The organism is Microbacterium sp. MYb72 (genome assembly GCF_002979415.1).
Taxonomy (GTDB): domain Bacteria; phylum Actinomycetota; class Actinomycetes; order Actinomycetales; family Microbacteriaceae; genus Microbacterium; species Microbacterium natoriense.
The window spans coordinates 56925-145250 of sequence record NZ_PCOT01000008.1 but is presented as its reverse complement, the minus strand read 5'-3'; the positions used below and the strand labels follow the sequence as shown (position 1 = coordinate 145250).

At 69.4% G+C, this 88326-nt stretch carries 81 protein-coding genes (1 of these 81 cut by a window edge); 31 read left to right on the top strand and 50 right to left on the bottom strand.

The window, feature by feature from the left end:
• Positions 1-182, top strand: a 182-nt coding sequence (locus CQ047_RS18995) for a hypothetical protein (protein WP_219844596.1), incomplete at its 5' end; no start/stop codon positions are given.
• On the opposite strand, the gene CQ047_RS06680 is transcribed toward CQ047_RS18995, so the two are convergent.
• The gene (locus tag CQ047_RS06680) at positions 183-1148 is read right to left on the bottom strand and encodes a hypothetical protein (RefSeq protein WP_105673518.1); all 966 of its coding nucleotides are present in this window, start codon (positions 1146-1148) and stop codon (positions 183-185) included.
• 101 nt (positions 1149-1249) lie between these two features.
• Between CQ047_RS06680 and CQ047_RS06675 the strand changes: the two genes are divergently transcribed.
• From CQ047_RS06675 to CQ047_RS06645, 7 genes are read left to right on the top strand one after another with little or no spacing between them, the layout of a single operon-like run.
• Positions 1250-2161: an AAA family ATPase gene (locus tag CQ047_RS06675; RefSeq protein WP_374954053.1), complete on the top strand. Its 912-nt coding sequence runs from the start codon at positions 1250-1252 to the stop codon at positions 2159-2161.
• An 8-nt stretch (positions 2162-2169) separates the two neighbouring features.
• Complete coding sequence (locus tag CQ047_RS06670; RefSeq protein WP_105673514.1) at positions 2170-3057, top strand: DUF58 domain-containing protein; 888 nt, start codon at positions 2170-2172, stop codon at positions 3055-3057.
• On the top strand, positions 3044-3532 hold the full coding sequence (locus CQ047_RS06665) for a hypothetical protein (RefSeq protein ID WP_105673512.1): 489 nt from the start codon (positions 3044-3046) through the stop codon (positions 3530-3532). The genes CQ047_RS06670 and CQ047_RS06665 overlap by 14 nt, the downstream gene beginning before the upstream one ends.
• Positions 3533-3543: 11 nt before the next feature.
• The gene (locus CQ047_RS06660; protein ID WP_105673510.1) at positions 3544-4509 is read left to right on the top strand and encodes a VWA domain-containing protein; all 966 of its coding nucleotides are present in this window, start codon (positions 3544-3546) and stop codon (positions 4507-4509) included.
• The gene (locus tag CQ047_RS06655) at positions 4506-5567 is read left to right on the top strand and encodes a VWA domain-containing protein (RefSeq protein WP_181155852.1); all 1062 of its coding nucleotides are present in this window, start codon (positions 4506-4508) and stop codon (positions 5565-5567) included. Before CQ047_RS06660 ends, CQ047_RS06655 begins: the two co-directional genes overlap by 4 nt.
• Positions 5564-6325 (top strand): hypothetical protein, encoded by a 762-nt coding sequence (locus CQ047_RS06650; RefSeq protein ID WP_105673508.1) that lies wholly within the window; start codon positions 5564-5566, stop codon positions 6323-6325. Before CQ047_RS06655 ends, CQ047_RS06650 begins: the two co-directional genes overlap by 4 nt.
• Positions 6319-7452 (top strand): hypothetical protein, encoded by a 1134-nt coding sequence (locus CQ047_RS06645; protein WP_105673506.1) that lies wholly within the window; start codon positions 6319-6321, stop codon positions 7450-7452. Before CQ047_RS06650 ends, CQ047_RS06645 begins: the two co-directional genes overlap by 7 nt.
• A 16-nt stretch (positions 7453-7468) precedes the next feature.
• Here CQ047_RS06645 and CQ047_RS06640 read toward each other — a convergent pair whose 3' ends face one another.
• From CQ047_RS06640 to CQ047_RS06630, 3 genes are all read right to left on the bottom strand, one after another.
• Positions 7469-8467, bottom strand: a complete 999-nt coding sequence (locus tag CQ047_RS06640) for a hypothetical protein (protein WP_258132511.1) — start codon at positions 8465-8467, stop codon at positions 7469-7471.
• Between the two features lie 64 nt (positions 8468-8531).
• A complete protein-coding gene (locus CQ047_RS06635) occupies positions 8532-9503 on the bottom strand; it encodes an alpha/beta hydrolase (RefSeq protein WP_105673502.1) in 972 nt (323 codons plus the stop codon).
• Positions 9504-9651: 148 nt separating this feature from the next.
• Positions 9652-10116: a hypothetical protein gene (locus CQ047_RS06630; RefSeq protein ID WP_105673500.1), complete on the bottom strand. Its 465-nt coding sequence runs from the start codon at positions 10114-10116 to the stop codon at positions 9652-9654.
• A 103-nt stretch (positions 10117-10219) separates the two neighbouring features.
• On the opposite strand from CQ047_RS06630, the gene argG reads away from it, so the two are divergent.
• The gene (gene argG / locus CQ047_RS06625; RefSeq protein WP_105673498.1) at positions 10220-11665 is read left to right on the top strand and encodes an argininosuccinate synthase; all 1446 of its coding nucleotides are present in this window, start codon (positions 10220-10222) and stop codon (positions 11663-11665) included.
• A 192-nt stretch (positions 11666-11857) separates the two neighbouring features.
• Here argG and CQ047_RS06620 read toward each other — a convergent pair whose 3' ends face one another.
• The 3 genes from CQ047_RS06620 to CQ047_RS06610 are packed head-to-tail and all read right to left on the bottom strand — an operon-like array spanning position 11858 to position 14636.
• Positions 11858-12853, bottom strand: a complete 996-nt coding sequence (locus CQ047_RS06620; RefSeq protein ID WP_105673496.1) for a hypothetical protein — start codon at positions 12851-12853, stop codon at positions 11858-11860.
• Positions 12841-14001 (bottom strand): sensor histidine kinase, encoded by a 1161-nt coding sequence (locus CQ047_RS06615; RefSeq protein WP_105673494.1) that lies wholly within the window; start codon positions 13999-14001, stop codon positions 12841-12843. Before CQ047_RS06615 ends, CQ047_RS06620 begins: the two co-directional genes overlap by 13 nt.
• The gene (locus CQ047_RS06610; protein WP_105673492.1) at positions 14001-14636 is read right to left on the bottom strand and encodes a response regulator; all 636 of its coding nucleotides are present in this window, start codon (positions 14634-14636) and stop codon (positions 14001-14003) included. The genes CQ047_RS06615 and CQ047_RS06610 overlap by 1 nt, the downstream gene beginning before the upstream one ends.
• A 280-nt stretch (positions 14637-14916) precedes the next feature.
• Between CQ047_RS06610 and CQ047_RS06605 the strand changes: the two genes are divergently transcribed.
• The 4 genes from CQ047_RS06605 to CQ047_RS06590 all read left to right on the top strand — a co-directional run bounded on the left by CQ047_RS06605 (position 14917) and on the right by CQ047_RS06590 (position 23390).
• The gene (locus CQ047_RS06605) at positions 14917-15537 is read left to right on the top strand and encodes a TetR/AcrR family transcriptional regulator (protein WP_105673490.1); all 621 of its coding nucleotides are present in this window, start codon (positions 14917-14919) and stop codon (positions 15535-15537) included.
• A gap of 58 nt (positions 15538-15595) precedes the next feature.
• On the top strand, positions 15596-18457 hold the full coding sequence (locus CQ047_RS06600; protein WP_219844595.1) for a YhgE/Pip domain-containing protein: 2862 nt from the start codon (positions 15596-15598) through the stop codon (positions 18455-18457).
• A complete protein-coding gene (locus tag CQ047_RS06595; RefSeq protein WP_105673488.1) occupies positions 18454-20637 on the top strand; it encodes a YhgE/Pip domain-containing protein in 2184 nt (727 codons plus the stop codon). The genes CQ047_RS06600 and CQ047_RS06595 overlap by 4 nt, the downstream gene beginning before the upstream one ends.
• Positions 20638-20744: 107 nt before the next feature.
• Positions 20745-23390 carry a penicillin acylase family protein gene (locus CQ047_RS06590; protein ID WP_105673486.1) on the top strand — a complete coding sequence of 882 codons (2646 nt, stop codon included), beginning with the start codon at positions 20745-20747 and terminating at the stop codon, positions 23388-23390.
• A gap of 58 nt (positions 23391-23448) precedes the next feature.
• Here the strand turns inward: CQ047_RS06590 and CQ047_RS06585 are convergent, their stop codons facing one another.
• On the bottom strand, positions 23449-24804 hold the full coding sequence (locus CQ047_RS06585; RefSeq protein ID WP_258132510.1) for an MFS transporter: 1356 nt from the start codon (positions 24802-24804) through the stop codon (positions 23449-23451).
• A gap of 142 nt (positions 24805-24946) precedes the next feature.
• Between CQ047_RS06585 and CQ047_RS06580 the strand changes: the two genes are divergently transcribed.
• On the top strand, positions 24947-25708 hold the full coding sequence (locus CQ047_RS06580) for an alpha/beta fold hydrolase (protein WP_105673484.1): 762 nt from the start codon (positions 24947-24949) through the stop codon (positions 25706-25708).
• Between the two features lie 328 nt (positions 25709-26036).
• Here the strand turns inward: CQ047_RS06580 and CQ047_RS06575 are convergent, their stop codons facing one another.
• From CQ047_RS06575 to CQ047_RS06545, 7 genes are all read right to left on the bottom strand, one after another.
• The gene (locus CQ047_RS06575) at positions 26037-26954 is read right to left on the bottom strand and encodes a type IV toxin-antitoxin system AbiEi family antitoxin domain-containing protein (RefSeq protein ID WP_181155851.1); all 918 of its coding nucleotides are present in this window, start codon (positions 26952-26954) and stop codon (positions 26037-26039) included.
• 330 nt (positions 26955-27284) lie between these two features.
• Positions 27285-27674 carry a monovalent cation/H(+) antiporter subunit G gene (gene mnhG / locus CQ047_RS06570; protein WP_105673481.1) on the bottom strand — a complete coding sequence of 130 codons (390 nt, stop codon included), beginning with the start codon at positions 27672-27674 and terminating at the stop codon, positions 27285-27287.
• The gene (locus CQ047_RS06565) at positions 27671-27940 is read right to left on the bottom strand and encodes a monovalent cation/H+ antiporter complex subunit F (RefSeq protein WP_105673480.1); all 270 of its coding nucleotides are present in this window, start codon (positions 27938-27940) and stop codon (positions 27671-27673) included. Before CQ047_RS06565 ends, mnhG begins: the two co-directional genes overlap by 4 nt.
• The gene (locus tag CQ047_RS06560; RefSeq protein WP_105673479.1) at positions 27937-28509 is read right to left on the bottom strand and encodes a Na+/H+ antiporter subunit E; all 573 of its coding nucleotides are present in this window, start codon (positions 28507-28509) and stop codon (positions 27937-27939) included. Before CQ047_RS06560 ends, CQ047_RS06565 begins: the two co-directional genes overlap by 4 nt.
• Positions 28506-30059, bottom strand: coding sequence for a Na+/H+ antiporter subunit D (locus tag CQ047_RS06555; protein WP_105673478.1), 1554 nt, complete (start codon positions 30057-30059; stop codon positions 28506-28508). The genes CQ047_RS06560 and CQ047_RS06555 overlap by 4 nt, the downstream gene beginning before the upstream one ends.
• A complete protein-coding gene (locus CQ047_RS06550; protein ID WP_105673477.1) occupies positions 30056-30589 on the bottom strand; it encodes a Na(+)/H(+) antiporter subunit C in 534 nt (177 codons plus the stop codon). The genes CQ047_RS06555 and CQ047_RS06550 overlap by 4 nt, the downstream gene beginning before the upstream one ends.
• Entirely contained in the window at positions 30589-33534 is a 2946-nt protein-coding gene (locus CQ047_RS06545) for a Na+/H+ antiporter subunit A (RefSeq protein WP_105673476.1), read from the bottom strand. The genes CQ047_RS06550 and CQ047_RS06545 overlap by 1 nt, the downstream gene beginning before the upstream one ends.
• A gap of 100 nt (positions 33535-33634) precedes the next feature.
• Here CQ047_RS06545 and CQ047_RS06540 point away from each other — a divergent pair, with 100 nt between their 5' ends.
• Positions 33635-35128, top strand: a complete 1494-nt coding sequence (locus tag CQ047_RS06540; protein ID WP_105673475.1) for a hypothetical protein — start codon at positions 33635-33637, stop codon at positions 35126-35128.
• Between the two features lie 142 nt (positions 35129-35270).
• On the opposite strand, the gene CQ047_RS06535 is transcribed toward CQ047_RS06540, so the two are convergent.
• On the bottom strand, positions 35271-36335 hold the full coding sequence (locus CQ047_RS06535) for a LacI family DNA-binding transcriptional regulator (RefSeq protein ID WP_105673474.1): 1065 nt from the start codon (positions 36333-36335) through the stop codon (positions 35271-35273).
• A 59-nt stretch (positions 36336-36394) separates the two neighbouring features.
• On the opposite strand from CQ047_RS06535, the gene CQ047_RS06530 reads away from it, so the two are divergent.
• Positions 36395-37627, top strand: coding sequence for an MFS transporter (locus CQ047_RS06530; protein ID WP_105673473.1), 1233 nt, complete (start codon positions 36395-36397; stop codon positions 37625-37627).
• Positions 37628-37867: 240 nt separating this feature from the next.
• Here CQ047_RS06530 and CQ047_RS06525 read toward each other — a convergent pair whose 3' ends face one another.
• Complete coding sequence (locus CQ047_RS06525) at positions 37868-38521, bottom strand: response regulator transcription factor (RefSeq protein WP_105673472.1); 654 nt, start codon at positions 38519-38521, stop codon at positions 37868-37870.
• The gene (locus CQ047_RS06520) at positions 38518-39711 is read right to left on the bottom strand and encodes a sensor histidine kinase (protein ID WP_258132509.1); all 1194 of its coding nucleotides are present in this window, start codon (positions 39709-39711) and stop codon (positions 38518-38520) included. Before CQ047_RS06520 ends, CQ047_RS06525 begins: the two co-directional genes overlap by 4 nt.
• Before the next feature lie 117 nt (positions 39712-39828).
• Here CQ047_RS06520 and CQ047_RS06515 point away from each other — a divergent pair, with 117 nt between their 5' ends.
• Together CQ047_RS06515 and nucS are read left to right on the top strand one after the other, a co-directional pair.
• Positions 39829-40740 carry a GAP family protein gene (locus CQ047_RS06515; protein ID WP_105673470.1) on the top strand — a complete coding sequence of 304 codons (912 nt, stop codon included), beginning with the start codon at positions 39829-39831 and terminating at the stop codon, positions 40738-40740.
• Between the two features lie 56 nt (positions 40741-40796).
• Positions 40797-41492: an endonuclease NucS gene (nucS, locus tag CQ047_RS06510; RefSeq protein ID WP_105673469.1), complete on the top strand. Its 696-nt coding sequence runs from the start codon at positions 40797-40799 to the stop codon at positions 41490-41492.
• Between the two features lie 30 nt (positions 41493-41522).
• Here nucS and CQ047_RS06505 read toward each other — a convergent pair whose 3' ends face one another.
• From CQ047_RS06505 to CQ047_RS06495, 3 genes are all read right to left on the bottom strand, one after another.
• Positions 41523-42287, bottom strand: coding sequence for a FadR/GntR family transcriptional regulator (locus CQ047_RS06505; RefSeq protein WP_105673468.1), 765 nt, complete (start codon positions 42285-42287; stop codon positions 41523-41525).
• A gap of 81 nt (positions 42288-42368) precedes the next feature.
• Positions 42369-43796: an APC family permease gene (locus CQ047_RS06500; protein WP_105673467.1), complete on the bottom strand. Its 1428-nt coding sequence runs from the start codon at positions 43794-43796 to the stop codon at positions 42369-42371.
• The gene (locus CQ047_RS06495; RefSeq protein ID WP_105673466.1) at positions 43793-44656 is read right to left on the bottom strand and encodes a carbon-nitrogen hydrolase family protein; all 864 of its coding nucleotides are present in this window, start codon (positions 44654-44656) and stop codon (positions 43793-43795) included. The genes CQ047_RS06500 and CQ047_RS06495 overlap by 4 nt, the downstream gene beginning before the upstream one ends.
• Positions 44657-44786: 130 nt before the next feature.
• Between CQ047_RS06495 and CQ047_RS06490 the strand changes: the two genes are divergently transcribed.
• Positions 44787-45452, top strand: coding sequence for an HAD hydrolase-like protein (locus CQ047_RS06490; RefSeq protein WP_105673465.1), 666 nt, complete (start codon positions 44787-44789; stop codon positions 45450-45452).
• Between the two features lie 230 nt (positions 45453-45682).
• Here the strand turns inward: CQ047_RS06490 and CQ047_RS06485 are convergent, their stop codons facing one another.
• On the bottom strand, positions 45683-45889 hold the full coding sequence (locus tag CQ047_RS06485; protein WP_067356903.1) for a cold-shock protein: 207 nt from the start codon (positions 45887-45889) through the stop codon (positions 45683-45685).
• 557 nt (positions 45890-46446) lie between these two features.
• Between CQ047_RS06485 and CQ047_RS06480 the strand changes: the two genes are divergently transcribed.
• On the top strand, positions 46447-47232 hold the full coding sequence (locus tag CQ047_RS06480) for a GntR family transcriptional regulator (protein ID WP_146114277.1): 786 nt from the start codon (positions 46447-46449) through the stop codon (positions 47230-47232).
• A gap of 27 nt (positions 47233-47259) precedes the next feature.
• On the opposite strand, the gene CQ047_RS06475 is transcribed toward CQ047_RS06480, so the two are convergent.
• The 5 genes from CQ047_RS06475 to CQ047_RS06455 form a co-directional block, all read right to left on the bottom strand.
• The gene (locus CQ047_RS06475; RefSeq protein WP_105673463.1) at positions 47260-48195 is read right to left on the bottom strand and encodes a DMT family transporter; all 936 of its coding nucleotides are present in this window, start codon (positions 48193-48195) and stop codon (positions 47260-47262) included.
• A gap of 158 nt (positions 48196-48353) precedes the next feature.
• Positions 48354-49271 (bottom strand): class C sortase, encoded by a 918-nt coding sequence (locus tag CQ047_RS06470; RefSeq protein WP_105673462.1) that lies wholly within the window; start codon positions 49269-49271, stop codon positions 48354-48356.
• A 227-nt stretch (positions 49272-49498) separates the two neighbouring features.
• Entirely contained in the window at positions 49499-50983 is a 1485-nt protein-coding gene (locus tag CQ047_RS06465) for a SpaH/EbpB family LPXTG-anchored major pilin (protein WP_223587428.1), read from the bottom strand.
• A gap of 58 nt (positions 50984-51041) precedes the next feature.
• Positions 51042-54341: a DUF6923 family protein gene (locus tag CQ047_RS06460; protein WP_181155850.1), complete on the bottom strand. Its 3300-nt coding sequence runs from the start codon at positions 54339-54341 to the stop codon at positions 51042-51044.
• A 170-nt stretch (positions 54342-54511) separates the two neighbouring features.
• Positions 54512-57790, bottom strand: a complete 3279-nt coding sequence (locus CQ047_RS06455; RefSeq protein ID WP_146114276.1) for a SpaA isopeptide-forming pilin-related protein — start codon at positions 57788-57790, stop codon at positions 54512-54514.
• A 290-nt stretch (positions 57791-58080) separates the two neighbouring features.
• On the opposite strand from CQ047_RS06455, the gene CQ047_RS06450 reads away from it, so the two are divergent.
• A complete protein-coding gene (locus CQ047_RS06450; protein WP_181155849.1) occupies positions 58081-58899 on the top strand; it encodes a shikimate 5-dehydrogenase in 819 nt (272 codons plus the stop codon).
• 105 nt (positions 58900-59004) lie between these two features.
• Here CQ047_RS06450 and CQ047_RS06445 read toward each other — a convergent pair whose 3' ends face one another.
• Positions 59005-60195 carry an MFS transporter gene (locus tag CQ047_RS06445; protein ID WP_105673458.1) on the bottom strand — a complete coding sequence of 397 codons (1191 nt, stop codon included), beginning with the start codon at positions 60193-60195 and terminating at the stop codon, positions 59005-59007.
• A gap of 105 nt (positions 60196-60300) precedes the next feature.
• Here CQ047_RS06445 and CQ047_RS06440 point away from each other — a divergent pair, with 105 nt between their 5' ends.
• The 4 genes from CQ047_RS06440 (at position 60301) to CQ047_RS06425 (ending at position 64115) form a co-directional block, all read left to right on the top strand.
• A complete protein-coding gene (locus tag CQ047_RS06440) occupies positions 60301-60750 on the top strand; it encodes a MarR family winged helix-turn-helix transcriptional regulator (protein WP_105673457.1) in 450 nt (149 codons plus the stop codon).
• A 45-nt stretch (positions 60751-60795) separates the two neighbouring features.
• Positions 60796-62640: a substrate-binding and VWA domain-containing protein gene (locus CQ047_RS06435; protein ID WP_105673456.1), complete on the top strand. Its 1845-nt coding sequence runs from the start codon at positions 60796-60798 to the stop codon at positions 62638-62640.
• Positions 62641-62647: 7 nt separating this feature from the next.
• Entirely contained in the window at positions 62648-63652 is a 1005-nt protein-coding gene (locus CQ047_RS06430) for a hypothetical protein (protein ID WP_105673455.1), read from the top strand.
• Positions 63653-63725: 73 nt separating this feature from the next.
• The gene (locus CQ047_RS06425; protein ID WP_105673454.1) at positions 63726-64115 is read left to right on the top strand and encodes a hypothetical protein; all 390 of its coding nucleotides are present in this window, start codon (positions 63726-63728) and stop codon (positions 64113-64115) included.
• 1 nt (position 64116) lies between these two features.
• Here the strand turns inward: CQ047_RS06425 and CQ047_RS06420 are convergent, their stop codons facing one another.
• The 3 genes from CQ047_RS06420 to CQ047_RS06410 form a co-directional block, all read right to left on the bottom strand.
• A complete protein-coding gene (locus CQ047_RS06420) occupies positions 64117-64551 on the bottom strand; it encodes a DUF3995 domain-containing protein (RefSeq protein WP_105673453.1) in 435 nt (144 codons plus the stop codon).
• 24 nt (positions 64552-64575) lie between these two features.
• On the bottom strand, positions 64576-65232 hold the full coding sequence (locus CQ047_RS06415; RefSeq protein WP_105673534.1) for a YoaK family protein: 657 nt from the start codon (positions 65230-65232) through the stop codon (positions 64576-64578).
• A 95-nt stretch (positions 65233-65327) separates the two neighbouring features.
• Complete coding sequence (locus tag CQ047_RS06410) at positions 65328-66158, bottom strand: GDSL-type esterase/lipase family protein (RefSeq protein ID WP_105673452.1); 831 nt, start codon at positions 66156-66158, stop codon at positions 65328-65330.
• 73 nt (positions 66159-66231) lie between these two features.
• On the opposite strand from CQ047_RS06410, the gene CQ047_RS06405 reads away from it, so the two are divergent.
• Positions 66232-66579, top strand: a complete 348-nt coding sequence (locus CQ047_RS06405; protein ID WP_105673451.1) for an iron chaperone — start codon at positions 66232-66234, stop codon at positions 66577-66579.
• Here CQ047_RS06405 and CQ047_RS06400 read toward each other — a convergent pair.
• From CQ047_RS06400 to CQ047_RS06385, 4 genes are all read right to left on the bottom strand, one after another.
• Positions 66561-67763, bottom strand: coding sequence for a Fic family protein (locus CQ047_RS06400; RefSeq protein ID WP_258132508.1), 1203 nt, complete (start codon positions 67761-67763; stop codon positions 66561-66563). The two genes, CQ047_RS06405 and CQ047_RS06400, sit on opposite strands and share 19 nt — an antisense overlap.
• A gap of 189 nt (positions 67764-67952) precedes the next feature.
• A complete protein-coding gene (locus CQ047_RS06395) occupies positions 67953-69308 on the bottom strand; it encodes a HAMP domain-containing sensor histidine kinase (RefSeq protein WP_105673449.1) in 1356 nt (451 codons plus the stop codon).
• The gene (locus CQ047_RS06390) at positions 69305-69985 is read right to left on the bottom strand and encodes a response regulator transcription factor (RefSeq protein ID WP_223585438.1); all 681 of its coding nucleotides are present in this window, start codon (positions 69983-69985) and stop codon (positions 69305-69307) included. Before CQ047_RS06390 ends, CQ047_RS06395 begins: the two co-directional genes overlap by 4 nt.
• Before the next feature lie 24 nt (positions 69986-70009).
• A complete protein-coding gene (locus CQ047_RS06385) occupies positions 70010-70828 on the bottom strand; it encodes a hypothetical protein (protein WP_105673448.1) in 819 nt (272 codons plus the stop codon).
• Between the two features lie 164 nt (positions 70829-70992).
• Here CQ047_RS06385 and CQ047_RS06380 point away from each other — a divergent pair, with 164 nt between their 5' ends.
• On the top strand, positions 70993-71667 hold the full coding sequence (locus CQ047_RS06380; RefSeq protein ID WP_181155848.1) for a phosphatase PAP2 family protein: 675 nt from the start codon (positions 70993-70995) through the stop codon (positions 71665-71667).
• 56 nt (positions 71668-71723) lie between these two features.
• Here CQ047_RS06380 and CQ047_RS06375 read toward each other — a convergent pair whose 3' ends face one another.
• The 9 genes from CQ047_RS06375 to CQ047_RS06335 form a co-directional block, all read right to left on the bottom strand.
• Positions 71724-71981 (bottom strand): hypothetical protein, encoded by a 258-nt coding sequence (locus CQ047_RS06375; protein ID WP_105673446.1) that lies wholly within the window; start codon positions 71979-71981, stop codon positions 71724-71726.
• A 13-nt stretch (positions 71982-71994) separates the two neighbouring features.
• Positions 71995-72963, bottom strand: a complete 969-nt coding sequence (locus CQ047_RS06370; protein ID WP_105673445.1) for a HAMP domain-containing sensor histidine kinase — start codon at positions 72961-72963, stop codon at positions 71995-71997.
• The gene (locus CQ047_RS06365) at positions 72963-73628 is read right to left on the bottom strand and encodes a response regulator transcription factor (RefSeq protein WP_258132507.1); all 666 of its coding nucleotides are present in this window, start codon (positions 73626-73628) and stop codon (positions 72963-72965) included. The genes CQ047_RS06370 and CQ047_RS06365 overlap by 1 nt, the downstream gene beginning before the upstream one ends.
• Positions 73629-73760: 132 nt before the next feature.
• Positions 73761-74048, bottom strand: a complete 288-nt coding sequence (locus CQ047_RS06360; protein ID WP_105673443.1) for a transcriptional regulator — start codon at positions 74046-74048, stop codon at positions 73761-73763.
• A complete protein-coding gene (locus CQ047_RS06355) occupies positions 74048-74602 on the bottom strand; it encodes a hypothetical protein (RefSeq protein ID WP_105673442.1) in 555 nt (184 codons plus the stop codon). Before CQ047_RS06355 ends, CQ047_RS06360 begins: the two co-directional genes overlap by 1 nt.
• A 73-nt stretch (positions 74603-74675) precedes the next feature.
• Positions 74676-75584, bottom strand: coding sequence for a carbohydrate ABC transporter permease (locus tag CQ047_RS06350; RefSeq protein WP_105673441.1), 909 nt, complete (start codon positions 75582-75584; stop codon positions 74676-74678).
• Positions 75581-76519: a carbohydrate ABC transporter permease gene (locus tag CQ047_RS06345; RefSeq protein ID WP_105673440.1), complete on the bottom strand. Its 939-nt coding sequence runs from the start codon at positions 76517-76519 to the stop codon at positions 75581-75583. The genes CQ047_RS06350 and CQ047_RS06345 overlap by 4 nt, the downstream gene beginning before the upstream one ends.
• Complete coding sequence (locus CQ047_RS06340) at positions 76516-77805, bottom strand: ABC transporter substrate-binding protein (RefSeq protein WP_105673439.1); 1290 nt, start codon at positions 77803-77805, stop codon at positions 76516-76518. Before CQ047_RS06340 ends, CQ047_RS06345 begins: the two co-directional genes overlap by 4 nt.
• A gap of 43 nt (positions 77806-77848) precedes the next feature.
• Entirely contained in the window at positions 77849-80017 is a 2169-nt protein-coding gene (locus tag CQ047_RS06335; RefSeq protein ID WP_105673438.1) for an alpha-galactosidase, read from the bottom strand.
• 97 nt (positions 80018-80114) lie between these two features.
• On the opposite strand from CQ047_RS06335, the gene CQ047_RS06330 reads away from it, so the two are divergent.
• Positions 80115-81218: an ROK family transcriptional regulator gene (locus CQ047_RS06330; protein ID WP_105673437.1), complete on the top strand. Its 1104-nt coding sequence runs from the start codon at positions 80115-80117 to the stop codon at positions 81216-81218.
• Between the two features lie 64 nt (positions 81219-81282).
• Here CQ047_RS06330 and CQ047_RS06325 read toward each other — a convergent pair whose 3' ends face one another.
• The gene (locus CQ047_RS06325; protein ID WP_105673436.1) at positions 81283-81885 is read right to left on the bottom strand and encodes a TetR/AcrR family transcriptional regulator; all 603 of its coding nucleotides are present in this window, start codon (positions 81883-81885) and stop codon (positions 81283-81285) included.
• A 98-nt stretch (positions 81886-81983) separates the two neighbouring features.
• Between CQ047_RS06325 and CQ047_RS06320 the strand changes: the two genes are divergently transcribed.
• On the top strand, positions 81984-82784 hold the full coding sequence (locus CQ047_RS06320) for an SDR family oxidoreductase (RefSeq protein WP_105673435.1): 801 nt from the start codon (positions 81984-81986) through the stop codon (positions 82782-82784).
• 117 nt (positions 82785-82901) lie between these two features.
• Here CQ047_RS06320 and CQ047_RS06315 read toward each other — a convergent pair whose 3' ends face one another.
• The 4 genes from CQ047_RS06315 to CQ047_RS06300 form a co-directional block, all read right to left on the bottom strand.
• Positions 82902-84128, bottom strand: a complete 1227-nt coding sequence (locus CQ047_RS06315; RefSeq protein WP_105673434.1) for a Dyp-type peroxidase — start codon at positions 84126-84128, stop codon at positions 82902-82904.
• On the bottom strand, positions 84128-84664 hold the full coding sequence (locus CQ047_RS06310; RefSeq protein WP_105673433.1) for a copper chaperone PCu(A)C: 537 nt from the start codon (positions 84662-84664) through the stop codon (positions 84128-84130). The genes CQ047_RS06315 and CQ047_RS06310 overlap by 1 nt, the downstream gene beginning before the upstream one ends.
• 11 nt (positions 84665-84675) lie before the next feature.
• Positions 84676-85287: a copper resistance CopC family protein gene (locus CQ047_RS06305; protein WP_105673432.1), complete on the bottom strand. Its 612-nt coding sequence runs from the start codon at positions 85285-85287 to the stop codon at positions 84676-84678.
• Positions 85288-85409: 122 nt separating this feature from the next.
• Positions 85410-86015 (bottom strand): hypothetical protein, encoded by a 606-nt coding sequence (locus CQ047_RS06300; RefSeq protein WP_105673431.1) that lies wholly within the window; start codon positions 86013-86015, stop codon positions 85410-85412.
• 218 nt (positions 86016-86233) lie between these two features.
• Here CQ047_RS06300 and CQ047_RS19055 point away from each other — a divergent pair, with 218 nt between their 5' ends.
• Together CQ047_RS19055 and CQ047_RS06290 are read left to right on the top strand one after the other, a co-directional pair.
• Positions 86234-87490, top strand: a complete 1257-nt coding sequence (locus CQ047_RS19055) for a M23 family metallopeptidase (RefSeq protein WP_258132506.1) — start codon at positions 86234-86236, stop codon at positions 87488-87490.
• Positions 87491-87567: 77 nt separating this feature from the next.
• On the top strand, positions 87568-88125 hold the full coding sequence (locus CQ047_RS06290; protein ID WP_105673430.1) for a dihydrofolate reductase family protein: 558 nt from the start codon (positions 87568-87570) through the stop codon (positions 88123-88125).
• Between the two features lie 11 nt (positions 88126-88136).
• Here CQ047_RS06290 and CQ047_RS06285 read toward each other — a convergent pair whose 3' ends face one another.
• Positions 88137-88326 carry the 3' portion of a 4'-phosphopantetheinyl transferase gene (locus CQ047_RS06285; RefSeq protein WP_219844594.1) on the bottom strand. Its footprint extends 512 nt past the window's final position, so the window shows 190 of its 702 coding nt (coding positions 513-702); the start codon falls outside the window, past its right edge; it ends in the stop codon at positions 88137-88139.

The window sequence follows — 88326 nt, the reverse complement described above, 5'->3', positions numbered from 1 at the left end:
TTGGCCGAGTACGCGTCGGAGCCGACCTCGAGCCCGCGCCGGGCGCGTACGGCTCGTTCATCAGTGTCTCCTCGATCGCACGGGGACACGACGACGATCCCCCGCACCAGCGTAACCGGGTCTCCTCCGGATGGTCCCGGAGAGAAGTCCCCATGACGGATGCCGCGGCATCCGGCTCCTGATCAGATCGAGTCGCGGGGTGCTTCGATGGCCGCGCCCGCCGTGCCGTCGGAGTACGAGACGCGGATCGTGGGGTTGGAGAGGCCGAGGTCGATGAGTGACGCGCCCAGGGTGATGGATGCCCGCCCGTTCGCGTCGAACTTCGTGCTTCCGGCGTTGACGGACCCGTACTTCACCGAGATCGATGCCCCCGGCTGACCGGTGACGGTGAGCGTGTAGCTGCCGAGGACCTTGATGCCGAGGAGGCTCAGCGTGTAGTGCTTCTCCAGTCCCGCGAACCCGAGGGGTTTGGGGGCCGGGGGCGTGGTCGGAGTCGTCGGGGTCGTCGGAGTCCCGGGGTTCGTGCCCGGGTTGGTCGGGGTGGTCGGAGTGCCGGGATTCGTCGGGGTCCCGGGGTTCGTGCCCGGATTCGTCGGCGTGGTCCCCGGGTCGGTGCCCGGAGTCCCCGTCCCGGGGTTCGTCGTGCCCGGATCCGCCCCTCCAGGGGCGCTTCCGCCGGGAGTCCCAGGGGCCGCATCGGATCCGGGGGCCTCGGACGTCGGCGCGTCTGTCTTCTTGCCGCCGTCCTTGTCGTCGGCCCGATCGTCGTCGACGGTCTTCTCACCGGCATCCGGTGTGTCGACCGAGTCGGACTCGCCGCCCGGGACGCTCGTGTCCTGCACGGCCTGCGCGCGATCGGCGTAGGTCGTCACCGGGATGTTCGCGAGGGCCGACAGGTCGCCGCCGCCCGAGGTGAGCAGGCCGACCGAGATCAGGCCGACGCCGCCGACGGCGGAGACGATCGCAAGGGTTCGCCTGCCCCGCGACCAGCCGGCGACGGTGGCGTGTGCGCGCGCGACCGCGCCTGCCGCGGGCAGAGCAGCGGTCGACTCGGCCGCGTGGCGGCTGTCCTTCCTGCTGGCGCCTGCGGGCGCGGCGACGTCGGGATCGGGCCCCTCCTGCCCCCGCGACGCGGGCCGAGGCCGCATCGAACGGCCCTGCCGCGCCTCCGGCTCAGGGCCCCTCTTCCGACGAGCTCGCCCGCGCCGGGCGCGTGCTCGAGGTCGTCTCCGACGCGTACTCGGCCAAGATGGTCGGCCAGGAGCGTCTGCGCATGAGCCTGCTGATCTCGCTCATCGCCGGCGGCCACATCCTGCTCGAGAGCGTCCCGGGCCTCGCCAAGACCACCGCCGCGAGCACCCTCGCCGACACCGTCAAGGCGCGGTTCAAGCGCATCCAGTGCACCCCCGACCTGCTGCCCAGCGACATCACGGGCAACCAGATCTACGACGCGGCCACCGGATCGTTCCGCACGGTGCTCGGCCCCGTGCACGCGAACTTCGTGCTGCTCGACGAGATCAACCGCTCCAGCGCGAAGACCCAGAGCGCCATGCTCGAGGCCATGCAGGAGCACCAGACCACCATCGGCGGGGAGGTGCACCACCTGCCGAAGCCGTTCCTCGTGATCGCCACGCAGAACCCCATCGAGCAGGAGGGCACGTACGAGCTCCCAGAGGCGCAGATGGACCGCTTCCTGCTCAAGGAGATCGTCGAGTACCCGAGCCCCGCCGAGGAGTTCGAGATCCTCGGCCGCATCGACTCGGGCGTGCTCGACCCCGACCGGCACGTCGAGAGCGCCGTGAGCCTCGACGACGTGCGGCTGCTGCAGGACGTCGCCTCGCGCATCTACGTCGACCCCGCCATCCGCAACTACATCGTGTCGCTGTCGTACGTGACGCGGAACCCCGCGCCGTACATCGGCGAGGAGCGCGCGCGGTACATCAAGTACGGCGCGAGCCCGCGCGCGAGCATCGCCTTCCTGCAGGCGTCGCGAGCGCTCGCCCTCCTCAACGGCCGCGCGCACGTGCTGCCGGAGGACATCAGGGCGCTGCGCCACCTCGTGCTGCGCCACCGCGTGCTGCTGACGTTCGAGGCCGACGCCGAGGGCATCCGCAGCGAGGAGATCATCGACCAGATCTTCGCCGCCGTGCCCACCCCCTGAGAGCCCGCATGCCCAGCCTGATCACCCAGGTGAAGAGCAAGCTCTTCATCCACTCGTCGCGCAAGTCGCTGCACGCGCTCGACGGCGCCTACGCGTCGCTGCTGCACGGCCGCAGCCTCGACTTCGAGGACCTGCGCAAGTACGAGTACGGCGATCAGGTGCGCGACATCGACTGGCGCGCCACCGCCCGCCAGGGGACTCCGCTGGTCAAGCGGCACAGGGCGCAGCGCATGCACACCATCCTGTTCGCCGTCGACACCGGCCGCTCGATGGGCGCCCTCGCGCACGACGAGCGATCGAAGAAGGAGCTCGCGATCCTCGCCGCCGGTGTCCTCGGCGTGCTGGCACTGCGCCACGGCGACGACTTCACGACCGTGTACGGCGACGCCGCCGGCATCCGCCGCCTCGCTCCCGGTCGCAGCGAGGGCGCCCTGGAGCACGCGCTGCGCACGATCGACTCGGCGATCGACGCCAGCAGCGCACCCAGCGACCGCGACGCCCTGCTGTCGTTCATCACGCGCACGATCTCGCGCCGCATGATCGTCGTGATCGTCACCGATGAGGCGCCCGTCACCGCGGACACGGAGCGGATGCTGCGCCGCCTCCGCGTGCAGCACGACGTGCTGTGGCTGACGGTGCGCGACGCCGAGGTCGTGCTCGACCACGCGACGCGCACCGTGCGCAGCGACGTCGACACGATGTGGGACGTGCCCGACTTCGTGCAGGGAGACGCCGAGATCGTGCGCGAGCTCACGGCGCAGACCGAGGCGGATGCCGCGCGCCTCGCCGAGACCCTGAAGGGTCTGGAGATCAGCCACTCCGTTCTCGACGGCCAGGACGACGCCGTGACGCAGCTCCTGCAGCTGCTCAACCGGAGGTCCCATGCCCGGCTCTGACGAGCTCTACCCTCCGTTCCAGTACTCCGGCTGGTGGCTTCTGCTCGCCTTCGGCATCCTGGCGGTGCTCATCCTGGCCGCGTGGCTGCTCATCGTGCTGACCCGACCGCGCCGCGGGGTCGCCCAGCCGGATGCCGCGCACCCCGGTCCGCTCACCGTCGACGTGCTCTCGCAGCTGCGCATCGAGTACCTCGACCGGATCCAGCTCGTCGAGGCCGACTACCGCGCAGGGAAGCTCTCCGCCCGCAATGCGAACCTCGAGCTGAGCAGGGTCGTGCGCACCTTCGTGAACGAGTACAGCGGACTGGAGGCCCCCGTGCTCGCTCTGGACGACCTCGTCGCCCGCGGCGTGCACCCGGCGCTGATCGACGCCATGGGGCGCCACTACTACCCCAGCATCTTCCGCCCCGGTCCCGCGATCGATCCGGTCGCCGGCGCCGAAGCCGCCAGAACGGTGGTGCGCTCATGGCACTAGCGAACGGGTGGATGATCCTCATCGCCGCCGGGGTCGTGCTCGCCGCCGTCGCGATCGGGCTGCTGCTCGGTCTGCGCGCACGCGCCCGCACCGCGGCGGGAGAGCGGGCGCGCATCGCCCGCGCAGAGCGGCTGAGGTCGCTGCCCACGTTCCGTTCCGCCCTCCGTCGGCGGGTGCTCGGGCTCTCCGGCATCCTGATCCTCGGCGCGGTCGCGACGCTCGCCGCCGGCGCCGTCGCGGCGAGGCCGATGTCGTCGCAGACGATCCAGCCCGTGAACACGAGCCGCGACATCATGCTGTGCCTCGACGTGTCCGGGTCCATGAGCGAGGTCGACGTCGAGGTCCTCTCCGTCTTCGAGGAGCTGCTCGACGGCTTCAAGGGCGAGCGCATCGGACTCACGATCTTCAACAGCTCCCCGGTGCAGGTCTTCCCGCTCACCGACGACTACGCGTTCATCCGGGAGCACCTGCGGAGCATCCGCGAGAGCTTCGACTACGCCGACGAGATCCCCGAGCACTGGGTCGGCACCCTCAACGGCGACGGCGCCTCGCTCATCGGAGACGGCCTCGCCGCGTGCGCCATGGGCTTCGACCACCCCGACGACGAGCGCTCGCGCTCCGTCATCCTCGCCACGGACAACGAGATCAACGGCGCCTCGATCGTGACCCTCGACGAGGCCGCTGCATACGCCGGCTCGAACGGCGTGCGGGTGTTCGCCCTCAACCCGGTCGAGGGCAAGGACGCCGACGTGAGCGCCCAGCTCGCGCGGGCCGCCGAGAGCACCGGCGGCCAGGCATACGGCCTGCGCGACACCACCACGGTCGGCGACATCATCACCCAGGTGCAGAAGCAGGAGGCGACCGCGCTCAAGGGGCAGGCCAGGGTCGTCTGGACCGACACCCCGAACCTGTGGATCGTCGTGCTCATGATCCTGACGCTCGCCTTCGTCGTCGTGGTCTGGAGGGTGCGACTGTGATCTTCCAGCCCGTCCTCAACGTCTTCCTGCTGCTGCTCTTCTTCGCGCCTGCGGTCGCGCTCGTCATCTGGGTGCTGACCCGGCGGAGCGAGGAGACCCGCGCCCCGCGCTGGCTGTGGGTCATGCGGCTGGTGATGCTGCTCGCGTGCTTCGCGATGCTGCTGCGCCCCGGCATCCCCGGGGGCTCGACGCAGACCCTCGCGACCGACACCGACATCGTGCTCGTCGTCGACACCACCGCGAGCATCGTCGCGGAGGACTGGGACGGCGGTGAGCCGCGCCTCGACGGCGTGCGCGCCGACATCCAGGCGATCGTCGCGGAGTACCCCGGCGCGCGCTTCGCGCTCATCACCTTCGACGCGGCCGCCGATCTGAGGATGCCGCTCACCACCGACACCACGGCGCTGATCTCCTCGCTCGACGTGCTGCGCCCCGAGGTCACCAGCCAGTCGCGCGGCAGCTCGGTCGGGATCGCGAACCGGATGCTCGACGACACCCTCTCGCAGGCCGCGAAGTCGTCTCCCGACCGCTCCCGCATGGTGTTCTACTTCGGCGACGGCGAGCAGACCGACGGCGGGACCCCCGAGTCGTTCGCCAGCAGCGCGAAGCGGACGGATGCCGGCGCGGTCTTCGGCTACGGCACCGAGGAGGGCGGGCCCATGCGCCTCACCACCGGCGGGGTCGACCCCTCGGCCGACGGCGGGTACATCCAGTACCAGGGCGAGGACGCGACGTCGGTGATCGACGAGAAGAACCTCACGACGATCGCGGAGCAGCTGGGCGTGCCGTACGAGCACAGGACGGCGGACTCCGCACCGACGCTGCCCGCGGCTCCGTCGACGACCACGAGCTACGCGGCCTCGGGCGAGACGGGGAACGCCACCGAGCTCTACTGGATCGCCGCGCTCGTCATGATGGCGCTGCTCGCCGTCGAGCTCGCGCGCGCCACCATGCTCGTCGCCCGACTCCGGCTGCTGAGAGCGCCGGGGGCTCCCCGGTCGCCGAGCGAGCGCAGCAGGACGACGCGCCCAGACCAGAGCACGGGCGGTGAGTCATGACCGATGCACAGGCGGCGGCATCCGCTCTCCTCGCGGCCAACCGGCGGCGCCGACTCGTCCGCCGGTGGGTCGCTGTCGGCGCCCTTCCCCTGGTTCTCGTCGCGCTGCTCTTCGTGGGCAAGCTGCTGAGCATGTACGCCTTCGCCCACCAGGCGATCAGCTCGTACGTCGTCGACGACTACGCGGGCTCCGAGGCATCGGCCCGCAACCAGGAGTTCCTGAACTGGTTCGAGCCGTACAAGGCGCCCTTCAACGTCGGCACGGCGCTCGCGGGGGCAGAGAAGCTCCCCGAGGCCCGCGCGAAGCTGGAGGAGTCGCTGACCCTCGCGCACGGCCTCGAGGTGTGCACCGTGAGGATCAACCTGGCTCTCGTCATCGAGCGCCAGGGAGACGCGGCACGCGAGGGCGGCGACGGCGCGGCCGCTGCCGAGTTCTACGGCGAGGCGCTGACCGTGACCGCGGAGACGCCGGCGGAGTGCGACAGCGAGGATGCGCAGAAGCAGTCGTCCGACCCTGACCGCGACATGAAGAAGACGACGGACGACCTCGAGGACCGCCTGAAGCAGAAGCAGCAGGAGCAGCAACAGCAACAAGAGCAGGAGCAGCAGCCGAAGCCGGAGGAGCAGCCCCAGAAGCCGCAGCCCTCGGAGGACAAGCTCGACGACCTCAAGGAGAAGCTGGAGCAGGGCACGCAGGAGCGCGACCAGCAGCAGAACGGCGATGAGCCCGGCGGCTCCGGGACGGACAGGCCATGGTGATGGACCGGGAGAAGCAGCGCCAGCGCTACATCGCCGGCACGGAGGGCGCCCCTCCCGTGCCGCCGCCCGGCGGGTACCGCGGGGCACGGCGTCAGCAGGGCCCCGCGGTCGCCCCTGGTGCGCCGTATCCGGCCGTCCCTCCGGCATCCCCCGCGGGGGCGACCGCTCCTGGTGAGGAGAAGAGACCGGCCTCGGCGTTCGGCTGGGTCACGCTCGGCGTCGCCGCCCTGTTCGCGGTGATCCTGCTCGGCACCTTCCTCGCCGGGGCGACGGACGCCCTCTACGGCATCACCATGATCGCGCTGCAGCTCGCCGTCCTCGGCGTCGTGATCGCCTCCCTGTTCTCGGCACGCGCGCGGATGCTGGGCGGCATCGCCCTGATCATCACCCTCTTCTTCAACGTCGCCACCGTCGGGGGGATCAGCGCCCTGCGGACCTCGGCAGCCGGCACCTACGACGGCGTGAAGAGCGACGCGCAGAAGCACGAGGAGGCGTACCCGGGCATCAAGGGCACCGACCCGCAGGATGCTCTGAACCAGCAGTCCCTCGAAGAGGTGCGCGCCTCGGCGGACAGCCTGTTCACCGACATCCGCACGGCTCTGACGGAGGAGTTCGGCTACGAGTGGGTGCAGGTCGGAGACGAGGACATCCGCCCGGAGCGCAACGGTTACGGCGGCGAGTCGATGCTCAGCGAGTACACGACCGCGAGCTGGGCGACCACCGAGCCGATCCAGGACTACGACCGCAAGACGGCCGTGATGGGCGTGATCCAGAACGTCGTGATCCAGCACGGGATGTACGGCCTCTACGCGTTCAACGACCCCTCGACATCGAGCATCGACCCGTCGATGATGGCGAAGCTGTACGGCAGCGACGACCCGCGCACCCAGCACACCTGGGAGTCGTACTCCGAGAACTACCCGGAGCCCCTGCGGTTCTACGCCGACATCTACGACCTGTCGAACGATCAGGACGGCAGCTTCCTCACCACGCGGCAGGCGCAGAACGCCCGCACCGGCGAACCGCTCGAAGGGCTGCAGCTGACGGTCATCGCGAGCGGCGTGCTGAGCGACGCCGACCGCGACGCGTTCGTGAAGAAGCTCGAGGAGTACCCGGGGTTCCCCTGAGTCGGCCTCAGCCGGTTCAGCGGGAGAGGGTGAGGAGCATCCGAGCGAGGGCGTACCGGGTGTGGCCCCGCGGTGCCCTCGGGTCGTACCCCAGGACGTCGATCAGCGCCGTGAGCCGCTCCTGAACGCTCGAGTGATGCCGGCCGAGCCGGACCGATGCCGCACGGACGCTGCGCTCATCGGCGACGGCGTCCAGCAGTTCCAGGCTGCGAGCATCGAGGCAGGCGAGCGCTTCCGCATCCGGATGCGGCGGGGTGGAGTCCGCCGCCTCAGCCAGGAGCAGCGCCGCGCCCAGATCGGCGGCGTCGACCACCGGGTCTGCCTCGCTGGTCAGGCGCACGGCGATGAGCGCCGCCGACCACGACGTCGGCAGAGTCGACGCAGCGCCCGTGGTCAGCCCGATCCCGAGGCGCGGGGCCATACGATCGCGCCACGCCTCCATCGGCTCGATGCCGGAGTGCAGAATCGTCGCCCTGGTCAGGCCATGCCTGGTGGCCACGACGGCTGACGGATGCTGTGGCAGTGGCGCCGGATCCGGCGGAGAGGCGACCACCCGCAGCGGGGCCTCTCCCAGGCGGAGACGCGACACGGCTCCCGCGCGCTCCTCGTCGCCCGCGTAAGAGCTGATCGCCAGCTCGACAGCGCTCTCCTGTCCGATCGTCCGCCGCGCTCGGATGATTCCGAGTGCGAGGACGAGCCGTTCGAGGATCATCGCGTCGTTCGAGTGCGGCTCTCCCTCGCGCTCGATCCACGCCACGGCATCCGGTCCGCTCTTCCGCGTCGGCCACGGCTCGCCGAGCCCGTCAGGGTCGATGCGCACCCCGTCCGCACGCACACGCACGGTCTGATGGCCGTCGCGGTGGCCGACGGTCGCGCCGCTGAGCACCGCCGCGCCACGCAGCATGCTCTCGACACCCACCGAACGCGCGACGAGTGCATCGAAGTAGGAGACGACCTTGAGGGTCTCGCTCGCATCCGGATCGAGGGCGGTGAGCCGCCCCAGCAGGTCTTGCATGTCGGGCTCCATCGCGCGGGGATTCCACCCTACGCCGGTCACGACGACCGACGCAGGGTGATGATCACGCTCCCAGCAGGCGGTTCATCCAGTTGTCGCGAGCCGCGAGCATGGCCTGAGCCACGGCGCTCTGGGGGGCGAAGGCCTCGAAGGCGTGGAATCCGCCGGCCCAGACGTGGAGCTCGGCCTGCACACCCGCCTCCCACAGTCGGGTGGCGTAGGCGACGTCCTCGTCACGGAACACCTCGGCGCTGCCGCAGTCGATGAAGGCGGGCGGGAGCCCTGCGAGATCGGCCGCCCGCGCCGGAGCGGCGTAGATCGACACCTCGGCCGTGCCCTTGCGATCACCGAGCAGCGCCGTCCATCCCAGGACGTTCGATCCGCGATCCCAGAGGCCCACGCCGTCGATCTGCCGCGTCGAGACGGTCTCATCGCGGTCGTCGAGCATGGGATAGAGGAGCATCTGGCCGAGCAGCGCAGGGCCGCGGCGGTCCCGCGCCAGAAGCGCCGTACCCGCCGCGAGTCCACCGCCCGCGCTGCCCCCGGCGATGACGATCCGGCGCGGATCGATGCCGAGCTCGTCGGCATGCTCCGCGGTCCAGCGGAGGCCCGCGTAGCAGTCCTCGACGGGGTACGGATCGGGGAACTCCGGTGCGAGCCGGTACTCGACGGTGACGATGACACCGTTGAAGCGCTCTGCCCAGTCGAGGAACCCGTCGACTCCGAGCCAGCGGTTGCCGATGATCATCCCGCCGCCGTGCGTGTGGAAGATGCCGGGGCCGACACCGGTGCGCCCCTGCTTCTGCACGACGCTCACGACGATCTCGTCGCCGCCGTGCCCCGCTATGGTGACGTCGCGCGAGACGAAACCTCGCGAAGCGAGAAGGTCGGCCATCTGGTCCTCGCCGCTGACGATGGACTCGCGCATGAACGGGATCATCTCGAGGGTGAGCGTCGTCGGGATCTCTCCCCCCGCGAGCAGCAGCGCCGCCTCGAGCTCGGGGTCGAACGGCGGTCGCGCGATCGTGTCGGTCATGTGAACTCCTTCGTCCTCACTCGCCACCTCGGCGGTGTTCAGCCAGAATCCTGCCCATCCTCGCCACGCGGAACCCGCCAACCGGGGCGGATCCGCAGGGCTCTCACCGCCGTCTGGCGGATGCACGCCCCTCCAGGAGCCGAGCGGCTCAGACCGGGTCGGCGTCCGACAGGTCCTCGACCGCGGTCGCGGTCGTCCCCTCGAAGCGCACCCCGATGCCGAACGGGTCGGCCATCTCCAGGCTCGACTCGGCGAAACGCAGCATCCAGGATCCATCGCCCCAGATCACCGCCTCAGGCGCGTCGAACGGGGACTCCGCTGCGTCCAGCTTCACGAGCTCGGAGGGTTCGAGGGCGAACTGCGGCTCACGAAGCCGTTCGAGCAGGTAGTCGGCGGCGATCTCGACGTACCCCTCCCAGCCCGAGCACACGGTCGCCGCACGCTCGCGCACCGCGGCATCCGGCGCGGCCGCGGGATCGATGACGATGTTCACCGACCAGGACCTGCTCCCGTCGACATCGATCGTCGACGTCCAGCACGCGATCGAATCGTCGGAGTCGACACGCGAGAACTCTGCGCCGCCGATGACGACGCTCTGGGGAAGATCATCCATGAGCCCAGTCAAACATGCACGTCGCCTGGCGCGCAGACGCCCGATCCGACGGCATCCACCCGCCCGCCGAAACAGCCGACACGCCGCCGATAGACTGGGAAGCATGTCCAAGGTTCTCCAGTCCCTGCCCGTCGGCGAGCGCGTCGGCATCGCCTTCTCCGGAGGACTCGACACCTCCGTCGCCGTCGCATGGATGCGCGACAAGGGAGCCGTCCCGTGCACCTACACCGGAGACCTCGGACAGCCCGACGAAGACGACATCGAGTCGATCCCCGGACGCGCGCTCGAGTACGGGGCAGAGGTCGCCCGCCTCGTCGACGCCAAGACCGCGCTGGTCGAAGAGGGCTTCGTCGCCCTCGCCTGCGGCGCGTTCCACATCCGCTCCGGAGGCAAGACCTACTTCAACACCACGCCCCTCGGCCGCGCCGTCACCGGCACGATGCTCGTGCGCGCCATGAAGGAGGACGGCGTCGACATCTGGGGCGACGGCTCCACCTACAAGGGCAACGACATCGAGCGGTTCTACCGCTACGGCCTGCTCGCGAACCCGCGCCTGCGCATCTACAAGCCGTGGCTGGACGCCGACTTCGTCACCGAGCTCGGCGGCCGCAAGGAGATGAGCGACTGGCTCGTCGAGCACGGCTTCCCCTACCGCGACTCCGCCGAGAAGGCGTACTCGACCGACGCGAACATCTGGGGCGCGACGCACGAGGCCAAGACGCTCGAGCACCTGAACGTCTCGCTCGAGACCGTCGACCCGATCATGGGCGTCAAGTTCTGGGACCCTTCGGTCGCCATCGAGACCGAAGACGTCACCGTCACCTTCGAGGCCGGCCGCCCCGTCGCCATCAACGGCGTCGAGTACACCGACCCGGTCGAGCTCGTCCACGAGGCCAACCGCATCGGCGGACGCCACGGCCTCGGCATGAGCGACCAGATCGAGAACCGCATCATCGAGGCGAAGTCGCGCGGCATCTACGAGGCCCCGGCCATGGCGCTGCTGTTCATCGCCTACGAGCGCCTGGTCAACGGCATCCTGAACGAGGACACCCTCGCGACGTACCACGAGCAGGGTCGCCGCCTCGGCCGCCTCATGTACGAGGGCCGCTGGCTCGAGCCGCAGTCGCTCATGCTGCGCGAGTCGATCCAGCGCTGGGTCGGCCTCACGATCTCCGGTTCCGTCACGATCCGCCTGCGCCGCGGTGACGACTGGACCATCCTCGACACGGTCTCCCCGAACCTCTCCTACGGCCCCGAGAAGCTGTCGATGGAGCGCGTCGGCGACGCCGCCTTCGGCCCCGTCGACCGCATCGGCCAGCTCACGATGCGCAACCTCGACATCGCCGACTCGCGTGCACGCCTGGAGCAGTACGCGGGCCTCGGCCTCGTCGGCGGTGCGACCGGTGAGCTGGTCGGACGCGTGACCGCGGGCGAGTCCACCGAGATCACCGGCGCCGTCGAGGGCTCGGTCTCCGAGGCCGACGAGACGCTGGCTGACGCCGTGGACACGGCGTCAGAGGGCGCCGCCTTCGACTCCGGCACCGACTGACACGTCGGTCGCTGAAGAGGGGGCGGATGCTGCGGCATCCGCCCCCTCTTTCTGCGCCGGCCCTGCGATCGGTCCGCCAGAACTCCGGAGATCTGCGTGACCTTCCGCCACGGGCGGCGGGTGCCTCCGCGGAGAACGCGCCGAACGGCCCCGCCGAGTCCACGATTCTCCGGAGTCCTGGACGGCTCAGGGTCAGCGCGCGGGGTCGGCGTCGTCGACGACGTATCTGTGGTGCGTCCCCTCCACGTCGAGCACGACCGTGACCGCGTCCTGCTGCTCTCCGCCGACGGTGATCACCGCCGTCGCACCCGACGGCGCCTCCGTCACCAGCTGCGCCACCCTGGTGGCCGCGGCATCGCCGAGAACGCGCTCGTCCTCCGCGTCGGAGAGCATCGTGATCGACACGGCACGAGCCCTGGCCTGGGCCGCCGCCGCGTTCAGCGCGGGATGCTGCAGGCGCGGAGAGCGGATGCGGTCGCGGATCGCACCCTCCAGGATGCGGATGCCGGTGAGCGCCTCCTCCGTGAGCTCGCCGCCGTCGCGCAGCATCCTCAGCGTGGGCGAGACCTGCGCACGGATCGCATCGAGCTCGCGCTGCAGGTCGCCAGACGCCGCATCCAGCGCCCGCGTCATGCGCTCCGACTCGGCAGCCGCCGAACGATGCCTCCTCTCGCGGCCGACCATCCCACGCAGGATGCCCCGCCACAGAAGCCCGAGCACGGCGACCGACACCGGGATCGCGAGCATGTTGGCCACTCCGCCGGCGTCCTGCCCTCCGATCTCCGCCCAGATCAGCACCGCGGCGACCTGCAGCGCCGTCCCGCTCAGACCCGTCACGAGGTTTCCGCGGGCGACCTGGAGCGCGACGAGGTACGCCGCGTAGTCGATGAGCCAGACGTCCTTCGCCACGGTGCCCTCGATCAGCACGAGGAGCGTGATCGACAGCGTCGCGGCGGGGATGCTCAGCGCCCTGAGCCCCGTGAGCGGACGGTCCCGCGGATCCGTCAGCAGGACGGCGCCGGCGAGCGCGACGAGATAGGCGAGCATCAGCAGCGGGCGCGGCGGCGAGAAGTGACCGGCGAGGACTCCGCTGGCCACACCGCTCGCCCACACCGCGACCATCACCCAGCGGGCGGCGCGCGATGCGAGCCCCGACGCCCCGGTTCCCGTCGTGTTCACGGCATCCACGTCAGGATCACCTCCGTCCCGTCACCCGGCGCCGACCTGACCTCGGCGCTCCCGCCGGCGACGTCGCTCATCCGCCCCACGATGCTCCCGGAGAGGCCGAGACGACCCGCGGCGGCGCTGGCCGCGTCGAACCCGACGCCGTCGTCGCGCACCACCGCCCTGATCGCGCCGCCCTCGACGCGGACGTCCACGTCGATGTTCTGCGCCTGCGCGTGCCTCACGGCGTTGCGCAGCGCCTCGGCCGCGGCGCCCATCACCGCGGCGAGCGCACGCACCGAGACGATCTGATCGTCACCGGACGCGACCATCCTCGCCGTCGGCGCCACCCGCTCCAGGCGGACGCGCAGCTGATCGGATGCCGCTCGCCCGTCGACCTGGGCGGTGTCGGCATCCGATGACGCCGCATCCAACACGGTCAGAGCGTGCAGGGCCTCCTGCCGGAGGATGTCGGGAGCCGGACCGCGGAACAGGAGCGCGGCGGTGAACACCGACAGCACATCGTCGTGGACGAAGCGGCTCAGCTCGGCCCTGCGGTGGGCTCTGGCGTCGCTGCGCGCCTGCAGCTCGGCGGCCTCGCGCGCGGCGGTCTCGGACTCGTGCAGGTTCGCCAGGGCGTTGCGGATGCCGTAGAGGATCACCGTGAATCCGATGTTGCTCATGTGCACCGGGGTGGCGACCGCGACGGCCTCGGAGACGCTGCCGGTGAAGATCCACGAGGAGAGGGCGACGGTCGCGCCGGAGCCGACCGACAGGGAGAACGCGAGCGGGGCGCGGAAGGAGACGGCGAGCAGGCTGACCGCCGTCGGCTCCAGCAGCCACACCCACGGGATCACCGCAGGGTCGGCGCCGCGGTAGGCCGCGAAGGACAGCAGCTGCAGTCCGATCACGAGCAGCGAGGCGCTCGGCCAGGCGACCCGCAGCACGCTCATCGGGAGCACCCGGCCCAGCGCGGCGAGCAGGAGGAAGGCGACGATCGCCAGCAGGCCGAGGACCGTCCACCACTCGGCGAAGTCGTCGAACTGCGCGATGAGCGGAGGCGCGGGGCTGCCGACGAACAGGATCGAGATCACGGCGAGCGCGGAGCACAGGGTGATGAGCCACCCCACCTGGCGATTCGCCCGCACCGTCGCCGCGGAGGCGCTGCGCATCAGCCGTCCCGCTCGACCAGGCCGTCTTCGACGGCGCGGCGGAAGAGGTCGACCTTGGTCGGCGCCGCACGGTCGACGGATGCGTACTTCGTGCGGATGCGGCGGATGTGGTCGAGCACCGTGTCGCGGGAGATGAAGAGCGCCGCGCTGACGCGATCCGCGGTCTCACCCGAGGCGTAGAGCGCGAGGACCTCCGCCTCCCTGGCGCTCAGATGGGCGCTGACGAACGCACGGTCCTCGACGAGAGCGGCCGCCCAGTCGGGGGTCGCCACCTGGCCCCCGCTCAGCACCGTGAGCACCGAGCGCACCAGCGCGACCGGCACCTCCGACTTGCGGATCATCCCCGCGACGCCCGCCTTCGCCGCCTCGCGCACGAGCCGCGGCTGCTCGCCGCTGGTGTAGGCGAGGACAGGAGCCCCGGTGCGGGAGAGCAGGCGCATGTTCTCGGCCGGCGTGGAGCCGTCGGCGAGCTGGAGGTCGAGCAGGATCAGGTCGAGTCTCCCGCCCCGCGCGAGCACGGCGGCCGCGGTGGATGCGCTGGCGACGACGTGGAGGTCGGGATGGGAGTTGATGATCGCCGTGACCCCCAGGGCCACCGCCGGGTGGTCGTCGATGATGGCGATGCGCGCTTTCATGCTCTCGAACTCCCCAGGTGGATGCGTGCGGCACTACGCCCCCCCACGGGGAAGCTACCGCATTCGGATGCCGCTCCGCCACGGCGATATATCAAAGCGGGATCGTCGCCCCTCGGCTCGAGGATCCTTCGCCCGACGTGCCCTCTCACTGTGGCACGGCGCCACGCTCGGCACCCCTCGAACTGACTGCCCCGATACCGTTGACCCGTCAGAACTGACTGCCTGTGAGTCCACCCCATTAACTTGCACAACACTGTGCACTATAAGTTACGATAGTGACATGACCACCCGTGCACCCCGCCGCGATGCCGTGGAGAACCGCGCCGGCATCCTGGACGCCGCCCGCTCGACGCTGGCGGGCGACCCGCACGCCTCCGTCGACGTGATCGCCCGGAGCGCCGGCCTCTCGCGTCGCACCCTCTACGGGCACTTCGACGACCGCGACGCCCTGATCCGCGAGATCATCTCCAGCGGCGCCCAGCGGTTCAACGCGATCGCCGAATCGGTCTCGGACCCCGACTGCCGCATCGCCCTCGCCCGTCTCGCCGCCCGCCTCTGGCGCGAGGCCGCGCACGTGCAGGTCGCCGCGGCGCTCGCCCTCGACGAGGCCCACGTCGAGCACACCGCCGACGCCCTCGTCCCGCTGCGCCGCACGGTCGCGAACCTCGTGACACGGGGCCAGGAAGACGGGAGCTTCCGCACCGACCTCGCCGCCCCCACCCTCGCGCGGCTGATCGAGGAGACCGCCCGCACGGCGATCGCCCGCACGGACGCCGCGAGCGAGGGCGCATCGAACCTCGCCGTCCGCGCCGTCCTCAGCATCGCCGGGCTCTCCTGGCGAGAGGTCGACGCCCTGCTCGCCGCTCATCCCGACATCATCACGACAGAGGCCCCATCATGAGAGATGTCACGTGGAGAACTGCGCTCGACACGACGATGAGCGCGCCGGAGGGGGCACGATGCACAACTCGCTGAGCGTCTTCCGGCGCGACGTCCGCCGCATCGCACGCGTGAGCAAGGCGTGGATCATCATCGTCGGCGTGATCGTCACGCCGTCCCTCTACGCGTGGTTCAACATCATCGCCTTCTGGGACCCGTACTCGAACACGCAGAACGTCTCCGTCGCGATCGTCAATCAGGACGAGGGCGCGACCTCCGACCTCACCGGACACATCGACGTCGGTGGCGAGCTCGTCGGCCAGCTCAAGGAGAACGACCAGCTGGGGTGGGAGTTCGTCGACGAGGACGAGGCCATGGATGCCGTCCGGAGCGGGAAGAGCTACGCGGCGATCATCATCCCCGCGGACTTCAGCCGCGACTTCGTCAGCATCACCACCGGCGACTTCCACCGCCCCGCTCTGCAGTACTTCGTCAACGAGAAGGCGAACGCGATCGCCCCGAAGATCACCGATGTCGGCGCCTCGACGCTCGACACCCAGATCAACAGCACCTTCGTGTCCGTCGTCGCCGAGGCCGTCACCGAGCAGCTGAAGAACGCGGGAGGAGACGCCGAGGCCAGGCTCGGGGATGCACGCGACGGGACGGTCGCGGCCCTCGACGACGCCGTCGGCAAGGTCGACACCGCCCGCCAGCGCATCACGGAGCTGCAGACCGGCCTGACCGGCGCCCAGTCCGGAATCGACAGCGCCGCGGTCGCGCTGCGCGATGTCGACAAGACCCTCGGAGAGGTGCAGAGCGCCGTCGCCCAGGCGCAGAAGATCGCCGCAGAGGCGCAGCAGGAGCTCCTCGCCTTCACCGATGAGGTGACCTCCGCCTACGTCTCCGGCGCCACCCTGCTCGCCGACGCGTCATCGAAGATGAACACCTCGATCGCCACGCTGTCGACGGGCCTGCACAAGGCGAACGTCGCGGTGGGCGGGGCGATCAGCGACCTCTCCGCGGTCATCGACTCCAACGCCAAGGCCCTCGACGAACTCCAGGCTGCGCTCGACGCCACCACCCCGGGATCCGACGCCGCCCAGCGGCTGAGCGAGGCGATCTCCGCCCTGCAGGAGCGCAACACCGCAGACGCGCAGGTGCTCGCACAGCTGAAGCAGCTGAACACCGACGTCTCCTCCACGATCGACTCCGTCACGGCCTCAGCGGATGCTGTCGATGCTGCCGTCGGCACGGCGGCGACCTCGGCCGGCGCCATCCGGGATGCCCTCACGCAGAGCATCCCTCAGCTCAACCACGCGATGTCGGTCCTGTCGTCCAGCGCGGATTCCTTCTCGGCCGCTCTGGGCGCCCAGCGCACCCAGCTGACGCAGGCGCAGGGCCTGCTCGCCGGCCTCAAGACCCAGCTCACGTCGACCACCGCGGCGCTCACCGCTCTCGACGACAACCTCGCCGCCGCGCAGTCCGGTCTCGGCGGGGTGCGCACCGACATCCTGGCGCTCAGCGCCGCCGACATCTGGAACCGGCTCAGCACGATCAGCGGACTGGACGCCGACCAGATCGCCCGGTTCATGGCCTCACCCGTCGAGGTCGAGGAGAACGTGCTGTTCCCGACGAAGTCATACGGATCGGCCATGGCCGCACTGTTCACCAACCTGTCGCTGTGGATCGGCGCGTTCGTGCTGATGGTCATCATGCGGCTCGAGGTCGACACCGAAGGGGTCGAGGGGGTCTCGGTGCGGCAGGCGTACCTCGGGCGCTGGATGCTGCTGGCCTCGATCGCCGTGTTCCAGGCCGTGCTCGTGTGCGTGGGCAACCTCGTCATCGGCGTGCAGACCGCGAACCCGTTCGCCTTCGTCGGGACCGGCGTGCTGATCGGCCTGGCCTACCTCAGCATCATCTACGCGCTGTCCGTGTGCTTCGGCATCGTCGGCAAGGGCCTGTGCATCCTGCTGGTGATCTTCCAGATCCCTGGCGCATCGGGGCTGTACCCGATCGAGATGATGCCGGACTTCTTCCGCGGGCTGTATCCGTTCCTGCCGTTCACCTACGGCATCGACGCACTGCGCGAGACCATCAGCGGCTTCTACGGCGGCCACTACTGGCGGTTCATGGGAGCGCTGGCCGTCTTCGTCGCACTGGCCTTCGTGCTCGGGCTGTTCCTGCGCCGCCGGCTGGGCAACTTCGCGCTGCTGTTCAACACCCGCCTCGCCGAGAGCCAGCTGTTCGTGAGCGAGGACGTGCAGATCACCGGCCGCCGGCGCACGCCGGAGATCATCCGCGCCCTGACCGACGGCGACGGCTACCGCGCGGAGGTCGCGCAGCGCGCCCGGCGGTTCACCGATCGGTACCCGACGGTGCTGCGCCTCACGCTGATCGTCGGCGTCGGAGGGATGGCCCTTCTCGGCCTCGCCGCGTGGCTCACCCCCGGCGCGAAGGCGACGATGCTCGGCCTGGGCGCGCTGTGGTGCCTGATCCTCATCGCCTTCCTGGTGACGCTGGAGTACGTCAAGCAGAGCATCCATCAGGCCGCCGAGGTGGCCGACCTGCCCGAGACCGACCTGCGCGAGGCTCTGGTCGTCGAGAACGGCCGCGGGGCGCTCCTGCTGGCCGACGCCGTCCCCCACGCGGGCGCAGAGGCCTCACCCGCTCGCACCGCCGTGCTGGAGCGGCCGGATGCCGTCGTCGATGACGCGGCCGACGACACGGCCGTCCTGGAGGAGCTGTTCATCGCCGACGACGTCGATCGCGACCCCGACACCGGGGCCCCCCACACCGAGGTGCTCGACGCACAGGCAGAGACAGAAGCCGACGCGGACGCGGAGCCCGTGCAGACCGACACGGATGCCGGACCGATCGACGCCGAGAAGACGGACCCGCCGGAGACCGGCCACGACGCGCAAGAAGGTGAGGACGACAAGTGAAGAACATCCTGAGCGTCTTCCTGTTCGACCTGCGACGGGCGACGAGCAACGTCATGACGGTCATCGTGCTGTTCGGCCTCGTCGTCATCCCCTCGCTGTTCACCTGGTTCAACGTGATCGCGAGCTGGAACCCGTTCGACAACACCAAGAACCTCACCGTCGCCGTCGCGAACACCGATGACGGGTATCAGAGCGATCTCATCCCGCTCCGCATCAACGTCGGCGAGCAGGTGCTGTCGGCGCTGCGGGCGAACGACGATCTGAACTGGGTGATCACCTCGGAGGACAAGGCGATCGACGGCGCGAAGTCGGGCGAGTACTACGCCGCGATCGTGCTCCCGCCGAGCTTCAGCGCCGACATGATGACGTTCTACTCGAACGGCTCCGAGCGCACCTCGATCGAGTACTACACGAACGAGAAGAAGAACGCCCTCGCCCCGAAGATCACCGAGCAGGGCGCGGGGGAGGTCACGACGAGCATCAACGAGGTGTTCACGGAGACCCTCAGCGAGGCCGCGCTGAACATCATCACGTCGCTCTCCGGCTACCTCGACGACGCCGACACCCAGGCGATGCTGTCCCGGCTGCAGGCCCACGTCAGCCAGGTCGCCGCGCAGATGCGTTCCGGGTCGGCGACGGCCGACATGTTCACCTCCCTGATCGCCTCGAGCCGGCCGCTGGTCGACAGCGCATCGGCGCTGGCGACGGCATCCGGTGACGCGCTCCACGACGCGACCGGCGCACTGGGCGGCGGAACGGATGCCGCCCGAACGCTGAAAGACGTCCTCACATCCACCACGTCATCGCTCGGCGCCGCCCTGTCCGGCACGGCCGACAGCTACCAGGCCGTCGCAGACAGCATCGACGACGTGTTCGCGTCGATGAGCACCCAGTCGGGCGACGCCGCCGGGGCCGTCGGCGCCGTCGCGACGCGGGTCCAGACGCAGATCGACCAGTACCAGGCCCTGCACGACACCCTCGTGAACGACGTCCGTCCGCAGCTGCCCCCGGCGACGCTGGACGAGTTCGACCGCGCCGTATCGCGGATCGAGGCCGCCATCGTCCGGCAGCAGGACCTGCACGACAGCCTCGTGCAGACCGCGACGGACATCACCGACACGAACGCCGACGTCCAGGGCCGGCACCAGGAGATCACGGCGCTGATCGCGAGCGCGAAAGCGGCCGTGGAGGATGCGCGGAACGCGTACACGGGCAGCCTGCGGCCGAAGCTCGACGCCCTCGCCGACACCCTCTCGACCATCGGCGGCAGCATCGACTCGATCGAGTCCGATCTCTCCTCCGTGGCCGACTCGCTCTCCGGCTCGGACTCGCTGCGCACGGCGCTGACGAACGCCGAGTCGTTGACGACCGAGATCTCGGGCTCGCTCACCGAGACCGCCGATCGGTTCGACGCTCTCGCCGCCGCGCTGACGAAGGCCATCGACACCGGCGACCTCAGTGAGCTCACCGCGCTGATCGGCGCGGACCCGCATGCGCTCGCCACCCATCTCGCCGAGCCCGTCGAGCTCAAGCGGGTGCCCGTCTACTCGGTCGTGAGCTTCGGCGCCGCCATGACTCCGCTCTACACGACCCTCGCACTGTGGGTCGGAGCGCTGCTGATCTCGGTGTCGATCCGCGTCGACCCTCCCCGTGGCGAGGGCTCCGGCCTGCCGGCGCTCTCCCCCACCCAGACGTATCTCGGCCGGTTCGGCATCTTCGCGGTCGTCGGGTTCCTGCAGAGCTCTCTGGTGTGCCTCGGCAGCGTGCTTTTCACTCAGGTGGAGCCGAAGCATCCGTTCCTGCTCATCCTGACCGGATGGGTGATGTCGCTGGTGTTCACCCTGATCGTCTACACGTTCGTGGTGACGTTCGGGAACGCGGGGAAGGCGCTGGCCGTGCTGATGCTCGTCGTGCAGATCTCCAGTTCCGGTGGCGCCTACCCGCTGCAGGTGCTCCCGCAGTGGTTCCAGAACATCAGCCCGTTCCTTCCCGCGACGCACGCCGTCAACGCGATGCGCTCCGCGATCGCCGGCATCTACCACAACGACTTCTGGGTGTCGCTGGGCTGGCTGTCCGCCTTCATGCTGCCCGCCCTGCTGCTCGGTCTGGTGCTGCGTCTGCCGCTCATCGGCTTCAACCAGAAGCTGCTGCGCGCGCTGGCGTCCACGAAGCTCATGTGAGTCCCTGAGGGCCCCGGCCCTGGGTATGATGCGAGAACGCGTACTGACACGCGTCCTGGGGCTCGTGGGACTGAGTCTCACGACGCCACCCGAAAGAGTTCTCGACGATGACAACCGATTCGCCGGCTGCGGCCGCACCCTCGCGCCCCTCGCTGCCCGTCCGCATCGGGCGCATCGCGTTCCTCGTCCTCGCCGGCGTCGTCGTCGTCGCGGTCGCCGCCGCCTTCTTCCTCACGTGGACGATCCAGCGCTCCTTCCCGCAGACCGACGGCTCGGTCGAGCTCACCGGGCTGGCGTCCGAGGTCACCGTGCAGCGCGACGAGCGCGGCATCCCCACCATCACGGCGGACACGACGCATGATCTGTTCTACGCCGAGGGATTCGTGCACGCGCAGGACCGGTTCTTCGAGATGGACTTCCGCCGCCATGTGACGTCCGGCCGCGTGGCCGAGATGTTCGGGGAGTCCCAGGTGGGCACCGACTCCTTCCTCCGCACCCTCGGCTGGCGCGAGGTCGCCGAAGCCGAGGTCGAGGCGATGGACGACACCACCCGCGGCTACTACGAGTCCTACGCCGATGGGGTCAACGCGTACCTCGCCTCGCGCTCCGGCGCCGAGCTCTCCCTCGAGTACGCGGTCCTCGGTCTGCAGAACGCCGACTACTCGCCCGAGCCGTGGACCCCCGCCGACTCGGTCGCCTGGCTCAAGGCGATGGCGTGGGACCTCCGCACCAACGTCGAGGACGAGACGGAGCGGGCGCTGCTCGCCTCCCAGCTCGCCGACGGATCCGCGACCGACGCCGAGGTGTCGTCGGCTCTCGATCAGCTCTACCCGCCGTATCCCTTCGACGAGAACCCGGTGATCGTGCCCAAGATCTCGACGGTGCCCGCGGTGGGGACGGACGCGGATGCCGTCGCCTACACCTCCGACGGCGCCGACGACGAGGTGCAGCGGGCGAGCACGACGATCGAGTGGCAGCAGGCGTCCGACGTGATCGAGGCCGCCAGCCTCCTCGTCGGCGACGTGGGCGAGGGCATCGGCTCGAACTCGTGGGTGGTGTCGGGCTCCCTCACCGAGAGCGGCCTCCCGCTGCTCTCGAACGATCCCCACCTCGGCTCGGCGCTCCCCTCGGTCTGGTACCAGGTGCAGCTCAAGTGCACCGAGGTCACCGACAGCTGCCCCTTCGACGTCGGCGGCTTCTCGTTCTCCGGACTCCCCGGCATCGTGATCGGGCACAACCAGCAGGTCGCGTGGGGCTTCACCAACCTGACCACGGATGTCACCGACCTGTACATCGAGAAGATCGACGGCGATCAGTACTGGCGCGACGGCGCCCTCGTGCCCCTCGAGGAGCGCACCGAGACGATCAAGGTCGCGGGCGGAGACGACGTCACCCTGAAGATCCGCTCCACCGTGCACGGACCGATCATCTCCGGGCTGGTCGACGACTTCACCGCCCTCGCCGACGACCCCGACCCCGCTCTGAGCGCGGGCGGCGCCGCGGCATCCGCCCCGTCGAGCGAGACCGAGTACGCCGTCAGCCTGCGCTGGACCGCCCTCGACCCCGGCACGGCTTCGATCGCGATCTTCGCCCTCTCGACCGCGAAGGACTTCGACGACTTCCGTCGTGCGGCATCGCTGTTCGACGTGCCGGCGCAGAACCTCATCTACGCCGACACCGAGGGCAACATCGGCTACCAGGCCCCCGGCCGCCTGCCGATCCGCGGGGCCGGAGACGGATGGATGCCGCAGCCAGGCTGGGACAGCGCCTACGACTGGACCGGATTCATCCCGTTCGAGGAGCTGCCGGTGTCGTACAACCCGAGCTCGGGGTACATCGTCACGGCCAACAACGCGATCGTCACCGACGACTACGCGCACTTCCTCACCAAGGACTGGGACTACGGCTACCGGGCGGGCCGCATCGCGCATCTGATCGAGCGACGAGCCGCTGAGGGCCCGCTGTCGGCTGCCGACATGCGCGACATCCAGATGGACAACGAGATGTGGATCGCGAAGAGCCTGACGGCCGCGATCGCCGACGTCGACGTGAAGGGAGCGGGTCCGAAGAAGGCGGTGGCGCTGCTGGACGACTGGGACGCCCAGAACGACGCCACCTCCGCCGCCGCCGCGTACGCGAACGTGCTGTGGTCGAACCTCGTGCAGAACATCTTCGGCGAGCGTGAGCAGCCGCTGCCGATCGACGGCCAGGGGCGCCTGTTCACCGTCGTCGCCGCCCTGCTCGACGACCCCGCGGACCCGCTGTGGACGAACCCTCAGCTGAAGGTCGACGGCATGGACGAGATGCTGGCCCTCTCCGCCGAGGAGGCCTACGACGAGCTCGCCGGGCTGCAGGGCGACGACGTCTCCCGGTGGAACTGGGGCGACCTGCACGCGCTCAGCCTCGCCACCTCCACGTTCGGCTCCTCCGGCATCGCCCCGATCGAGTGGCTCTTCAACCGCGGGCCCTACCCCGTCGGCGGCGGAGGGTCCGTCGTGAACGCGACCGGCTGGAAGCTCGGCACCTCCTACGCCACGACCACCGTGCCGTCGATGCGCATGGTGATCGACCTCTCCGACTTCGACTCCTCGACGTGGATCCACCTGACCGGAGCATCCGGCCATGCCTTCGACGCGCACTACACCGACCAGACCGCCGACTGGGCCGCAGGTGTGCAGAAGCCCTGGGCCTTCTCCCCGAAGGCGGTGGATGCCGCGACCGTGAACACCCTCGTGCTCACCCCGGCCGGCTGACCTGCACCGTAAGGGCGGGGCGTTCTTCGGGGCGCGGTCCCCTGCACGCGGGTGCGGCTCAGACGGACGCCGCAGCGGAGTCGGATGCGACGGCAGCACGACGGGCGATGACCCAGGTTCCCGTCGCCGCAGCGAGGAAGATCACGGCCAGCATCGCCCACCCCGCGAAGCCGAAGGTGATCGCCGTGGCGTTCACCACGAGCGGAGCCGCGAGCGATCCGAGCGAGAACCCCATCCCGAACACGCCCTGGTACGCCCCCGCGCGCTTCGGGTCGGCGAGCTCGAAGCTGAGCCCCCAGCCGCCCGCCTGGGAGAGGATCTCCGCGAACGTGTAGGCCACGGTCGCGGCGACCAGCAGCAGGATCGCCACCCACGCCGGCACGCCCGCCGCCAGCGCGTAGACGAGGCAGGCGGCGACGATCAGGCCGCCCGCGATCAGGGTGACACGGCCGGCCGTGCGCAGGTCGTGGGTTCCACGCGACGCCCGCACCTGGAACATCACCACCAGGACGGTGTTCACGATCAGCAGCACGGCGAACGTCACCTCCGGGGCGGCGGTCTCGCGAGTGATCCACAGGGGCACGCCGACCTCGAAGACGCCGAACTGCATCGCGAAGACACCCGTCAAGACGGTCAGCGCCAGGTACCGCGGGTTGCGCCAGGGAGAGCGTCGGCTCCAGTCCGTGCGCTCGGCGAGGGCGGCGGCCGCGGCATCCGTGTCGATCGAACCGGTGGCGGTGACCGAGGGCGGCGGGGTCGCGCGCGCCGGCGCATCGACCTCGGCCGTCAGCCGCAGCAGCGGCAGGGAGCCGACCGCGCACAGCAGTCCCGCCCCCACGATCACGATCCGGTAGGCCTCGGCCGTTCCCAGCGCGAGCGCGAACGCGCCGATGGCAGATCCCACGGCGATCGACACGTTGGTGACGGTGCGCAGCACGGCACGGGCGTGCACCCTCCGCTCGGCTTGGAATCCCCTGGCGATGATCGCCGACCGCGCCGAGTACCCCATCGAGTCGAAGAAGCCGGAGAGCGACGCCAGCAGCAGGGCCGAGGTGAAGTCGCCCGCGAACGCGTAGGCGGCGAGCAGCAGACCGCCGAGAGCCTCGAACACGAAGGTGAGCCGACGGGCGCTCCAGCGGTCGGCCGACCATCCGCCGAGGAAGGACGCCACGACACCGCATCCGCTCGACACCGCGAGGACGATCGCCGCCTCGCCCGCGCTCAGACCGACGATCTGCGTGAAGAAGAGGACGGTGACCGCGAGGAAGACGCCGCGGCCGATGCGAGACACGGCCACCGCCGTGACGAGGGCGCGGAGCACGGGATCGCTGAGGCTGTGGGCGATGCGGGCGGCGAGGCCCTTGGCCCCCTCCGCCGTCTGCACCTGGTCGGCGTCTGGGCTGGAGGAGGGCACGATTCATCCTCGCACGGAGGGCGGGCGACCCCGCCGTTCCGGCCTGCGCCTTGTACATCTCCCCGTGCGCGGGGAGGGGCCTTCGGGTGCGGGAGGGCCTGCCGGGTCGTCGAGGGCGATCCGCGTCGGCTAGCGTGGATGGGTGCCGAATCGCCTTCTCGCTCCTCAGGACGTTCCGGCACTGCTCGCCGAGTTCGAGCACGGAGGCGCGACCCTGATCACCGAGACCTTCGGGACCGGAGAGCGCACCTTCATCCTGCTGCACGGCATCGGCATGGGGCGCAGCGTCTACCTCGACGTGGTGCAGCGGCTGCGCGGGCGGGTCATCGCGGTCGACCTCCCCGGTTTCGGCGAGGCGCCCGAGCCCACGCGCACCCTCACCATGGAACGGCACGCCGATCTCGTCGCCGCCTACCTCCGCCACTCCGACGAGGCTCCGGTCGTCGTCATCGGACACTCGATGGGCAGCCAGATCGCCGCTGAGCTCGCGGCCCGGCATCCGTCCCTCGTGTCCGGCGTGGTGCTGGCGGGTCCGACGGTCGACAGCGCCTCACGCAGCATCCGCGCCCAGGCCTCGTACCTGCTGCGCGACCTGCTCGGCGAACGGCCCGTCGTGCTCTGGCGCGGTGCCCGCGAGTACCTTCGCGGGGGACCGAACCTGCTGCGGAAGATCCGGGCCACCATCGTGCACGAGCCCGAGAAGGCCTACGCGCGCATCGACCGCCCGACCCTCGTGCTGCGCGGCGAGCACGACCCGCTCGCGCCGATGAGCTGGTGCCAGCAGATCCTCACGCACATCCCGGGCGCAGAGCTCGAGGTGATCCCCGACCACGGCCACGGCACGCTCATCAGCGACGCCGGCCCCGCGGCATCCTTCATCCAGCGCTTCGCCGACCGGCTCTGATCCGGTGCGGTCCGGTGCAGTCCGGTCCGGGCGGGGGCTGATCCCGGTCTGAGACCGGCCTGGTCCCGGTCCGAGATCGGTCCGGTGCGAGCGTGATGTGGTTCGGTGCGCCAGAACTCCGGAGAACTATCGGCATTCTCGGTCGTGGCAGCCGTCAACGGGCGGCGGGACTGCGAATCTCCGGAGTTCTGGAGAACCGACGTGGGGGCACAACCCGAGCTTGGATGAGCGGCGGGTGGCAGGGCATGGGTCGAGCAGAATGGACGCGTCGCTGCCAGCCGCAGGCCGAGGCGCCAGAACTCCGGAGAAGGGGGAGGTTCGCCGCCCCTCAGCCGGAGCGAGGTTTGCCCCGCCCAGATCTCCGGAGTTTCGGCACCGACGCGGTGCCTCGCCACCGAGGCCCGAACGCGACGATCACCGCCCGGATCGCCTCGCGAACCTCGCCCTGTCTGGTGAAGATGTCCATCGCCGGTACTCGGATGCTGACGTATCCCAGACGGGCCGCCCCCAGATCCCGCGCACGATCTCGCATCTGCTGATCCCAGCCCTGATGGAATTCGCGGCTGTCGCACTCGATGATGAGCCAGCCCTCCACGACGAAGTCCGCTCGGCCGACCTCCTGTATCTCGACCTGCATCTCGAATCGGACACCCAACGTTCGCAGGATCAGTTTCATGAAGGATTCGGGACCGGACTCGGCGATGCCGTCTACGAGTGCGAGCAGGGGCCGGTATCTCTCCGGGAGCCCCTGGAAGATGGATACGAGATGCTCTCGCGTCAACAGCCGATGATGAAGCACGCTGTCAAGCGTCGCGATCGCCGCCCGCGGCGCCTGGCACCGAATGGACTGCCGCACTGCATCGTCGATCGATACGGCATGCGGGAGACCGACGTCATCGCAGGCTACCCAATGAAGGACTGCGTCTGGGGGTCGCCGATCGCGGCTCCGCGAAAGGTGAGGGCGCACCTGGATGTGCACCCCTGTGGCTTCGAGTACGAAGATCCCGAGCAGGCGGAGGAGGGATACGCAGGAGATCCGGCCACCGACGTGGAGCGCGGTCTGCACGTCTTCGGGCACATCTCCTACCGCGTAGACCCCGTTCCTGATCCGGGTGAGTCGACCACCGCGTACCGCCCGGGTGATCGCGTGCGTGGACAGCCCGGCCTCGCGCAGGTCATTGCGGCTGAGGATCTGGATCCGGTGAAGCTCGCGCAGGCGGTCGAGCATTCTCTTCTTCTCAGGCATTCGGCAAGACTGCCGAATGCCTGAGGCGCGGTGATCCGTTTCGTGGTCCTGTGGAGAGACCTGGGGCGAACCCAGGATTGTGGACGAAAGGTTCATCCGCCAGAAGTCCGGACATCTGCACGCGAAGACCGCTGCACAAGGACACGCGTGCCGGTCAGCGTAGATTCTCCGGAGTTCTGGCACGCACCCGAGGCCGAAGACAAGGTCCGAAGTCCTCCGGCGGATCGGCTGGCCCGCCGAATCGGCCCGCCGGATCCACACGCACGGATGGACCGCGGTCGGATCGGCCGGTGCCAGATCGGCCGGCCTGCCTGGCCGGCCCGGGAACGGCTACCCGGCGCCGGGCGGAGTCTGCTTCGAGTCGGCGAGCTCGTCGACGACGAGGTGACGCTGGTCGATCGATCCGTTGCGGTACGCCTGGCGACCGACCATGTGCGCCGACAGGGGTGCGGTCGCGAACTGCATCAGCACGATGGGCGCCACGAGCACGAGGCCGAGGAGGATGCCGCCCACGGAGCGCTGCGACAGCGCGATCGCGATGCAGATCAGCAGCAGGCCGAGCACCTGCGGCTTGGTCGCCGCGTGCAACCGCGACGGCACATCGCGGAAGCGGAGGAGGCCGACCGCCGCCGACAGGCACAGCAGCGCCCCGAGCAGGATCAGCACGAGGACCGCCACGTCGATGACGGCATCCGGGATCATGAGACCGAACACGTTCATGGTGTCGTGTTGTCCCTTCTCGCGACGAAGCGGGCGACGGCGATGGAGCCAAACACCCCGATCGCGGCGATGATCAGCAGCACGGGGATGCTGCGGGTGTGTCCGTTGATGGCCATCTCGGCGCCGAGCACGCACATCACCTCGGTGAGGAGCACATCGGACGCGACGGCGCGGTCGAGGATCGAGGGGCCTCTGACGATGCGGATGACGGTGAGCACGGCCGCGACGCCGAACACGACCATGATGACTGCGAGCAGGATGCTCATCGCGAGGCCTCCGCCCTTTCGTCCTCTTTCAGCGCACGATACTGCGCCGGGTCGCCGAGCGCACGGACGATCCGCTTCTCCCACAGGAGCACGCCGGCCCTCTGCTTCTCGACGTCGGCCATGCTGCGCACGCCGATCACGTGCAGGTAGAGGATGCGGCGGTCGCGATCGGCCTCGACCACGAGAGACCCGGGGACCAGCGATGACGCGACGGCGACGTGCGTCATCATGAGGTCGTCGGAGTAGCGCAGCTGCACGGCGATGATCGCGGTGCCCGGCTGCCGGCGGAAGTCGAACACCTGCACGGCCACGGAGAGCGCGCCCCGCAGCACGGCGAACAGGAACTGCACGCCGAGGGTCACGGCGTACCAGACGTTGATGCGGCCGGAGAGCTCCACCGTCGGCAGGCGGAAGACACGGGTCACGAAGATCGCGACGACGAGACCGGTGACGAACGACAGCAGCGTGAACTGCGCCCACAGCAGCATCCAGAGCACGACGAGCCAGGCGAGGAACGGCAGCTGCACGCCGAGGTCTCGCCAGAAGTGCCGGCCGCTGTCGGGGCTCATCCGTCGACCTCGTCTTCCAGCTGCACGAGGCTCACCGGCTGCAGCAGCGCTTCGCCGATGCGGTCGCAGAGGGCGTAGAGGGGGCCGGCGAACACGGTCAGGGACACCGTGACGGCGACCATCCCCGCCGTCGCCACGGTCATGATCGCGGGGATGCGGCGGCGCTCCTGCTGCTCATCGGCGGCGGGGGCGTTGCCCAGGTGCGAGATGCGGCCCTCGGTCTCGGTGGAGTCCTCCTCCTCGCGCCAGAAGGCGAGGTTCCACGCGCGCATCAGGGCGTAGAGCGTGAGCAGCGAGGTCACGATGCCGCCGACGATCAGCACGATCATGAGCGGGGTCCCCACGGATGCCGCAGCCTCGAACAGCGCGAACTTGCCGATGAATCCGGAGAACGGCGGCAGACCGCCGAGGTTGATCGCGGGGATGAAGTAGAGCACGGCGATCACCGGCGCGATCTTGAGCAGCCCCTTCACCCGCAGGATCGACGTGCTGCCCGCTCGACGCTCGACGAGGCCGACCGCGAGGAACAGGGTCGTCTGCACGATGATGTGGTGGACGATGTAGTACACCGTCGCCCCGATCGCCGCGGGGGTCGCTATCGCGAGTCCGAAGATCATGTACCCGACGTGGCTGACCAGCGTGAAGGACAGGATCCTCTTGAGCTCGGCCTGCGCCACCGCACCGAGCACGCCGACGATCATGGTCGCGAGGGCGATGATCAGCAGCAGCGTGTTGATGCTGTTGTCGGCGAACAGCTGCGTCTCGGTGCGGATCAGCGCGTACACGCCGACCTTCGTCAGCAGGCCCGCGAAGACGGCGGTGACCGGGGCGGGCGCCGTCGGGTAGGAGTCGGGGAGCCAGAACGACACGGGGAAGATCGCGGCCTTGATGCCGAAGGCGATCACGAGCATGAGGTGCAGGACGAGCTGCGTCTCCTGCGGGAGCTCCGTCATCCGCTCGGCGATCTGCGCCATGTTCACGGTGCCGAGGGCTCCGTAGATCATCGCGATCGACGCGAGGAAGAGGATCGACGACACGAGCGACACGACGATGTAGACGGCGCCGGTGCGGATGCGCGATTCGGTGCTCCCGAGCGTGATGAGCACGTACGACGCGACGAGCAGGATCTCGAATCCCACGTAGAGGTTGAAGAGGTCGCCGGCGATGAAGGCGTTGAAGATGCCCGCCGCGAGGATCAGATACGAGGGGTTGAAGATCGAGATCGGGGTCTCTTCGGCGCCGTCGGCGACACCCTGGCCGATCGAGAACAGGAGCACGGCGAGCAGCACGATGCTCGACACCAGCACGAGCAGGGCGGCGAGCCGATCGACGTACAGCACGATGCCGAACGGCACCGGCCAGCCGCCCACCGAGACCGCGAGCGGACTGCCCGCATCGACCGCGACGAGCAGGACGGCGGCGATCACCGAGACGACGACGAGGGTCACGACCGTGACGATCGACTGCACGCGGGCGTTGCGTCCGAAGATCAGGGTCACCGCCGCGCCGAGCAGCGGAAGGGCGACGAGGAGGGGGATGAGGGCGGTCACGTGCGGTCTCCCCCATCGTCGGATGCCGTCGGCCGGTCGACCGGGGCCTCATCGTCGATTGCGGGGTGATCGCGCATGTGCAGCACCGTGATCGGGGCGGTCTGCACGCCGACGAAGTCGGTGGTGACGTCGTCGTCGGTGTAGTCGCCCTCGTCGTCGCCCATGAGGTCTTCCTCGGCATCCGTGCGTCCGCGGATGGCGATGTCGTCTTCGTCGTCCTCGACCGTGTCGGCCTGCCCCAGCTGCCAGGAGCGGTAGATCAGAGCGAGCAGGAACGCGGAGACGGCGAAGGTGATGACGATGGCGGTGAGGGTCAGCGCCTGCGGCAGCGGGTCGCTCATCTCCCCCTCCGTGCCGAAGAACGGCGCGTTGCCCGGCACTCCCATGACGATCAGCAGCAGCAGGTTCGTCGCGTTGCCGAGCAGCAGGAAGCCGATGAGCACGCGGGTCAGGCTGCGCTCGAGCATGGCGTAGACGCCGCACGCGAACAGCACGGCCATGATGACGATGAGGGTCAGCGAGACATCCATCAGATGTTCACCCCTCTCTCGCGCATCTCCTGCGTCTGCCTGTCGACCTCGGCGCCGAGGCTGCGCAGCACATCGAGCACCAGGCCGATCACCACGAGGTACACGCCGATGTCGAAGATCGTCGAGGTGACGAACTCCATGTGTCCGAGACCGGGGATCTCCCACTCCCAGAACGTGCTGGTGAGCGGGGAGAGGCCGAAGAACAGCGGCACGACGGCGGTGCCGACGGCCAGCACGAGTCCCGCCCCGAGGAGGCGTCCGGCATCCGTCGGCGCAGCCGCACCCAGCTCCCAGCGCCCGCCGGCGATGTACCGCATCACGAGCGCCATGCCGGCGACGAGGCCTCCGGCGAACCCGCCGCCCGGGAGGTTGTGGCCGGAGAACAGCAGGAAGATCGACACGACGATGATCGTGTGGAACAGCACGCGGACGATGACCTCGAGCAGGATCGACCGGTTCTCCGGTTTCATCTTCGACCCGCTCACGAGCCAGGCACGCGGGCTGCTGCGGTTCTCGGAGGTCTGGAAGCGCACACCCTCCGTGGTCTCCACGAGCGGCCGACCCCGCGTCGCCCGCCGCGCGGACCTCGGGAGGGTCTTGGTCGCCGCGAGCAGATCGGCGCGATGCGTGACGAAGACGAGGGATGCGACGCCCGTCGCGGCGAGCACGAGCACGGACAGCTCGCCCATCGTGTCCCATCCGCGGAGGTCGACCAGCGCGACGTTGACCACGTTCTTGCCGTGCCCCAGCTCGTAGGCGAGCTTCGGGAACATCGCGGAGATCGGCTCGGCGACCCTGGACTGTGTGGCCACGACGGCGACCAGCGCCATCGTCACGCCCACGCCGATCCCGAGCAGCGCCCTCGGGATGCGGCCGACGGAGGCGTTGTGCTCGCCCATCCGCGCGGGAAGCCTCCGCAGCACCAGCGCGAACGTGACCATCGTCACCGTCTCGACGAGCACCTGCGTGAGGGCGAGATCGGGGGCGCCGCTGGTCGCGAAGAGGGCGACCATGCCCAACCCGGTCACCGAGACGAGGACGACGCCGGTGTAGCGCTTCTGCGCGCGCACGGCGAAGATGCCCGCGACCGCCATGAGCGGGGCTGCGGCGATCTGCGCCGGAGTGTGCCACGCCGAGAGCTGGAACCGATCGATGTCGCTCGCCAGCAGCGCGGTGACCTCGGCGGCGACGAACACCACGAAGATCGTTCCGACGTAGACCGGCAGCGAGCCCCGCTGGGTCAGGGTCGTGCTGAGCACGGAGAGTCGGTCGATGCCGCGCATGGCGAGGTAGTAGGCGTCGGCGGCGGTGAACGGCAGCACGCGCGGCTTGCGATCCCAGCCGGTGCGGCGGGTGAGCAGGAACAGGCCGATGCCGAGCAGGATCGTGAGGATCGAGATGCCGAGAGCCGGTTCGAATCCGTGCCAGAGGGCGAGATGACCCGGTCCTTCGACGGCCTCCCCCGCGTGATCGAGACCGGGGGTCGCGGTGACGGCGTACCCCTGCAGCGCGACGTCGAGCGCCGGGGCGCCGATGCCGGCGGCGAGGGTGAGCCCGGCGAGGATGATGGGCGCCGCGAGGAAGCCAACGGGCGGATCCGGCCATGCCGTCTCCGGCATCCGGTCTCCGCGCTGATCGCGCTTCGTGAAGAACGCGCCCCAGAGGAAGCGCGTGCCATATGCCGCGGTCAGCATGGACCCGACGGCGATGCCGATGATCGCGACCAGACCCCACGGCGAGCCGCCCTGGGCGTCGTCGAGGAGGGCCGTGAGAGTCGACTCCTTGGCGACGAATCCGATCGTCGGCGCGATGCCTGCCATGGACGCCACCGAGATGAACGCGGTCGCCGCGAGGATCGGGGCCTGTCTGCCCACGCCGGAGAGCTCGGTGATGTCACGGGTGGAGAGCTGGCGGTCGATGATCCCGACGATGAGGAAGAGCGCCGACTTGAACAGCGCATGGCCGATCACCAGGGCGAGGCCGGCGAGGGCCGACGCCTGCGTGCCGTATCCGACGACGACCGCGAAGAAGCCGAGCTGGCTGACGGTGCCGAAGGCGAGGATGCGCTTGAGGTCGGTCTCGCGCAGGGCCTGGATGCCGCCGAGCAGCATCGTGAAGACGCCGAGAGAGATGACGATGGGGCGCCACGGCCCGCTGAACGCGAAGATCGGGGCGAACCGGGCGATCAGGTAGATGCCGGCCTTCACCATCGCGGCCGCGTGCAGGTACGCGCTGACCGGCGTCGGGGCCGCCATCGCTCCCGGGAGCCAGAAGTGGAACGGGAACAGCGCCGACTTGCTGATCGCACCGATCAGCAGCATCACGATCGCGGCATCCACGATCGGTCCCGTCGGCGCCAGGGCGAGGATCTCACGGATGCTCGAGGTACCGGCGTCGACGACGAGGAGGACCACGCCGACGAACATGACCAGGCCGCCGAGGGTGGTGACCAGCAGAGCCTGCAGGGCGGCGCGTCGGCTGGCCGCTCGGCGGCGGTAGTGGCCGATGAGGAGGTACGAGAGGATGCTCGTCACCTCCCAGAACATCACGAGCATGACGAGGTCGTCGGTGAGGACGAGTCCGTACATCGCGCCGGCGAAGCCGAGCAGGACGCCGGCGAACTGGCCGATCCCCGCGGAGTCGTCGTGGAAGTACCAGCGGCAGTAGTAGAGCACCAGCGCGCCGACGCCGGTGACGATGAGAGTCAGGACCCAGCCGAGGACGTCCATGTGCATGGACATGTTCAGCCCGAGCTGCGGGATCCAGGACACGGTCTCGAAGGGCGAGTCGCCCGTGTCGAGGACCTGCGGCGTGAGCACGAGGGCATGGATGAATGCCGCGGCGGGAATGAGCGCGGCGACGATGAACGCGCGCGCGCCGATCCAGCGCACGAGAACGGGCATCAGGAGCGATCCGAGGAGGAACACACCGAGGAGGGTCAACATGATCGTGGCTCCCTCTGGGCTCGTCGGCCTTGCGGCACTGGCGGGCGGGTGTCCGTCCAGTTTACCTGGGTGAAAGGTGTGAGCGTGCGAGAGTTGTCCCATGCGACGCGCCTGGACCCGTGAGCTTCTCGGCTGGTTCGCCGCGCTCGGCGTATCGATCGCCGTCGCCGGACAGGTCGCGGCATCCGCTCGTTCCGAGCTCCTCTTCCGCGACGGGGACTCGCTGATCGTCGCGATGTTCGCCCGATCCGCTCTCGCCGGAGGACCGCTCGACTGGGCCATGTCGAGTGTGCTGTTCCTCCCGGAGTCCGGCGTGTTCGCGGGTGTCGACGGCCTGCTGCCGCTCGATCTCGACGGTCTGCTCGCCGTGAACGCGGTCGTGAATCTGCTCGCCCTGTACGGCGTGATCCGTCTCGCGGCCGGCCGCAGACACGAGGGGAGCGCCCCTGTCGCGTGGTCCCTGGTCGCCCTGTGCGCCTTCGGGGTGCTGGCCGCGACGGAGACCTCCGCGTCGAGGGACGCCCTGGAGCTCGCCTCGTTGCAGCTCACGACGACCTACTACTCCTCGACCGTGGTCGCGGTCATCGCCGTCATCGGTCTGATGCGACGCGCGCTCGATCGCCCCGGGTTCGTCTGCGTCGTCGCAGTCGCTCCGATCGCCGCCGTCGCGACGCTGACGAATCCGCTCTTCGCGGTGTGGGCGACGGTTCCGCTCACGGTGCTCCTGGCGATCGGGTTCTTCCGACCGCGGGCGAGGGGGCGGATGCTGCTCCTGCTCGCCGTGCTCGTCGGCGGCACGGCCCTCGGCTTCCTCGCTCGTATTCCGTTCTCGGCATGGATCGCGAACACCGGTGCGGGATACGCGCAGCCGGAGCTGTGGATGCAGTCGATCGGCTACTACGGCGGCCTGCTCGGCGACCGTCTCTCGACTCCGCTGGGCCTCCTCGGCGCGCTCGTCACCGCCGCTCTCATCGTGCTCGCCGTGCTCAGGACCGTCCGCGCCTCCACCGACGCGGAGAGGTTCGTCGCGGCGGCGGGATGGATGCTGCCGCTGCTCGTCACGCTCGGTGCGATCGCGCTCGGCACCCACGCGGCGCGGTACCTCCAGCCCATCGCGTTCGCCCCGCTGCTCGCTCTCGTCGCCGCACCCCGCGCCCTGCGCCTGCCGGAGCGGCCCGCGCGCCAGGCGGCCGCCGTCGCCTCGATCGTTCTGCTCGTGGCCGGCGGCCTCAGCATCCCTCGGCTTACCGCGGCCGCGCAGGCGCCCGATTCCGACCTCACCTGCGTGACCGACTGGGTGAACGCCTCGGGACGGACCGGCGCCGGTCAGTTCTGGACCGTCCGGCTGCCGAAGGCGCACCTCGACGACCCTGCGCAGCTGGTGCAGGTCGACAACAGGCTGAACGCGTACGCCTGGCTGGTGAACCGCACCGACTTCGCGGTGGGCGAGGTCTCGTTCCTCGTCGAGGATGCGCAGAGCGTGCAGTGGGAACTGCCGACGCCGGCCGTGCCGCAGAGCGTCGTGCCGTGCGGCCGCTACCGCATCCTCGACTACGGCTCCACGACGCTCCCGCTCGGCCCGCCGCACAGCTGAAGCCGGCACCGGGGCGCTTCGTCTCGGTCGCTCCGCTCCCTCGCTCGACGACCGAGCCCGCGGATCCCTGCGAACCCTGCGCAGCCCGGCTGGTCGTTGAGCGAGCGGAGCGAGACGAAACGCGGTGAGCGCCCGTCCGACCTCAGCCCCGCGGAGCCGCGGTCGTCGTGCCCTCGCGGAAGCGGCAGGTCAGGTGCTGGGTGATGCCTGGTTCGCCGCGGAGCATCCGCGCGACCTGCTCGCCCGCCGCGCGCCCCTTCTCGACGGCGGGCTGCACACTCGTGGTGAGCACGGGCCCGCCGAGCCCGTCGACGGCGATGCCGTCGAAGCCGGCGACGGAGAGGTCTTCCGGCACTCGCAGCCCCAGCTCCTCGGCGGCGCGGATCACTCCGACGGCGAGCAGGTCGCTCTGGGCGAGCACGGCTGTCGGGCGGCTCTCGGCGTCGGCGAGCAGCATCCGTCCGACCAGGAGACCCTCGTCGATCAGGCTGCCGGATGCCGAGATCGCCGGCGCATCGGGGAAGACCGACCTCATGCCCGCGAGGCGGTCGATCGTGACGTCGACCGTCGCGGTGCTGATCCGCTGCGGGGTCACCTGGAGGCGGTCGCGCGCGGTGTCGAGCGGCAGGGTGACCAGGGCCACATCCTCATGCCCGAGATCCCGCACGTGGCGGGCGACCGCGGCGGCGGCATCCGCGTTGTCGAGCGTGATCCGCGGGATGCCCTCTCCGGCGTCCCCCTCGATCACGACGACGGGAAGGCCCCGGCCGCGCACGATGTCGAGCGAGGCGCGGGTGCGCCCTGAGCATCCGATGAGCACCACGGCGTCGACCGGCGCGTTCGCCAGCGGAGACCCGTCGCTCTCGCCCGGGTCGTCGCGCATGAGCAGGATGCCGGCGCTGAGGTCGGCGAGGCCGTCGGTCAGTCCGTCCATCATGGCTGTGGTGACCGGGTCGAGGAAGGCCGCACGCAGATGCCCCTCGAGCACGACGGCGACGATGCCGCTGCGTCCCCTCCGCAGGGAGGCGGCACGCGGATCGGGGCCCGCGTAGCCGAGCTCGGCGGCGGCGGCGAGCACGCGCTCGCGCGTCCCCGCCGAGACCTTGGCCTTGCCGCTGAAGACGACGGAGGCGGTGGATGTCGCGACGCCGGCCTCGCGCGCGACGTCGGCGATCGTCGCTCGTCGCGGGCTGTCCTGACTGCTCATACTCCGAGGATACCTCCCCTGGTTTCGCGGTATCGAATCGATTCGATAGAGTGTCCGGCATGGACACCGCCCTCACTCGCCCCCAGTTCGTGCGCTGGCGCGCCGCGATCTTCGCGATCTTCCTCGCGAGCGGCCTGTCGATCGCTACCTGGGCCTCTCGCGTGCCCGACATCAAGCTCGCCCTCGACATCGACAACGCCCAGATGGGGCTGCTGCTGCTCGGCATGGGCGTCTCGTCGATCATCGGCATCTCGACGAGTCCCGCCGTCATGGCGCGCACCGGTGCGCGGGTCGGGATGCTCGCGACGATGCTCACGTTCGCGGTCGGGCTGACGCTGGTCGGCGTGGGCACGAACGTGATGGGCTCGGCGCCCGTGGTCGTCATCGGCCTCGTGCTGTTCGGGTTCGGCAACGGCTCCCTCGACGTCATGATGAACGTCGAGGCCACGGCCGTCGAGCAGCAGATGGGCAAGACGATCCTCCCGGTGTTCCACGCCTTCTTCAGCTTCGGCACGGTGATCGGCGCGGGTCTCGGCGCCCTCGCCGTGCACCTCGGCGCGAACGTGTCGCTGCACTCCTTCGTCGTCGCCGGCGTCATCGCCGTCCTGGCTGTCGTGTGCTTCGCGAACGTCCCCGTGCGCGAAGCCGCGCTCGACCCGTCTCCCGCGGAGAAGCCGCACTGGCGCGAGCGGATGCACGTGGCGCTGGAGGCCTGGCGCGAACCGCGCACCTACGCGCTCGGCGTCGTGATGCTGGGCATGTCCTTCGCCGAGGGCGGGGCCAACGACTGGCTCGCGCTCGGCGTCTCCGAAGACCACGGCGCCGGTCCCGCCGCAGGCGCCGCCGCCCTCGCCACCTTCTCGGTCGCGATGACGGTGGTCCGACTCTTCGGCGGTCCGCTGGTCGACCGCTTCGGCCGGGTCATCGTGCTGCGCATCCTCGCGATCACGGCGGCTGGCGGCATCCTGCTCTTCATCCTCGCGCCGAACACGCCCCTGGTCTTCGTGGCTGCGGCGCTGTGGGGCATCGGGGCCTCCCTCGGGTTCCCCCTCGGCATGTCGGCGGCGGCCGACGACCCAGCCAAGGCCGCGGCGCGCGTGAGCGCCGCCGCGACGATCGGCTACATCGCCTTCCTCGGCGGCCCCCCGGTGCTCGGATTCATCAGCGAGCACATCGGGCTGCTGAACACCCTGTACATCCTCGTGGTGCTCGCCGCGCTCTCCGGTCTCTTCTCGGCGGCGGCGCGGCCGCTCCGCGCCGACGAGATGACCGAGCCGGAGAAGCAGGGCTAGGCGACCCGGTCGGCTGACGTCGACGAGGAAACCACCCGTAGAAATACGGTTACCCCGCCGCGGACGGCTTGTTACGGTGGCCGCGGGGAGTCACCCTCTCCACTCGACACGAACCGATTCTTGGAGGAAATCATGTGCAGGGATACGACCTGGGGACTCGCTTTCGGACTTCTCGGCTGGGCGATCATTCACGACTACTGCCTCTACAGCTGATCCCGCCGCTGCCATCGCGGGCGCAGGTCACGGCCGTCTCCAGTCGCCGTCACGCACGAGAGCGGCGGCGTGAGAGCGACTGCGGGCGCCCAGCTTGGCGAGCACGCTCGACACGTGCGTCTTCACGGTCGGCACGCTGATCCCCAGTCGCTGGGCGAGCTGGGCGTTGGACCACCCCTGGAGGATCCCGTCGAGCACCTCCTGCTCGCGCGACGTCAGCTCGGGCAGCGCAGAGGTCGCGACGGCGGGCGGACTCCCCACGCCCTGGGCCGCCGCGGCGAGCGCACGTCGCGTCACCCGGGGGTCGAGCGCCCCCTCACCCGCGGCGACCGCACGGACCGCGGCGACGAGGGACGACGCATCCACGGTCTTGAGCAGGAACCCGGCCGCCCCTGCCCTGATCGCCCCGAACACCAGCTCGTCCTCATCGAAGCTCGTGAGCACCAGGACGTCGCTCAGGCCCTGCCCCACGATCTCGCGTGTCGCGGAGACGCCGTCGCGCCCCGGCATCCGGAGGTCCATGAGCACCACGTCGGGGCGCAGGGCTGCGGCGTTGCGCACCGCGACGTCTCCGTCGGCGGCCTCGCCCACCACGCGGATGCCGTGCGACTCGAGCATGATGCGCAGGCCCGCGCGGATCGCACCGTGATCGTCGGCGAGCAGCACGGTCGGGGCGCTCATACCGGCCTCGCGGGCAGCTGCGCCTCGACCAGCCAGCCACCGGCGTGCGGCCCCGCGGAGAACCTGCCGCCCAGCGCCTCCACCCGCTCGGCGAGCATGCTCAGGCCCCAGCCGCCGCCCTCGTAGCCGGCCGAGACGAGGGGCGCGCCGCCCCGGGACTCCACGCGCACCGCGATCACGGCATCCCTCTCCTCCATCGTCACATCGACCTCCGCGCCTCCGGCGTGACGGAGGCAGTTCGACAGCGCCTCGCGCACGACGCGCACCACGGCCTGCTCGGTGGGACCCGTCAGCGTCGTAACGCCGTCTGCCGACACCCGCACCCGGAGTCCCGCGCGGCGCGCATCGTCGGCGAGCGCCTCGACATCGGCCAGCCGGGGCGTCGGCGAGAGCTCTCCGTCGCCCCTCCGCAGCACGGCGATCATCGAGCGCAGCGCTCCGTGGGCATCGATGCCGGCATCCCGCACCGCCTGCAGCGCCGCACGATCGGCCCTCTCGTCGGCCGGCGTCGACAGTGCGGCCTCCGCCCTGATCGCCATGGCCAGCACGTGACCGGCGACGACGTCATGGAGCTCCTTCGCCATGGTCTCCCGCTCGCGCAGCACGGCCTCCGCACGATCCCGCACCGCCGCGGCCGCCGCCTCCTCTGCGCGCTGGCGGTGGAGGTCGGCGAGCTCGTTCGCCTGCGACACGGCGACCGCCCACCAGTAGTCGGTGCCGACGAAGGCCCCGAACTGGACCGCCACCAGGAACGCCGTGGGGGCCGAAGCCTCCGACACGAGGAGCGCGACCACGAAGAGCACCACGACGCTGAGGATCATGGCGATGAGGATCCTGCGCCGCGCCCGCGGGGAGGCCAGGAACGCCGCCGTCCACAGCACGTCGAGGAGCACGACGAGCGGGCCGAGCCCGCCGGTGGTGAACAGGTCGACCGCGAACACGACCGTCGCGGCGATCAGCGAGAGCCACGGAGCGCGGTGCTTGGTCAGGACGAGGATGCAGGCGGGGAGCGCCGTCGCCAGAGTCCACCAGGGAGAGGCATCCGCGGGGAGCACCGAGAAGATGCTCCAGATGCCGCTGAAACCGAGGAACGCGGCGAGCGCGCTGAGCAGGGCGATGAGGAGGGCGTCGACCGGCCGCCGATGCGACAGATACCACTCGCGGATGCCGCCGACCCTCGCCTCCTCCATGCGTTCATGCAACCACGGCTGGCCGTTCCCCGCATCCGACCAAGGTATGAGGAGCGGCGAATGCGACCGCGACCTTCGCCCGATCCGCGCGGGGGCGAGCGCGGAGAGGCTGGTCGCATGGAACTCTTCGGCGGACTCCCGCTCCCCCTCTCCCTGGCCCTTCTGGCGCTGATCGACGGGCTGAGCGTCGGCACGCTGCTCATCCCCGTGTTCCTCCTCCTCAGCCCGGGTCGCGTACGGGCCGGACGCATCCTGCTCTACCTCGGCACTATCGCCGCGTTCTACCTCGTGGTCGGACTCCTCTTCCTCTGGGGTCTGGTCAACCTCGTCGACGTCGCCTCCGACTTCCTCTCCTCCTCGGCGGGGCTGATCGTGCGCCTCATCGTCGGCGCCGCGCTGCTCGTCGTCGCATTCGCGATGCCGACCGGCTCGAAGGCCCGCGAGGCCGCGTCCTCTGGTGCCACGGCATCCGGCGCCACGGCATCCGGTACGGCACCCGATACGGCATCCGATGCCGCGGCATCCGGCGGTGCCGTATCCGCCGCGCGCACCGATCCGCTCACCCCTCCTCCCGCCGCTGCTCCTCCCGCCGGCGGCGCCGTCCCTGCGCCCGCCCCGTCGTCCGGACGCATCACGCGATGGCGCGAGCGCCTGCTGGATCCTCGCACCCGAGGAACGGCGGTCATGGCGGTCGCGATCGCCGCGGGCCTCGTGGAGGTCGCGACGATGCTCCCCTACATCGTCGCGATGACGATGCTCGCGGATGCCGGGGCGAGCACGCCGTTCCGCGTGCTCGCGCTGGTGGGCTATTGCGCTCTCATGGTCGCCCCGGCCGTCGTCCTCCTCGTGCTGCGCATGGTGGCCGCCCCTCTGGTGCAGCGGCCGCTCGAGCGCTTCGCCGCGTGGATGGAACGCACCGGCGCCGAGAACACCGCCTGGATCCTCGGCATCATCGGCTTCCTGATCGCACGTTCCGCCGCGACGGAGCTCGGGATCTTCGATGCGATCGGGACCATGCTCGACCGGTGACCGGCCCCGACGGTCCGGCGCGACCGGACGCGGTCGCGACGAAGTAGGCTCGACGGGTGCGTCTCGTCATCGCCCGCTGCTCCGTGGACTACACCGGGCGGCTCAATGCTCATCTCCCTCTCGCCACGCGCCTGCTGGTGCACAAGGGAGACGGAAGTCTGCTCGTGCACTCCGACGGCGGCAGCTACAAGCCGCTGAACTGGATGAGCCCGCCGTGCTCGCTCTCGCCCGAGGAGCCCGGTGAAGAGGAGGCCAGCGCGGGTGTCGTCGAGGTCTGGCGCGTCACGCACAAGAAGACCGGCGACGCGCTGCGCGTGCAGATCTACGAGATCCTCCACGACTCGAACCATGACCTCGGCATCGACCCCGGCCTGCAGAAGGACGGCGTCGAGGCGGATCTGCAGCGGCTCCTCGCCGAGCAGGTCGAGCTCGTGGGCGAGGGGACCACGCTCGTGCGGCGCGAGTACCCGACGGCGATCGGCCCCGTCGATCTGCTGGTCCGGGATGCCGAGGGCGCGGCCATCGCGATCGAGGTGAAGCGCCGCGGCGACATCGACGGCGTCGAGCAGCTCACCCGCTACCTCGAGCTGCTGGGCCGCGACCCGCACCTCGCCCCGATCACCGGCATCTTCGCCGCGCAGGAGATCAAGCCTCAGGCTCGCGTGCTCGCGGAGGATCGCGGCATCCGCTGCCTCGTCCTCGACTACGACGACATGAAGGGGATCGATTCGGGCGCGCCGCGCCTGTTCTGATGCTCTGCCGCCCGCGTCGCGGTCAGGAGATCAACGCCCCTGTCCGTCCGGGCGCTCGGCGATGAACATCGACCTCTTGAGCTCCAGGACGTGCGCCCGCGCGGTCCGCGCGGCCCCGAGGGCATCTCCCTCTTCGATCGCCGCGAGGATGCGCCGATGCTCGTCGTTGCTGTCGCGCAGGTACGCGATCGGGTACGGCACGAAGTAGTCGTAGAGCTGGTCGGCGATGCGGCTGTGTTCGGCGAGAGCCCAGTCGAGACCCGAGGCCGAGGCGACAGCACGATGGAACGCGCGATCCGCGTCATGGAACTCCGCCCAGTCGGCGGCAGCCACCGCGTCCTCCAGAGCCTGCGCCGCCTCGTCGAGCGCCCGTGCTCTCGCTCCGTCGCGCACGGTTCCTGCCGCCTCCGCCGCCAGGGCGGACTCGATCAGCGCGCGCTCGTCGATCAGCTGGATCACGGTCGACGTCCTGTCGCGGAATCCGCGCACGGAGTCGTCCTCCTGCCACGTCCGCGGATCGATCGGGTCGCTCACGAACGTCCCGCCGCCCCTGCCGCGGCGGCGCTCCAGGATCCCCTGGTCGGCGAGTGTGCCGAACACGCGCCGAAGGGTCATCAGACTGACGTTCAGCGCCCGGGCCGTGCTCTCGTGCGGCGGCAGCTGCTCGCCGGGCTTGAGCAGTCCCAGCTCGATCGCCAACAGGATCCGTGCGCGCACCGCGTCCGTCGCGCTGAGCGGCCGGACCCCGTCCAGCGGGCCCGAGGCCAGGACGTCGCGCTCCGCTCGTTCGGTCATCGGCGCCCCTCTGTGTCGATCCGCGCCCGCATCGGATCCCGAGCACTTCCACCGAGGGTACGCCCGCGTCGCCGGGCCCGCCTAACCCTCTTGCCGCGCCTCCGCGAGCCGGTTGCCCCCGCCGAGCGCGACCCCGAGGAGGAAGACCGCCGGCGGGAGGCAGGCGAGGAACACCGAGAGTCCGACGCTGCCTCCGGTCACGAGCGTGAAGTTAGACAGCACGACCCACCCAGCGGCGATCAAGCCGATCACCGCGGCGGCGGGCACCAGCACCGTCGTGACGACGTGTCCCTCCCGCAGTGAGGGATGCCGGCGGAAGAACACCAGGACCGCGATGCTCGTCATGAGCATGAGGAGCACCATCCCGACGGTCGCGACCCCCGCCATCGAGCCGAACACTCCGACGAGAGGCTCCACGCCTCCGATGATGAACGCCACCATGATGACCGTCGCCGTCACCGTCTGCACGAGCGACGACACCGCCGGCGAGTGGTGCCGCGGGTGCACGGTGCCCCAGCGCGCCGGGAGGACGCCCTTGCGCGACAGGGCGAACTGGTAGCGGGCGATGACGTTGTGGAACGAGAGCACGCAGGCGAAGAGACTCGTCACGAGCAGCACCTGGACGATGTCCTGGACCAGCCAGCCGAGATAGCGACCGGTCATGTCGGTGAGCATGTTGGCCTCTCCCGCCAGCGTCGCCGTCGCGAGATCGACGATCCCCTGTCGACCCCCGCCCACGACCATCGCCCAGCACGACAGACAGTAGAAGACGCCGATGATGATGACGGCGAGGTACGTCGCCCGCGGAATCGTCCGCTCCGGATCCCGCGCCTCGTCTCGGAACACCGCGGTCGCCTCGAACCCGATGAACCCGGTCAGCGCGAACAGCACGGCGACCGAGAGCCCCGGCGCGAAGGCGTTCGCCGGATCGAAGGTGTCCCACACGATCCCCTCCGCGCCTCCGGTCGCGAAGATGACGGTGTCGAGCACGATGACGACGCCGATCTCCAGGACCAGCGCGATGCCGAGGACCTTGGCCGACAGGTCGATGTGCCGATATCCGAGCACGGCGACGAGCGCGACGGCGGCGAGGGAGTAGACGCCCCAGGGGATCGACGGGCCGCCGAAGTGCTGCACCAGATCGTCCACCGCCCAGCCGAGATAGCCGTAGATCCCCACCTGGATGGCGGTGTACGCGAGGAGCGACACGAACGCCGTCCCGAGACCGGTCCGGCCGTCGATCCCCTTCGTCACATAGGAGAAGAACGCGCCGGCCTCCTTCACGTGCGGCGTCATCTTCACGAAGCCCACGGAGAACAGCAGCAGGACCACGGTCGCGATCACGAAACCAACCGGGGCGCCGATGCCGTTGCCCAGGCCGATCGCGATCGGAGCGTTGCCGCCGATCACCGTCAGCGGCGCGGCCGCGGCGATCACCATGAAGACGATCGAGCCGGTGCCGAGCCTGCCGCGGAGCCGGTGCTCCGTGGTCGTCTGATCTGCACTCATGAACTGTCCCTCTCGGTCGTGATCCGGGTTCGGATGCCGGGCGTCATGCCGGCTCCTTGGGGGTCGGGGGCGACGACGAGTCCTGGGCGCCGGTCCCGAAGATACGGATTGCGCGCCTGAGCGCTGCGCACCTCCGCCGGGTCGATCCTGGCGAGGAGCAGCGCGCGCTCCTCCGGGCCGGCGGCGGCGATGACACGTCCGGAGGGATCGACGATCGAACTCAGTCCGACGTAGTCCAGCTCCTTCTCGGAGCCGATGCGATTCGCGTAGGCCACGTACACCTGGTTCTCCCAGGCGCGGGTGCGGATGACGTGCTCCGCGATGAACTGGTACGGCGCCATCTGGGCCGTGGGCACCAGCACGACGTCGGCGCCGGCGGAGGCGAGCGCGCGGACCGTCTCGGGGAACTCCACGTCGTAGCAGATGAGCAGGCCGATCCTCACGCCGTGCAGCTCGACGATCGGACCGAGGGCGTCACCCGGCTCGAAGAGCGAGACATCCAGATCACCGAAGAGGTGGGTCTTGTCGTAGCGCGCCACGACATCGCCGTGCTCCGACACCAGGACGGCCGAGTTGGAGATGCCCGCCGCAGCGGGCAGTCCCGTGCCGACGAGGAGCGCGATCCCCTCGCTCCGCGCGATGTCGCGGATACCGTCGACGAGCTCGTCCCGCACGACATCGGCCAGCTGCGCTCCCACGTTGTAGCCCGTGAGGTACATCTCGGGCGTCATGAGGAGCTGCGCGCCCTGTGCCGCAGCATCCCGCGCCGCCTCGCGGATGAGACGGAAGTTCGCCTCGACGTCGGCGCCGACGCCCTCCGCCTGGAGCACGGCGACAGTGAGTCCGTTTGAATAGCTCATTGCGAACACTTTAGTCACGCAGGGCCTTCCCGTCCAGGGTCAACCTCGGGCCCCCGCCCAGGGTTCTCGGCGAACGACGAGACTCCGTCCGCGGCCATCCGGGCGGAGACGGTGCCCGTAGGCTGGAGGCATGCCCCACTCCCCCTATACCTGCGTGCTGTGGGACGTCGACGGCACCATCATCGACGCCTCGGTCGGCATCCTCCGCCGCCTGAACGTCGCGCTCACGCACTTCGGGCACCCGGCGCCGACGAGGGACGACCTGGTGCACTGGATCGGCCCGCCGATGTTCCAGTCCTTCCAGGTCCAGGCCGGCATGACCCCCGAGGAGTCCGCCGATGCCGTGGCCTTCTACCGCTCACTGGGCAAGGCCGACGGGTACACCACCGACGTCGCGACCTATCCCGACGTCCCCGAGATCATCCGCGAACTCCACGCCGCCGGGGTGCCGCAGGCGACCGCGAGCTCGAAGCCGGAGAACCAGGTCGACGCCCTCGTCGACCACTTCGACCTCCGCCCGTACTTCCTCGCCACGGTGGGGGCGACGCCGGATGAGGCGACCCTGGCGTCGAAGGCCGACATCGTCGTCGAGGCGCTGAAGCGGCTCCGCGAGCGCGGCGCCGACACCTCGCGCCCCGTGCTGATCGGCGACCGGCACCACGACGTCGAGGGCGGGAACGTCAACGGGGTGCCCGTGATCTTCGTCGAATGGGGCTTCAGCGACGAGCACGAGGGAGACGATGCCGCGTTCCGCGTGTCATCCCCCGACGAGCTGAAGGCCCTGCTTCTCGTCTGACTCCGTCGATGCACCGCCCTCTCGGAGGGAGACGGTGCGCCGCCCGTTCAGGAGGAGAACTCCGCCTCGGGAGGAGGAATCCGCGCCGATTCTCAGCCCGAACGTGCGAACTCAGCCCGAACGCGCGAACTCAGCCCGAAACTGCAACACCTCGGAAAGCACAGAACTCCCCGCCGGTGGCCGCGCTGAAGCTGCGACCCCGGTCGGGGAGTCCTTGGTGCGTCCGCTCCTCAGAGAGGACGGATGTTCTCTGCCTGCAGGCCCTTGGGGCCCTGCGCGACATCGAACTCGACTCGCTGGTTCTCTTCGAGAGACCGGTAGCCGGATGACTGGATGGCGGAGTAGTGCGCGAAAACGTCAGCGCCGCCGTCGTCGGGGGAGATGAAGCCGAAGCCCTTCTCCGAGTTGAACCACTTGACCGTGCCCTGGGTGCTCATGTACTGCCTGTTCTGCTGGAAAAGAAGCCGACGCAGGATGCACCGACATCGCTAACGCTAGTGGAGCAGCAGCTGAGCGGAAGGGCCGGGGTCAGCCCGTAACAGAAATGTTGCACGAGCCGTCACACCGCGTCACAGAGGATCCCGCGGAAGACACCCGGAAAATTGTGTGGCCCTCACCGCGGGGGGAGCGATGAGGGCCGAAGACGACCGGAGGGTGCGTCAGAAATAAGCGTACCCCCTCCGAAGAGGTTTTGTCCCCCATTTGGGGGACATTCTCGAAAAATCTCAGCGGAACGATAGCGGCCCCCTCGAGCAGCCCATTGGGGACTGAACTACTCGAGAGGGCCCAATCGCATGCACGGACCGTCTTGCCTCTGGGGAAGGCTTCCCGTCTTCTGGGGAAAGACGGAGACGATCGATTCCCCTGTGCACGCACCTACACCATAGGGGACGGATGACGATCTCGCCACGATCACGTCACCGGTGAGAACAGGCCTGGAATCCCCGTCGACGAAGGGGTACCCTGCGGACGCGACCGCCCATAAAATGTGGTCGTGCTGAGAGATTCCTCACCGCAGTTCCGCGAGGCTGGCGGCAATGCCGAGCGGCGGAGACTCGCGCTCATGCTGCGTGCCGCCATCATGCGCGGAGACTTCCCGGAGGGGAAGCTCCCTCGGGAGTTCGAGATCATGCGCGACTACGACGTCAGCCGCGCCGTCGTCCGAGACGTGCTGCAACAGCTCAAGGAGACGGGCGTGGTCAGCCGCACCCACGGGGTGGGCACGCACGCCGACATCGGATCCGTCTTCGGTCTGTACGAGTTCCATGGCGTCGACGTCATCCCGGAGCAGTCGACCTATCCGCGCGTTGTCGATCGCACGATCATCCCCACACCTCCGGTGGCGAAGGAGCGGATGCCGGAAGCCGGCCCGCAGGTGCTGCGAGTCGAGTACCTCGCCGCCCCCGCCGACTACGCGAGCGCCGTCTCCACGAACTACTTCGCCCTGCCGAAGGCCGCGAGCCTCGAGACCGCGCCGTTCGGCCACAACATCTACCAGTTCCTCCACAACGGCGGACTGCGGCTGTCGTCCTCCGAGTTCCTGATCGGCGCGATGCTCGCGGACCAGTCGGTGGCCACGCGATTGAGCGTGCTGCCTGGTAGTCCGCTGCTGAGCCTGGAACAGGTGATGTACGACGAGGAGGGCGTGGCGTTGAGCTTCTCCACCGTGGCCCTGCGGGCCGACCGGGTCGCCTTCTTCTCCCGCGTCGGACGCTCCGACGGCGGCGATGCCCTCCGCCCCTTGAACGAGAGCGCAGTGCCCGACCTCGGATTCGGCTGATCCGCGGAGACGCTGGCGGCAACCGGCTCAGATCGCGACTGCGCGCGTCCGTCGGCGCAGCCGCCCCTGACTGACGGCGATGCCGAGGATCACCACCACAGCTCCGGACGGCTCGTTCCAGGAGATGTGCTCGCCCCGCACGAGGATGCCGAGAGCCACTCCGATCACCGGCGTGAGGTAGGTCACCGTGGATGCGTTGGTGGCACCCCACGCGGTCACGATGTTCGTGTTCCAGACGTAGGCCACGCCCGTCCCCAGAACGCCGAGGGCGAGCACCGCGACGATGACGGGAGTCGACAGGTCGACCTCTCCGCGAGCGACGACCGGAGAGAGCACCAGCATCACCGCCGCTCCGAGACCGACCTGCACCGTCGCGACCGGTATCGCTCCGAGCCTGCGCGGCGTGACGAACCGGCGGAGGTACACGAACGCGATGCCGTAGCTGAGAGTGGCGCCGAGACAGGCGAGCTGGGCGAGCACGGATCCGGCGCCGAGTCCCTCCCACGGTGCGAGGACGACGACCACTCCGAGGAAGCCGACGAGGATCCCGAGCAGGGTCGTCCTGGTCGGACGCTCCTCACGGAGCGCGACCAGCGCCACCAGCACCGTCATCAACGGGGTCGTCGCGTTGTAGATGCTCGCGAGACCGGAGGAGATGTCCTGCTGCGCCCACGCGAAGAGGAGGAAGGGGATGACGCACAGCAGCAGCGCCACCACGAGCAGGTGCGCCCAGATCATGCCCGGCGACGGCAGTCGATGACGGCCGATGACGCAGACCGCCGCGAGCGCCAGCGCTCCGGCCACGAGCCGGCCGAGCACGACCTGCGCAGGGGAGAGCCCGGTCAGCGCGATGGCGACGAAGAGGAAGCTCGCACCCCAGGTGAGAGCCAGCAGGATGAACTGCAGCAGCACGCCGCCGCGCCTGATCTGCGTGGCGCCCGTGACTGCATCCGTGTTCGGCATCCGCTCTCCTCCGCATCGACGTCCTGCGTCGCTGCGTCCAGCCTGAACCGCTGCCATGCGGAGCGCTGGCGGGTATCGGCCATCGCACCCGACACTCGGCCTCCCGACGCTCCGCCAGGCTCGACAGGCCCGACAGGCCCGACAGGCCCGACAGCCGTCTACCGAGCTGCGGGGCGCGGCCGCGCGATCACCACGGCGATGGCGAGACCGCCGATCAGGACGGCGAAGGCGCCCCAGGGCAGCGCGGGCGCGCCCGGCGCCGAGGGGAGGGAGATCTGATCCGCCTCCGCCGTGTGCGCGTCGACCCGCTCGCCGCGGACCAGCAGTCGGTGGGTGTTGACCCCGGTGGGCGTGCACGTCAGCAGGGTCACGTAGTCGTGCCCGGGCGACTGCCGCAGCAGATCGCCGTCGTCGGGGAGCACGGTCTTGATCTGGTCGACGCGGTAGACCAGCGTCTCGCCGGCGACGTCGATCGCGAACTCGTCGCCCAGGTCGAGCTCGTCGAGACGCGTGAACAGACTCGCACCCGGGATCCCGGAGTGGCCGGTCAGCACGGAGTGTGTCCCGTCCCCGCCGACCGGGAGGCCGGAGCCGTACAGGTGGCCGATCCCGCGTGCGAGAGTGTCTTCGTCTGTGCCGTGATAGATCGGCAGATCCACCCCGATCCCGGGGATGCGGATGCGTGCCATCGGAGCTCCGGGAGCGAGCGAGAGCTGCTGCAGGTAGTCCGCGCGGCCGTCGTCGACGTCGTCTGCTCCGCCCGCCGCATTGAGCGTGTAGGGATCACGGAGCGGTCCGTCGGGAAGATGCTCGTTGTAGTCGCGGGCCGCGTCGATCATCCCCCCGAGCTCGGAGGAGGTCGAGTCGGATACCGCCTGCGCGTACCCGGAGACCGTGGACGCGTGGGTGAGGTCGCTGATCCAGGTCGCTCCGGAGGGGTAGGCGATGAGGCCCGCCCCCGCCATCACGACCACGGCGACGGCGATGCTCATCGGAGACCACCGACGCTCGACGGATGCACGCCGGGCGCGGCGCCTGAGCGGAGTCGCGTCCTGCGGTTCGGCGGTGACGATCATGAGGAAGCTCCGAAGTCGAGGTGGGGGCGACCCGATAGGCGGGTCGCCCCCGAGGACGGTTCGGTTCGAGCCGATCCATCCCAGAGGCGGGGGCGACCCGGGGAGGTGGGTCGCCCCCGAGGATGATCCGGTTCGAGCCGCATCATCCCCTGGAGAGGGGACAGCCGGGGAGAGGAAAGGCTGCCCCCTCGATGGCGGCGGTGTGGGGACTCCGCCGTCTCGGGTGGTCAGGCGTTACGACGACGCTTCACGACGAGGAACACGACACCACCGGCGATGAGGCCGATGCCGGCCAGGTAGAGCAGACCGGTGCCCGTGCCACCGGTGAACGGCAGCTGGAAGCCGCCGTTGTGCGGCACGTTGGTCACGGTCAGATCGATCCCCGCTGCCGTCGTGGCGGCGGTGACGGTGAACTCGATCGGAGCGGCGAGCAGCTCGTAACCGCTCGGCGCCTGCACCTCGACGAGGTAGTACTGCAGGTAGCCGGCGTCACCCGGGGCGACCGTGGCGCCGTTGGCGAAGTCGCTGTACCGCAGACCCGAGAGCGTCAGGGTGCCGTCCGCGTTCACGACCTCGAACTCGGTGTCCCCGTTCAGGGTGACCGGGTTCGTCTGCGCCGCGGCATCCGCCGCCGAGGTGAACACCTGGAAGACGGCTCCGGTGAGCGCCGCGCCGCCCTGACCGACCTTCGCGACGGTCAGGCCGCCCCAGCGGGTCTCGACCTCGGGGGTCGTGGTGGGTCCACCGGGCTCGCCCGGGTCGATGTCGAAGCTGGCGGCGTTCGGGTAGACGAGCGCCTGGTTGGCGATCTCGCCCACCGCGTTCACCGTGGTGATGATGTCGACGACGACCTGCGTGGTGTTGTTCGCGGCGAGGATCGCGCGCCCCGCAGCGGTGAACTCGACCGTGACGGCGTTCGTCCCTGCGTCGTGGACGATCGTGTAGTCGGTGCCCTCGGCGATCGTGGTGCCGTCGGCGAGCGTGACCGTGGCGGCGACGTAGTCGAGCTTGGGGTCGAGCACGTCGACGATCTTGAAGCCGTCGATCGGGTTCGCGTTGGGAATGTCCGACGTGATCGTGAACGACACCTCATCGCCCAGCTGCACGGCATCCGCATCGTCGACGGTCTTGGTGGCCGTCGTGATCGCGTTCTTCGGGTAGACGTGCACGTCGTACAGCCAGTTGTCCCGGTTGTCGGGATCGGTCAGCGGCACCGAGACGAGGAACGGCGCCGACGGCGTCACTCCGGCGGGGAAGCTGGTCTCCTCGACGAGGTACAGGCCGACGGGGAGGCCGGTGAACGACGCCTGACCTGCGGCATCCGTCACCAGCGACGAACCCGCCGCGAGCGTGTATCCCGCGCCGGTGATCGAGCCTTCGGGATCTGCGGCGTCGAACACGCCCGACAGCGTCGAGGCGTTCGCCCAGCCGCTGTTGGTCGACAGGTCGATGCCGGTGACCTGCCGCACCTGGAACTCGACCCCGGGGAGCGGAGTGAGGCCCGTGGTGTCCACGGCCGTGCCGTTGTTCGGCAGACCGGTGGGCGTGTCAGGCGCTTCGAGCTTGTGCACGGTGATCGAGCCGGTGGCGTTCGGGTCGACCAGCGGCGCCGCTGCCGCCGGTGCCGCGAGGCCGAGCCCCAGGAGCACCGCGGCGGCGCTCGCTGCGAGGCCGACGCGGAGTCCGCGTCGTGCCGGATTCATGGTCTTCATGTTTCTTCCCCCTTGGGTCGGGTCTTGCGTTTCTCGGGTATTCGGGTGGGCGCGCATGTCACGCCCGGGGACCGCGTGAGGTGACGGCGAGTGCTCGTCGTCGTCGCGCGAGGTTGAGGGTGCCGGCGGTGGTGCCGGCGAGGAGGAGGGTGAGGCCGATCAGGTAGATCCAGGCCGTGCCGGGTCCTCCGGCGTCGGGGAGATCAAGAGCGGGAACGTCTTCGACACGGATCGTGCGGATGCCGTCGACATCCACCAGTTGCACGTTCGAGGAGACACCGGCGTCGAGGGTGATCGTGCCGTCGGCGGCGACCGTGAACGGCACCCGCCCTGCCAGCAGCGCGAACCCGTCCAGCGCCCGCGTCTCCTCCAACCAGTACGTCCCCGCCGTCAGCGTGACATCACGGAACAGGCCCGTCACCGGAGTCCCACCCGACACCGCCGCCGGCACCGGATCCACCACCGCCGTGCCCCCGGTCGCCGCGGAGAAGATCGCCCACGACGACCCGTCCATCGGCACCACAGCACCCGTCGACGCCTCACCGACCTTCTGGACCTGCACCGGCGTCGGGGTGACCTGCGACGTCGTGCACGCCGTCGTGCACGGCTGCGGCGGCGTCGGCTGACCCGGCGCACCCGCGTTACCGGTGACCACGTTCCGCAGCGTCGATGACCACGCATCCGCCGCCACCGTGACCCGATACGTCAGCACCGCCGACGAGGATGCCGGCAGAGTGAACGACGCGGTCGTCAACTGGGTACCCACCGGGTCCGGCTCGGCGACAGGAGGCCCTCCCGCGATGACCAGCTGGGCGGAGCCAGCGACGAAGGTCGCGTCGTCGAGCACATCGGAGAGATCATCCGTCAGCACGGTCGCCGAGACCGGCACCGCCGAGGCGTTCGTCGCCGTGACGCGGTAAGTGATCACCTCACCGGGCTGCACTCTCGCGCCCGCGGCGAGCGGATCGGCGCCGCGCAGGGCTTGCTTCGCGAGGGTCCAGGTCGGGATCGGGGTGTTCGTGAACACGCACACGATGTGGGAACCGGTGTTCGACCCCAACGGCATCGTCACCGAGCCGCTCGCTCCGGATCCGGACGCGACCAGTGCGTTCCCGTTGAGTGAGTCGCGGCACTCCCACGTCGTTCGGTAATTCGCCAGCACCGCGCCGCCGCTCGGCGTCTCCGTGATCGTGTAGGTGCGGCCAGGAACCCCGACGACCGCACCCGCCGTCGCCGATGCTGCCGTCTGCAACCCCGTCGATGTGCCCGACGTCGTGCCCGTGTTTCCCGACGCCACACCGTTGCCGGTGATCGTGACCGTGAACTGATCCCCCGTCGCGTACCGCCCCACGAGGTCCTTCCGCAGTGTCAGCGTGCTGTTCAACGTGCACGAGCTCAGATCGCTGACCAGCGTGTTGTTCGTGCCGTTCGGGTTCAGGATCGTCGCACTCGACACCTGGGCTCCCGAGTTCGGATCCACCCGCGACAGCACCCGCGTCGCCGCCGTGTGCTGCGTGTACAGATACCCGTCGCTGCCGAACGCGATCCCCTGGAACTGCGCCGAGGCGGGTGCAAGATTCGCCAACAACCGCGACCCTACGAGACTCCCGTTGCTCGGCGGGGAATCCACAACCACCAGACGGTTGCCCGCTGCCGTTCCATTCGACATCACGATGAACGCCCGCCCCTGGCTGTCGAAGACCAGATCACCGTTCGCGCCGCCCGCGGTCGGCACCGCCACACGGAACTGCAGACCCAACGACGTGTTCGCAACGGGATCGAAGGCGAAGAACACGTACTCCGTGCCGGAAACCCCGCCGATGTAATACAGACCGTTCACGGGATTAACCGCACCCATGAAGAGATTGAAGGTTGCTTCCGGAATCGTTCCCGCCAGCGACGCCACACCCGTCGTCGTGTCGTAGCGATACACGTTCTTGGTACCCGACTGCGACGCCGCGTACGCATATCTCCCGTCGGCGGTGATCGCGAGGCTGTTCATCAGAGCGGAACCACCGGCCGGGAAGAACCCCTCCTGCACCGATGCTCCCGTTGCCCGGTTGATCGCCAGCACTGCACCGCTCGTGTTGAGGCCGTAGACCACATCAGCCGTGCACCGGAACCCCGCGGAGAAGGCGGCGGTCGTCGTGCTCTGATCGTTCGACGGATTGGGGTCGCGCTCGTTGCCGATCACGCGTGCCGTGTTCGTCAGCAACCCCGTGGTGGAGGCTGCCACTGTGCCGTTCACCGTGATGGTCCTGGTGGCTCCGACCGCCAGTCCCGCCAGGGCGCACCGGAGGATGCCGGTCACCACCGTGCACCCCGCGGTCGGTGAGGAGGCGCCCGTGATGCCGGCGGGCAGAGTATCGGTCACCTGGTAGCCGGAGGAGACGCCGGGGCCGTTGTTGGTGACGGTGAGCGTGTAGGTGATCGCCGCACCAGCGGTGTAGACCGCCGGACCGGTCTTCACGATTCCGAGGTCGACATCCAGTCCGGGTATCGCGGTGCCGTCATTGTTGCCCGATGCCGGCCCTGTCGTGGTCGACACGAGGGTGAAGGTCGGAGTCGCCGCCGTCGGGTTGGCGATCGCGACCTGATAGATGTTGCCGGTGGTGTTGTCGGACAGGCCGATGTTCCCGTTGCCGTACAGCCACTGCGCGCCGAAAGCCGCGCTCACGCCCAGCCCCAACGCCCATGAGCTCACCTGCCCCGTCACGGGGTTCATCCGGTAGATCCGATCGGCCTGACTCACCCCCCAGAGGAAGCCGTCCTTCCAGACGATGTCGGACAGGTTCGGAACGGCCGCCTGCAGAGTGATCCCGGTCGCGGTTCTCGTCGCCACGTTGATGGCGCCGATGTAGGTTCCCGCTCCACCCGTGTAGCGCACGTAGAGCACCCCGGCCGTCGCGCCCTGCCCGAAGGCGCCCTCGTTGTAGATCTGACCCGCCGGGGGAGTCGCGAGGCCGGAGATCGCACCGAGAGACGTGATCACCCCGCCCTGACCGATCCGGATCAGCGTCGTTCGGTTCACCGTGTCCCGCTGGACCCCGTAGAGGTAATTGTCTGTCGTGTTGAATCCGATCGCGTTGTAACCGATCGCCGCCGTCGCGCCGATCGGAGTGAACCCGACGGACCCCGCCGTCTGCTGCGCGGCGTAGAGCCTCGTGGGGACGTCCTGCGCGACGAAGACCGTGGGGACGTTCGGATCGAACGGGTCTCCCGGAGCGGCAGACGCCTGAAGTGGCCGCGACAGCGGCACCAGCGCCACCGACATGAGGATCGCGATCACGACGAGCGACAGTGGTCTCCGCCAGCTCCCCGGTCGATCGAGAGCCACGATGTCTCGTGATGCGCGCACGGTTCCTCCCCAGATTCGGCTCGCGCCGAGGGGCGTCAACCAGAGGACTCGGGTATCACGGGAACGCTCCCAGCGCGTACCAGGGAAAGCTAGTGAGCAGCCGGTGCCGACCGACAAGGGGCTCTGTCTCGTTTTGGTTACGCCGGAGAAAGTACCGGAAACAAGAGCCGTCATCTCTCGTTCCGCCGATTCTGCGAGTCGGGGATTCCCTCAGTACTGGGGATTGCCGCACGCCTCTGCCGCTTCGATCGCACAAAGCCGGCGGTGGTGCCGGCGAGGAGGAGGGTGAGGCCGATCAGGTAGATCCAGGAATCGCCGGGCCCTCCCGCATCGGGAAGGTCGAGAGCGGGGACGTCTTCGACACGGATCGTGCGGATGCCGTCGACATCCACCAGTTGCACGTTCGAGGAGACACCGGCGCCGAGGGTGATCGTGCCGTCGGCGGCGACCGTGAACGGCACCCGCCCTGCCAGCAGCGCGAACCCGTCCAGCGCCCGCGTCTCCTCCAACCAGTACGTCCCCGCCGTCAGCGTGACATCACGGAACAGGCCCGTCACCGGAGAACCACCCGACACCGCCGCCGGCACCGGATCCACCACCGCCGTCCCCCCGGACGCCGCGGAGAAGATCGCCCACGACGACCCATCCATCGGCACCACAACCCCGGTCGACGCCTCACCGACCTTCTGGACCTGCACCGGCGTCGGCGTCACCTGCGACGTCGTGCACGCCGCCCCACACGGCTGAGGCGGCGTCGGCTGACCCGGCGCACCCGCCGTTCCCGACACCACGTTCCGCAACGTCGACGACCACGCATCCGCCGCCACCGTCACCCGATACGTCAACGTGGCAGTCGCGCCGACGGGAAGCGTGAAGGGTCCCGCCGTCAAGACCGTCCCGGCAGGATCAGCGACCGCGACCGGGGCGCCCCCGCCGATGACGAGCTGCCCTGACCCCGGAACGAACGTCGCGTCGTCCAGCACATCGGAGAGGTCGTCCGACAGCGTCACGCCCGTGATGTCGACCGTCGCCGCGCTGACCGCGGTCACGGTGTAGGAGATCTCGCTCCCGGGGTCGACGACGGCCCCCTGGCCGAGCGGGACTCCAGCGACCGACGCGGACTTCGACAACGACCAGGTCAGAACGGGCTGGATCAGCACGGTCGCCGTCGCCTGGTTCGAGACGACCCCGCGACCGTCCTGGGTCGTCCCCGCCGCGGTCGCCGTGTCGTCGATGCGACCATGGCCGACGTCCGCGTTCGTCGCGACATACGTACCGGTGCACACCGTGCTCTGCCCCGGGTTCAGCGCCGTGACCGGGCAGGTCGGACCAGACGTCAACGCCCCCGCAGGCGCCTGCTGCACATCGGTCACCACGATGTTCTGGATGCGCACGTCAGAGATGTTCTTCACGGTGAAGCTGTAGGTCACGGTCTGCCCCGCACCAGTGATCACCGCCGGACTCGGCGCCTTCGTAATCGTCAGACCGACGCACTGACCCGCATCCTGAACAGCGCTCGCCCCGTAGAACTGCGGTCCTCCCGACAGCACCGTCGTGTAGGAGAGCATCGCCGTGCTCGCCGCCGTGGGCAGAGTCGCCAACGGGATCCGGTTGATCTGTCCGCTTGGCGCGGCCATGAAGAAGTTGCCTCCGGACTGCGCGCCACCCCACATCGCCGGAACGGTGCCGATCTGCGTCATCGAGCCGTCGGGATGAATGCGGTAGACCCGCGAGTTCGACAGGTTTCCATCAAGAGGGCGCACACCGAAGGCGAGGATGTCGCCGTCCGGCAGCACCGTGAAGTCGCCCGCAGAACTGATCTCGTTCGGGAACTGCGTCCACAGCGTCGTGACCCCTGTATTCACATCCAGCCGATAGATCGCCCTCGACGAGTACGACCCCACCAGCAACGTGTTCGCGTCCAGCGCCGCCAACGCGTTCAGGCTGTACAGAGTCGCACTCGGACCCGGAACCGTCGCCTGCGTCAGAATCGGCCCCGTGATCGCGACCGACGCGAGCTCGGCGCCCGTCACAGGATCGATCCGCCGCAGCACCGGCGTCTGACCCGTGCCACCGTCGTAGTCCACCCCGTACAGCGCGCTTCCGTTGCTGCTCCACGCGATATCGCCGTACTGGCGGATCAAAGGCGTCGACGAGACGAGCTGGAACGTCGTGGGGTTGTATTGCTGCAGAGCATTCGCCGTGTTCGTCCACACCGGCACCGCCACACATGGATCGAAGGAGAAGAACCTCACCGCAGCGCAGGCCGGAAGGTCGATGCCCAGATGGGCGGTGATGTTCGCGGCGCAGTTGTTGTACGTCCCCGCGGTGTTCGAGGTGACATCCAGGGTGATGGTGCACGACACCTGCCCGGCGTTGAGCCTCCCGTTCGACACGACGACGGATGACGCCCCTGCGGCCGCGGCGACCGTCGCGGTGCACGTGCCCCCCACGTTCGCGGGAGAACGCACGACCAGGCCGGCGGGGAGGGAATCCGTGAACGACCAGCCGACCTTCTCCGCGAGCTCACTGGTGTTGGTGACCGTGAGCGTCAACGTCGAGACGCCGCCCGTCGGCACCGAGGTCGGACTGAACGACTTGTCGAGCTGCGGGGTCACGTCCAGCACGCGGATGTTGTCGAACGCGCCGTCATTGCCGATCCCGTTGCCCTGGACATTGCGCATGGTGATGCCGAGGGTGGCGCTTGTATAGAGCATCGAGCCGTTCGCGGGGAAGCGACCGTAGCTGACAGAGCCGCCGAAGGCGGTCGTGGTCAGCCGTCGCGGATCCGTGCAGGGGTTGATGGCCGAACTGGAGACCGGTGTCTCCGTGCCTGCCGCATTCGTCAGGTAGAACCGGAGCGACGGCTGGTTGCCGGCGCCGCAGTTCGTCGCCGCCGCATCCACGGAGAACGTGATGAACCGTCCGTTCGACGGCACCGAGAGCTGAGAGCTGATGAACTGGCGGGCATTGGCCGGGCCGTTCGACGACGTGTTGCTCGAGACGGCACGGTTCGTCCCCGAGTTCTGCGGGCTGTTCAGCAGCCCGAGGGCCGCGGCCTTGCGCTGCACCTCGGTCCACTCGGCAGGGCGGCCTGCGCAGACGCTCCCACCGGGGAACGCGTTGGCCTGGCTCAGGATGAAGCCGTTGCACGCGGTGGCGTCGAGCCAGAACGGATCAGCCGAATACGTCGCTCCGGATGCGGAGACGTAGCTCTCGAGTTCTGTGACGCCCGTCCCCTGTTGGAAGTCCTCCTGGAAGAGGACGGACGGCGCTCCGGGCACACCGGGAGAACCGGGGGCGGCCGATGCGGTCTGAGTTCCGGTGGTCGCGTCGACCACGCCGAAGAACGCGACGAGCATCGCCACCACGGACACCGCGGCACTGACACGGGTGGTCCGCGAACGACGGATGCCGGCGCTGCGGACGGGGCCTCTCAACGGGTTCACGAGCGTCCTCCCCAGAACGGTGCGGTAGAGCCTTCGACCCTCGGGTGGGTCGGAGTCGGGTTCTCTGCGATCGCAGGGGAAAGCTAGCGACGGCCGTCGTCTCGCCACCAGAGTGCCGGGGTTGCGCTAGCGTTGCGCCTCTCGGAACCCCGAGATTTCCAGGGTCTGATCGACGATTCGCCGTTTTCGGCCAGGCGCGGTTCCCCCAGTTCGAGGGGTTGCGTTCGTTGCGCCGGTCATGCGCTGGTGTTCCGTCGGCGGCTCCGCAGCGGCCCGAGTAGCCTGGTGCGGTGACCATGCTGAACAAGGACATGACGTTGTGCATCTCGCTCTCGGCGCGTCCGAGCAACAACGGGACCCGGTTCCACAACTTCCTGTACGAGGAGCTCGGACTCAACTGGATCTACAAGGCGTTCGCGCCCACCGATCTCGCTCAGGCGATCGCCGGAGTCCGCGGCCTCGGCATCCGCGGCTGCGCGATCTCGATGCCCTACAAGGAAGACGTGATCGCGCTCGTCGACCGCATGGACGCATCGGCGACGGCCATCGACTCGGTGAACACGATCGTGAACGATGACGGCGTGCTCACCGCGTACAACACCGACTACTCCGCGATCGCCCAGCTCATCGAGCGCAATGCCCTCGACCCGGCGTCGTCCGTTCTGCTGCGGGGTTCGGGCGGGATGGCCAAGGCCACGGCGGCCGCCTTCCGCGACGCGGGCTTCTCCCGCGTGACGATCATCGCCCGCAACGAGCAGAACGGGCGGGCCCTGGCCGACCTCTACGGCTTCGCGTGGACGGCGGATGCCGCCACCGCCACGGCCGACGTCATCGTGAACATCACGCCCATCGGCATGGTCGGAGGAGCCGAGGAGCACTCGCTGTCGTTCACCGAGGAGCAGATCGCCGCGGCATCCGTGGTCTTCGACGTGGTGGCGCTGCCCGCTGACACTCCGCTCGTGAAGGCGGGGCGCGCCGCGGGCAAGACCGTGATCAACGGCGCGGAGGTCGCGACGCTGCAGGCGCTCGAGCAGTTCGTGCTCTACACCGGCATCCGCCCGACACCCGCGCAGGTGCAGGGGGCCGAGGAGTTCATGCGGGCGCAGTAGCACCCCACGGAGCACCTGTTCAGCTCGCGAACCTGGTCACGATTCGAGCCGATTCGCGACCAGGTCTGCGACCTGAACGAGCGCGGCGGCTCGACGAGGGAGACGTCAGGCTGCGACGCTACGCAGGGTCGCGGTGGTGGCCGACGGGGTGGAAGAGCGCGCGGTGAGGGCGGCGATCGCCATCACGACGAGTCCGGATGCCGTGATCGCGGCGCCGATCCAGATGGGCGATGTGTAGCCGAGACCCGCCGCGATGCCGAGGCCGCCCGCCCAGGCTCCCAGCGCGTTGCCGACGTTGAACGCCCCGATGTTGGCTCCGGAGGCCAGCGTGGGCGCCCCGCCGGCGTACTGCATGATGCGGCTCTGGAGTCCGGGAACCGTGCCGAAGCCGAAGGCCCCGAGGAGCACGAGGACGGCGATCGTGGCCGGCTGCGACCAGGCGAGCAGCGCGAAGGCGACCAGCACGACGAGGAGAGCGGCGGTGAAGCCGAGGAGCGTGCGGTCGATGGAGCGGTCGGCGAGCCGGCCTCCCACGACGTTGCCCACGACGAGGCCGACGCCGAAGAGCACGAGCAGCCACGGCACGGCGGATGCCGCGAAGCCGGTGACCCCTGTGAGCGTGTAGGCGATGTAGGTGAAGGCGCCGAACATGCCCCCGTAGGCGAGCACGGTGACGGTGAGCGAGAGCCAGACCTGTCCGGAGCGGAAGGCGCGGAGCTCGTGCCGGAGGCTCACGGTCGCTCCACCGGCACGCGGAACGGTGACGAGAGCGGCGATGCCGGCGAACGCGAGGATGCCGATGGCGGAGATCGCCCAGAACGTCGCCCGCCACCCGAACTGCTGGCCGATGAAGGTGCCGAACGGCACGCCGAAGACGTTGGCCGCGGTGAGTCCGGTGAACATGATCGCGATGGCGCGCGCCTTCTTGTCCGGGGCGACGAGGTCGGCGGCGACGACCGAGCCGATGCCGAAGAACGCGCCGTGGCACAGGGCGGCGATGATGCGGCCGATCATGGCGGTCGTGTAGTCGGGTGCGAGGGCCGTGAGCGCGTTGCCGGCGATGAAGAGGACGACCAGTCCGAGCAGCACCGGCTTGCGGGGCAGCCGTGTGGTCGCGGCCGTCAGGCCGAGGGCTCCGACGACCACGCTGAGCGCGTAGCCGGAGATGAGCCAGCCCGCGGTGGCCTCGGTCACGCCGAAGCTCGCTGCGACCTCGGGGAGGAGGCCCATGATCACGAACTCGGTGAGTCCGATTCCGAAGGCGCCGATGGCGAGTGCGATGAGTCCGAGTGGCATGGGGTGCTCTCTGCTAAAGTAGTTGCGTACGCGGGATATTGCGTTGCGAGCATTAATCATTGCACACGCAACTATTCCGCGCAAGCAACTACTTTGGGAGGACACATGGGCATCTCCGACGACGCCGTCGAGATCCGCGCCCGCGGATGGCGCACGCTCGCCGCCCTGCACGGCATCATCGAGGCCGAGCTGGAGCGCGCGCTCGGCTCCTCGGTCGACCTCTCCGTCGTCGAGTACACCGTTCTCGACGCGCTCAGCAGGCAAGACGGCTGGCACATGCGGATGCAGCAGCTGGCGCGCGCCACCGCACTGAGCCCGAGCGCCACGACCCGCCTCGTCACCCGCCTGGAAGACCGGGGTCTGCTGACCCGCATCCTCTGCGCAGACGACCGCCGCGGCATCTACACCGAGCTCACCGCGGCGGGTCAGTCGCTCTACGAGAAGGCGCACCCCATCCACGACGAGGCCTTGGAGCGCACGCTCGGCGAGGCCGCGGATCAGCCCGAGCTGGCCCCCGTCGTGCACGCGCTGCAGGGGAGCGTCGCGCTCGCCTGACGCCGACCAGTGATCGGGAGGCGATTATCTGGATACCCTAGGCCCATGAGCGCGCCTCGCACCGCACGAAGATTCCTCGGCCGACGGACCCCGGCGGTCATCGCCATGTCTGCGATCGTCGCACTGACCCTCTCCGCCTGCTCGTTCGGCGGAGACGACGGCGGCGGCACGAACGGCGAAGGCCAGGGCTTCCCCGACGACGGGTGCACCCACGTCACCATCGCGACCTCCTCCGAGAAGGTCAACATGCTCGACGCGCTCGCGACGGCGTTCAAGGACTCGCCCGAGCACAAGAAGCTCGGCACGTGCGCGACGGTCCGCCCGATCAACGTCTCGTCCGGCAACGCCGCGCGGTATCTCACCTCGGGAGACGACTGGCCGAGCGACGACCGCGACCTGTGGCCCACGCTGTGGTCGCCGGCCTCCACCGTGTGGACCGACCGCGTCGCCGCGGCCGCCTCCGCCAACCTCGTGGGCGACCCGAAGTCCTTCACGCGCACGCCCGTCGTGTTCGGCATGCCGGAGCCGATGGCCAAGGCGCTCGGCTGGCCGAACACGCCCATCAGCATCACCGACCTGTCGAAGCTCTGCCAGGATCCGGACGGCTGGGGCAGCGTCGGCAAGGACATCTGGGGCGCATTCAAGATCTCCAAGACCAACCCGAACACCTCGACGACGGGGCTCTCGACGATCCTGATGCAGTCGTACGAGGCGTCCGGCAAGTCCGCCGACCTGACGTCCGCCGACGTGGATGCTGCGGCCGACTTCTCGCGCGTGTTCGAGGAGTGCGTGATCCACTACGGCGACACCACCGGCAACGTGCTGTCGACCCTCTATGACGAGACGCAGAACGGCTCCAACGGATCCGCCTACGTCTCGGCCGTCGCCCTCGAGGAGACGTCGCTGCTCAACTACAACCAGGGCAACCCCGACTCGCACACGGTGCAGCCCGGTGAGACCCTGGTCCCGCCGAAGACCAAGCTCGTCGCGGTCTACCCGACCGGGGGCTCGATGTGGTCCGACAACCCGGTGACCGTGCTCGGCGCGGACTGGGTGACTCCGGAGCAGCGCACGGCGGGCGAGGCGTTCGCGGCGTTCCTGCAGACCACCGAGGCTCAGAAGATCCTGCCGACGTACGGCTTCCGCCCGCTCGACGAATCGGTGCCTCTGGGCAAGCTCTTCACCGCCAACTACGGCGTCGACCCCGACCAGCCCGCGGTGACGCTCCCCAAGCCCGACGTCGACGTGATCTCCACCGCCATCGATCAGTGGACGCAGGTGCGCAAGCCCTCGTCCGTCCTGGAGCTCATCGACATCTCCGGCTCGATGGACGATCCGATCGGCGACGGCCGCTCGCGGCTCGACGGCGCCATCCAGGGCGCGCAGACGACCCTCGACCACTTCCGCCCGACCGACGAGGTCGGCGTGTGGGCGTTCACGACCGGGATCTCATCGGATGCCGGTGATGGCATACAGGTGCTGCGCGACGTCACGGCGCTGGGCGCCGACGGCGAGAAGCTCGACTCCTCACTGGATGACCTGCACTACGCCCAGCGCAACGGGACCCCGCTGTACGACGCGATCCTCACGGCGTACGAGGCGATGAGCAAGCGCGCAGAACCCGGTCGCATCAACGCGATCGTCGTGCTCTCCGACGGCGAGGACACCGACTCCACGACGTCGCTCGACTCCCTGATCGCGAAGATCGGGAAGAGCACGAAGGAGGGCGGATCCGACGCTCCGGTGCGCATATTCCCGATCGCGTATGGAGAGGGCGCCGACACCTCCGCTCTGCAGCGGATCGCGGATGCCACGGGCGGACAGCTCTTCGACGCGTCGAACGCCGAGCGCATCGACCTCGTGTTCGCGTCCGTCATCAACAACTTCTGAGGTCGAGATGCACCAGCTCAGTGCGACCGGCAACCCCTGGCTCGATCCCGCGATCGACGCCATCGGATCGACGAACGTCTACGTCGACCACCAGGTGAAGGGCTGGCAGAGCCTGCAGGAGGAGCTCTCCGGTTCGGTGCCGTCCAACGTCGTGGTCGTGGTGCTCCCGGACGCGGCGCGCGAGAACATTCCGTATGACTCATACATCGTGGACAAGCTGTCGGACGCTGCGTCGCAGCCGACGGTGATCGTCGCGGTCGGCAAGGACCTCACGGCCAAGTCCTCGGTCGTGGACGATGCGCTGAAGATCGCCAACGAGAACGATGCCAAGGCGGCCACCGACCTCAAAGGCGGCTTGCTCGAGACCGTGCAGGAGATCTCCGCGGAGATCCCGGCCGGAGGCGGCTCCCCCGGCACGGGCGGCGCCGACGTCCTGATGCCGGTCGTCATCGGCGGCGTCGTGCTGATCGCCGCTGCAGGGACGGCCATCGGACTCCTCGCCCGTCGCCGCCGCCGCGCACCCGCGTCGCCTCCGGTGAACACGGATCCTGTGCCCGCCGGCATCCGGCTGCGGGTGAGCCGCCTGCGCGAACTCGCTCCCTCGTATGCGGCGGTCTCCGGCAATCCGGTCGCAGCGGAGACGGCTGCGAGCATCGACGCCCTCGCCTCGCACATCGAGCAGCTGTTCGCCCGCCTCGACGCCAAGGCCGGCGAGGATCAGAGCGCGATGGCGGAGGCCGAGTACTCCGACAAGCTCGCGCGACTGGTCGCGGCGCTCGACCGGGACTACCTGCTCGACCTGCTCACTCGTCCCGATCTGTGGGACGACCCGGAGGAGCGCATCGGCGAGGTCCGCGAGGCGCTGAACGCCGTCACCACGCAGATCGTCGACAACATCAAACAGGTCAACGCCCGCAAGGGTCTGCTCTTCCAGGTGTCGCTGGACTCGCTGATCGGCCGCAGCGAGCTGCGCGACTGGGAGCGTCAGTTCAAGCAGAGCTCGGGCGACTGACCTGCAAGACTGTGTCGGCGAGCTCGTTCGAGCGACCTCGCCGATCCCGGACATGCAATGAGAGAGGACGGGCATGGACCTCAGTGCCGTCGCCGACGACCCCACCTTCTTCGCCATCGTGGGCGGTCACCTGCTGGTGCTCGTCCTCGCCGTGCTCTTCACGGTGCTGCGCAAGTACTCCGTCGGAGGCTTCTTCGCCTGGATCGCGACGGTCGTCTCGCTGCTCTTCGGGCTCTTCTGGTTCCTCGTGCTGGGCGGAGGCCGCGGCAACTCGCGGGCGAACGAGTCGGTGCAGTTCGCTCTCGACCCGCAGGGCGGCCTCTGGGTCACGCTGTACATCGTCGCCGCTCTGATCATCGCCTACGTGCTGACCTGGATCTGCAAGAAGGGCAAGGCGCGCTCCTACGCGTCGACGGGCCCGTTGCCCCGACGCGACACGACGGACACCCCCGCCGCGGGCTGAGTCAGCGCCGCGACCGGCGAGAGCCGATCAGCGTCGCGATGCCGAGGACGGCGCAGAGCGGACGGTAGTACCGATTGTCGAGCTCTCGGAACCGTTTGTCGGCGGGAGGAAGACCGAGCGCCTTCAGGGCGACGTCGCCTCCGACGACGGCCCGCGCGAGCAGAGCCGTCGCGATGAGCCGACGCACGACGACCGCCATGCGCCCCTCGCCCAGCGCTCCGGCCGAGACGGCCCCGGCGGCGAGCGCGGCGCCCGCGACGACAGCCGTAGCGGCGGCATCCGGCATCGCGGCCGCGCTGCCGACGGTGGCGGAGGCGAGCCGTCTGCGGTTCTTCGCCGGCCAGCTCGATCCCGACGCCCAGATGAGATGCAGACCGCCGACCGCCGTCAGTCCTGTCCAGCTCACGAGTCGTGCGGCACCCCTGATAACGCTCACCCGTCGAGCGTATCGCCGGGGTGCTCAGGGGGCGGACGGGACGGACCGTTCCCTGATGGCTCCCACCGCGACGGCGAGGATGCCGAGTGCACCGGCCGCGACGAGGAGCGCCCACCCGTGGAGCAGTCGCTCCACGCCCGCGCCCACCACGGCGCCGGCGGCGAGGGAGCCCCACAGCAGGAGAGGCCGTCGCCATGCGGTCCGTGAACGCCCCGTGATCAGGTCGGCGAGTGCCACGCCGAGGCTGACGAGGGTGCCCGTGGCGTAGGTGATGGCGATGCGTGCACGGCCCTCCGACAGATACAGCGTGTTCAGCGCGCCCATGGCGGCGGCGAGCAGCGCGAACCTCCAGAAGGCGCCGGGCTGCAGGAGACCCATGATGCCGCAGATCGCCACGGCGACCGCCGCCCCCGCGACCACGCGCCACCGCCTCGTGCGGACCGGTCCTCGTGACAGAGCTCCCGCCGCGACCCCGATGACGAACGCCGCGACGAGCCCGAGAGGAGGCAGTGCACTCGCTGCACCCTGCGCCCACAGCTCGGCGCCGGCCTGGGTCGAGTTGCCGCTCATGAACGAGACGAACAGCCCGCCGGTCTCGATGAAGCCGATCGCGTCGATGTATCCCGCGATGAGTCCGAGCAGCAGCGTGAGCGCCAGGCCGCGCCGCGAGACATCCTTCACCGACCGTCCCTCCGCCCTGCTGACCTCCTCATAGTGCTCACGATCGCCGGTCGAGAGCAAGCCGGGCGACCGAGCGCGGCAGAAGGAGGCCTCGGTCAGAGCCGCGGCACCCCTCCCGCGCCGAGCGCCCGCAGGACGTGCACGGCGATCTCGAACTGACCATCGGCACTGGGGTGCACACCGTCGTCGAGGAGGGCGATCGGCTGCTCGGCATCCGCCGGGTCGATCACCAGGTCGGATGCGGCGACGTCCGCGATCGCGCGGGCGGTGTCGCTCCTGTCGTGCTCGGTCCAGTGGATCCCCGCCCCGCCGAAGTACGGGTAGCGGGCGATCGCATTCTCATCGACCGGGACGGGCGCCAGCCACACCCGCGGCACTCCCGCCACGGCGTCGCGGATCAGCGCGAGGTTGCGTCGGGTCTCCTCGGCGCTGACCAGGCGAGCAGCCCCCGTGCGGCGGGCGTCGTTGGCGCCGATCATGCAGAACACGATCGACGGGTCCACCCGGCGGAGCATGCCGAGGCCGCCGAGGAGCTGGGTCGTCGTCGAGCCCGACACCGCGAGGTTCACGAAGCGGAGACCGAGATCAGGACGCTCTGTGGCGAACAGCGCACCGATCAGCTCGAACCACGACTCACGGTCGGCCGTCGTGCTCTCGCCGATCGCGACGACGGTCTGCCCCGCGGCGAACGGAGGGTCGGCGAGGATCTCGCGCACGTCGTCCCGCTGCGCGAGGCGCTGGACAGCAGCGTCGCGCCGCTGTGCGAGCTCCCCGACCGCCGTGTCGTACTCGTCGAGGGTCGCGCCGAAGACGGCGGCTCTCGTGGCGGCATCCATCCCGCCCGCATACGGGAGGGACAGCTCGGGGCGCTCGAAGCGGACGAGCTTCGCGAGCACGGCGGCGCGGGAGGTGTGAGTCTGTGTCATGAATCATTCATAGCACAGAACTAACTACGGCGCTCATCCACCGGCCACTCGGCCGGGGTGCCATCATGTGTCGATGGGAACCATCGACGACTACCTCGCGACCCTCGCCGACGCCGACAGGTCGGCGATCGCCCGGGTCTACCGCATCGCGACGGATGCCGTGCCCGAGGCCGAGCAGGGCACCGGATACCGGATGCCCGCGCTGCTGCTCGACGGCAAGGCGCTGCTCTCGGTGATGCGCACGAAGACCCACCTGGGCGTGTATCCCTTCAGCGCGGATGCCGTGGCCGCCGTGCGACCGCGACTGGACGGCTTCGACGTCAGCACCGGCACGATCCGCTTCACGCTCGAGCATCCTCTCCCCGACGATGTCGTTCGCGACCTCGTGCTGTTCCGACGCGATCAGATCATCCGACGCTGAATCCGGCGGTCGAGATCGTCGAGCTCGGCGAGCAGATCCGCAGCGACCCACACCCTGTCACGCTTGCGTCCCGTGATCTCTCGGATGACACCCGCCTCGGCGAGGCGTTCGATCGCGGCGTATGCCTGTGCGGTCTTGGCACCGGAGAGCCGCTCGATCTCGGCCGCGTTCAGGACCGGGTTGTCGAAGAACGCCAGCAAGAGTGTCGCAGCAGCAGACCCTCTTCGCGGCCTCACCTCGGCACTCCACTCCTCCGGGAACGACTCGATCCTCTCGACAGATGCCGCCGTCTCTATGGCAGCCGCGAGCGCCGAGCGGACGAACAGAGCGATGAGAGGCGCCGGATCTCCGCTGCGATACTCCCCGAGTGCGGCGAAATAGTCACCCTGCCTGGCAAGGATTCCTGAGGCCATTGGGATCACTCCGTTGCGGATCGCCCCTCGCCGCCGCAACGATGCCGAGACCAGCGCTCTCCCGATGCGTCCGTTCCCGTCAGTGAACGGGTGGATCGATTCGAACTGTGCATGGGCGATCGACGCCTGCACGAGGACCGGGACATCGTCGCGATTCAGATAGGCGAGAAGGTCGTCGAGGAGCGCGGAGACTCTCTCCGGCGCGGGCGGGATGTGCAGTGCGTCTCTGGGTGAGTGATCGGAACCGCCGACCCAGTTCTGCATGTCGCGAACTCGTCCGGCGTACCTCGCCTCGAGAGGATCATCCTGCATCAGCGCGTGGTGAGCATCGAGGAGGTCACCACGCTCGAAGACACCACGCTCGCCCACCGCCGTCACCATCTGATGCAGCGCTCTGCTCGCTGCGACCATGCTCACGGCGGACGAGTTGCCCCGGTTTCCGGCGATGGCTCGTGCGAAGTCCTCCGCGCTGGCCGTGATCCTCTCGATCTTGGACGACGCAACGGACTCTGTGCGGATCAGGAACCTGCTCAGGGCGGATGAACGTCCGGATGCTCCCGCGTCCGCTTGCGCGACGGCGAGGAGGGCCTCTTCCGAGGCCGTGATGATCTCGAGTGCCGGCTCGTAGTCGACGTCAGCGATGAACGGAGGAACGGTGGCGTCCACGGTCTGCAGCATCCGGTCCTCGCGAGTCCCCCCTCGCATCTGCTGCCGCCACGGCAGGGTCTCGACGCCATGGGGCGGCCACCCACCATCCTGAAAGATGATCACGTCAGAATTGTCCACTCACTACTCCGGTTTTGCAAGTGAAAACCGGAATAGCGATCCCGCTATTCCGGTTTATCGGCAGTCTCGGCGCTCGACACCCGCCTGCTCTCGGCGATGCGGACGCACGCGACCTCGTGCTGTTCCGACGCGATCAGATCATCCGGCGCTGAATCCGACGGTCGAGTCGAGCCGTCAGTGCCGCGGCGCCGCGTCGTGGGCCAGCGCCAGGTGCACGTCGACCCGCAGACCCTCACCAGGCGTGTTGACGAGAGACACCCGGCCTGAGGCGTTCGCCGCGATCCCGGCCACGATCGAGAGGCCGAGACCCGCCCCACCTCGGGTGCGGGCGTCGCTCTGCCGGGCGAAGCGGTCGAGGGCAGACGGAGCGAACCCCGCATCCATGCCGCCGCCGTCGTCGGACACCGAGAGGACGACCCCGCCGCCGTCGTCCGAGAGGACCAGTTCGATGACCCCCTCCCGCCCGATCGCGTTCACGGCATTTCCGATGAGGTTGTCGCACAGGCGCCCGAAGTCCTCGACGCTCACCGCGACGAGCGCCGTGGGGCGCGCGGTCTCGTCCGCGTAGTCGACGCGGATGGCGCGGTCGGCCACCCGGAGGCGCCAGCGATCAGCGGCATCCGCCATCTCCTCCGCCAGGCGATCGACGCTCGCACTGCCCGCCGTCTGCTGCGCATCGATGCGGGAGAGCTCCAGAAGCGAGGTCGCGAGAGACGCGAGCCTCGCCACCGTCTGCTGCGCGGCGGCGACGTCGCGCCTCATGTCCTCCAGGCTCGTCGCCTCGCGCTGCGCGAGCTCCAGTCTCGTCTGGATGATCGCCAGCGGGGTGCGGAACTCGTGACTCGCGTCGGACACGATCTGCCGCTCCCGCTCGGCCGACGATCGCAGCTGCACGACCAGTTCGTTCAGCGTCTCGGCGAGCTCAGCGATCTCGTCTCTCGCGGGCCCGACGGGCAGCAGGTCGGCGCCGGGTTCGGCGATGAGCGCCGCCGCACTGCGTCTCAGACGGGAGACCGGGCTGAGTGCCGCGGAGCCGATCAGCCAGGATGCCGCTCCGAAGGCGATGTTGATGACGGCGATGCTGGCGATGAGCAGCGCGGCCACCTCGTTCAGCACCTGCGCATTGCTGTCCGTCGCGGTGATGACGTGCCACTCGCCGGCCCCGGCGGTCACGGTGGTCGCGCGCACGACGTAGCTGCCGACGGTCGTGTGGCCATCCGGCCCTGCCGCGAACTCCTCCGCTCGACCGGAGAGCCCGTCGGGCAGGGTGTCGACTCCGACCGCCCCGGACGGGTCGATGACGGCCACGAACTGACCGGGCCCCGGGAGATCCATCTCCTCCGTGTCGCCCGTGGTGATGGCGGTGACGTACTGGCCCTCGACGCCCTCCAGCAGACGCACCTGACCCTCGCCGACGATCCGTGCGACCTGGGAGTAGACGATGATCCCGGCGACGACGGAGATGAGGATCGCGATCAGCAGACTGCCGCCGGTGATCCGGACGCGGATCGTCAGCCGGGAGAGGTTCACGTCTCACCCGCGATCAACTGGAACCCGACGCCGCGCGCCGTCGCGATGCGCACGGGCGCACCGACCGCATCGAGCTTGCGGCGGATATAGCTGACGTACTGATCGACGATGTTGGGGTCGATGTAGTCGGTCGATCCCCAGATCGAGTCGAGGATCGCGGCCCGCGGCATCACCGCGCCGACGTTCGCGGCGAGCAGTCGGAGGAGGTCGAACTCGGTCCGGCTCAGGCTCAGCTCTCCCTGCTCCGTCGAGATCCGATGCCTCGTCATGTCGATGTGCAGGCCGCCGATCTCCATCCGGGTCGCCCCGATCGCGTCGCGACGGCGGAGCGCCCGCAGCCGAGCGGCCAGCTCGACGAACTCGAACGGCTTGGTGAGGTAGTCGTCGGCGCCGGCATCCAGCCCCTTCACCCTGTCGTCGACCGCGTCGCGCGCGGTGAGGAGGATGATCGCCAGTCCCTCATGCTGGCGACGCAGCCAACGGCACAGCTCGAAACCCGACATGCCGGGCAGCATCACATCGAGGATCGCGATGTCGTAGCCGGCGTCCTTCGCGAGGGCCATCGCGTGCACCCCGTCTTCGGCGACGTCGACGACGTATCCCTCGCCGCGGAGTCCGCGGGCGATGAGATCCGCCATCTCCGGTTCGTCTTCGACCGTGAGGATGCGCAGTGCCACCTGTTCGACCTCCCTGCGGCGATCCTATGCCGCGTCGACGAGCCGGGCGTCCTCGATCAGCACGGTCGCCTCCCGTCGCTGCCGGTTGACCTTGACACCGAGATAGGCCGCGACCGCGATGATGATCGCCAGGAACACGACGCTCGTGATCGTGGTGCCCAACCCCATACCGCCGTCGGCCGGGGCCTGCGAGAGGAGATCGCCGATCGATGCGCCGAGCGGACGGGTGAGGATGTACGCGGCCCAGAAGCAGAACACCACGTTGGCCTTGAACGCGAACCGCGCGATCGCGATGACGCCGATCAGGGCGCTGAACAGGATCGTCCCGAACAGGTAGCCGAGCCCCAGACCCTCGGAGATGAGGTCGCCGGCGGCGGTGCCCAGCGCGAAGGTGAAGAGGATCGCGATCCAGTAGAAGGCCTCGCGGCGACGCGTGAAGATCGTGTGGATCGACAGCGTGTGCTCGCGGGCGAACCAGATGCCGAAGGTGATCGCGAGCACGAGGGTGAAGATGAGAGTGCTGACCCACAGCTCGACGCCGAGGACGTCGGTGAGGTTGTCGGTGAGCAGCGTGCCGACGATGCTGATCAGCACGACGACCGTCCAGTACACGCCGGAGTTGTAGCGCTTCGTGGCGAACTGGGCGATCAACGCCGCCACGAGCAGCGCGCCCATCACCGCAGTGGTGAGACTGAGCCCCCACCCGAGATCGGCGTTGAGGTAGTCGGCGAAGGTCTCGCCTGTCGTGGTCGAGAGGATCTTGATCACCCAGAAGGCGAACGTGACCTCCGGCACCCTGTTGAACAGGATGGTGCGGACGTGCTCGGGGAGTGGATTCGTCATGGCCACAGACTCTCGGCGGATCCTTGACGTTCACCCCCTTGGAGAACACCGCGGAGTGAGCGTTCTTTCAGAGAAGGTGCGGACCTCGGTGATCCTGAGAGCATTTTCACGCACTGACGGCCGATACCGGGATCGCTCGGATGTCGGGGGGCCAGTGTGAGGGGATGCTCCGCACCACAGATATCCCGCCGTCACCGACGCGGGCGACCTCCATCCGCAACCTCGGGCTGCTGGGTCTGCTCGGCATCGCCGGGGTGCTCGCGCTGGGGATCGTCATCCGCAGCTCCGGCAACGGCCCATCGCCGCTCGACTCCTGGTGGCACGACCTCCAACGAGGCTGGCGGACGGATGCCGGGATCCACGTCGCCGAGGCATTCGATCTCATCGGCGGCGTCGGCATCGTGATCGGGGTCACCGTCGTGCTCATCACCACCCTCCTGATCGCCCGGCGGTTCCGCAGCGCGATCACTCTCGCGGTCGCGATGGCGGTCTCCGAGACCGTCACCGCAGCGATCAAGGTCGTGATCGCGCGTCCCCGTCCCGCGGACTCGCTCTCTGACGTCGACGTCACCTCGTTCCCCTCCGGGCACACCGCCGCGGCGGCAACGCTCGCCGTGACCCTCGCCCTCCTGATCGGACGTCGGTTCTGGGCGCCCGCGATCGCCTGGATCGTGCTGATGGCATGGAGCCGCACGTTCCTCGAGGCGCACTGGCTCAGCGACGTCATCGCCGGCGGGATCCTCGGCGCCTCGGTCGCCCTGCTCGCGCGATGGCTGGTGGTGACCGCGGAGGGCCGACTGCAGAAGCGAAGAGAGGCACGCCTCCTTCCCGTCCACTGACACGGCTGGGTCGGAGAGCTCCGACCCAGCCGTGTCGGAGCTCTCCGCGCACGACGTCAGTCGTCAGCCGTCTCGCCGTCGTTCGTGCCGTCCTCGACACCCTGGTCGTCAGCCGTCTCGCCGTCGTTCGTGCCGTCCTCGACACCCTGGTCGTCAGCCGTCTCGCCGTCGTTCGTCGCGACCTGTGTGTTGCCACCGCTGGGTGCCGGAGTCGACGCCTGCGCCAAAGCGGGCACGCCCACACCGAGCGCGGCGGCGAGCGCGAGCACGGCGAGCCCTCCGCCGACGGTCATCTTGAGCTTCTTCTTCTCCATGTCCTGTTTCCTTTCACGTGGGGACTTCGGTCTCGCCGACGTTACGGAGGTCCGCGTGAGATGAGCGTGAGAGCGGAAGGCGCACTCGCACGGTCGTTCCCACGTCGGGCACCGACGTCAAGGCCACACGCCCGCCCAGGGAGGTGACGATCTCCCTGACGATCGACAGGCCCAATCCGCTGCCCTCGCCCGCGCGCGAGGGATCCGCTTGCCAGAACCGGTCGAAAGCCCGACGCACCTGCGCGCGCGTCATGCCCTTCCCTGCATCCCGGACCACGACCTCGCCCCACCCGCCGGCAGCGCGAATGCGCACGTCGACATCCGCATCCGAGTACTTCTCCGCGTTGACCAGAAGGTTCAGCAGGACCCGCTCGACGGTCGACGGCAGGCCCGCGACCACCACGCGGCGCTGTTGCGTCACCACGACACGATCAGGAGCCGCAAGAAGTCCTCGCACCCGGTGGAGCGCATCTCCCAGCTCGACGACGGCATCAGCCGTGCGATCATGACCGCCGTCTGCGGCGAGGATCAGATCGTCGGCGATGGACGCCAGCGAGTGCGCGGCCTCCAGCGCGGTCGCACACGCCTCCCGGTACTCGCTCACCGTCCGCGGTCGAGTGAGGATCAGCTCAAGCTGTCCCTGGATGGCGGTCAGGGGTGTGCGCAGTTCATGGGACGCGTCGTCGACGAAGCGTCGTTGCGCAGCCAGTGTCGATGCCACTGGCCGCATCGCGAGACCTGCGAGTAGCCAGCTCGTGAACGGCGCCACCACACACAGTCCGCTGAGAGCGACGATCAGAGCCGTCCGGAGCGTGGCGAAACCCGCCTCAGCCGTCGATGTCCCTCCTCCGTCTGCGACGCCGTCGAAATCGAACGCCGTGATCGCGAAGGCGTACACGCCCCAGGCGAACAGGGCGAAGGTGAGCAGCTGAACGGTGGTGAAGCCGATGGTGAGCCGCCATCGGGCCCTTCTGACGATCATCAGACGTCGCTCGGAACGGAGTAGCCTGCGCCACGGTGCGTGACGATCGGGTCGGGCGCGCCCTGCACCGCGAGCTTGCGACGCAGATACCGGATGTAGGTGGGCACCACGTTGCTGTAGCCCTCGTAGTTGCGGTCCCACGCGTGATCGATGAGCTCGCTGGTCGACACGATCGCGTCGGGGCGCCGCATCAGATACTCCAGGACCGAGAACTCCTTGGGGGTGAGGGGGATCGTGCGCCCGAGCCGTTCCACCGAATGCCGACTGGGGTCGAGGATCAGCGAGCCCACGCGCACCTGCGGGGGAAGCGCCGTGGGGGCGCGTCGCAGGAGCGCGCGGACCCGCGCGAGGAGCTCGTCGACGTGGAACGGCTTGACCAGGTAGTCGTCCGCACCCGCATCGAGGCATTCGACGATCGTCGCTCGAGCGGCGATCGCCGTGAGCATGAGGATCGGCACCTCTGTGGAGAGCGATCGGATGCTGCGGCACAACTCGACCCCGCCCCCGGCCAACCCGGGCAGCCGCACGTCGAGGATCGCCGCATCCACCGGTTCAAGTTCGAACGCGATGAGGCCGGCCGCGCCATCCGACTCGAGGTCGACTGCGTAGCCGGCCTCACGCAGCAGCTGTACGACCGTACGACCGACGCGTTCGTCATCTTCCACGACCAGGATCCTCATCGCCACCTCCGTGTCGATGATCGCGGGTCTCTCTGGACACATCGCGGTCAGCCGGGCCCCGATCTCTGAGAGTCCCTTCAGTGTCGTCGGACCGATCGGCTCCGACGACGACCGACGCTACTCGACTCCGGCGATCAGCTCCCGCAGCGCGGCGACATGCGCGCTCAGCGCCTTCCGCCCCTCCGTCGTGAGGGAGATCCAGGTGGTGCGGCGGCTGTCGAGGACAGCTTTGCGGCTCTTCACGTACCTCTCGGCGGCGAGCGCGCTGATGTGCTTGGAGAGCACGGAGTCGCTCACGTCCAGGTGGTCCCGCAGCGTCACGAACTCGATCTCGCTCACGCCGGTGAGCATGGTCGTCAGCTTCAGTCGGATCGGCGACTGCAGCGCCGGGTTCAGCTCGACCATCAGTGGTTGAGGAAGAGGAGGGCGATGCCGCACGCTGCGAGGACGCCGAGGACGAGAAGGAACGCGACGGATTCGCCGCGGGCGTGCTCTGCGGGGTCGGCGCGGTACATGCGCACCCACCGCGCCCCGCTGAGCGCGAAGCCGACGCCCCCGGCGAGCGCGCACACCGGCACCAGCCACCAGACTCCGGCGAATCCGGCCCACATCGCTCCGGCCAGCGCCAGGAGGTACGACATGGTCGCCTCGGTGGCCGTGCCTCCGACGACCCTGCTGGCGAAGCCGCCGACGGTCACGCCGTTCACCCGGCGGAAGCGGCGGAGCTGCAGGAGCGCGACGGCGACGTAGAGCAGCGCTCCGGCGATCGTGAACCAGTAGCCCCTGCTCGTCCACACCACGGCGGTCGAGGCGATCTGCACGGCGATCGCCGATCCGAGGGCGAGGAGGAGGAACGGGGGGAGCACGAGGCGGTTCGCCAACGCGGTGCGGGATGCCTCGGCATCCGCCAGCTGTCCGAGGGCCTGTTCCGGCGTCGGGTCGTCGCTTTTGCTTTCCATATTGGAAAGTATGCTCCGAACTTTCCATATCGTCAAGTAGTGGGCGCCCTCCCCCGCGGAGGGCGCCCGTCCGTCACTTGATCGATCCCCGCGTGACCCCGGAGATCACCCAGCGCTGCGAGAAGATGTACACGATCAGCAGCGGGGCCATCGCCATCAGATACGACGCGAACGCCACGGTGTAGTCGGTGTTGTACTGCCCCTGCAGCACGTACTGCGCGAGCGGCAGCGTGCGGGCCCCCGGGTCGGTGAGCACGACGAGCGGCAGGATGAAGTCGTTCCACGCCCACACGCAGGTGAGGATGCCGACCGTGGCGTTCATCGGAGTGAGCAGAGGGAAGATGACCTGCCAGAACACCCGCCAGGTCGACGCGCCGTCCATGCGGGCGGCCTCCTCGAGCTCGATCGGGATCGAGCGGATGTACGCCGAGTAGATGAACACGTTCAGCGACAGCCCGTAGACCGTGTAGAGGATGATGACGCCGACCTGGTTGTCGAGCCCGAACATCGCCGTCTGCTTCACGAGCGGCAGCATGATGATCGGGAACGGGATGAACAGAGCCGCGAGCAGGTAGTAGAACACGCCCTTGAAGAAGGGCCGGTGCATGTTGCGGGCCAGCGCATAGGCGACGACCGAGCTCGTGAACATCGTGAAGACGACCGAACCGACCGTGATCAGCGCGGTGTTCAGGAGCGCCTGCGGGAACTGCGTGCGCTCCCAGGCTTCGGCGAAGTTCTCCCAGCGCACCGGGTTCGGCCATTCGAAGCCGGTTCCGCTGACGAGCTGATCGGGCGTCTTCACCGCGACGACCACGGCCAGGTAGAGCGGGATCAGAACGGTCAGGGCGCACACGGCGATGACGGCGGTGGCCCACCAGTTGGTGCGGCGGGTGTCATCCTCCCGACCCGCGCCGCCTCGACGACGCCTGCCTCCCGTGACGATGGACGTGGTGGATGTGGTGGGGGCTGCGACAGACATCATGCATCCACCTCTCGGCGCTGAAGGACTCGGAACTGCAGGAGGGAGACGATCGTGATCACGATGAAGAAGACCACCGCGTTGGCCGTCTGGTAGGCGAACTCGCCACCGCCGTAGCCGCCCTTGAAGATGAGCATCGTCACGGACTCGGTGGAGGTGCCGGGGCCGCCGTTGGTGAGGGCGACGATCGGGTCGAACACCTGCAGGTAGCCCTTGAGGCTCAGCACCACGTTGATGGTGAAGAAGGCGCTGATCAGGGGGAACGTGATCGCCCAGAACTGCCGCCAGCTCGAGGCGCCGTCGAGCGACGCCGCCTCGTAGAGCTCCGACGGGATCGTCTGCAGACCGGACAGGTAGATGATGATCGTGAACGCGCAGCCCTGCCAGACCGCGAGGGAGACGATCGCCAGCCAGGCCCAGTCGGGGTTCGACAGGATGTTGTCGGCGATCAGCGGGATGCCGGGGAAGAGCTTCGGCAGCGAGTTCGTGAACAGGTACTGGAAGACGTAGCCGATCACCAGCATCGCGAGCACGTAGGGCACGAAGTAGACGCCGCGGAAGAAGTCGCGCGCTTTGATCTTCGCGTTGAGCCCCATCGCGATCGCGAGCGAGATCGCGTTCGTGAGGATGGTCGCGACGATCGCGAACAGGAAGGAGAACCCGTACGCGCCCCAGACCCGGTCGTCCTTGAACAGGTTGAGGTAGTTCGAGATCCCGACGAAGTTCCAGTCGCCGTAGCCCGCGTAGTTCGTGAAGCTGAAGAACACGCCCACGAGCATGGGGACGGTGTGGAACAGAGCGAAGGCGATGACGGCCGGCCAGACCATCCAGTAGTAGGCCGAGAGAGCACGCGGCGACGAGGAGCGGATGCGGTCGGCCCGCCCGCTGCGGGAGCCGCCGGATGCCGACGACCTGACCGCTTCGGTGAGTGTGCTCATGATCGGTCCTCCGTCACGGGGATGGTGCGGGCGGCGATCTTGCGCCACTCGTTGTCGAGGGTGGCGAGCGCGGCTCCCGCGTCGCCGGTGAAGATCGACTCCTGCACGAACTCCGCGAGCGGGATGCCCGGCGGGATCTGGTGATCGAGGAAGCCGGTGATGCGCCCGTCGTCGAAGAACGGCTTGACCGACTGCAGCGCGAGATCATCGCTGAGCTCGGCGCCCTCGACCGAGGGGATCATGTTCTGCGAGGCCGCGAACTCCTCGATGACGTCGGGGCGGAACATGAACTCGATGAACCGCAGCGCCTCCTCGCGATGCGGGCTGTTGCGGCCCATCGTCACCGTCACGTCGACGCCCGAGACGATGACGCGGTCCTTCTCGGCATCCGTCGGGTACGGGAAGATCGCCGCGTTGATGTCGGGGTTCACCTGTTTGATGCCGTTGACGGCCCAGATGCCCTGGAGCAGCATCGCGGCCTCGCCTCGAGCGAAGGCGGCGTTGCCCTCGTCGTAGGTCGCGCCCCGGTAGCCCTCCTGCGCGTAGCCGTACAGCTGCAGCTCGCGGTCGAGCGGCTCGGCGAAGTCCTGCTCGAACGAGGCCTTCGAGTCGGGACCGACGTTCTCGCCCTCCGCGCGCATCTCGTCGAAGAAGCCGTCCTGCACCGCGTACGCGCCGAGGCCGTTGAACGAGGGGACAGAGGTCCACGAGTCGGCGAGGGTGGCGTAGATCGGCTGGATGCCGGCATCCTTCAGCTTCTCGCAGGCGGCGATGAGCTCGTCCCACGTCTCGGGCACCTCGATGCCCTGCTCGGCGAAGATGTCGGCGTTGTAGATGATGCCGTTGGCGTTGTTGACGTAGCCGAGGCTGTTCACCTCGCCGTCCTTGTTTCCGAGGTCGGCGAGGATGTCCTGCACCGCAGGGTTGATCGTGTCGAGAACGGGCTCGTCGGAGAAGTCGTAGAAGACCCCTGCCTGTGCGAGACGGCCGAAGTTGCCGTTGCCGTTCAGGGTGATGACGTCGGGCGCCTTGTCCTTCACGAGCAGCGTGCGGATGATGGTGTCGGCATCCGCCACCTGGTTCTGCACGACGCGGATGTCGGGGTTCTCGGCCTCGAACTTCTCGATGATCCTGTCGAAGTCCTCGCGGGCCTCGCCCTTGAACTGGAAGAAGTTGAGCGTGGTGACGCCGGGGTCGGCTCCGGAGGAGCACCCTCCCAGCGTTCCGGCGAGCGCGACGACGACGACGGCCGCCGTCGCTCCGCGGAGCGGATGGATCGATCTCATATCTGCGCCTCCTTGCGCGAGGGATCGGCGATGCCGATCAGGATCAGTGCTGTGCGGTGAGCTCCACGAGGGTCGCTCGCCCGGGATGCTGCACGGGGGGACGGATGCCGGTCGTCGCCAGTTGTCGGCCGGTGAGGATGACGCCGTCCTGGATCCAGCGGAGCGGGGACTGCCCTGCATCCTCATGGGCGCCACCGGGCGTCAGGACGCGGAGACGGTACTCGCGCTCCGGGTCGAGTCCGGGGAACCGGACCCGCCCTGCGGGATAGGCGACCGAGGTCGCGGCCTGCGTGATCGTGAAGACGGCGTCGGCACGATCGGCCGAGACCATGCCGCGCACGTCGATGCCCGGCTCCACGCCGTCGACGTTCACGACGCGACCGGTCGCGACGAGAGGACGCAGCGTCTTGGCGAGCGCCACCCAGGCGCGGATGCGCGCGAGGTCGGCCTCGGAGTCTCCGCTGATGTCCCGCTCGATGCCGAAGTGCCCGAACAGGGCGATCGCGGCGCTCAGGTCGAGGTCCGTCGCCCTGCCCGTCGAGTGGACGACGGCGCTGGTGAGGTGCGCGCCCATGAGCTCGGGCGGCACGACCAGGCCGGTGTAGCGCTGGATGTCGAGCCTTTCGAGGGGATCGATGCAGTCGCTCGTCCAGATGCGATCGGTGCGATCCAGGATGCCGAGGTCGACCCGGGCGCCGCCCGATGCGCAGCTCTCGATCTCGAGTCCCGGATGCTGCGCCTTGAGCTCGTCGAGAAGACGGTAGACGGCGAGGGTATGCGCGTGCACGTGGGAGCCGCCGCCGGGGCCGGAGCCCGCGTCGACGAGATCGCGGTTGTGGTCCCACTTCAGGTAGGCGATCGGATACTCGTCGAGCAGCGCGTGCAGGCGCGACGCGATGTGCGCATACGCGTCGGGGTGCGCGAGGTCGAGCACCTGCTGCTGCCGGGCGGCGGGCGGCAGATCGAGTCGAGAGCGCAGGATCCAGTCGGGATGCTCACGGGCGAGCTCGCTGTCGGGGTTCACCATCTCTGGCTCGACCCACAGCCCGAACTCCATGCCGCGCGAGCGCACGCGGTCGACGAGCGGGTGCAGCCCCTGCGGCCACACATCCGTGTCCACCTGCCAGTCGCCGAGTCCGGCGGTGTCGTCGCGACGACCGAGGAACCAGCCGTCGTCGAGCACGAACCGCTCGACGCCCGCATCGGCCGCGGCATCCGCGAGTGCGGTGAGCCGATCGAGGTCGTGATCGAAGTACACGGCCTCCCAGGTGTTGAGGGTGATGGGGCGGGGCCGATGCGGATGCTGCGGGCGCGCGCGGAGCTCGTCGTGGAACCGCGCCGAGAGCTCGTCGAGGCCGTCGCCCCAGGAGCCGATCACCCAGGGAGTGGTCACGGTCTCACCGGAGTCGAGGATGATCTCGCCGGGGCCGTACAGCTCTCCACCCGCGAGGAAGGCCTCCCCGGCGATCGTCCGCTCGGCCAGGACGGTGTGGCTGCCGCTCCAGGCGACGTGGATGCCGTGCACCCGTCCCGACTCGAACCCGAACCCGGGGCGGCCGGCGCAGAGCAGCAGCGTGGCATCGGCGCCCGGGCGTCCTCGGCGGCTCTCCCGCACCGAGGTGCCGACGGTGAAGGCACGGCGCTGCGGCGAGCGCTCACGCAGATGACGACCCGTGGTGTCGAGGATCTCGGTCGCGTCCCACGGAACGGGGAAGGACGGCGCGAGGCGTTGCACCGTGTACGCGCCCGTTCCGCTGTTGCGGAGCGTGATGCGCTGTCGGAGGAGACCCGCGATGCCGAGTTCGAGCTCGACGGTGGCGGCGAGACGCGACTCCTCGTCGACGAGCGAGATGCGGGCGCGCTCGGCGGTGGCGTCGACTCCGGCCAGGTGCCAGCGGACGCTGATGCCGTGGCCTGCCCTGTGCCCTTCGAGCCCCGGCGTGCCGAGCCAGCCGTGCGCGGGCGTCGGCAGGATGCTGAGGACGGGGGTGACGTCGAGTCCACCCGAGACGCGCTGGGGCGCCGCGGCCAGTGCGAGGCCGCCGAGGGCCTGCGTCGAGAGGTGTCCGAGGTCTTCGCCCCAGTGCACGATGGCGGGCGGCGTCGACATCTCGACGACCACGCTGGTGCCGCCTCTGCGGAGGTGCAGAACCTCCGGGGAGAGCCCCTCGTCGATGGCGGAAGCTTCGCTGCTCACATCGCTGGAATGCATGAATTAGTTTTAGCATGAAAATAATCCAGACGTCAACGGCGTGATCTCGCCGGTCCGTCGCGTCTTTATATGCCAAGATGAAATCAATGGAGGTGTCATGAGCACGGAGGCCACCGTCGCGCGCACGGTCCTCATCCACGGCCCGATCTCCCGTTCAGCCCTGGCCGTGCGGATGCGGATGTCTCCGGCGAGCCTGACCCGCCTCACGAAGCCGTTCGTCGACCGCGGCATCCTCGTCGAGCTCGACGACGTGGTCGACGGCGTCGGCCGCCCCTCTCGCCCCCTCGACGTCTCGCCCGCCGTCGGCACCTTCCTGGGAGTGAAGCTCACGGGCGGCGACGCGCATTGCGTGCTCACCGACGTCCGGGCGCAGCTGCTCGGCGAGGTGGCGCTGCCGCTGCGGTCGCATGCACCCTCCGACGTGGTCGACACCATCGTCGATGCCATGACGCGGCTCGTCGGCGACAGCGACGCCCCCGTCGGCGTCGGCATCAGCGTCGGCGGGATCACCGACGGCAGCACCGTGGTCTGGGGGCCGTTCCTCGACTGGGAGGACGTTCCTCTCGGCGAGCTCGTCACCGCGGCCACCGGCCTGCCAACGCGCATCGAGAACGATCTGATCGCCCTGACCGAGGCCGAGCGCTGGTTCGGCGTCGTTCGCGGGCTCGACGGCTTCGCGGTGATCACGATCGGCGCCGGCGTCGGGTACGAGGTCGTCTCCGGCGGCGAGGTCGTGCGCAACGCGGACTCGGGGATCAGCCTCGCCGCTCACGTGCCGCTCGAGCCGCACGGACCCCTGTGCTCCGAGGGGCACAGAGGCTGCGCGCAGGCGATGCTCGGCTCAGCATCCATCGCCGCACAGGCGACGACCGCCCTCCAGCGGCCGGTGGGCTACGACGAGGTCCTCGCTCTCGCCGCCGACGGCGACCCCGCGGCCGCGGCCATCGTCGACGCCAGCGCCCGAGCGCTCGGACGCCTCGTGGCCCTGGCCGCCAACCTCACGACCCACGCGGACATCGTTCTCGCCGGTGAGGGCATGGGGCTGTTCGCCGTGGCGGAGGGTGCCGTGCGCGCCGAGATCACCGCGGGTCGTGACCCGCGGGCCTCTCCGGTGCGGCTGCACGTGGACGACAGCGGCTTCACCGCGTGGGCGCGCGGAGCGGCAGCCGTCGCCGTGCAGGCGGCGTTCGAGCGGTTGTAGGACGCGGATCAGTCGGCGGAGGGGCCGCCGCCCTGACGCCGCAGCGCAGGGATCCCGCCGTACATCACTCCGCGCGGATGCCGGTCCACAGCAGGTCGCGCGCGTCGGCGACCAGCTCGGCGGCCGGTACGCCGTCGAGGAGCCCCCCGGAGGCGAGGGTCGCGATGCCGTGGAACGTCGCGAACGCCGTGAGCGCGATGCGATGGGGATCTCCCGCGCGGATGATCCCGCTCTCCTGCGCCGCGATCACGACCCGCACGGTGACCTCCATCGACGCCTGACCAGCCGCGATGAGCTCTGCGCGCGCGTCGGGCGCGTGCTTCATCCCGAACATCAGGCCGAGCAGGATCGGCTGCTCGAGGGCGAAGTCGACGTAGGCCGCGGTGAGAGCGTCGAACCGGCCCCGCACCTTCTCCCCCGTCGTCGCCTCCATGCCGGCGGCCTCGTCCAGCACCGCCGCGAGCCGGGTGAACCCGTCTTCGGCGAGGGCGTCGAGCAGGGCCTGCTTGTCACGGAAGTGCCTGCTGGGAGCCGCATGGCTGACCCCGGCCTCGCGGGCGAGCTGCCGCAGCGACAGGGCCTCGACGCCGTCGCTCTCGATGCTCGACCTGGCGGCCTCGAGGAGCGTGCGGCGGAGATCGCCGTGGTGATAGGGCTGCGGGGGCACCCGTCGATCCTATCTCGATGTAGGCATTGACAACAAGAGAGAGCGCGTGCACAATGATGTCACTGCCTACATTGTCGACATGACCGAAGGACTGCACCATGACACTCGACCTCCGCGGTGGAACCACCCTCATCACCGGCGCCAGCGCCGGCCTCGGGGTCGAGTTCGCCCGCCGATTCGCCTCCCGCGGCTCGAACCTCGTCCTCGTGGCCCGCCGCGTCGACCGCCTCGAGGCCCTCGCCGCCGAGCTGCGCGCCTCCGCCGGAGTCGCGGTCGAGGTCGTCGCCGCCGACCTCAGCATCGCCGGAGCGGCAGCCGCCCTGCACGGGGAGCTCGACCGCCGCGGCATCCGCGTCACCTCGCTGGTCAACAACGCCGGCTTCGGCACCCACGGCGCCTTCGACACGGTCGACCCCGAGCGGATGACGAGCGAGATCCAGCTCAATGTGGGCACGCTGGTCGAGCTCTCCCGCCTCTTCATGCCCCAGCTGCTCCGGGGCCGGGGCGCCCTCGTCACGGTCGCGAGCACTGCGGCGTACCAGCCGACGCCGGGCATGGCCGTGTACGGCGCGACCAAGGCCTTCGTGCTGAGCTTCACCGAAGCGCTCTGGGCCGAGGCACGGGGCACCGGACTGCGCGTCCTCGCGGTGAGCCCCGGAGCGACGAAGACCGAGTTCTTCGACGTGGTCGGCACCGACGCCGCCTCCGTCGGCCGGCAGCAGACCCCCGAGCAGGTGATCGACACCGCGTTCCGCGAGCTCGATCGCAGCAACGGCCGACCCAGCGTGATCTCCGGCCGCGTCAACCACCTCATGGCACTCGGCATCCGTCTGCTGTCCCGGCGGGCCACCGCGCTGACGAGCGCACGCGTGCTGCACGACGTCAGGATGCCGGGCTGACCGCAGCCACAGGCACGGATCCGCAGGCGAGCACACCCCGCAGGCGATGAGCGCGAGCACAGGGATGCCGCGGCAGCGAGAGCAACCTCTGCCGCGGCATCCGTGTTCTCTCCGCGGTCAGCGGAGAACCGTCTCCCCGATGAAGCCGCCCTCCGCGCATCCGGGCGGGATCGCGAACACCGCAGACCCGATGGGCGTGGTCCACTCGTTGAGCAGGTCGAGCTCGGCGAGCCGCTGCTGCATGGGGGTGAACTGCCGCTCGACGTCGGCCTGGAACGAGACGAAGACGAGCCCCGACTCCGAGATGCCGCCGCCCGACGGCCTCTCGTCGTAGTTGTACGCACGCCGGAAGATCTTCTCCCCGTCGTCGCCGCGGGCGCGGCGGATGTGCGCGAACTGCGGGATCACGGGGAATCCGATCGCGGTCTTCGCCTCGAAGTCGGGTTCGTCGCGCTCCGCGCTGCCGGTGAGCGGGGCGCCGTTCCCCAGCGTCCGGCCGACGGAGGCCTCGCGGCCCCCGCGGTCGAGGCGGTCCCACTTGTCGAGGTCCATGCGGATGCGGCGGATGACGAGGCCGGTGCCCCCGGACAGCCAGCCGTCGTCCGCCCACACGACCCGGTCGAACTCCGCCGTCCCCGGCTCGGGGTTGGCCGTGCCGTCGACCTGGCCGAAGAGGTTGCGCATCGTGGTGCCCGGTCGCTCGGTGCCGTACGCGCGGCGGAACCCGGTCTGGGTCCACCGCAGCGCAGCGAACGAACGCGAGTCCTTGAGCAGCATCCGTGCGGCGTGGGCGACCGTGAGCGGATCGTCTCCGGCGACCTGGAGCAGCAGGTCGCCGTCGGAGAACTCCGGCTGCAGCGCGTCGATCCCGAACGCGGGGAGCGGCGCGAGCCAGGTCGGGGCCGGGCCGCCGGCCCGCGCGACCAGCCGCGGGCCGAAGCCGAACGTCACGGTCAGACGGGCGGGGCTGGCGGCGAGCTCCGGCTCCGAGTCCGCGAGCGCCGGGGCGCCCTGGGTGAGCCGGGCCGCGTCGTCGGTGAGGATCCGCATCAGCCTGGACACCCCCTCACGGTCCGTGGTGTCGTGCAGGTCGAGGGCGAGGAACATGCCGTGGGCCTGGGCGGGCGTGTCGATGCCCGCCTGGTGGATGCCGTGGAACGGGACCTTCTCGTCGCCGTTCATCGGCGCGGACGGCGTGACGGCCGGAGCCGCCTTCTGATTCAGGGCGATGTCGATGCCGACCGCCGCAGCGGCGCCCACACCGGCGACAGCCCCTCCGAGGAGGAACTGCCGCCGGGTGGAGCCGGTGCGGCCGGCACGAGCGCCCTCAGCGGGCGCGCGCATCAGTGGTTCATGCTGCCGTCGTCGTCGCCGCCCTCGTAGTTCTCGTTCGCGCCGGTGTAGTCCTTCACGGGTGCGGTGAACTCGTAGGTCGACTTGTCGGAGAAGGTGAGGGTGAACGTCACCTCGTCGCCCGCCTTGAGCGGCGCCGAGAGGCCCATGAGCATGATGTGGTTCGCGCCGGGCTCGAGCGTCAGCGTGCCGCCGGCGGGGATGACGAAGCCGCCGTCCTTCTCGCGCATCACCATCTCCCCCGACTCGTTCTCGACGGTCTCGTGCAGTTCGACCATGCCCGAGGCCTCGGTCTTCGCCGAGACGACGGTCACGTCCTTCTCGCCGCTGTTGGAGAGCTCGCCGAAGGCCGCCGACATCCCCTCGTCGGCGGACTTGACCCAGGCGTCCTCGATCGTGACCGAGTCCCCGGCGAGCGCCGTCGACGACTCCGCCGAGGGCGCGGTCGAGGCGCAGCCGGTGAGAGCGAGGAGCGCCGTGGCGATGAGGGCGGTGAGACGGACGGTGGACTTCTGTGCGGTGTTCATGGAATGGCCTTTCACGGTTGCGTGTCCGCAGAGTCGCCGGATTCCGGCGCTGCGGCCGCCGCCCGGGGGCGACGGAGGAATCTGTAGAGGAGGAAGGCGGCAGCGGCGATGGCCGCTCCGCCGGCGCCGACGAGCAGCGTCCGCTGCATCCCGTCGGCCTCGTCGGCCGTCTGCGCCGCGTCATCCGCTGGTGCGTCGGTGGTCGCGGCATCCGTCTTCGCTGTCGCCATCGGAGACCCGTCCCCGACGGTGAACGGCACGACGCCGGAGATCGGATGCCCGTCCTCCGAGACGACCTGCCACCGCACCTGGTAGCCCGCGTCGGGCATGCCCTCTGCGACGGCGGCCGTGACGGTGTTCCCGTTCACGACCGGGTCGCCGGACACCCAGTTCTTCCCTTCGGCGTCGACGAGGAGCACGACGGCTCCCGTCGTCGAGTCGCCGAGCATCAGCAGCTCCCCGGAGAACGTCAGCGTGACGGACTCCGGAGGGGCGGCGAGACGCTCGTCGGTTCCGGGGGTGCTCTGGATGAGCTGGTCGTGGGCGGATGCGGGCAGGGCGGTCGCGAGGATCACGACGGCCGCCGCCAGTGCACCCGCCGCGAATCTGCGGACAGGGGACATGGATGACAGACCTCTCGACGGGCGTCGGGAGTCGACGCCGCGGACGCGGATCGCGTGCCCGGCGGGCCGGTGCGCACGCGACAGTGCCGCCGTCACGGGCCCGAGAGGGCGGACGGCGCGGATCAGACGGCGGTGGGAGCCGGCGGGGCGCGTCCGTGGAGAGGTGAGCGGAGGGCGAGGTCGCGGAGCGCCTCGGGTTCGTCGGATGCCGGAGCGGCGAGCGGGCGCGGCGGCGCAGGCATGGCGACGAGCGCGTCGACACGACGGCGCAGCCAGCGGATGCTGAGCTCCGCCCGTTCGCGCAGGCCCAGCAGGAGCCGTTCGCCCCGGTGCAGTGCGAGGATCGTGACGACCGCGGCGATCGCGTGACCGAACCACATGAGTCCGTCGGCGGCGACGGCGGCGGAGAGTCCGTCGGTGGGCGAGAGCTGCAGCGGAGCGCCGTGGACGTGGCCGCCGACCGCGCCGGTCGGCGTGATCGTGCCCAGCACGAACAGGACGTGGAACAGGAGCTGGCTGATCGCGACCGAGAGGCTCAGCCGCACGACCGAGAGCCGGCGCCCCGCGAGGAGCACGCACACCATGAGCGACAGCAGCCAGGGCACGAGGATTCCGAGGGGCCCCGGCATCGTTCCACCGCCGGTCAGGTGACCGGCCAGAGCGGCGAAGATCGCCAGCGACGATGCGGCGAAGCCGCGCAGAACCGCCGGCTTCCTGGACTCGTGCACGGGTCCATTGTGTCAGGAAGCCGAGACGCCTGTCCGGACGGGGCCGGTCGGCGCATACCTCACGCATAGACGCCGCACAGCATCCGCTCTCGATTTGAGACCTGCGGATTCTTCGCTTATGGTTACAACTTGATAACGGACGCGTCCGTCTCCCGAGGAGCTTCACCATCACTTCGCGATCACCCGAAACCGCGCTGTCTTCCACGCCTCTCACCGAGGTGTCTTCTGCAGACCCCGTCGTCCCGACGGGCATGCTGCGACGAGACCGACGCAGGGCCCAGGCGACGCCGGATGCCGCAGCCGTCGTGACGGAGCAGACCCCGATCGTCGAGCAGGCCGCCGCGGTGGAGCAGGCCGCCGCCGTCGTGACGCTGGCCGCGACCATCGCCGCCGAGTCCGCAGAGCCGCAGGAGACTCCCGCTCCCGCCGAGCAGGACGTCATCTCCGCTCCGGCGGATGCTGTCGATGAGGCCCCGGCCGTGGATTCTCCCTCGGTCGACGAGGCGCCGGCCGACGCTGCTCAGGACGACGCTACTCAGGAAGACGCTGCTCCCTCGGTCGACGAGGCGCCGGCAGATGAGGTCACCGCAGACGACGAGGCCCCCTCGGCCGAGGAGGACGCCTCCTCCTCCCCCGCTTCCGACGCCGCCGAGCCGGCCGCCGCCCGCAGCCCCCGCGGCCGCAAGGCTCGTCCGCGCCGCGTGCGTGCGACGGCATCCGCTTCGCGCCCGGCATCCGCAGCTCCCGTGGCCGCGCGCACGGAGCGCAGCTCGTCTCGACGCCGGATCGGCCGGATGACCACGGCCGCACTGGCCGTCGCCACCCTGGTGTGCGGCGTCGCGCTGCCTGCCGTGGGCATGGCGCAGTCGGGCACCGCCTCCGCAGCCTCGTCGGTGATGGCCGACATCCGCGCCGAGGCCCAGACCTACACGGCCAGCGCCGACGTCATGCCCGACGTCGTGGTGAGCGGCGACTTCTCCGCGACCACCCCGGACGAGATCGAGAAGATCCGCGTCGCCAGCGCCGCCTCCGCGAAGAGCGGCATCGTCCCGATCGCGCAGCCCGGCCAGGTCATCATCCCCATGGCGGCCGGCTCGTACACGATGACCGACGGCTTCGGCGCGAGCCGCCCCGGTCGCAGCCACATGGGCCAGGACTACGCCGCCCCCGTCGGAACCCCGATCTACGCGGCCGCCGACGGCGTCGTCACGATGTCGCAGGACAGCTACGGCGGCTACGGCGTGACCGTCCAGGTGCAGCACGAGTTCGGCGGCAGCTCCGCCGTGTCCACCCTCTACGGCCACATGGACTACGGCACCAGGGCGGTCCAGTCCGGCGACCGCGTCGTGGCCGGCCAGTTCCTGGGCCGAGTCGGCACCACCGGCTACACCATCGGCTCGTGCCTGCACTTCGAGGTGCACATCAACGGCACCCCGATCAACCCCGTCCCCTGGCTCGACGCGAACGTCCGGTAAAAGCACTCGGCTGCGGCCCTGTCGCGGCTCTCGAGACCCCCTCGCACCGCGGGGATCGCACGGCCTAGAGTCGTCGCATGGGCCTCCTGACCTTCAGTCTCAACATCACCCTCGACGGCTGCGTCGACCATCGGGAGGGCATCGCCGACGACGAGACGCACGCCTACTTCACACACCTCATGGACGAGGGCGGCGCCATGCTCTGGGGTCGAACGACCTACGAGATGATGGAGAGCTACTGGCCGGCGGTCGCCCGCGGCGAGGAGGATGCTCCTGCGGCGCTGCGCGAGTGGGCGATCAAGCTGGACGCCAAGCCGAAGTACGTCGTGTCGTCGACGCGCAGCGACTTCCCCTGGGCCAACAGCCACCACCTCACGGGCGACCTGCGCACCGCCGTGCAGGAGCTCAAGGATGCGACCCCCGACGGAGTGCTCCTCGGCAGCGGTGCGCTCGCGACGCAGCTCGACCGGCTGGACCTGATCGACGAGTACGTGTTCCTGCTGCATCCCATGATCGCGGGGCACGGCCCCACGCTGTTCCAGGACGGACTGCCTCAGACTCGACGGCTCGAGCTGATCTCGGCGCAGCCGCTCAGCAACGGCTCCGTCGCGATGCGCTATCGACGGAGCGAGTGAGGCCCGACCCCTCAGCGAGGAATCACGACGCAAGTGAGCAGCAGTCCATTGCTCCGCGTCCACCGCCCGGCGATCTCCGAGACGCTCCGGCCCTGCAACCGCCACGGATCCCGCAGCAGGCGCGCCAGGAAGACTCCGGAAGACGGATCGATCTCGACGCTCACCTCCTCGAAGCCGAGCCACTCGTCGGTGATCGGCGAC

What these genes read in the sequence shown, in the direction of transcription:
- CQ047_RS06680 (WP_105673518.1), bottom strand. Translation starts at nt 1,148, where the DNA reads ATGCGGCCTCGGCCCGCGTCGCGGGGGCAGGAGGGGCCCGATCCCGAC.
- CQ047_RS06675 (WP_374954053.1), top strand. Translation starts at nt 1,250, where the DNA reads ATGGTCGGCCAGGAGCGTCTGCGCATGAGCCTGCTGATCTCGCTCATC.
- CQ047_RS06670 (WP_105673514.1), top strand. Translation starts at nt 2,170, where the DNA reads ATGCCCAGCCTGATCACCCAGGTGAAGAGCAAGCTCTTCATCCACTCG.
- CQ047_RS06665 (WP_105673512.1), top strand. Translation starts at nt 3,044, where the DNA reads ATGCCCGGCTCTGACGAGCTCTACCCTCCGTTCCAGTACTCCGGCTGG.
- CQ047_RS06660 (WP_105673510.1), top strand. Translation starts at nt 3,544, where the DNA reads ATGATCCTCATCGCCGCCGGGGTCGTGCTCGCCGCCGTCGCGATCGGG.
- CQ047_RS06650 (WP_105673508.1), top strand. Translation starts at nt 5,564, where the DNA reads ATGACCGATGCACAGGCGGCGGCATCCGCTCTCCTCGCGGCCAACCGG.
- CQ047_RS06645 (WP_105673506.1), top strand. Translation starts at nt 6,319, where the DNA reads ATGGTGATGGACCGGGAGAAGCAGCGCCAGCGCTACATCGCCGGCACG.
- CQ047_RS06640 (WP_258132511.1), bottom strand. Translation starts at nt 8,467, where the DNA reads ATGCAAGACCTGCTGGGGCGGCTCACCGCCCTCGATCCGGATGCGAGC.
- CQ047_RS06635 (WP_105673502.1), bottom strand. Translation starts at nt 9,503, where the DNA reads ATGACCGACACGATCGCGCGACCGCCGTTCGACCCCGAGCTCGAGGCG.
- CQ047_RS06630 (WP_105673500.1), bottom strand. Translation starts at nt 10,116, where the DNA reads ATGGATGATCTTCCCCAGAGCGTCGTCATCGGCGGCGCAGAGTTCTCG.
- argG (WP_105673498.1), top strand. Translation starts at nt 10,220, where the DNA reads ATGTCCAAGGTTCTCCAGTCCCTGCCCGTCGGCGAGCGCGTCGGCATC.
- CQ047_RS06615 (WP_105673494.1), bottom strand. Translation starts at nt 14,001, where the DNA reads ATGCGCAGCGCCTCCGCGGCGACGGTGCGGGCGAATCGCCAGGTGGGG.
- CQ047_RS06610 (WP_105673492.1), bottom strand. Translation starts at nt 14,636, where the DNA reads ATGAAAGCGCGCATCGCCATCATCGACGACCACCCGGCGGTGGCCCTG.
- CQ047_RS06605 (WP_105673490.1), top strand. Translation starts at nt 14,917, where the DNA reads ATGACCACCCGTGCACCCCGCCGCGATGCCGTGGAGAACCGCGCCGGC.
- CQ047_RS06600 (WP_219844595.1), top strand. Translation starts at nt 15,596, where the DNA reads ATGCACAACTCGCTGAGCGTCTTCCGGCGCGACGTCCGCCGCATCGCA.
- CQ047_RS06590 (WP_105673486.1), top strand. Translation starts at nt 20,745, where the DNA reads ATGACAACCGATTCGCCGGCTGCGGCCGCACCCTCGCGCCCCTCGCTG.
- CQ047_RS06575 (WP_181155851.1), bottom strand. Translation starts at nt 26,954, where the DNA reads ATGCCTGAGAAGAAGAGAATGCTCGACCGCCTGCGCGAGCTTCACCGG.
- mnhG (WP_105673481.1), bottom strand. Translation starts at nt 27,674, where the DNA reads ATGAACGTGTTCGGTCTCATGATCCCGGATGCCGTCATCGACGTGGCG.
- CQ047_RS06565 (WP_105673480.1), bottom strand. Translation starts at nt 27,940, where the DNA reads ATGAGCATCCTGCTCGCAGTCATCATGGTCGTGTTCGGCGTCGCGGCC.
- CQ047_RS06560 (WP_105673479.1), bottom strand. Translation starts at nt 28,509, where the DNA reads ATGAGCCCCGACAGCGGCCGGCACTTCTGGCGAGACCTCGGCGTGCAG.
- CQ047_RS06550 (WP_105673477.1), bottom strand. Translation starts at nt 30,589, where the DNA reads ATGGATGTCTCGCTGACCCTCATCGTCATCATGGCCGTGCTGTTCGCG.
- CQ047_RS06545 (WP_105673476.1), bottom strand. Translation starts at nt 33,534, where the DNA reads ATGTTGACCCTCCTCGGTGTGTTCCTCCTCGGATCGCTCCTGATGCCC.
- CQ047_RS06540 (WP_105673475.1), top strand. Translation starts at nt 33,635, where the DNA reads ATGCGACGCGCCTGGACCCGTGAGCTTCTCGGCTGGTTCGCCGCGCTC.
- CQ047_RS06535 (WP_105673474.1), bottom strand. Translation starts at nt 36,335, where the DNA reads ATGAGCAGTCAGGACAGCCCGCGACGAGCGACGATCGCCGACGTCGCG.
- CQ047_RS06530 (WP_105673473.1), top strand. Translation starts at nt 36,395, where the DNA reads ATGGACACCGCCCTCACTCGCCCCCAGTTCGTGCGCTGGCGCGCCGCG.
- CQ047_RS06525 (WP_105673472.1), bottom strand. Translation starts at nt 38,521, where the DNA reads ATGAGCGCCCCGACCGTGCTGCTCGCCGACGATCACGGTGCGATCCGC.
- CQ047_RS06520 (WP_258132509.1), bottom strand. Translation starts at nt 39,711, where the DNA reads ATGGAGGAGGCGAGGGTCGGCGGCATCCGCGAGTGGTATCTGTCGCAT.
- CQ047_RS06515 (WP_105673470.1), top strand. Translation starts at nt 39,829, where the DNA reads ATGGAACTCTTCGGCGGACTCCCGCTCCCCCTCTCCCTGGCCCTTCTG.
- CQ047_RS06505 (WP_105673468.1), bottom strand. Translation starts at nt 42,287, where the DNA reads ATGACCGAACGAGCGGAGCGCGACGTCCTGGCCTCGGGCCCGCTGGAC.
- CQ047_RS06500 (WP_105673467.1), bottom strand. Translation starts at nt 43,796, where the DNA reads ATGAGTGCAGATCAGACGACCACGGAGCACCGGCTCCGCGGCAGGCTC.
- CQ047_RS06495 (WP_105673466.1), bottom strand. Translation starts at nt 44,656, where the DNA reads ATGAGCTATTCAAACGGACTCACTGTCGCCGTGCTCCAGGCGGAGGGC.
- CQ047_RS06490 (WP_105673465.1), top strand. Translation starts at nt 44,787, where the DNA reads ATGCCCCACTCCCCCTATACCTGCGTGCTGTGGGACGTCGACGGCACC.
- CQ047_RS06485 (WP_067356903.1), bottom strand. Translation starts at nt 45,889, where the DNA reads ATGAGCACCCAGGGCACGGTCAAGTGGTTCAACTCGGAGAAGGGCTTC.
- CQ047_RS06475 (WP_105673463.1), bottom strand. Translation starts at nt 48,195, where the DNA reads ATGCCGAACACGGATGCAGTCACGGGCGCCACGCAGATCAGGCGCGGC.
- CQ047_RS06470 (WP_105673462.1), bottom strand. Translation starts at nt 49,271, where the DNA reads ATGATCGTCACCGCCGAACCGCAGGACGCGACTCCGCTCAGGCGCCGC.
- CQ047_RS06465 (WP_223587428.1), bottom strand. Translation starts at nt 50,983, where the DNA reads ATGAAGACCATGAATCCGGCACGACGCGGACTCCGCGTCGGCCTCGCA.
- CQ047_RS06445 (WP_105673458.1), bottom strand. Translation starts at nt 60,195, where the DNA reads ATGCCACTCGGACTCATCGCACTCGCCATCGGCGCCTTCGGAATCGGA.
- CQ047_RS06440 (WP_105673457.1), top strand. Translation starts at nt 60,301, where the DNA reads ATGGGCATCTCCGACGACGCCGTCGAGATCCGCGCCCGCGGATGGCGC.
- CQ047_RS06435 (WP_105673456.1), top strand. Translation starts at nt 60,796, where the DNA reads ATGAGCGCGCCTCGCACCGCACGAAGATTCCTCGGCCGACGGACCCCG.
- CQ047_RS06430 (WP_105673455.1), top strand. Translation starts at nt 62,648, where the DNA reads ATGCACCAGCTCAGTGCGACCGGCAACCCCTGGCTCGATCCCGCGATC.
- CQ047_RS06425 (WP_105673454.1), top strand. Translation starts at nt 63,726, where the DNA reads ATGGACCTCAGTGCCGTCGCCGACGACCCCACCTTCTTCGCCATCGTG.
- CQ047_RS06410 (WP_105673452.1), bottom strand. Translation starts at nt 66,158, where the DNA reads ATGACACAGACTCACACCTCCCGCGCCGCCGTGCTCGCGAAGCTCGTC.
- CQ047_RS06405 (WP_105673451.1), top strand. Translation starts at nt 66,232, where the DNA reads ATGGGAACCATCGACGACTACCTCGCGACCCTCGCCGACGCCGACAGG.
- CQ047_RS06385 (WP_105673448.1), bottom strand. Translation starts at nt 70,828, where the DNA reads ATGACGAATCCACTCCCCGAGCACGTCCGCACCATCCTGTTCAACAGG.
- CQ047_RS06380 (WP_181155848.1), top strand. Translation starts at nt 70,993, where the DNA reads ATGCTCCGCACCACAGATATCCCGCCGTCACCGACGCGGGCGACCTCC.
- CQ047_RS06375 (WP_105673446.1), bottom strand. Translation starts at nt 71,981, where the DNA reads ATGGAGAAGAAGAAGCTCAAGATGACCGTCGGCGGAGGGCTCGCCGTG.
- CQ047_RS06370 (WP_105673445.1), bottom strand. Translation starts at nt 72,963, where the DNA reads ATGATCGTCAGAAGGGCCCGATGGCGGCTCACCATCGGCTTCACCACC.
- CQ047_RS06360 (WP_105673443.1), bottom strand. Translation starts at nt 74,048, where the DNA reads ATGGTCGAGCTGAACCCGGCGCTGCAGTCGCCGATCCGACTGAAGCTG.
- CQ047_RS06355 (WP_105673442.1), bottom strand. Translation starts at nt 74,602, where the DNA reads ATGGAAAGCAAAAGCGACGACCCGACGCCGGAACAGGCCCTCGGACAG.
- CQ047_RS06350 (WP_105673441.1), bottom strand. Translation starts at nt 75,584, where the DNA reads ATGATGTCTGTCGCAGCCCCCACCACATCCACCACGTCCATCGTCACG.
- CQ047_RS06345 (WP_105673440.1), bottom strand. Translation starts at nt 76,519, where the DNA reads ATGAGCACACTCACCGAAGCGGTCAGGTCGTCGGCATCCGGCGGCTCC.
- CQ047_RS06340 (WP_105673439.1), bottom strand. Translation starts at nt 77,805, where the DNA reads ATGAGATCGATCCATCCGCTCCGCGGAGCGACGGCGGCCGTCGTCGTC.
- CQ047_RS06335 (WP_105673438.1), bottom strand. Translation starts at nt 80,017, where the DNA reads ATGCATTCCAGCGATGTGAGCAGCGAAGCTTCCGCCATCGACGAGGGG.
- CQ047_RS06330 (WP_105673437.1), top strand. Translation starts at nt 80,115, where the DNA reads ATGAGCACGGAGGCCACCGTCGCGCGCACGGTCCTCATCCACGGCCCG.
- CQ047_RS06320 (WP_105673435.1), top strand. Translation starts at nt 81,984, where the DNA reads ATGACACTCGACCTCCGCGGTGGAACCACCCTCATCACCGGCGCCAGC.
- CQ047_RS06315 (WP_105673434.1), bottom strand. Translation starts at nt 84,128, where the DNA reads ATGCGCGCGCCCGCTGAGGGCGCTCGTGCCGGCCGCACCGGCTCCACC.
- CQ047_RS06310 (WP_105673433.1), bottom strand. Translation starts at nt 84,664, where the DNA reads ATGAACACCGCACAGAAGTCCACCGTCCGTCTCACCGCCCTCATCGCC.
- CQ047_RS06305 (WP_105673432.1), bottom strand. Translation starts at nt 85,287, where the DNA reads ATGTCCCCTGTCCGCAGATTCGCGGCGGGTGCACTGGCGGCGGCCGTC.
- CQ047_RS06290 (WP_105673430.1), top strand. Translation starts at nt 87,568, where the DNA reads ATGGGCCTCCTGACCTTCAGTCTCAACATCACCCTCGACGGCTGCGTC.